Annotated in this window: 111 protein-coding genes (1 of these 111 running past the window's edge); 64 read left to right on the forward strand and 47 right to left on the reverse strand. The window is 35.7% G+C overall.

What is annotated here, in order from left to right; all coding sequences use genetic code 11:
• Positions 1–62: the 5' portion of a sigma 54-interacting transcriptional regulator gene (locus M947_RS16495; RefSeq protein ID WP_021287173.1), read on the reverse strand. Its footprint begins 706 nt before the window's first position; 62 of the gene's 768 nt are visible here — the first part of the coding sequence; the start codon lies at positions 60–62; its stop codon lies off the left edge, out of view.
• A 102-nt stretch (positions 63–164) separates the two neighbouring features.
• On the opposite strand from M947_RS16495, the gene M947_RS16500 reads away from it, so the two are divergent.
• From M947_RS16500 to M947_RS16515, 4 genes are read left to right on the forward strand one after another with little or no spacing between them, the layout of a single operon-like run.
• Positions 165–1376, forward strand: a complete 1212-nt coding sequence (locus tag M947_RS16500; RefSeq protein WP_021287174.1) for an ammonium transporter family protein — start codon at positions 165–167, stop codon at positions 1374–1376.
• A 33-nt stretch (positions 1377–1409) separates the two neighbouring features.
• Entirely contained in the window at positions 1410–1748 is a 339-nt protein-coding gene (locus M947_RS16505; protein WP_021287175.1) for a P-II family nitrogen regulator, read from the forward strand.
• Between the two features lie 33 nt (positions 1749–1781).
• Positions 1782–2444, forward strand: coding sequence for a TorF family putative porin (locus tag M947_RS16510; protein WP_021287176.1), 663 nt, complete (start codon positions 1782–1784; stop codon positions 2442–2444).
• 51 nt (positions 2445–2495) lie between these two features.
• Positions 2496–3455 (forward strand): ABC transporter permease, encoded by a 960-nt coding sequence (locus M947_RS16515; protein ID WP_031347901.1) that lies wholly within the window; start codon positions 2496–2498, stop codon positions 3453–3455.
• 337 nt (positions 3456–3792) lie between these two features.
• Here M947_RS16515 and nusA read toward each other — a convergent pair whose 3' ends face one another.
• On the reverse strand, positions 3793–4926 hold the full coding sequence (gene nusA, locus M947_RS16520; protein WP_021287178.1) for a transcription termination factor NusA: 1134 nt from the start codon (positions 4924–4926) through the stop codon (positions 3793–3795).
• Positions 4927–5546: 620 nt separating this feature from the next.
• Between nusA and M947_RS16530 the strand changes: the two genes are divergently transcribed.
• The 8 genes from M947_RS16530 to M947_RS16565 are packed head-to-tail and all read left to right on the forward strand — an operon-like array spanning position 5547 to position 11061.
• Positions 5547–5792 carry an HP0268 family nuclease gene (locus M947_RS16530; RefSeq protein ID WP_021287180.1) on the forward strand — a complete coding sequence of 82 codons (246 nt, stop codon included), beginning with the start codon at positions 5547–5549 and terminating at the stop codon, positions 5790–5792.
• Between the two features lie 5 nt (positions 5793–5797).
• On the forward strand, positions 5798–7099 hold the full coding sequence (miaB, locus tag M947_RS16535; protein WP_031347903.1) for a tRNA (N6-isopentenyl adenosine(37)-C2)-methylthiotransferase MiaB: 1302 nt from the start codon (positions 5798–5800) through the stop codon (positions 7097–7099).
• Positions 7092–7715 (forward strand): lysophospholipid acyltransferase family protein, encoded by a 624-nt coding sequence (locus tag M947_RS16540; RefSeq protein WP_021287182.1) that lies wholly within the window; start codon positions 7092–7094, stop codon positions 7713–7715. The genes miaB and M947_RS16540 overlap by 8 nt, the downstream gene beginning before the upstream one ends.
• Complete coding sequence (locus M947_RS16545) at positions 7705–8160, forward strand: hypothetical protein (RefSeq protein ID WP_021287183.1); 456 nt, start codon at positions 7705–7707, stop codon at positions 8158–8160. Before M947_RS16540 ends, M947_RS16545 begins: the two co-directional genes overlap by 11 nt.
• Positions 8141–8974 carry a tyrosine-type recombinase/integrase gene (locus M947_RS16550; protein WP_031347905.1) on the forward strand — a complete coding sequence of 278 codons (834 nt, stop codon included), beginning with the start codon at positions 8141–8143 and terminating at the stop codon, positions 8972–8974. Before M947_RS16545 ends, M947_RS16550 begins: the two co-directional genes overlap by 20 nt.
• A complete protein-coding gene (locus M947_RS16555) occupies positions 8974–9981 on the forward strand; it encodes a hypothetical protein (protein WP_021287185.1) in 1008 nt (335 codons plus the stop codon). Before M947_RS16550 ends, M947_RS16555 begins: the two co-directional genes overlap by 1 nt.
• The gene (locus M947_RS16560; protein ID WP_021287186.1) at positions 9978–10541 is read left to right on the forward strand and encodes a hypothetical protein; all 564 of its coding nucleotides are present in this window, start codon (positions 9978–9980) and stop codon (positions 10539–10541) included. The genes M947_RS16555 and M947_RS16560 overlap by 4 nt, the downstream gene beginning before the upstream one ends.
• The gene (locus tag M947_RS16565; protein ID WP_021287187.1) at positions 10531–11061 is read left to right on the forward strand and encodes a hypothetical protein; all 531 of its coding nucleotides are present in this window, start codon (positions 10531–10533) and stop codon (positions 11059–11061) included. Before M947_RS16560 ends, M947_RS16565 begins: the two co-directional genes overlap by 11 nt.
• On the opposite strand, the gene tilS is transcribed toward M947_RS16565, so the two are convergent.
• Together tilS and rimO are read right to left on the reverse strand one after the other, a co-directional pair.
• Positions 11053–12048, reverse strand: a complete 996-nt coding sequence (tilS, locus tag M947_RS16570; protein WP_021287188.1) for a tRNA lysidine(34) synthetase TilS — start codon at positions 12046–12048, stop codon at positions 11053–11055. The genes M947_RS16565 and tilS overlap by 9 nt on opposite strands.
• Positions 12049–12053: 5 nt before the next feature.
• Positions 12054–13430, reverse strand: coding sequence for a 30S ribosomal protein S12 methylthiotransferase RimO (gene rimO, locus M947_RS16575; RefSeq protein WP_021287189.1), 1377 nt, complete (start codon positions 13428–13430; stop codon positions 12054–12056).
• Positions 13431–13644: 214 nt separating this feature from the next.
• Here rimO and M947_RS16580 point away from each other — a divergent pair, with 214 nt between their 5' ends.
• The 9 genes from M947_RS16580 to M947_RS16615 all read left to right on the forward strand — a co-directional run bounded on the left by M947_RS16580 (position 13645) and on the right by M947_RS16615 (position 20749).
• On the forward strand, positions 13645–14796 hold the full coding sequence (locus tag M947_RS16580; RefSeq protein WP_031347907.1) for a BaiN/RdsA family NAD(P)/FAD-dependent oxidoreductase: 1152 nt from the start codon (positions 13645–13647) through the stop codon (positions 14794–14796).
• A 396-nt stretch (positions 14797–15192) separates the two neighbouring features.
• A complete protein-coding gene (locus M947_RS23755) occupies positions 15193–15318 on the forward strand; it encodes a hypothetical protein (protein ID WP_021287192.1) in 126 nt (41 codons plus the stop codon).
• A gap of 9 nt (positions 15319–15327) precedes the next feature.
• Positions 15328–15477 carry a type II toxin-antitoxin system PemK/MazF family toxin gene (locus M947_RS23840; RefSeq protein WP_425425636.1) on the forward strand — a complete coding sequence of 50 codons (150 nt, stop codon included), beginning with the start codon at positions 15328–15330 and terminating at the stop codon, positions 15475–15477.
• Positions 15478–15669: 192 nt separating this feature from the next.
• Positions 15670–16149 (forward strand): bifunctional hydroxymethylpyrimidine kinase/phosphomethylpyrimidine kinase, encoded by a 480-nt coding sequence (gene thiD / locus M947_RS16590; RefSeq protein ID WP_021287194.1) that lies wholly within the window; start codon positions 15670–15672, stop codon positions 16147–16149.
• A complete protein-coding gene (locus M947_RS16595; RefSeq protein WP_021287195.1) occupies positions 16146–17096 on the forward strand; it encodes a YbgA family protein in 951 nt (316 codons plus the stop codon). The genes thiD and M947_RS16595 overlap by 4 nt, the downstream gene beginning before the upstream one ends.
• Positions 17093–18451, forward strand: coding sequence for a cryptochrome/photolyase family protein (locus M947_RS16600; RefSeq protein WP_021287196.1), 1359 nt, complete (start codon positions 17093–17095; stop codon positions 18449–18451). Before M947_RS16595 ends, M947_RS16600 begins: the two co-directional genes overlap by 4 nt.
• A gap of 75 nt (positions 18452–18526) precedes the next feature.
• Positions 18527–18790: a hypothetical protein gene (locus M947_RS16605; protein WP_021287197.1), complete on the forward strand. Its 264-nt coding sequence runs from the start codon at positions 18527–18529 to the stop codon at positions 18788–18790.
• Positions 18787–20331 (forward strand): ABC1 kinase family protein, encoded by a 1545-nt coding sequence (locus M947_RS16610; protein ID WP_031347910.1) that lies wholly within the window; start codon positions 18787–18789, stop codon positions 20329–20331. The genes M947_RS16605 and M947_RS16610 overlap by 4 nt, the downstream gene beginning before the upstream one ends.
• A gap of 28 nt (positions 20332–20359) precedes the next feature.
• Positions 20360–20749: a sirohydrochlorin chelatase gene (locus M947_RS16615; protein WP_021287199.1), complete on the forward strand. Its 390-nt coding sequence runs from the start codon at positions 20360–20362 to the stop codon at positions 20747–20749.
• On the opposite strand, the gene M947_RS16620 is transcribed toward M947_RS16615, so the two are convergent.
• Positions 20735–21610, reverse strand: coding sequence for an AraC family transcriptional regulator (locus tag M947_RS16620; RefSeq protein WP_021287200.1), 876 nt, complete (start codon positions 21608–21610; stop codon positions 20735–20737). The genes M947_RS16615 and M947_RS16620 overlap by 15 nt on opposite strands.
• A 150-nt stretch (positions 21611–21760) precedes the next feature.
• Here M947_RS16620 and M947_RS16625 point away from each other — a divergent pair, with 150 nt between their 5' ends.
• The 14 genes from M947_RS16625 to M947_RS16685 all read left to right on the forward strand — a co-directional run bounded on the left by M947_RS16625 (position 21761) and on the right by M947_RS16685 (position 37985).
• Positions 21761–23230, forward strand: coding sequence for an acetyl-CoA carboxylase biotin carboxylase subunit (locus M947_RS16625; protein ID WP_021287201.1), 1470 nt, complete (start codon positions 21761–21763; stop codon positions 23228–23230).
• Between the two features lie 178 nt (positions 23231–23408).
• A complete protein-coding gene (gene yajC, locus M947_RS16630; RefSeq protein WP_021287202.1) occupies positions 23409–23675 on the forward strand; it encodes a preprotein translocase subunit YajC in 267 nt (88 codons plus the stop codon).
• Positions 23665–25236, forward strand: a complete 1572-nt coding sequence (gene secD, locus M947_RS16635; protein WP_021287203.1) for a protein translocase subunit SecD — start codon at positions 23665–23667, stop codon at positions 25234–25236. Before yajC ends, secD begins: the two co-directional genes overlap by 11 nt.
• Before the next feature lie 18 nt (positions 25237–25254).
• Positions 25255–26226: a protein translocase subunit SecF gene (gene secF, locus M947_RS16640; RefSeq protein ID WP_021287204.1), complete on the forward strand. Its 972-nt coding sequence runs from the start codon at positions 25255–25257 to the stop codon at positions 26224–26226.
• Positions 26227–26361: 135 nt separating this feature from the next.
• On the forward strand, positions 26362–26550 hold the full coding sequence (locus tag M947_RS16645) for a PLDc N-terminal domain-containing protein (RefSeq protein WP_021287205.1): 189 nt from the start codon (positions 26362–26364) through the stop codon (positions 26548–26550).
• A gap of 263 nt (positions 26551–26813) precedes the next feature.
• The gene (locus M947_RS16650) at positions 26814–27152 is read left to right on the forward strand and encodes a DUF6394 family protein (protein ID WP_021287206.1); all 339 of its coding nucleotides are present in this window, start codon (positions 26814–26816) and stop codon (positions 27150–27152) included.
• A 14-nt stretch (positions 27153–27166) separates the two neighbouring features.
• Positions 27167–29617, forward strand: coding sequence for a leucine--tRNA ligase (gene leuS / locus M947_RS16655; protein WP_021287207.1), 2451 nt, complete (start codon positions 27167–27169; stop codon positions 29615–29617).
• Positions 29618–29619: 2 nt separating this feature from the next.
• Complete coding sequence (lptE, locus tag M947_RS16660; protein WP_021287208.1) at positions 29620–30141, forward strand: LPS assembly lipoprotein LptE; 522 nt, start codon at positions 29620–29622, stop codon at positions 30139–30141.
• A 3-nt stretch (positions 30142–30144) separates the two neighbouring features.
• Complete coding sequence (locus M947_RS16665) at positions 30145–31695, forward strand: GGDEF domain-containing protein (protein WP_021287209.1); 1551 nt, start codon at positions 30145–30147, stop codon at positions 31693–31695.
• The gene (locus M947_RS16670) at positions 31695–32855 is read left to right on the forward strand and encodes a bifunctional folylpolyglutamate synthase/dihydrofolate synthase (protein WP_021287210.1); all 1161 of its coding nucleotides are present in this window, start codon (positions 31695–31697) and stop codon (positions 32853–32855) included. The genes M947_RS16665 and M947_RS16670 overlap by 1 nt, the downstream gene beginning before the upstream one ends.
• Positions 32852–33808, forward strand: a complete 957-nt coding sequence (locus tag M947_RS16675) for a M23 family metallopeptidase (RefSeq protein WP_021287211.1) — start codon at positions 32852–32854, stop codon at positions 33806–33808. The genes M947_RS16670 and M947_RS16675 overlap by 4 nt, the downstream gene beginning before the upstream one ends.
• On the forward strand, positions 33805–34128 hold the full coding sequence (locus M947_RS0111890; protein WP_021287212.1) for a bactofilin family protein: 324 nt from the start codon (positions 33805–33807) through the stop codon (positions 34126–34128). Before M947_RS16675 ends, M947_RS0111890 begins: the two co-directional genes overlap by 4 nt.
• Before the next feature lie 57 nt (positions 34129–34185).
• Entirely contained in the window at positions 34186–37179 is a 2994-nt protein-coding gene (gene mfd, locus M947_RS16680) for a transcription-repair coupling factor (RefSeq protein ID WP_021287213.1), read from the forward strand.
• On the forward strand, positions 37176–37985 hold the full coding sequence (locus M947_RS16685; RefSeq protein ID WP_021287214.1) for a TIGR00282 family metallophosphoesterase: 810 nt from the start codon (positions 37176–37178) through the stop codon (positions 37983–37985). The genes mfd and M947_RS16685 overlap by 4 nt, the downstream gene beginning before the upstream one ends.
• Here M947_RS16685 and M947_RS16690 read toward each other — a convergent pair.
• On the reverse strand, positions 37982–38440 hold the full coding sequence (locus M947_RS16690) for a hypothetical protein (RefSeq protein WP_021287215.1): 459 nt from the start codon (positions 38438–38440) through the stop codon (positions 37982–37984). The genes M947_RS16685 and M947_RS16690 overlap by 4 nt on opposite strands.
• 98 nt (positions 38441–38538) lie before the next feature.
• Positions 38539–38889 carry a hypothetical protein gene (locus tag M947_RS16695; protein WP_162139348.1) on the reverse strand — a complete coding sequence of 117 codons (351 nt, stop codon included), beginning with the start codon at positions 38887–38889 and terminating at the stop codon, positions 38539–38541.
• Between the two features lie 41 nt (positions 38890–38930).
• Here M947_RS16695 and M947_RS16700 point away from each other — a divergent pair, with 41 nt between their 5' ends.
• From M947_RS16700 to M947_RS16710, 3 genes are all read left to right on the forward strand, one after another.
• Positions 38931–39605: a response regulator transcription factor gene (locus M947_RS16700; RefSeq protein WP_021287217.1), complete on the forward strand. Its 675-nt coding sequence runs from the start codon at positions 38931–38933 to the stop codon at positions 39603–39605.
• Positions 39599–40993, forward strand: coding sequence for a sensor histidine kinase (locus M947_RS16705; protein WP_021287218.1), 1395 nt, complete (start codon positions 39599–39601; stop codon positions 40991–40993). Before M947_RS16700 ends, M947_RS16705 begins: the two co-directional genes overlap by 7 nt.
• Positions 40994–41065: 72 nt before the next feature.
• Positions 41066–41278: a hypothetical protein gene (locus M947_RS16710; RefSeq protein WP_021287219.1), complete on the forward strand. Its 213-nt coding sequence runs from the start codon at positions 41066–41068 to the stop codon at positions 41276–41278.
• Position 41279: 1 nt separating this feature from the next.
• Here M947_RS16710 and M947_RS16715 read toward each other — a convergent pair whose 3' ends face one another.
• On the reverse strand, positions 41280–42923 hold the full coding sequence (locus M947_RS16715) for a DNA polymerase III subunit gamma/tau (protein WP_021287220.1): 1644 nt from the start codon (positions 42921–42923) through the stop codon (positions 41280–41282).
• 130 nt (positions 42924–43053) lie between these two features.
• Here M947_RS16715 and M947_RS16720 point away from each other — a divergent pair, with 130 nt between their 5' ends.
• Positions 43054–44097, forward strand: coding sequence for a chemotaxis protein CheX (locus tag M947_RS16720; RefSeq protein WP_021287221.1), 1044 nt, complete (start codon positions 43054–43056; stop codon positions 44095–44097).
• Positions 44098–44310: 213 nt separating this feature from the next.
• On the opposite strand, the gene murI is transcribed toward M947_RS16720, so the two are convergent.
• From murI to M947_RS16770, 10 genes are all read right to left on the reverse strand, one after another.
• Entirely contained in the window at positions 44311–45054 is a 744-nt protein-coding gene (gene murI / locus M947_RS16725; RefSeq protein WP_021287222.1) for a glutamate racemase, read from the reverse strand.
• A 174-nt stretch (positions 45055–45228) separates the two neighbouring features.
• The gene (rho, locus tag M947_RS16730) at positions 45229–46569 is read right to left on the reverse strand and encodes a transcription termination factor Rho (protein ID WP_021287223.1); all 1341 of its coding nucleotides are present in this window, start codon (positions 46567–46569) and stop codon (positions 45229–45231) included.
• Positions 46570–46679: 110 nt separating this feature from the next.
• Positions 46680–47174 carry a MarR family winged helix-turn-helix transcriptional regulator gene (locus M947_RS16735; RefSeq protein ID WP_021287224.1) on the reverse strand — a complete coding sequence of 165 codons (495 nt, stop codon included), beginning with the start codon at positions 47172–47174 and terminating at the stop codon, positions 46680–46682.
• Positions 47175–47213: 39 nt separating this feature from the next.
• A complete protein-coding gene (locus M947_RS16740) occupies positions 47214–47651 on the reverse strand; it encodes a hydrogenase maturation protease (protein ID WP_021287225.1) in 438 nt (145 codons plus the stop codon).
• Positions 47651–49081: a Ni/Fe hydrogenase subunit alpha gene (locus M947_RS16745; protein ID WP_021287226.1), complete on the reverse strand. Its 1431-nt coding sequence runs from the start codon at positions 49079–49081 to the stop codon at positions 47651–47653. Before M947_RS16745 ends, M947_RS16740 begins: the two co-directional genes overlap by 1 nt.
• 2 nt (positions 49082–49083) lie before the next feature.
• Positions 49084–49617, reverse strand: coding sequence for an NADH-quinone oxidoreductase subunit B family protein (locus M947_RS16750; protein WP_021287227.1), 534 nt, complete (start codon positions 49615–49617; stop codon positions 49084–49086).
• Positions 49614–50333: a 2Fe-2S iron-sulfur cluster-binding protein gene (locus M947_RS16755; protein WP_021287228.1), complete on the reverse strand. Its 720-nt coding sequence runs from the start codon at positions 50331–50333 to the stop codon at positions 49614–49616. The genes M947_RS16750 and M947_RS16755 overlap by 4 nt, the downstream gene beginning before the upstream one ends.
• Positions 50326–51684, reverse strand: coding sequence for a complex I 51 kDa subunit family protein (locus M947_RS16760; RefSeq protein ID WP_021287229.1), 1359 nt, complete (start codon positions 51682–51684; stop codon positions 50326–50328). Before M947_RS16760 ends, M947_RS16755 begins: the two co-directional genes overlap by 8 nt.
• Positions 51681–52154 carry an NAD(P)H-dependent oxidoreductase subunit E gene (locus tag M947_RS16765; protein WP_021287230.1) on the reverse strand — a complete coding sequence of 158 codons (474 nt, stop codon included), beginning with the start codon at positions 52152–52154 and terminating at the stop codon, positions 51681–51683. The genes M947_RS16760 and M947_RS16765 overlap by 4 nt, the downstream gene beginning before the upstream one ends.
• A gap of 150 nt (positions 52155–52304) precedes the next feature.
• Positions 52305–53303: an HD-GYP domain-containing protein gene (locus tag M947_RS16770; protein WP_021287231.1), complete on the reverse strand. Its 999-nt coding sequence runs from the start codon at positions 53301–53303 to the stop codon at positions 52305–52307.
• Between the two features lie 263 nt (positions 53304–53566).
• Between M947_RS16770 and M947_RS16775 the strand changes: the two genes are divergently transcribed.
• The 15 genes from M947_RS16775 (at position 53567) to M947_RS16845 (ending at position 70214) form a co-directional block, all read left to right on the forward strand.
• Positions 53567–54604, forward strand: coding sequence for an efflux RND transporter periplasmic adaptor subunit (locus M947_RS16775; RefSeq protein WP_021287232.1), 1038 nt, complete (start codon positions 53567–53569; stop codon positions 54602–54604).
• Positions 54604–57756, forward strand: a complete 3153-nt coding sequence (locus M947_RS16780; RefSeq protein WP_021287233.1) for an efflux RND transporter permease subunit — start codon at positions 54604–54606, stop codon at positions 57754–57756. The genes M947_RS16775 and M947_RS16780 overlap by 1 nt, the downstream gene beginning before the upstream one ends.
• Positions 57753–58994 (forward strand): TolC family protein, encoded by a 1242-nt coding sequence (locus M947_RS16785; protein ID WP_021287234.1) that lies wholly within the window; start codon positions 57753–57755, stop codon positions 58992–58994. Before M947_RS16780 ends, M947_RS16785 begins: the two co-directional genes overlap by 4 nt.
• Positions 58995–58998: 4 nt before the next feature.
• Complete coding sequence (locus M947_RS16790; RefSeq protein WP_021287235.1) at positions 58999–59316, forward strand: DMT family transporter; 318 nt, start codon at positions 58999–59001, stop codon at positions 59314–59316.
• 93 nt (positions 59317–59409) lie between these two features.
• Entirely contained in the window at positions 59410–59907 is a 498-nt protein-coding gene (gene greA, locus M947_RS16795; protein ID WP_021287236.1) for a transcription elongation factor GreA, read from the forward strand.
• On the forward strand, positions 59894–60916 hold the full coding sequence (argC, locus tag M947_RS16800; RefSeq protein WP_021287237.1) for an N-acetyl-gamma-glutamyl-phosphate reductase: 1023 nt from the start codon (positions 59894–59896) through the stop codon (positions 60914–60916). The genes greA and argC overlap by 14 nt, the downstream gene beginning before the upstream one ends.
• Positions 60906–61655, forward strand: coding sequence for a UDP-2,3-diacylglucosamine diphosphatase (locus tag M947_RS16805; protein WP_021287238.1), 750 nt, complete (start codon positions 60906–60908; stop codon positions 61653–61655). The genes argC and M947_RS16805 overlap by 11 nt, the downstream gene beginning before the upstream one ends.
• Before the next feature lie 3 nt (positions 61656–61658).
• Positions 61659–62600 (forward strand): chemotaxis protein, encoded by a 942-nt coding sequence (locus M947_RS16810; RefSeq protein ID WP_021287239.1) that lies wholly within the window; start codon positions 61659–61661, stop codon positions 62598–62600.
• 10 nt (positions 62601–62610) lie between these two features.
• Positions 62611–65037 carry a hybrid sensor histidine kinase/response regulator gene (locus M947_RS16815; RefSeq protein WP_021287240.1) on the forward strand — a complete coding sequence of 809 codons (2427 nt, stop codon included), beginning with the start codon at positions 62611–62613 and terminating at the stop codon, positions 65035–65037.
• The gene (locus M947_RS16820) at positions 65034–65531 is read left to right on the forward strand and encodes a chemotaxis protein CheW (protein WP_021287241.1); all 498 of its coding nucleotides are present in this window, start codon (positions 65034–65036) and stop codon (positions 65529–65531) included. The genes M947_RS16815 and M947_RS16820 overlap by 4 nt, the downstream gene beginning before the upstream one ends.
• Positions 65532–65596: 65 nt before the next feature.
• Complete coding sequence (locus M947_RS16825; RefSeq protein ID WP_021287242.1) at positions 65597–66637, forward strand: MlaE family ABC transporter permease; 1041 nt, start codon at positions 65597–65599, stop codon at positions 66635–66637.
• Positions 66637–67380: an ABC transporter ATP-binding protein gene (locus M947_RS16830; RefSeq protein WP_021287243.1), complete on the forward strand. Its 744-nt coding sequence runs from the start codon at positions 66637–66639 to the stop codon at positions 67378–67380. Before M947_RS16825 ends, M947_RS16830 begins: the two co-directional genes overlap by 1 nt.
• The gene (locus M947_RS16835; RefSeq protein WP_021287244.1) at positions 67370–68332 is read left to right on the forward strand and encodes an MlaD family protein; all 963 of its coding nucleotides are present in this window, start codon (positions 67370–67372) and stop codon (positions 68330–68332) included. Before M947_RS16830 ends, M947_RS16835 begins: the two co-directional genes overlap by 11 nt.
• The gene (locus M947_RS16840; RefSeq protein WP_021287245.1) at positions 68332–68931 is read left to right on the forward strand and encodes an ABC-type transport auxiliary lipoprotein family protein; all 600 of its coding nucleotides are present in this window, start codon (positions 68332–68334) and stop codon (positions 68929–68931) included. The genes M947_RS16835 and M947_RS16840 overlap by 1 nt, the downstream gene beginning before the upstream one ends.
• The gene (locus M947_RS16845) at positions 68928–70214 is read left to right on the forward strand and encodes an aminopeptidase P family protein (RefSeq protein ID WP_021287246.1); all 1287 of its coding nucleotides are present in this window, start codon (positions 68928–68930) and stop codon (positions 70212–70214) included. The genes M947_RS16840 and M947_RS16845 overlap by 4 nt, the downstream gene beginning before the upstream one ends.
• A gap of 71 nt (positions 70215–70285) precedes the next feature.
• Here the strand turns inward: M947_RS16845 and M947_RS16850 are convergent, their stop codons facing one another.
• The 12 genes from M947_RS16850 to M947_RS16905 form a co-directional block, all read right to left on the reverse strand.
• Positions 70286–70717, reverse strand: a complete 432-nt coding sequence (locus M947_RS16850) for a hypothetical protein (RefSeq protein WP_021287247.1) — start codon at positions 70715–70717, stop codon at positions 70286–70288.
• Complete coding sequence (locus tag M947_RS16855; RefSeq protein WP_021287248.1) at positions 70714–70989, reverse strand: hypothetical protein; 276 nt, start codon at positions 70987–70989, stop codon at positions 70714–70716. Before M947_RS16855 ends, M947_RS16850 begins: the two co-directional genes overlap by 4 nt.
• Positions 70990–71385, reverse strand: a complete 396-nt coding sequence (locus M947_RS16860; RefSeq protein ID WP_021287249.1) for a chaperone NapD — start codon at positions 71383–71385, stop codon at positions 70990–70992.
• Between the two features lies 1 nt (position 71386).
• Positions 71387–71842 (reverse strand): PAS domain-containing protein, encoded by a 456-nt coding sequence (locus M947_RS16865; protein ID WP_021287250.1) that lies wholly within the window; start codon positions 71840–71842, stop codon positions 71387–71389.
• A 10-nt stretch (positions 71843–71852) separates the two neighbouring features.
• Positions 71853–72806: a WD40 repeat domain-containing protein gene (locus tag M947_RS16870; protein ID WP_021287251.1), complete on the reverse strand. Its 954-nt coding sequence runs from the start codon at positions 72804–72806 to the stop codon at positions 71853–71855.
• The gene (locus M947_RS16875) at positions 72796–73305 is read right to left on the reverse strand and encodes a ferredoxin-type protein NapF (protein WP_021287252.1); all 510 of its coding nucleotides are present in this window, start codon (positions 73303–73305) and stop codon (positions 72796–72798) included. Before M947_RS16875 ends, M947_RS16870 begins: the two co-directional genes overlap by 11 nt.
• A gap of 7 nt (positions 73306–73312) precedes the next feature.
• On the reverse strand, positions 73313–73978 hold the full coding sequence (locus M947_RS16880; RefSeq protein ID WP_021287253.1) for a nitrate reductase cytochrome c-type subunit: 666 nt from the start codon (positions 73976–73978) through the stop codon (positions 73313–73315).
• Between the two features lies 1 nt (position 73979).
• Entirely contained in the window at positions 73980–74810 is an 831-nt protein-coding gene (napH, locus tag M947_RS16885) for a quinol dehydrogenase ferredoxin subunit NapH (protein WP_021287254.1), read from the reverse strand.
• Entirely contained in the window at positions 74810–75625 is an 816-nt protein-coding gene (napG, locus tag M947_RS16890; RefSeq protein ID WP_021287255.1) for a ferredoxin-type protein NapG, read from the reverse strand. The genes napH and napG overlap by 1 nt, the downstream gene beginning before the upstream one ends.
• Before the next feature lie 27 nt (positions 75626–75652).
• Entirely contained in the window at positions 75653–78466 is a 2814-nt protein-coding gene (gene napA / locus M947_RS16895; RefSeq protein ID WP_021287256.1) for a nitrate reductase catalytic subunit NapA, read from the reverse strand.
• Between the two features lie 204 nt (positions 78467–78670).
• Complete coding sequence (locus M947_RS16900) at positions 78671–79681, reverse strand: type IV pili methyl-accepting chemotaxis transducer N-terminal domain-containing protein (protein ID WP_021287257.1); 1011 nt, start codon at positions 79679–79681, stop codon at positions 78671–78673.
• Complete coding sequence (locus M947_RS16905) at positions 79678–80352, reverse strand: Crp/Fnr family transcriptional regulator (protein WP_021287258.1); 675 nt, start codon at positions 80350–80352, stop codon at positions 79678–79680. Before M947_RS16905 ends, M947_RS16900 begins: the two co-directional genes overlap by 4 nt.
• A gap of 197 nt (positions 80353–80549) precedes the next feature.
• On the opposite strand from M947_RS16905, the gene M947_RS16910 reads away from it, so the two are divergent.
• From M947_RS16910 to M947_RS16925, 4 genes are all read left to right on the forward strand, one after another.
• Entirely contained in the window at positions 80550–81767 is a 1218-nt protein-coding gene (locus tag M947_RS16910; protein ID WP_021287260.1) for a diguanylate cyclase domain-containing protein, read from the forward strand.
• A 101-nt stretch (positions 81768–81868) separates the two neighbouring features.
• Positions 81869–83632, forward strand: a complete 1764-nt coding sequence (locus tag M947_RS16915) for a 2-oxoacid:acceptor oxidoreductase subunit alpha (RefSeq protein WP_021287261.1) — start codon at positions 81869–81871, stop codon at positions 83630–83632.
• A complete protein-coding gene (locus tag M947_RS16920) occupies positions 83629–84480 on the forward strand; it encodes a thiamine pyrophosphate-dependent enzyme (protein WP_021287262.1) in 852 nt (283 codons plus the stop codon). The genes M947_RS16915 and M947_RS16920 overlap by 4 nt, the downstream gene beginning before the upstream one ends.
• Before the next feature lie 305 nt (positions 84481–84785).
• A complete protein-coding gene (locus tag M947_RS16925) occupies positions 84786–85226 on the forward strand; it encodes a DsrE family protein (protein ID WP_021287263.1) in 441 nt (146 codons plus the stop codon).
• Here the strand turns inward: M947_RS16925 and M947_RS23760 are convergent.
• From M947_RS23760 to M947_RS17005, 17 genes are all read right to left on the reverse strand, one after another.
• The gene (locus tag M947_RS23760) at positions 85215–86330 is read right to left on the reverse strand and encodes a methyl-accepting chemotaxis protein (protein WP_021287264.1); all 1116 of its coding nucleotides are present in this window, start codon (positions 86328–86330) and stop codon (positions 85215–85217) included. The genes M947_RS16925 and M947_RS23760 overlap by 12 nt on opposite strands.
• A gap of 48 nt (positions 86331–86378) precedes the next feature.
• Complete coding sequence (locus M947_RS16935) at positions 86379–86939, reverse strand: hypothetical protein (protein ID WP_021287265.1); 561 nt, start codon at positions 86937–86939, stop codon at positions 86379–86381.
• Between the two features lie 87 nt (positions 86940–87026).
• On the reverse strand, positions 87027–87830 hold the full coding sequence (locus M947_RS16940) for a class I SAM-dependent methyltransferase (RefSeq protein WP_021287266.1): 804 nt from the start codon (positions 87828–87830) through the stop codon (positions 87027–87029).
• 8 nt (positions 87831–87838) lie between these two features.
• Entirely contained in the window at positions 87839–89818 is a 1980-nt protein-coding gene (locus M947_RS16945) for a TonB-dependent receptor plug domain-containing protein (protein WP_021287267.1), read from the reverse strand.
• Positions 89819–89866: 48 nt separating this feature from the next.
• Complete coding sequence (locus M947_RS16950; RefSeq protein ID WP_021287268.1) at positions 89867–91867, reverse strand: TonB-dependent receptor; 2001 nt, start codon at positions 91865–91867, stop codon at positions 89867–89869.
• 15 nt (positions 91868–91882) lie between these two features.
• On the reverse strand, positions 91883–92533 hold the full coding sequence (locus M947_RS16955) for a class I SAM-dependent methyltransferase (RefSeq protein ID WP_021287269.1): 651 nt from the start codon (positions 92531–92533) through the stop codon (positions 91883–91885).
• A gap of 59 nt (positions 92534–92592) precedes the next feature.
• Complete coding sequence (locus tag M947_RS16960; protein ID WP_021287270.1) at positions 92593–93774, reverse strand: DUF438 domain-containing protein; 1182 nt, start codon at positions 93772–93774, stop codon at positions 92593–92595.
• 11 nt (positions 93775–93785) lie between these two features.
• Entirely contained in the window at positions 93786–94547 is a 762-nt protein-coding gene (locus M947_RS23490; protein ID WP_021287271.1) for an energy transducer TonB, read from the reverse strand.
• Entirely contained in the window at positions 94544–94945 is a 402-nt protein-coding gene (locus tag M947_RS16965) for an ExbD/TolR family protein (protein WP_021287272.1), read from the reverse strand. Before M947_RS16965 ends, M947_RS23490 begins: the two co-directional genes overlap by 4 nt.
• Complete coding sequence (locus M947_RS16970; RefSeq protein ID WP_021287273.1) at positions 94942–95382, reverse strand: MotA/TolQ/ExbB proton channel family protein; 441 nt, start codon at positions 95380–95382, stop codon at positions 94942–94944. The genes M947_RS16965 and M947_RS16970 overlap by 4 nt, the downstream gene beginning before the upstream one ends.
• Positions 95372–96355 (reverse strand): ABC transporter substrate-binding protein, encoded by a 984-nt coding sequence (locus M947_RS16975; protein ID WP_021287274.1) that lies wholly within the window; start codon positions 96353–96355, stop codon positions 95372–95374. Before M947_RS16975 ends, M947_RS16970 begins: the two co-directional genes overlap by 11 nt.
• Positions 96352–97140 (reverse strand): sulfite exporter TauE/SafE family protein, encoded by a 789-nt coding sequence (locus M947_RS16980; protein WP_021287275.1) that lies wholly within the window; start codon positions 97138–97140, stop codon positions 96352–96354. Before M947_RS16980 ends, M947_RS16975 begins: the two co-directional genes overlap by 4 nt.
• Complete coding sequence (gene modD / locus M947_RS16985; RefSeq protein WP_021287276.1) at positions 97137–97955, reverse strand: ModD protein; 819 nt, start codon at positions 97953–97955, stop codon at positions 97137–97139. The genes M947_RS16980 and modD overlap by 4 nt, the downstream gene beginning before the upstream one ends.
• On the reverse strand, positions 97939–98751 hold the full coding sequence (locus M947_RS16990) for an ABC transporter ATP-binding protein (protein WP_021287277.1): 813 nt from the start codon (positions 98749–98751) through the stop codon (positions 97939–97941). The genes modD and M947_RS16990 overlap by 17 nt, the downstream gene beginning before the upstream one ends.
• Entirely contained in the window at positions 98742–99752 is a 1011-nt protein-coding gene (locus M947_RS16995; RefSeq protein ID WP_021287278.1) for a FecCD family ABC transporter permease, read from the reverse strand. The genes M947_RS16990 and M947_RS16995 overlap by 10 nt, the downstream gene beginning before the upstream one ends.
• A gap of 117 nt (positions 99753–99869) precedes the next feature.
• Positions 99870–100082: a hypothetical protein gene (locus M947_RS17000; RefSeq protein WP_021287279.1), complete on the reverse strand. Its 213-nt coding sequence runs from the start codon at positions 100080–100082 to the stop codon at positions 99870–99872.
• Between the two features lie 107 nt (positions 100083–100189).
• Positions 100190–100969, reverse strand: coding sequence for a TOBE domain-containing protein (locus M947_RS17005; protein WP_021287280.1), 780 nt, complete (start codon positions 100967–100969; stop codon positions 100190–100192).
• A 90-nt stretch (positions 100970–101059) separates the two neighbouring features.
• Here M947_RS17005 and surE point away from each other — a divergent pair, with 90 nt between their 5' ends.
• From surE to M947_RS17035, 6 genes are all read left to right on the forward strand, one after another.
• The gene (surE, locus tag M947_RS17010) at positions 101060–101845 is read left to right on the forward strand and encodes a 5'/3'-nucleotidase SurE (RefSeq protein ID WP_021287281.1); all 786 of its coding nucleotides are present in this window, start codon (positions 101060–101062) and stop codon (positions 101843–101845) included.
• 3 nt (positions 101846–101848) lie between these two features.
• On the forward strand, positions 101849–102487 hold the full coding sequence (locus tag M947_RS17015) for a ThiF family adenylyltransferase (RefSeq protein WP_021287282.1): 639 nt from the start codon (positions 101849–101851) through the stop codon (positions 102485–102487).
• Position 102488: 1 nt separating this feature from the next.
• Positions 102489–103388 carry a hypothetical protein gene (locus tag M947_RS17020; protein WP_021287283.1) on the forward strand — a complete coding sequence of 300 codons (900 nt, stop codon included), beginning with the start codon at positions 102489–102491 and terminating at the stop codon, positions 103386–103388.
• A gap of 9 nt (positions 103389–103397) precedes the next feature.
• Complete coding sequence (locus M947_RS17025) at positions 103398–103778, forward strand: hypothetical protein (protein ID WP_021287284.1); 381 nt, start codon at positions 103398–103400, stop codon at positions 103776–103778.
• Positions 103762–104013, forward strand: coding sequence for a hypothetical protein (locus M947_RS17030; protein WP_021287285.1), 252 nt, complete (start codon positions 103762–103764; stop codon positions 104011–104013). The genes M947_RS17025 and M947_RS17030 overlap by 17 nt, the downstream gene beginning before the upstream one ends.
• Positions 104014–104122: 109 nt before the next feature.
• Positions 104123–104782 (forward strand): pirin family protein, encoded by a 660-nt coding sequence (locus M947_RS17035; RefSeq protein WP_021287286.1) that lies wholly within the window; start codon positions 104123–104125, stop codon positions 104780–104782.
• The last annotated feature ends 134 nt before the right edge of the window (positions 104783–104916 follow it).

Here is a 104916-nt window from a genome sequence, read left to right on the forward strand (position 1 = left end):
TGTAGAGCTTTTTTTGAAGATTCTGATAATGCTATAAAATTTTTCATGTCTAATTTTATCATAAACTATTTAAGCTATAAGACTGTATATAAAATACTCATTTATATGTATAAATAATACTCAATTGATGATATAATTTTTAGATGTCAAGTAAGGGAGATGAAATGGAAAGTTTCACAGATATTAAGTATATTTTAGACAGTTTTTTAATGTTGTTTGGTGGCATATTAGTTATGTGGATGGCAGCAGGGTTTGCTATGCTTGAAGCTGGACTAACAAGAAGTAAAAATACAGCGACTATTTTGACAAAAAATGTAGCCTTATATGCTTTGAGCTGTATTATGTTTTATTTTATAGGTTATAACCTAATGTATGGCGAGGGAAGCTCATTCATGGGTGGAGGCTTTGCCCTTAGTGGTTTTACAAGTGAAGGTTTAGGTCATTCTGTAATGGCAGATTTTTTCTTTCAAGTTGTCTTTGTTGCAACTGCTTCATCTGTAATTTCAGGGACGTTAGCTGAGAGAATGAAACTATGGCCATTTTTGATATTTGTAGTTATATTATCATCTGTGATTTATCCTATTCAAGGTCACTGGAGTTGGGGTGGCACATCTTTGGGAGGTCTAATAGAAGGTTTTTCTGACTTCGCTGGTTCTACAATAGTTCACTCAGTAGGTGGATGGGCGGCACTAGCTGGTGTAATAATCCTTGGAGCAAGAAAAGGTAAGTATGACAAAGAGGGTCATGTTAGACCAATTCCTGGATCAAATATGCCACTTGCAACTATAGGTACACTAATACTTTGGATGGGATGGTTTGGTTTTAATGGGGCTTCTCAACTGACCATGGGTTCAAGCAATGATATAGATGTAATCGCTACGATAATGGCTTCTACAAATATGGCTGCAGCTGTAGGAGCTATAGCAGCAGTAGCACTTACTCAGCTTTTATACAAAAAAGTTGATTTGACAATGGTTTTAAATGGTGCATTGGCTGGTCTTGTTTCTGTCACAGCAGCTCCTAATACTGGTATGGGGTATGCAACAACAGTTGGAGCAGTTGGTGCAACTTTAGCAGTATTTGCAGTACCTTTTTTTGATAAGCTAAAACTTGATGACCCAGTTGGTGCGCTTTCAGTTCACTTAGTAGCAGGTATTTGGGGAACTTTGGCTGTAGGCATCTTTGGTAATGGTAAATTTATGCCACAACTTATAGGTGTCTTAGTTATAGGTGCATTTGTTTTTACAACTTCATTTTTTGTGTGGAAAGTCTTGGATATGCTTTTAGGATTAAGAGTAGGTGAACAAGAAGAGACAGAGGGTCTTGATATACATGAACTTGGACTTGAAGCGTATCCAGAGTTTAAAAGACATTAAGCAGATTAAACAAATTTATAGTAGGAGTAAAATATGAAAAAGATGGAAGTTATAATCAAACCTTTTAAGCTTGAGGATGTAAAGGTTGCTTTAGCTGAGATAGGTATTACAGGTATGACTGTGTTTGAAGTAAAAGGTTACGGAAGACAAAAAGGACATAGTGAACTTTATCGCGGTGCTGAGTATACAATTGATTTTATTCCAAAAATCAAACTTGATATAGTTGTAAATGATGAGGATGTTGATAAGGTTGTTGAAGTTGTTATAAACTCTGCAAAAACTGGAAAAATTGGAGATGGAAAAATCTTTATTTCTGATATTGAGAAGATTGTTAGAATCAGAACAGGTGAAACTGGTAGCCAAGCGGTTTAATAGCTTCTCCTAAATTTATAAAATAAGGAAAAAATGAAAAAGGTAGTAATTAGTTTATTAGCAGCAGTAGCAACTACAGGCGTATATGCTGATAGTATAGTGTCAGGAGTTAAAGTAAGTGCAAATATAGCATTAACTAGTAACTACATATGGAGAGGTATGACTCAAAGTGAAAATTTACCTGCAATTGGGGGTGGATTTGACTTGGATTATAAAGGTCTATATCTTGGAACATGGGGTTCTAGTGTTAGTTATGAAGGAAGCGATGCTTCTATGGAACTTGATGCTTATGCAGGATATAAAAACGAAGTTTATGGAGTTGGGTATGATATAGGATACATTTATTATGCTTATCCAAACGACTCACAAGCGCTAAACTTTAGTGAAGCGTATTTAGGACTTAGTTATGATTTTGAAGTAGTTGAAATCGGAGCAAAATATAACCTAGGTATAAAAACTGATGATGGAGATCTAGAAGATGTGTATGAAGCTTATGTTTCTCTTGCTTTACCTATGGATATCAGCCTAGATGCAAGTGTTGGTAAGTATGAACATATAGGAGTTTATTATCTTGTTGGTGTTACTAAAACTATCTCTAGTTATGACTTTAGTCTTGCATATACTGAAATGGATTTTGAAGCTTCTAAGACTAAGAAGCAAGATAGTGTTGTAGCTACAATCTCTGCTAGTTTCTAAGAAGTTTTTAACTCTTTTTTCTATTTTAAGAAGAGTTAAAATTTCGATATAATCTCTCTTATGATAAAAAAATTCTTTTATATAATCTTTATGTTACTACTTATATCAATCATCTCATTTTTAGCGATTCACGCTGCACCAAATAGTTTTTTTGCAGCTGGAGAGTTAAATCCTAACATGACAGAAGAAGCGATACAACAGTTAAAAGCGGTATATGGCTTAGACAAATCTCTCACAGCTCAATACTTAGACTGGATAAAAAATATACTCACACTAAACTTTGGCATCTCATTTGTAACTGGTCAGGATGTTAGTAGTGAGATATTAAAGAGACTCCCTATCACACTAATTATGAACTCAATAGCTCTTGTTGCAGTCTTTATTATCTCTCTATATCTTGGGATAAAAGCGGCACTAGAGTATGAGAAAAAAGCAGACTATATTATCCGTCAAATATCTTTAGTCTCTTTTTCTATGCCATCTTTTTATTTAGCACTTTTGTTTATTATATTTTTATCTCTAAATCTAAATCTTTTTCCTATCGCTGGACTTCACTCTATTGAACCTAAAGAGGGATTTGCTTATTATACTGATATGGCTTGGCATCTAGTGTTGCCAGTTGGTGTTATGATATTTGTAGGGCTTGGAAGTATGATAATCTATGTCCGCTCACTAACTCTTGAGATACTAAAGAGTGATTACTACTTTTTTGCACTCTCTCGTGGGCTCTCACAAAGGCAACTGCTTCGCTACTATATACTGCCAAATCTACTACCTCCAATCATCACGCTTCTTGGATTATCTCTTCCCGGGCTTATTGGTGGGAGTGTTATTTTAGAGTCTATCTTTGGTATAGATGGAATGGGACAACTCTTTTTTATGAGTGCGCTGAGCCGTGACTATCCCATAATAATGGGAACTTTGATAATAACAGCTTTTTTGACACTTTTGGGAAATATGATAGCGGATTTGATTTTACTAAAACTAAACCCATACATCAAACGCGGGTAAAAGCTTAATTTAGAACTTATACTAGAATGAGGATTATATAAGCATTTCTATGCAGAGAGTGTGAAGGAACCCACACTTTGAGAACGATAGCAGTTTGTCAGATCTTCTGGAAGTGAGGCTTTAGCCTCGCCTTTTTGCGGGACTCATCGTGGAGAACGCCATTGGTTAGCGTTCCTAGAAGTCCCACTTCCGGGATAAAACTATAGTTATTTCATAGTCTCAAAAGAGATGGAAGAAGAGAATTTTTTTAGGAATTTATCTCTGCCTCGAAAGAGGCAAATTTTAGTGCCTAAGCGGCTAGCTTAGCAAAAGGGACAAGTCCCTTTTGCATTTTAAATTATGAAAACAGTGCCTCTAGTGCACCAACACCATCTTTTGATTCTTGTGTTTCACCTTGTTCATCTGTTACTTCATCGTTTTCTACAAGTTCTATGTTTAAGCCAGTTAGCATAGATGCAAGACGGATATTTATACCACTCTTGCCTATGGCTTTTGATTTTTGATCAGCTGGTAGTGTTATGATGGCTTTTTGAGGCTCTTTATTTTCATCTTTAATTATCTCAACATGAGAGATAATAGCAGGAGACATAACTCTTGAGATAAAAAGCTCAGGTATAGTTGTGTACTCAACACAGTCAATGTTTTCGCCTATAAGCTCACGACTAACCGCATTGATTCTAACACCTTTTACACCAACAGTAGCACCGACTGCATCGACTTGAGGATGTGTACTTATGAGTGCTATTTTAGCTCTCTCTCCTGGGATTCTTGCACTTTTTTCAATGATGACTGCTCCATCAGCAATCTCAGGAACCTCAAGTGCTAAAAGCTCTTCTAAAAATTTAGGAGAAGTACGAGATAGTTCTATTTGGATACCATTTTCTTTATCCATTATAACACGGCGAACAACAGCTTTTAGATGATCCCCTTTTTTAAATACTTCACCCTTTATACGACTCTTCATTGGCAAAACTGCACGAACTTCATCTACCTCTATATATGTAGCATTGTTTGAGTCAACGCTAGTTACGCGACCATTTACAAGTGTACCTATTTTAGAGTTGTATTTGTTAAAAAGCTCATCTTCTACAAGCCTTTGAACATGATACTCTATCTCACGATGAAGATGCGATGCAGCAGTCCTTCCATACTCTTCTAGGTCATGTGGGATTTGAAGTTGGTCATCAAGTTCTACTTGATCATCATACTCTTTCGCATCAGTTAAAGATATGTACGCAGGAGCAATCTCTTCATCTTGAAGTCTCTCATCATCGTCAGCTACAACTGTGATAGTTTGAACAATATCCACACTTCTTTTTGCTTTATCTATATTAGCTTCAAAAGCAAATCTTTTATCAATAACTCTTTTTGCAGTTTGAATAAAAGCAGTCTTTAGAGCTTCTATAACCTTATCAGGTTGAAGACCTTTTTCATGTGCAATAGCATCAACAATATCTAAAATTTTTTCCATATCAACTTCCTTGATTTTTGCATAAGCAATGGTTTTTTTAAGTCTCATAAAAAACAGTTGCAATAATATTTGTTTGGGATTTCTTATGAAGTATGAGATTATATCTAAAATTATCTTTAATATGACTTTTAGTAGTTTTCATATATAATGCAAGACTTTTTAATAGTAGTAAAATAATCACTTTTAGTGATGTGGGTATTTGTAATCTCGAACTTGTTTTAGGCTTGTGCGACATTAAAGACTAATGGCCCCGAACAAGTTTGGGGTTCCAAAGTTTTGCAAAAAGCGTTAGATGAGATGCTTTGGAGTAATATAAGTTATCATCCAAGAGCAACAAGGTTGCGAGAGCCTTGCGCTGAAGCTTGTCGTAAGACTCTCTGTGAGAAAACCAAGCGTTAGCGTAGTCAAAGGAATTACTTCCTTTGGCGTGATAAATGAATAGGGAAAAGGTTCCCTTAAATTTATGAAATAAAATTAAGGAAGAGGCACTAGTGCCGAGGGCTTCCCGCCGAGGGAAACCAAGCGTTAGCGTAGTCAAAGGAATTACTTCCTTTGGCGTGATAAATGAATAGGGAAAAGGTTCCCTTAAATTTATGAAATAAATTAAAGGAAATAGAGAGATGGATTTAAAATTTGCAAGAACAGATATCGAGACAAAACCAAAAAAAGTTGATTTAGATAAATTAGAGGCTAGTGTTGAGAAAGAGGGGAGTATGATTTTTTATTTTGATAAAGAGAACTCTCACAAAGATTTGCTAGAGCTTCAAGATCATTTTGAGCAAAAAGGTAAGAGTTTTTATATGAGTGAAGTAAAATATGGTCTCTCAGACGGTGAGTATATGTATCAAGTACATATTATTAGCTAAAGACTATGAGTAAAAAGTTATTTATCGAGACTCTAGGTTGTGCCATGAACTCACGAGATAGTGAGCATATGATAGCTGAGCTTACAGAGAAAGAAGGTTACAAGAGTGTATCTGACTTTAGAGATGCTGATCTTATTTTGATAAATACTTGTTCAGTAAGAGAAAAGCCTGTCTCTAAACTTTTCTCAGAGTTAGGAGTCTTTAACAAGAAGAAAAAGCCAGATGCGAAGATTGGTGTTTGTGGTTGTACAGCATCGCATCTAGGCGAAGAGATTATAAAAAGAGCACCATATGTAAACTTTGTACTAGGTGCTAGAAATGTCTCTAAAATCAGTGAAGTTTTACACAAAGATAAAGCAGTTGAGATAGATATAAACTACGATGAGAGCGAATTTGCTTTTAACGACTTTAGAACATCCCCCTATAAAGCTTTTATCAATATATCCATCGGTTGTGATAAATCTTGTACATACTGCATAGTTCCAAAAACTCGTGGCGATGAGATCTCTATCCCTGATGAACTTATTTTAAATGAAGCTCAAAAAGCAGTTGATTCTGGAGCAAAAGAGATCTTTCTTTTAGGTCAAAATGTAAATAACTACGGACGTAGATTTTCAGGTGAACATGAAAAGGTAAACTTTACAGAGCTGCTTCGAAGACTTTCAAAGATAGAAGGGCTAGAGCGTATTAGATTTACATCTCCACACCCTTTTCACATGGACGATGAGTTTATAGAAGAATTCGCTACTAATCCTAAGATATGCAAATCCATGCATATGCCACTTCAAAGTGGATCTACTAAAGTACTCAAAGAGATGAAGCGAGGCTATACAAAAGAGTGGTTTTTAAATCGTGTAGAAAAACTTCGTAAAGAGTGCCCAGAGGTTAGCATATCTACTGATATTATTGTTGCTTTTCCAGGTGAGAGTGATGAAGATTTTGAAGATTCTTTAGATGTTATGCGTCAAGTTCGATTTAACCAGATTTTTTCTTTTAAATATTCGGCTCGACCGGAGACGGAAGCTGAGCACTTTACAAATACAGTTGATCAAAGCGTTGCATCACAAAGGCTAACAACCCTTCAGAATCTTCATACTGAGATTTTAGATGAGATAAATGCTACCTCTTTAGGAAAGACTTACAGAGTGTACTTTGAAGATCTTATCCAAGACTACTATGTGAGTGGTAGAAGTGATGATAATATTGTTATTAAAGTAAAAGGCTCTGATGAGCTTTTAGGACAGTTTAGAGATGTTTTGATAACATCAATCTCAAGGACAATCTTAGAGGGAGAAATAGTTGCTTAAAAAGCTGTTTCGTTATATCGCCTTGATAGCTGTACCTTTTATAGCGTCGCTATTTATACGCCTCTTATATCTAACAAACAAAAAAGAGTTTCATGCTCCTTCGACCATAGGAGATGAACCAACTATTTTTGCTTGTTGGCATGGAGAGCTTCTTATGCTTCCATATCTCTACTCTTACTACAGAAAAACTCCATATGCAAAAGTTTTAATATCGCCTCACTTTGATGGGCTGCTAATCTCAAAAACTATAAAATACTTTGGGCTAGGGACAATAACAGGATCTACACACAAAAATGCAGCAAGAGTTCTTTTGCAAGCTATGAAATCTTTAAAAGTTGGTTATGATATTGGAATAACACCTGATGGTCCAAAAGGTCCAAGACATGAAGTAGCAGATGGTATAATAGTAATGTCACAAAAAACAAAGGCTAAAGTTGTCTTAGTTCGCATACTTCCAACTAAATTCTGGAAGCTTAAGAGTTGGGACAAGTTTATAATCCCTAAACCCTTTGGGACCATACATTTTTGGGCATCAGAACCATTGGATATAAGTGGGACAGGGATGGAAGAGGCTAGAACTTTTTTAAAAAAGAGGTTAGATAATTATGAGAAGTAGAGTACTGATCCTAGCTGTAGCTTTCTTTCTACTTCTTTTTATGGCACTCTATTTTCTTATAAACCCATCCTATGAAAAATCATTAAAAGCAAAATATTACTACGAAATAGGCGAGTATAAAGAAGCTCTTGTCTTTGCAAAAGAAGCCTTTAGTATGGATATATATAATCGTATGGCTTCAACTGTGATGGCCCAGTCTATTACCTCACTTAAATATGTAACTTACATAGAAGAAGCAAGAGCATTTATGCAAGATATAAACAAAATTGCCACGCATGAAGTAATCTCTAACGCTGATAAAGCGAAGATAAGAACCATCTGTGAGATAATGATAAGTTCATATAAAAAATTAGCTCCAAGTGTTGTAACCGATAAGGAGTTAGTAAAACAAGCGGCAAAATATCATAAAGATTTTGAGAAGTTACTTGAAAAAGTCAGTAAGTAAAAAAAGAGTAGCGTTCTTAGAGCATTTAGAAGATTTTAGAGGCTACTCAGATTTGACCATAAAGAGCTATGATGAGGCTATAAAAGAGGCTTTAAGATACGTAGAAATATTTGAAGAAGATGATAAAATCATCATTAACCTTATGCCGTATCGTATAAAAATAGCAAAACTAAATCCTAAAAGTATAAGTAAAAAATTAAGTGCCATAAGAGGCTTTGTAGAGTTCTTAAATGATAATGAGATGAGTGTATTTTTAAAAGCAGATGAGAGCATTAAGGTGGCAAAAACTTTGCCAAAACCTATATCGCATAAACATATAAGTGAGGCACTACAACATGCGGATGAATACGAGACTCTAATCGTTGTGATGCTCTACTCCCTAGGGCTTAGAATATCTGAGCTTGCGGCTTTAAAATTAAGTGATATCTCAAGCGAATGGATAAGAGTCTTGGGTAAAGGAGATAAGCATAGGGATGTGCCACTTTTAAAATCAACTAAGAAACTTATAGATGATTATTTAACAAAAAACTCCCCAAAAATATTTCTTTTTGAGGCAAATGATGAAAGATTAAGCCAAAACACTCTAAGATATAGGGTTAATAAAGTCTTTAAAAGAGTGGGGTTAAAAGTGTCGCCGCATCAACTTCGTCACTCTTATGCGACAGAGTTACTAAATAGTAGTGCATCTATTGCTGATGTTAGTGAACTTCTAGGACACTCTAGTATGGCTACTACACAAATATATACAAAATTAGGCAGTGCATTGAAACAACAAAACTATAACAAAGCACATCCTCTATGTGGAGATGAATAGTGCTCGGCAAACTTTTTGAATCCATATACAGCAAGATATTTGTAGCTATTGTTATTGAACGCTCAAAGAGTGTTGTCTACATTCATATAAGCAGTAGAAAACACACACCTAAAAACTATCACAAAAGTTTTGACTCTACAGAGTTTGGAGAAAAAATCAAAGAGTATATAGACTCTTTTATAGGTGAGTCACCTTTTTCTTATATCTGTGTTTTAGACTACTCAGAGGAGCAAGGTGCTATTCCAACATGCTCAACTAAAGATATGTCTACCTTTGGTGACTTTAGTGCTTCAAAAATGATGTGTCATAAAAATGGTTGGGCTTACTACACATCCGCATCAGATATTGAGACAATCAAAAAAACTTATGCACAAGTTGGTGTTGATTTTATATTTTCTTCTTTTAGCGTTTTGTCTAGCTTTTTTAAAGACAAGATAGATTCTCACCTAGGACTCTTTGTTCTTGTAGAAAATAGCTATATAACACTAGGTGTTTTTGATAATTGTAAACTCTTGTTTGCAGAGCACCTAAATATTGAACATGACAACAATCAAGATGAGTTGATGATGGACTCATCAGATGAAGAAATTGACCTTGATTTGGGCTCTAGTATTGATTTAGATGATATTGATGCTATGAGTGACATCGATGGTTTGGATGATTTTGGAGATATTGAAGATCTTGATACTATAGATGAGATAGATGAGTTTGCACAGTCTCAAGATGATGAATTTTTAGATGAAGAGGAGGAGCTCTTAGTTCAGGATCCAAGTAGCTTCAATGAGGATTATCAAAGATTTTTAGCTATTCAAAGCTCTGTAAATAGATTTTATAAAGACTCCAAATATCAAAGCAAATTTATAGAGACTGTTTATATTGCCGATGCGGTAGGCGTAAGTAGTGACTTAAAAACTTATCTTGAAGAAGAGATGTTTTTTAGTGTTTTTGTTAGACATATAGACTTAGGCAGTGAGATTATTGACCTTGCAAAGGCAGAGCTAAAATGAAGTATAGCTACATAAAACCACGCAAAAAAAGTGTAATATCATCAGAGTTGCATCTTATTTTTAGCTTTTTTACCATCACACTTCTTATGCTTTTTTTAACCTACTCTTTTTTACTTTTTAAAGATTATAGATTTGCCCAAAATAAAAAAGATATAGACCAAAAGATGCTTGAACTAGAGTCAAGCGTACAAAAGATGAACGCACAAATAACTTTTATAGAAAAAGAGGTACTTCTAAGTGAGAGAATTTCAACCAAAAATACAGTGTTAAAAGACTCCATTGCAAACCTCTTTGACCTTGTGCCACAAAGGATAACCCTCTCACAAGCTACACTTTTAAAAAATGGGCTTATACTTCATGGTGTAACACCTAACAAAGATGTGTATAACTTTATGCTTCAAGCTCCTCTTCGTTCTATCTTTCATAGGACTTATAGTAGTTTTTATGAGAGTGATAACGGCTGGCTAAGGTTTGTCTCAACAAACTATATAGATGAAGAAGAGTTAGCATTAGAGTCTCCTAGCTATGAGGAAAAAAAGGAGGTAGGTGATGAAGATTAATATTACAAAACAGAGTTTATACCTTCTTTTTTTATCGATTATACTGCTTCTTTTTGTGCTAATATTTTCATTTTTAGTTCTTATACCTGAGGGAAAAAACTATAGAGAACAAAGAGGTATACTAAATAAAGAGGCAATGGAGCTTAGAAGATATGAAGAGTTTACAGAGAAGACTTTAGAGCGACTAAAAGAGTTACAGTCAGAAAATGCTCATATCATAACCTCTTTTGATAACTCTTTTAACTCTGCAAGGTTTCAAAAGCAATTTAGAAATTACTTTATATCTTTAGAACTATCAAAACAAAAACAGCTAAGCGATGAGGATGAATTTAGTGTTTATGAGGTAAATACAACTTCATCTATAAACTCTCCACAGAGTTTTTATAACTTTTTAGATGCTGTCAATAAAGCTGACTGGATTATAGGTGTTAACTTTCCCATAGAGTTTAAGCGAGATCATGAACTTATAAGTTCTTCTTTTACTATGAGAGTCTATAAGAACAAAAAAGTATCACAGTAGTAGCTCTTTTACTTTCGCAAAAGTGTCTCTGTTTTTGTAGAGATATGGACGCATCTTAGGTGCTATTTTTATAACTCTACACTCCTCTTTAAACTCTTTAGTCATAGGAGTTTTTGCATCTAAATATGGCGATACAAAGACAAACTCACCCATACGACAAACTAAAAACTCTCTACCTACGACTAAGCTACTTTGCTCACGAAGTAACTCTCTCTCAGCAAAGCTAAGCATATAAGACTTTGTCTTTAGTATTTTATCTATTATAAAGATATCTGAGCGGGTATTGTTTGTGGATTTAAAATAAGTGAGTTCTTTTATATGCTCTATTTTAATCTCAGGAACAAGTGCCTCTCTATCAGCATCAAGATACTCAAAACTCTTTTTGATGCCACTTAGATACTTATCTAAAAGAACATTTGTATGTCTATGCCTAAAATAGTTTCTTTTTATCTCTTTATCTCTGTTTGTTTCATCTTCAAAGTATTTTATATCACTTTTTTTGAGATAAGCATATAGTTCACTTTTGTCAAGATGCAGAAGTGGACGAACTAAAGTGTAGGTATCTCTTTTTTGCAACTTTTGCATTCCAGCCATCTCAGCACAACCTGCACCTCTGCAAAACTGCATCAGCATCCACTCAAATCTATCGCCTAAGTGATGGGCAGTTATTAGGTTGTCATAGGAGTGTTTTCTTATAAGAGACTCAAAAAAATCGTATCTTATCTCTCTAGCTTTTGCTTCAAAGTTAGACTCAATGCTAGGAGCCTCAAGGGTGTGGCAGAAGAGATTGTATCTTGATGCCAACCCTTTAGCGTAACTAACTTCTAGCTCGCTTTGTTCTCTTTGTTTGTAATCAACTATAGCGATATCAAACTCTATATTTTCATTCAATAGTAGAAAAAAAAGGGCTGAAGAATCAACTCCGCCTGAAAATGCCAAGAGGTTTTTTTTGCCCCTTAATTGGTACAGAGTAGAATTCTCAAGCATAAGATTTACTCTTTGTCCTCAACTGTTAGAGTGTTGCTTATAAGTTGCGAGACTGAAGCCCCACTTCCAAAAGAGTTGTCAACTGTTGCAGTTAAAGTGTCGCCTATAAGTTCAGTTATCTTTGCTTTATAGATTTTACCAAACTCTAGCTCTTTGTCCTGTGTTCTATCATTTACATAGATTTCACCATCAATCTCAGGTGCCCACATAAGCTCTTTTGCGCTTAGAAGATACTCATGTTCATCACTCTCTTTATCGATGACAATTTTTGTATCCTGTCCGACTCTTTTTTGTAAAGACTCTTTTGCTACTTTTGAAGCTATATCGCCTAGCATCTGAGCTCTTAGAGAGATAGTCTCTTCTGAGACTTTATCACTCATATCATAAGCTGGAGTTGTCTCTTCATCGGAGTATGAGAAGACATTTATCCTATCAAAACCAAACGAAGATGCAAACTCCGTCATCTCATCAAACATCTCCTGAGTCTCTTTTGGATGCCCAACTATAAAACTAGTTCTCAAATATGCACCTGGCAAGCTCTTCATAAAATCTAAAAGCTGTAGTGTTTTTTCTTTGCCAAAACCTCTTTTCATCAAACCTAACATCTCATCGTTTATGTGTTGGATAGGCATATCAAAGTAGTTGTGAAAAATCTCACTCTTTGCTATGTTTTTTAAAAGTGAAATAGTTGTCGTTGATGGATAGAGGTAGAGGATTCTAGCACTTTTTACGCCCTCTATAAGCTCTATACGCTGTATAAGCAGACTTAGACCATCTTTGATATTCTGGTCTCTTAGATATGAAGAGCTATCTTGTGAGACAAAACTAAAGTCATAATAACCTTTAGCTACTAAACCCTCTACCTCTTTTGCGATGGAGTCAAGGTTACGGGAGTTTAGTTTTCCTTTAAAAGAGGGAATTGCACAAAAACTACAAGTTTGGTTGCACCCTTCTGAGAGTTTTATGTAGGCGTGATAGCTAGACCCAGTAACCACTCTTTCGCTACCATCTATAAGAAAAACTTCATCTGAGAAACGACTCTTTTTCTCTTGTAGTAGTTCATCGATGCGGTCATAATCGCCAACACCAGTAAAGATATCAACCTCTGGCATTTGAGCGGCTAAGTCTTTTTTATATCTCTCGCTAAGGCATCCTGCCATAACCAAGACAGAGTCCTCTTTTCTTGCTTCATGAAGAGATAAAACAGTGTTTATGGACTCCTCTTTAGCCGCATCTATAAAACCACAAGTATTTACAATGATAACATCAGCTTCGCCCTGTTCATCAGTTAGTGTAAAGTTTTGAAGTTTGCCCATCATAACTTCAGTATCGACAAGGTTTTTAGTGCATCCAAGAGAGACTATATGGAGTTTGTTGCTCATTACTACTACTTTTGTAAAAATTTTCGTAATTATATCTAACTTCACAACTGATGTTACGAGCTTTTATAAAAACGGACTTGTTCGTTTTAGTGTTGTAATTCTCGAAAACTTGTTTTTCGTAGCTTTAGGGGGTTGTAGGGACGGCGAGTCCCTGCCACTAGAACGGACTTGTTCGTTTTAGTGTTACATATCAATTAGATGCTACAATACGCCCATGAAAATATATGATGTTTTAATCCTCGGCGGAGGAGCTAGTTCTTTGATGTGTGGGGCTCATTTGAGCAAAAAATTAAGTGTTGGCATCATCGATGTTAATGCTAAAGTTGCACAAAAACTTAAAATCTCTGGTGGTGGTAAGTGTAATATCACAAACACCATAATGAGCCAGAGAAACTTTGATGGAGATGAGAAGCTTATTTCAAGTGTTTTGAGTCGTTTTAGCAGAGATGATTTGTTGGAGTTTTTAAAGCAAAACTCACTTAGTCCAGTTGTGCGAAAAAACCGTTACTACTTTTGCAAAGACTCATCTGATGAGATTATAAATATCTTAAAAAAACTCACTTCAAAACTCACTTTTTTATTAAATACTGAAATCTTAGAAGTTAGTAAAGTAGAGGAAATCTTTTATGTTAAAACCAACAAAGGCGAGATAAAAGCTTCAAGAGTTGTAGTAGCAACTGGTGCAAAGAGTTACAAGACTTTGGGAGCAAGTGAGATTGGGCTTGAAATTGCTAAGAGTTTTGGTATCGAGACAAAAGAGTTTACCCCAGCACTAGTAGGGCTTACTCTTCAAAAAGAGCAGTTTTGGATGAAAGAGTTGAGCGGACTTAGCTGTTTTACTCGCATAAAAGTAGAAGATAGAGTCTTAGAAGAGGATTTGCTCTTTGCTCACAAAGGCATTAGTGGTCCTGTAGTCCTTAGTGCATCTCTGTACTGGAAAAAAGGCAATATCTCTATAGACTTTCTACCAGATACAGATATATTTGAGCTGATAAAGGGGAGTAAAAAACTTATAAGTTCAGTTATTCCTCTACCAAAAAGATTGAGCGTAGCTATACTTAAAGCCTTAGAGGTTTCAGATGTAGAGTGCAGAAAAATCATAAAAGAGCAAAGAGAGAAACTTAGCAACATTCACAACTATGAGTTTGCTCCAGCTGGTAACTTTGGTTTTACTAAGGCTGAGGTCTGTCGTGGCGGAGTTTTATCAGGCGAGCTAGACTTTAAAAACCTAGAATCAAAAAAAATAAAAAACTTACACTTTATAGGCGAGGTTGTTGATGTAACGGGAGAACTTGGAGGCTATAACTTTCAGTGGGCTTTTAGTAGTGGCGTAGTTTGTGCAAGAGAGATAAATAACTCTTTTTAATCTTCCTATAAGACAAAAAAATATAATAATATTATAATTGAGTGCTCTGAACAATTATTAAGGTAGATCCTGAATCAAGTTCAGGATGACGGTTTGTTTGTTCAGGATGACGGTTTGTTTGTTCAGGATGACGGTTTGTTTGTTCAGGATGACGGTTTGTTTGTTCAGGATGACAGTTTGTTTGTTCAGGATGACAGTTTGTTTGTTCAGGATGACGGTTTGTTTGTTCAGGATGACGCGTGTCCCGTCATTCCGTGCTTGACACGGAATCTAGTTTATAAATTAATCAGAGGGTTCAATTATATAACCATTTATAAAAAGGAGTTTTTATGCAAATCTCTCTTATTGATATAGGCACAAGTAAGGGGATAAGAATCCCTGCTAGTGTTTTAAAAAATGTTCAAATCTTTAAGTGCGTTTGAGTTGCATGTAAAAGGAAATCAGATTATCTTAGATACTATAGAGTCTCCTAGAGAAGGGTGGGATGAGAAGTTTAAAAGTGCTTCAAATGAGATGAACTAGGATAATCTAATAGTCGCACATATGACATCAACAAATAAAGACTATCCAACACAAGTAAAATTATCTAAAGACAGTTTTATAGTGCTAGATCAGATAAGAACTATATCAGTAAAAAGAGTTGTAAAAAACTCGAGATTAAATTATCACCTAAAAATATAAAAGAAGTCAAAAATGTAATAAAGCTGATGTTGGTTGATTAGTGAGAGTCTGTGCTAGTTAATTTAATAACGAACTTAAAAGTTAGAGTGCATGATCGATCTAAAAAAAATGTTTTAAAAATCATCTATAAAAAGCTATGCAACTCTTATAAAACAAGTTAAAATATCACAAAAAATAAAGCAAGGTTCTAGCATGAAATTAGTACTAACAATAGCGGGATCTGATAGTAGCGGTGGCGCTGGGATTCAAGCTGATCTTAAAACATTTGAAGCTTTTGGTGCTTTTGGAGCATCTGCTATAACTGTGCTTACTGCACAAAACACTATGGGCGTTAGTGACATCTATGAAGTAGAAGCTTTATTTGTAAAAGAGCAGATAGAGTCGGTTTTACAAGACTTTGATGTGAGTGCTATAAAGATAGGAATGCTCTACTCAAAAGAGATTATAAAACCTTTAAACATCCCAATAGTACTCGACCCAGTTTTTATCTCAAAAGCAAACTCTAAACTACTCAACCAAGATGCCATAGCTGCAAATTTGGCACTAGGCAAAACACTTGAAGAATCCATAGAAGTATCTAAAAAGTTTATCCACAATGCGATACTTAAGGCTCCTAAAATCGGACACTCAAGAGGACCGATAAACCATAAAACAGCAGGAGAGATGTTGTGATAAAAGTTGCAGTCTCAGCTTGTCTTTTAGGTGATAAAGTTCGTTTTGACAAAGGACACAAAAGAGACTCGTTTGTAGTAGAGGAACTTGGTAAATATGCAGAGTTTGTCTCTTTTTGTCCTGAAAATATCGCATTTTCTTCTCCACGACCCTCCATTAGAATGGTAAGAACTGAGGATAACTCACTTCGCATCATCTCAAACAAAACAGCAGAGGATTTAACGCAAGTCTTAGATGAGCACGCTAGAGCGGAGTTACAAAAGATAAAATCGCAAAATATTCGCGGACTTATACTAAAGTCAAAGTCTCCTACTTGTGGGCTTATGAGTTCTAAAGTTTACTTAGAAAATGGTTTTGCAGATGGCAAGGATGATGGAGTTTTTGCCTCAATGTGCAGGGCTGAGTTTGGTTACTTTCCTATGGAAGAAGAGGGCAGACTCTGTGATGCTTGGCTTAGAGAAAACTTTGTGATGCAACTCTTTGCTTATGATGATTTTGAAGAGTTTAAGGAAGATGCAAAGATGGGCAAGTTAGTAGAGTTTCACAAATCTTACAAGTTTTTGCTCCAATCAAAAGATGAGAAAACATATAGAGAGTTAGGTCAGATTGTAGGCAATCATGAGCAGAAGAGTTTTGATGAGATTTTACTTGAGTATGAGGCACTTTTTAAGATGGCAATCTCACAAAAGAGTAGCGTGAGTAAGACTAGAAATGTGCTTGAACACATGAGCGGATTTATAAAGAACTTTTTAGATAGCTCTGAGAAGCAGATGCTCCATGCTCAGATAGATGATTATGTGGCTAAAATCGTACCTCTTGTAGTTCCACTTAGCACACTTAGACTCTACGCTACAAAGTATAAAGTGAGCTATCTACTAGAGCAGAAATTTTTGGACCCATATCCAAAAGAGTTAGCACTTCGCTCAGAGATTAAAAGCACAAAATGAGAAGGATTCTCTGGTTTAGGCGAGATTTAAGAGTAGCTGATAATCCACTTCTGGCTTACGAGGGGGAAGTTCTACCCATCTTTATCTTTGATAGGGATATTTTAGATGCGCTAGATACGAAGGATAAAAGAGTTAGTTTTATCTATGAGAGTGTGGTTAAATTAAAGCATGAACTCCGTAAAATTGAGCTTGATTTGAGGGTTTTTTATGGGAGTGTTGATGATGTATTTGAGCATCTTGGCAGCTACGCTTTTGATGAGGTTGTTGCATCTGGAGATTATGATGAGTACGCAAAAGAGAGAGATTTAAGAGTCTCTCACAAACTTCACTTTAGATATATCCAAGACACTTACATCTTTAGACATAATGAAGTTTTAAAGGGTGATGGGACTATCTATTTTGTTTTTACTCCTTTTTATAAAAAAGCAAAGCTCGTCTTAGAGAGTAAAAACATAGATGTCATCCCAAGAGCAAAACAGACTCTTTTTAGTTTAGATTATGATGGTTTGCTAAAAGTAGATGCAGATAAAAATATCTCTAAAGTAGAGTTAAATATCCAAAATATTGGCTTTAAAAAAGTAGAACTTGAAATAATATCTCCCTATGAAAAGCTAGAAGATCTAGTAAAAAAATTCCCTAGATATAAAGAAGATAGAGATTTTTTAAGTCTTGACGCAAGCTCGCATCTTAGTGTTGATCTGAGATTTGGAACTATTGGCATCCGAGAGGTGTTAAGACGCATAATGCCATTAGAGAATTCTGAAGCATTTGTAAGGCAGCTTATCTTTAGAGATTTCTATGCTTACTTGCTTTTTCACCTGCCATATATTGAACATAAAAACTACAAATATAGTTTTAATGGCATAGAAGATGGGCAGAAGTTTAGAATATTTTGTGAGGCAAAAACTGGTGTACCAATCGTAGATGCTGGAGTGCGAGAGCTTCTAAAGAGTGGAGAGATGCATAACCGTGTCCGTATGGTTGTTGCATCTTTTTTTACAAAAGATTTGCTTCTTCCGTGGCAGTGGGGAGAGAGCTTTTTTGCAAAGCATCTCTTAGATTTTGACAAGGCTAGTAATGTTTTATCGTGGCAGTGGAGTGCAGGAACTGGGGTTGATTCACAACCTTATTTTAGAGTTTTTAACCCATATTTGCAAAGCAAAAAGTTTGATAAAGATGGCATCTATATAAAAAAACATATAAAAGAGTTAAAAGAGTTGGATTTAAAATATCTTCACAATGAAGAGTATCTTCTAAATAACTCTATAAAAAACTATCCAAAACCGATGCTAAGACACAAAGAGGCTGCTAAAAAAGCTATAGAGATATTTAGGAGGGCAAATAGGTCCATCTAAACTAAGATTTTAATATACTAAATGTATCAATGAGTATGCTAAGATATGAGAAGTAAAAAGTACAAAGGATAAAAAATGTTAAAAGAGTTATTACACACAGGTATTGGTGCGGCGGTTATTTTAAAGCAAAAAGTTGAAGATGAGTTAAAAAAGCTTGAAGATGAGGGTAAGATAAAAACTAAAGATGCAAAGAGTTTTTTAGAGTCTATCGAGACTAAAGGAAAAGAAGAAGAGCAAAGAGTAAAAGAGCAGTTAAAATCAACTCTAAAAGAGGTTATAGATGAGCTTGGACTTGCTACTAAAGAGGACTTGGCAAAACTAAAAGAGGATTTAAAATAGACTCACGTAAGTACTACTCGCCTAGAAGAGTTTACAAGGTTTTTAACTTTTTACTTACTATCTATCTGGTTATAAAAAAGAAAAAGAGTTTTTTAGGTTTTAAAGTATTGAAGCCAAAAGAGTTAAAAGAGACCATAATTTTTTTAGGTGCGAGTTTTATAAAATTAGCACAAGTTTTAGCTACTCGTTCAGACTTTTTTGATAAAGAGTACTTAGATGAGTTAAAAGAGCTCCACGACTCACTTCCTCCTATGATAAAGAGTGAGTTTGATGAGGTTTATACAAGAAGCTTTAGTGAGAACTCTTTTGCTAGGTTTGATGACAAGCCTATTGCATCTGCGTCTATTGGGCAGGTTCATGTAGCCTTTACTCATGAAGGACAAAAAGTAGCGGTAAAACTTCGCCGCTCTAGCATCTACTCCCAAGTGATGGCAGATATTAAGATCATCAAAAGCTTTAACACTCTTTTTAAACCTCTCTTTTCCCATCATACAAAAAACTCTATAGAAGCTGTAATAGTTGAGTTTTCAAAGATGATAAAAGAAGAAGTTAGCCTTACTAAAGAGTTGAGTAACTTAGTGAAGTTTTCATCCATCTATAAAGATGCAGGCATTAAGTTTCCTGTTCCGCTACCAGAATTTTGTAGTGATGATGCACTTGTTATGAGTTTTGAAGAGGGTTTTAGGTTTGATGATAAAGAGAGTATCTTTGAGCATGAGATAGACTTTAGGGCTATCATTGCAAAACTTGTTGATTTTTATACGACTCAGATGCTCATAAATGGTTACTTTCATGCTGACCCACACCCTGGAAATCTCTTAGTCTCTAAAGATGGTGAGCTTATACTTCTTGATTTTGGGATGGTAAAGAGTGTTCCAAACTACGCAAGAGTAGCCATCATCGAGCTTATAAAAGCTGCAAATGAGCAAGATTATGAACGCTATATTGCAGCAAACAAAAAACTTGGAACCATCGCTTATGAAGCTCCAACTGAGCTTTTAGCGGAGTTTAGTGCTAAGATGTTTGAGATATTTTCAAATGAAAATCTTAGCAGTGAGTCTATGCAAGAGTTAGCTTTTGAAGTCTTAGAGACTACAAGAGATTTGCCATTTAAACTTCCAAGTGATGCTATCTATATACTTAGAGTAAGTGCCATTATAGAGGGGCTTGGAACTACTTATATAGAGAATTTTAACGGTGTAAAAGATATCTTGCCGATTTTGCAAAAAAATATCCCAAGAGCTTTGGGTGCAAAAGATAGTATCTTAGAGACTTTGATAGACGAGATAAAAGACATCCCTTTTATAGTAAAAGATTTTAAATCTGCCATAAAAAAGATAAGTTCAAATGAACTTCAAGTAGAACTCATAGGGGACCAATTAGAGTGGATAAAAAGAGATGCTAAAAGTGAAGTAAAATCTTATGCTATCTCATTTGCTCTTATGATAGGAGCTATTTTTATGATGATTTATGATAAAAGTCTCAAAGAGATGGCAGTTGTTTTATTTTTAGCTGGTGTGTTTAAAGTCATATATAGATGAGTGTAGAAATTGTAAAAAGAGGCAAAAGATGAGTAAAAAAATAGCGGTGGTTTTAATAGCACATGGAAGCAAAAGAAGCGAATCAAATGAAGAGTTTATCAGACTTGTTAAAAAAGTAAAAGAAGAAGATACTCATTTTTGTGCGGTAGAGTTTGCTTTTTTAGAATTAGCCAAGCCAAGCATAGAAGATAGCATAGATAAGCTGCACCAAATGAAAATGGATGAAGTATATCTCTATCCATACTTTTTAAATAGTGGAAAACATGTGGCTGTAGATATTCCAAAAATTGCTCGAGAGATGCAACTAGGCATAGAAGATATGAAGATAGAGGTTTTAAAACATTTTGGAGAGTCCCAAAGTATCGCAAAAATAATCTCACACGATTTAAAATCTTTGAGCTTTTTAAAACTTAATTGATAGGTAATAACTTATGTCAAATAAATTTTCACTGTTTAGATAGTTGTTTTTATGATAAATAACAAATGAAGGTTTTGTTGTAGTCTCATACCCACTGTCAACTAGCCAATCATGATATACCCATTGCATAAATCTTAGTATATCTTCACCCTTGCCTTGCAAATCAAACCTTGCATATACACCATCAGAGATTTTAAATTTAGGCAATCTTTTTGTAAATATCTCCTCTTGCTCATTTGTGATTATACAAGCTATATATTGGCAACTATTGAGGTCTGTGATGGTTGGATTATCGTGTAAAAGTGCCATCATTTGATAGTTTTTTATTTTATTATCCAAAATCAAAGTATATAGTTTTTGCCAAGTCTCTTTGATATTGTTTATATATCCATTATTGCGAATGTAGTAACTCTCTATTGAGGGCATATTTACTATTGTTGCAGATAGTTTTGAGTAATCTACACTAGAGTTTGTAGGTATATTTGACGCTTGTAAAATGGAGTTTGAATAGTTTTTATATGCACCATTTCTCCAATCTTTTGGCGTGGCATCAAACTTCCCTCTAAAGGCTTTTATAAAAGAAGAGTGGGAACTATATCCACATAGATTAGCCACTTCTGATATTGTAGAGTATCTGTTAGTCAAAAGTAGGCTGGCTGCTTTTTGTAGTCTTATAGATTTAATACTCTCATATATATTTTTTCCAAAAGTATTTTTAAATACCTTATGCATATGAAACTTACTTATACCAAGATTGTGGCTTAGTTCGTTTAGGTCAATATTTACATCTATATGAGTATAGATATAATACATTATACTATTTGATATTTTAGTATTATTTTGTAGAGTAACTTTATTCATAAAATAATTATAGCACCAAAGGATAATAAAAATAGCAATTATAGACAATTTTAACTGTTTTAATAAACAAATAAATTGACAAAAAAAAAGAAGAATTTCCTCCTACTAATCTACTAAAATAACATCTAAATTTAATACTAGGATATGTTTATGCAAAAGATAACTAAGATTTTAGTAGCCAATAGAGGCGAGATTGCCCTAAGAATCATAAGAGCTTGCAGGGAGCTTGAAATAAAATCAGTAGTTGTTTTCTCAGAAGCCGATGTAAATGGGATTTGGGTTGCAAGAGCTGATGAGAGCTACCCAATAGTTGGAAATGCAATAGATGTATATCTCAAGTATGACAAAATAATTGATATAGCAAAAAGAACAAAGTGTGATGCCATACATCCTGGGTATGGTTTTTTATCAGAGAGTGCAGAGTTTGCACAAGCGTGCATGGATAAGGATTTGATCTTCATAGGGCCAAAGCCACACCATATAGAACTCTTTGGAGATAAAATGGCTTCAAAAGTTGCTATGAAAAAGATAGGAGTCCCTGTCTTAGAGGGAACAAGCTCTCCTATCATAGATGAAGAAGAAGGGAGAAAGATTGCCCTAGAGATAGGTTATCCCATCATAATAAAAGCAGCATTTGGTGGTGGTGGAAGGGGTATGAGAATTGTCCATTTTGCTGATGATTTTTCTAAAATGTTTGCCTCTGCTACAAATGAATCTATAAAATATTTTGGTAAAGGAGATGTTTTTATAGAAAAGTATGTTCAAAATCCTAGACATATTGAGATCCAAATTATTGCTGATAAATACGCAAATGTACTCCATTTAGGTGAGCGGGATTGCTCAATTCAAAGACGACATCAAAAAGTTATAGAGATAACTCCATCGCCACTTTTAAATGATGAAGTTAGACAAAAACTTTGCACTATCTCTGTAAATGCTATGAAAAAACTTGGATATGAGAGTGTAGGGACTGTTGAGTTTTTAGTTGATGAGAGGAATAATATATACTTTATAGAGATGAATACCAGAGTTCAAGTAGAACATCCTGTCACTGAGATAGTAACAGGAGTTGATATTATTCAAAGAATGATAGAGATAGCTGCTGGTGATAAGCTAAAATATTTGCAAAGCGAGATACAATTTAGAGGATATGCTATAGAGTTTAGAATCAACTCAGAAGATCCGCAAAATAACTTTATGCCCACAGCTGGAGTAGTAAAAAAATATTTAACACCAGGTGGACCTGGAGTAAGACTTGATACCAGCCTATATAGCGGATATGAGACACCAACTTGTTATGACTCTATGCTAGCGAAGTTGATTGTGTGGGCACTTGATTGGGATGGGGCAGTTGCTAAGGCTAGACGAGCATTGGATGAGTTTCATATAGAGGGCTTTAAAACAAATATACCACTTCATAGAGAGATAGTAAGAGATGAGGGTTTTAAAGAGGCAAAATTTGATACTGGATATTTAGATGCAAATATGAATATGTTTAATCTAGATGCACAAAGCTCAATCGCTAATGAAGAGCAAACAGTTTTAAAATTAGCAGAAGTTGTTAAGCAAATAAAAGGAAATAACTTAGTTAAACTTGAAAATGATTTTACTCTTTATTAAGAAGTGATTTTTTGCTAGATTTGCTAAAAATATCTTCTTTTAAAAGAACCTGAGTAAAGTTGGGGCAAAAGCTTTTAGAGATAGATAGTAACTAGCAATGTTTAAGAGCCGAGATTCAGTCGCTTATTAATCATTTTTTTGTATAATCGCCACAATTTAATAAAAGGACACCACACCCATGGAAATTATAGGTCAATTATTACCGTTTGTTTTTTTAATCGCAATCATGTATTTCGTAATCATCCGCCCACAACAAAAAGAGGCTAAAGCTAGAAAAGAGATGATAGAAGCCCTTCAAAAAGGCGATAAAGTCGTTACAAATGGCGGGTTTATTGTAGTTATTCATAAAGTTGAAGAGAAATTTTTAAGCATTAAGATGAATGATGATGTAATCGTTAAAATATCAAGAGACGCAATAGCAAGAAAGTATGAGGATGAAGCTTAATTACCGCACAGTAATCTTTGCTATTGCTATAGTTTTTGGAGTTTTTTTCTCAGCTCCATCACTCTTGCAACTCCAAGATGGAAAAAAAATAACATTAGGACTAGATTTACAAGGTGGTTTGCATCTTCTTTTGGGTGTTAAAACTGAGGAAGCTACAAAGTCTCGCATCAAGTCAATAACAGCTAGTATAAAGCACTTCACTGAGAGAGAAGATATCTTAGTAGATGCTCTAAGTTTTGATGAATCATCCATCACATTTACACTTCTTGATATTGACGATGTTAAGCGTGTAAAAAACTATCTAAAAGATACAACTGGTATTAGCGTAGATGTAAATGCAGAATCCTTTTTGCTTGAACTCACACCTGAGGAAGTTATAAGGACACAAAAGCAAGCAGTTGATCAAGCTATTGAGACTATAAGAAATAGACTAGACCAGTTTGGTTTGACAGAACCTGTAGTAGCTCGTCAAGGAGATGAGAAAATTCTTGTTCAACTAGCTGGTATCAAAACGCAAGAGGATGAGCAAAGAGCAAGAGAGCTTATATCTCGTGCTGCGAAACTTGAACTTATGGCGGTTGATGAAGATAGAGCTGCAAGAGTTCAAAATATGAGCCATGCTGATGCGGCTGCTTATGGTGATATTATCTTAGATGATGTTAAAAACCCTGCTATTAAGTACCTTGTTCGTGAGATTCCTATCCTTGATGGTGGAATGCTAACAGATGCTTCTATGGGCTTTGATCAAAATAACAGACCACTTATAAACTTTAAGCTAAATGCTGAGGGTGCTGAAATATTTGGAGATTTTACGGGTAAAAATGTCGGGAAAAGGCTAGCTGTAGTTCTTGATGGCAAGGTATATTCTGCTCCAAATATAAATGAGAGAATCGGTGGAGGCTCAGGGCAAATCTCTGGAAGCTACACTGTAGAAGAGGCAAAAGATTTAGCTATTGCACTTCGCTCAGGTGCACTTTTAGCTCCCATATATGTAATGGAAAAACGCTCAGTTGGTCCAAGTTTAGGGGCTGATAGTATAGAAGCTAGTATGGTTGCACTAATAGGCGGTTTTGTCTTAGTAATACTCTTTATGATGCTTTACTACAGAGCTGCTGGGGTTGTTGCAAATATTGCACTTATTGCTAACTTGTTTATCATTTTAGCTGTTATGAGCCTTTTTGGTGCAACTCTAACACTTCCCGGTATGGCTGGAATCGTTCTAACTGTTGGTATGGCAGTTGATGCCAATGTTATTATAACTGAGAGGATAAGAGAGCTTCTGCTTGAGGGCAAATCTATCCATAAAGCTATAGAAGAGGGTTATGCAAATGCTGTAAGAGCTATACTTGATGCCAATATTACTACGTTAATTGCCGCAATTGTTCTTTACGCTTATGGAACTGGTGCCATCAAGGGTTTTGCCATAACTATTAGTATTGGGATTTTAGCATCAATGCTAACAGCTATTTTAGGTACTCATGGTATTTATCAACTCCTAGAATCTAAAATACACAAGAGCAAAAACAATAATTTTTGGTTTGGAATAAGGGAGTCTAAATGACTCTAGTTAGGAAGATATATGGAATTTTTTAAATATACAAGAGCCTTTAACTTTATGGGTAAATCAAAGATAGCTTTGATATTATCTGTTTTTATGGTGTTAGCATCTTTTGTAATTCTTATGACAAAGGGGTTAAACTACGGTGTTGACTTTGCTGGTGGAACTATAGTTCAAGTTAAGTATGACAGAGCGGCTCCAATAGATGAGATGAGAGAAAGACTAAAGTCAAATGAGCTCTTTGATGGTGCATCTATTACAAAATTTGGTAGTGTTGATGAAGTAGTTATTCGTATGAAGAGTACTACGAGTAGTATCAGTGTAGATATTGGAGATGTTACCCGCGAGACATTAGAGGGAACTGGAAATTATGAGATTAGAAGAGTAGATATAGTAGGACCAAAGGTTGGTAATGAGCTAAAGGAAAAAGGGATGATGTCTCTTGTCTTAGCAGTTATTGGGATCCTTGTCTATGTAGCTTTTAGGTTTGAGTGGCGTTTTGCTGTTGCATCTATAATTGCACTTGTGCATGATGTCTCTATAGCCCTTGGAGCTATTGCACTTGTGGGACTAGATGTAAACCTTGATGTCTTAGCTGCGCTTTTAACCATACTGGGTTACTCACTAAATGATACTATTATCGTTTTTGACCGTATTCGTGAGAGTGTAACGGGCAGTAAAAACACAGAATTAAGCGAAGTTATAAATGAGTCAGTGACACGAACACTTGCTAGAACTACTCTAACTTCACTCACAACTTTCTTTGTGGTCTTTATGCTCTTTATGTTTGGTGGAGAGATAATTCACGCCTTTGCATTTACTCTTTTAGTTGGGGTGATAGTTGGTACTTACTCTTCTATTTTTGTGGCATCACCTATACTTTTATGGTTTGGCTTTGATATAAAAGCTTATCATGTAAAACTAGCTGAGAAGACAAAAAGAGAGGTTGAGAAGCAAAAAATGCGAGAGCAATTTGAATCTGGAGTGATGTAAAATTATTTTATAAACTCAGCTTGGCTCATATTTAACATGAGTCAAGCCTAGATCTTCATTAAAAGAGACTAATCTCTTTTCTTTTTCTTTTTTTAATCATATTGATACTATAATCGCTAGCATAAGGAGAATATCATGAGCAATTCTACAATCGTATTTATGCTTCTATTTATAGTAGTGTGGGTTTATTCTTTAATTTCTATAGTTACTGGTGAGTTTAGGGAGCAAAAGGCAAAAGTTTTCTGGATGATAGGCGTCTTTTTTGTTCCATTTCTAGCCTTTTTCTATCTATTTATGAAAAAAAACCTACTTGTAGAGAAGTGAAAGACTCTAAGTTCTGAGTCAAGAAGCAGAGCCTATTCAGTAGTCACTTAAGATTTTTTTTGTATAATCACCCAATTTTAGCCTTAAGTATTTTTGGGACCTCGAACTTGTTCGTTTTGCGTGAGAAAATATAAGAGGCACTAGTGCCGAGAGCTTCCTGCCGAAGGAAACTTAGCATAGCTAAACGGACTTGTTCGTTTTGCGTGATAAAATAGATGAAGGGTTTCTTTCATCTTATGAAATAAAATTAAGGACATTATGCAATGGATTGGGGTAAAGTAATATATGTGTTTTTCTCGCTAATGAGTTTGACATCAATAGCGGGATTTTTGTATGAACATAGTGCGGTTGCACTCTTTGTGGCTGCTAGTTTGAACCTTGTTTCTACAGTTCTTAAAATTGGTGTTAGAAACTTGCTCTCTGCTGAGCTTTTAGCATCATCACTTGTGGCTGATTTGCATCTTATTCCAGCTTTTATCTACTTAGAGGTTGTTGGAAACTTAGAGTGGGCTATAGCACTAACTATTGGTGCACTCATTGCAAATCTTTTTTCTGTTGGGCTTGTCTATATAGAGAGTTCCAAAACACACGAAGAATATTAATTTAGGAACTTTTTTTGGATTATAACTTTAAGACTATAGAGAAAAAATGGCAAGAGTTCTGGACTCAAAACGATAGTTTTGAGCCTAGCGAAGACTTTAGTAAAAAGAAAAAATACATACTTAGTATGTTTCCATTTCCAAGTGGAAGACTCCATATGGGGCATGTTAGAAACTACTCTATTAGTGATGCTTTTGCACGCTATTACCGTCAACAAAACTTCAATGTACTTCACCCCATAGGCTTTGATAGTTTTGGAATGCCAGCTGAGAACGCGGCTATTAAAAACAAGGCTAACCCAAAAGAGTGGACTTATAACAACATAGATTATATGAAGGATGAGTTTAAATCTTTGGGATTTTCTTTTTCAAAAAAAAGAGAGTTTGCGACAAGTGATGAGCTATATACTAAGTTTGAGCAAGGCTTCATTATAGATATGTATGAAAAAGGTTTGATGTATAGTCAAAAAGGACTACTCAACTGGTGCCCACATGATCAAACTGTTTTAGCAAATGAACAAGTTATCGATGGATGTTGTTGGAGATGTGATACTCCGATAGTTAAAAAAGATATGAGTCAGTACTACTTTAAGATAAGCCAATACACTGATGAACTTTTAGACTCGCTTAGTAAACTAGAAGGTGGTTGGCCAAAACAAGTTTTAACTATGCAAGAGAACTGGATAGGAAAGTCTAATGGCTTAGCATTTAATCTCTTTTTTGACTCTGCATCTAAAGAGAAGCTAAACAACGCATTTGAATCATTTAATGTATTTACAACTCGCCCTGATACCATCTATGGTGTAACTTACACAGCTCTTGCACCTGAGCATAAAATTGTAACCTATATGATAGAAAACAAGTTGCTAAGTGATGAAGTAATAGCTAAAATCCAAGTGATGAAAAACACATCTTCCATAGATAGACAAAAAGAAAAATTGGGTGTGCCTATAGGTATTAACGTAATACATCCTCTTACAAAAAAAGAGATTCCTGTTTGGGTGGCTAACTTTGTTTTAATGGACTATGGAAGTGGTGCTGTTATGGCAGTTCCTGCTCATGATGAGAGAGATTTTGAGTTTGCAAAAAAGTATGATTTGGATATAAAATCAGTTATCAAACCTTTTGATGGAGAAGTTAAAGGTGATGTTGCATTTACAGAAATTGGAGAGCTATTTAACTCTGAGAGTTTTGATGGACAAAACTCACAAGAGTCTCAAAAAGAGATCATAAAGTATTTTGAAGATGCAAAAATAGGCCAAAAAACAACTAACTACAAACTCAAAGACTGGGGAGTGAGTCGTCAGAGATATTGGGGTGCGCCTATTCCTTTTGTACATTGTGATAGTTGTGGCTTAGTTATGGAGAAAAAAGAGAATCTCCCCATTGCACTTCCTGCAGATGCAGAGATAACAGGAGAGGGCAATCCGCTTGAGAGGCATCCAACTTGGAAATATTGTAAGTGCCCAAAATGCGGTTGTGATGCTACAAGAGAGACTGATACAATGGATACTTTTGTTGAGTCCTCATGGTACTTTTTACGCTTTTGTGCTTCAGAAGCGAACTGGCAAGATGAGGCTTTTTCAAAAGAGCAATTAGCTTACTGGATGGGAGTTGATCAATATATTGGCGGGATTGAGCATGCAATACTGCACCTTTTATACGCAAGATTTTTTACAAAAGTATTTCGTGATTTGGGGTATCTTGATTTTGATGAACCTTTTGATAGGCTTTTAACTCAAGGTATGGTGCTAAAAGATGGTGCAAAGATGTCAAAATCTAAAGGCAACACTGTAGATCCTGATGCCATCATAAAAAAATATGGTGCAGATACAGCAAGACTATTTATACTCTTTGCAGCTCCTCCTACTCAAGAGTTAGAGTGGAATGACAATGCAGTTGAGGGTGCGTTTAGATTTATAAAAAGATTTTATGAGAGAAGTGCAAATGTTGTAAAAAGAGATGCTATCCCTAAGATAGAACACTCAAAACTTAGTAAAGAAGAGAAGTTTGCAAGACAAAAAGTCTACGAAGCGTTAGTCCGTGCCAATGATGTTTATAAAGAGAGATACACTTTTAACACTCTTATAGCTGGTGTTATGGAGGCTATAAATGCACTAAACTTGCAAAGCAACAGTGATGTTTGGAGTGAAGCTTACTGGATACTTAGCTCCATCATGGAACCTATTATTCCTCATGTTTGTTATGAGATAAGTAGTAAGTACTTTGAACTTGCTAACTTAACTCCTCAGATAGTACTAGATGAAGTATTTGTTCAAGACTCTCTTATGCTAGGAGTATCTATAAATGGGAAAAGAAGAACTGAGATAGAAGTTAGCATAGACGCAACAAATGAAGAGATAATTACTCTTGCCAAAGAGGCAGCAGTCAAATGGCTTGAAGATAAAACTATAATAAAAGAGATAGTAGTTCCTAAAAAACTTGTAAATATCGTAGTAAAGGGATAGATGTGAGAGTCATATTGTCGCTTATTTTAGTTTTAACTATTAGTGGGTGTGGATATACTCCAAGTTCAAAATTTGCCCGCACGGTGATGGGCGAAAAAATAAGTACAAGTATCCGCATATCTGCACAAGACCCTGAAAATACCGTTCTCATAAAAGATGCGGTAGATGAGGCAATTATAGAGGTTTTTCACGCCTCTTTAAGGAGTAGAGATGAGTCAGACACACACTTAGATATCTCTATCTCAAATCCAATATACGTGCCTATTGTTTATGATAAAGATGGTTTTGTTATAGGCTACAAAATGAGTCTAAATTTAAATATAATTAGGCATCATAGTGGTGTGAGTAAGAGCTACTCTCATAGTGGGACTTATGATTTTGCAGTCTCTCCTAATGCTGTTGTAACTGACCAAGAGAGGTTTGAGGCTATTAAGTTTAGTGCGGCTAAAGCTATAGAGTCTTTTGTTGCGAAGGTCTCTGCTGAGGGTGCTACTGCACAAAAAAAGAGTAAATCTAAGGGGTAGGCTATGACAGTTGGGACGATTATAAAAAAAGCTATTAAAAGGCTTGATTTAGAAGGCAAACTACTTACACCTGATTTTTATGCAGATGCTTTTTGCAAGGAAGCCCAAAAGGCTGGAGTACAGTATGAGGACTGTAACCATGTCACAAAATTTACTAAAACTCTAAATCCAGAATTTCAAAAAGAGCTGACACAGTATAGAATAACCACTATAGCAGAGCTAGCTAGGTTTTTAATCTCAAGATTAAATAGAACAAAACCTACTATTTGTACAGAGCTCTTAGATGCACAAAACACTCTTATAAGACGAATTCTTCAAGTTGTAGAGGTTTTACACAATGCCGAAGCATCTGCACTTGCAAAAGAGGGTATCAAGCTATTAAACTCAAACCCAAGTGCGATGGAGTATGAACTTTACAGACAACACTGGATAAACTTTATAACTACTTATGATGACTCTTTTTTGGAGAAACTAAAACTATTTGCAAGTGTAGATAGAACAAATCTTAAAAAAACCGTGCAAAGCATAGACTTATCAAAGTTACACTCACAGAAAGATTCACAAGAAAAAGAGCTTAAAAGAGTTGTTTCTCTTTTGGCCTCATCTTTTGTACCATCTATTGCATCTAGTGTAAATGAAAAGATTGCAGATCTAAGTAAAAGACTAAATGATAACCCGGCTCTAATAGAAAACTCAAGTATAGAAGATGAGATAAAATCGATCATTATGCTCAGAATTGCACTAGATAAAAACAGTGTAAAAGAGATGATAAAGTCTATAGATGGCGTCTTAGATAAGCTCTCGCTTAGACTCATAGAGATGATAGAGCGTTCAGATGATTCAACGCTTGAGATTCAAAAAATAAAAAAAGAGCTAGAGTCTTACAATGAAGATGCAGGGACAAGCTTTAGCTTAGCTCATAAAAAACTCTTTATAATTGCTACTGCATTAGAAGAAAATACTCAAATCTTAAGCAAGGACCTTAAAAATCAAAATGGCGAAATAAAAATACTCAGTGAGAAAATCAATAAACTTGAACTAGAACTCCAAGAGGCAAAAAATGCTTCAAAAGAGGACTTTTTAACAAAACTTTTTAACAAACGAGCCCTAGATGAGTTTTTAAAAATAAAAGAGGGGGAGTTTGAGAGATATGGGCATAACTTTAGCATAGTTATGTTTGATCTTGATCATTTTAAAGACGTAAATGACAACTTTGGACACGAAGCAGGAGATGCAATTCTTAGTGCTTTTGCAAAGATACTTAAAAAAGAGGCTAGAAGTGTTGATATAGTTGGAAGATTTGGAGGAGAAGAGTTTATAGCACTTCTTAGTGAAACAGATACAGCAGGCGGAGTTGTTTTTGCTCAGAAGATAAGAAAGCATGTTCAAGATGCTCGTTTTATGTACAGAGGTAAACGAATAGAAATAACAGTGAGTGCTGGAGTTAGCGAAAGGGTGAAGCACACATCTTTGCAAAACCTTATAAATTCAGCAGATGAGTATCTGTATCAAGCTAAAAAAGAAGGTCGCAATAGAGTTGCGTATAAAAAATAGTGCAACTTCAAACATTCTTAGGTAAAAAACCACTCTTCTACAGTGAGATAGACTACACTCGTATGCCTCGCATTTATGAGAGCATAAAATATAAATTAGCAAAGCCTAAAATCATACATCTCATTGGTACAAATGCAAAAGGAACAACGGGGCGGTTTCTTGCATCAGCACTTTATAAAGCCCGCTTTAGTGTAGGTCACTACACATCCCCACATATCTTAAAGTTTAATGAGAGGGTATGGATAGATGGAAGTGATGCAAGCGATAAGGTTTTAGAAGAAGCACATAAAAAACTACAAAGCATTTTAAAAAAAGAAGACTCTGATTCGCTTTCGTATTTTGAGTACACAACTCTACTTTCACTCGTAGTTTTTAGAAGATGCGAATTTGTGGTGATGGAAGCAGGGCTAGGTGGAGAGTATGATGCCACAGCTGTTTTTGATAAGACTTTAACTCTTGTTACTCCTATAGCATATGACCATCAGGCATTTTTGGGTGAGACTATAGAAGAGATTGCAGCTACGAAACTCCGTGCTATACAAAACCACGCTATATTGGCTACGCAGAGTGATGAAGTTTATGGTGTTGCCGAAGAGTTAGCACTTAAAAACTCTTTAGATATTAAAAAATATCAAGATTTCCTTAATTTTGAGGATGAGAAAAAGATACAAAAGATAGAACAAGAGTTAAAGCTAGCTTCCTATCTTGTCGATAATCTCTCACTTAGCATAGCAGCTTTGAAGTTTCTTGGCATAAATTATGCTGTAGAGGACTTTAGAGATGCTAAACTTTTTGGAAGACTAAGTAGCCTTAGTGAGAACATCATAGTTGATGTCGGTCACAATCCTTTAGCTGCACAGGCTATAAAAAAAGCACTAGAGCCTAAAAAGTATGTTTTGGTTTATAACTCTTACAAAGATAAAAACCATTTAGAGATACTAAAAATCTTAAAACCAATAGTTCATAGTGTAGAACTTATAGAGATAAATGATAACAGAGCACAGACATTTGAGGTACTTAAAAGAACTTTAAATGAATTAGAGATAGAATATACTAAGTTTAAAAGAGTAAACAAAGATACTCCCTATCTAGTTTTTGGCTCTTTTAGTGTTGTGGAAGCTTTTATGAAAAGTTACAAAAGAGTGGAAAGTAAAATATGAATAATCACTTTACAATTACCATCAATGATGACAATGGTGTTAAGCAGTTTAATTTGCATCAGATAGTTAAAAAGTTTTTATGGTATATAGCGATGTTTGTTGGCTTTGTAGCTCTTATAGCAGTGGGAACTATTCTTTATCTCAATCACTCTGTTGATCAAATAGAGTTAAAACGACAAAATACCCAATTAGCCTTCGAAGAGCTAAAAGATAAAAATATAGAGCTTGATCTAAGTATGAAAGATACTAAGATGAAGCTTTTAACTAAGAAAAAAGAGTTAACTGAAGTCTCAGATTATCTCTCCGAGATAGAGACGCTTATAGGCTTGGCACCAGTTGCAGAGATGTCTTTAAAAGAGAGAGTTAGTTTGACAAAGTTAAACTCTGAGCATATGGCTACACTTTTGCAATTTATCCCAAGTGGTTCTCCTATTGAGTATAATGGAATTACGAGTAAATACGGCTATAGAGTCCATCCTACATTAAAAAGAAAAGAATTTCATCGCGGTCTTGATATGAAAGCACCAATGAAAACGCCTGTTTATGCTACAGCAGATGGCATAGTAGAGTATGCTGGATACCATGAAAAAAGTGGTTTTGGGAATCTTGTAATCATTCAACATAATTATGGATTTAAGGCTTATTTTGCTCATTTAAATAGTGTTGTAACAAAAGCGGGTAAATTTGTAAAAAAAGGTGATCTTATCGCATATACTGGCAACTCAGGAATGAGTAGCGGACCGCATTTACACTATGAAATAAGATTTGTTCAAAGAACAGTAAATCCATTTTATTTTGTAAAATGGAATGTACAAAACTATAAAACTATATTTGAAAAGGAAAATACAGTACCATGGCAATCTTTAATAACAGCGACAGCACACATAAAAATACCAAACCCGACGCAAACACCACCATCATCACAGCTGGCTCTACGATTAAAGGAGAAATGAATCTCTCCTGCAATCTATATGTAGATGGCGAATTTGAGGGTATTATACACTCTAAAAAAGAGGTAAATATCGGTAAAAATGGTCATATAAAGGGTGATGTTCACACTCAAAGATTAGTAGTCCAAGGCTATATAGAAGGAAGTGTGAGTGCTCAAAGAGTGGAGATAAAGGCTGCTGGACGTGTCAATGGAACTATAGAATCAGCTGAACTTGTTATAGAAGCAAAAGGTATATTTGAGGGAAGTAGCATTGTAAAGGATGCAACTCCCGCTCCAACCCCACAAACACTAGAAATAAAAAAACAAGAGCTTAAAGCATAAGAGTTAGCTCTTTGCGTTAGCTCTAAACTCCACAAAACAAAATCCACTAGGAAACCGATGTCACAAAATAGACTCTTTGAGTACTTCAAAACACAAAAAAAACAAGATTTAGAACTTCTGATTTGTCAAGATGCTAAAGAAGCAGAAGCTCTTAGTAGTGTTGCAATATTTTTTAATCGCGAGGTTATAGTTTTCCCAGACTTTCGTGCTAGTTTTGGAGATGATTTAAGAGTATATACAGAAGAGCTTCATCAACTCTTTTTAGGGCTTAAAGAGTATTATGAAAAGAAGCAAAAGCCTCTTGTTATATCTCCACTAAAGACTCTTTTGTTTGAACTACCACACGCTTCACTCTTGCAAACAAAAACTATAGAATTTGGCTCAGATATTAATCTTAGTGGCTTTAAAGAGCAGATGCTGTTTTGGGGATATAGCTTTGTGGATATGGTTCAAGTCCAAGGAGAGATATCTTTTCGTGGTGATATTATAGATATCTATACGCCAGCCTCAAAACTCCCTGTTCGCATCTCTTTGTTTGATGAGACTATAGAGCAGATTAAGTACTTTGAGCTTGAATCTCAAAGAACACACAAAGAGGAGCTAGAGTGCATTGAGATAAGTCCAGCTTTTTACTCTTTAGATGAGAAAGGTTTTAATGCTCTTGATAAAAGAGTGAAGCTAAGTGAGTTTGACTCTTTGGTTAAAGATATCTCATCTCTAGGCTTTTGGTATCTCCAAGATAGGGCTTCAAACTTTCTAACAAACAAAGTAGCAAAATTCTCAAGAAATCTTGACTCACTCTTAGTAGATGCCTATGCACTAAACAGTCCAACTGTTCCAAGAGAAGATTTTAACCTTGAGATTTTAGCATCTAGTGATGAGTTTAGAGAGGTGGTTGTAACGGATATACGCGCGCTACTAAAGGTTCACAAAAACAAAAAAATAACCATCATCGCTGCAAATAAAGCCTTGATGAAGCAAGCAGGGCTTTTTAATTTTGATGGTATAAAAGAAGTTTATGCACCATATATACTAAATGTTGTCTCAAAAGATGAGCTAATTATCTCACTAAACAAGCCAGAGAAGATTAGGCGAAGAAGAAAAAGTTCAATACTCCTAGATGATTTAAAGACTGGAGATTATGTTGTTCATGAAGACTATGGTGTGGGAATTTTTGAGAAGATTGAGCAGACTGAAATTTTAGGTGGCATAAAAGATTTTATAGTTATTAAGTATGTAGGCGATGATAAAATACTTCTGCCAGTTGAGAACTTAGACTTTATAGATCGATATATCGCATCAGGAGGTTCTACTCCTGTTCTTGACAGGCTTGGAAAAGGAAGTTTTGGTAAGCTAAAAGACAAAGTTAAAAAGCGACTTATGGAGATAGCAGGCGTGATAGTAAATACTGCTGCTGCTCGCGAGCTTATAAAAGCACCTAAAATCTCTATAGATAAACAAGAACTAGAAGAGTTTCAAAAACTCTCAGGGTTTGATTATACTGATGACCAAACTAAGTCAATAGATGAGATACTCTCCCAAATGGCTTCTGGGCATATTATGGATAGGCTTCTTAGCGGAGATGTGGGTTTTGGTAAGACTGAAGTGGCACTAAACACCATCTATGCAGCCTACAAATCAGGATTTCAATCAGCTTTTATAGTCCCAACTACACTGCTCTCAGCCCAGCACTTTCGCTCACTGCATGAGAGGTTTAGCACCCTTGGCATCAAGTATGCAAAGCTAGATAGATTTGTAAGCACAAAAGATAAAAATGCCATCATTAAAGGACTAGCCTCTGGCGAGATAGATGCCGTTGTTGGAACTCACGCGCTCTTTGGTTTAGCTTTTAAAAACTTAGGTGTAGTCATCATAGATGAAGAGCATAAGTTTGGAGTAAAGCAAAAAGAGAAGATAAAAGAGATTTATCACAATGTACATCTTCTCTCAATGAGTGCAACTCCAATCCCTCGTTCACTAAATCAAGCACTAAGTTCCATCAAGACTATGAGTCAGCTACTAACTCCTCCGAGTGAGAGACAAGGAGTTAGAACCTTTGTAAAAGAGTATAATGACAAGCTTATAAAAGAGGTCATCATGCGTGAGCTTCGCCGTGGTGGACAGGTTTTTTATGTGCATAACAGCATTGACCATATGCCTATAAAACTAGGAGAGCTAAAAGCCCTTATGCCAGAACTTAGGATGCTAATGCTTCACTCTAAAATCTCAGCTATAGAGACTGAAAAAGAGCTTTTAAAGTTTGAAGCAAAAGAGTATGACCTAATGATAGCTACTTCTATAATAGAGTCAGGGATTCATATGCCAAATGTAAACACTATGATAGTTGATGGTGCAGATAGATTTGGAATAGCAGACTTGCACCAGCTTCGTGGCCGTGTTGGTCGTGGGCATAGCGAGGGTTTTGCTTACTTTATCATTGAAAATAAAGAAAATCTTACAGATGAAGCAAAAAAACGACTTTTAGCACTTGAATCTAACTCATTTTTAGGAAGTGGTTCAGTGCTAGCTTATCATGACTTAGAGATTAGAGGCGGAGGAAATTTAGTAGGAGATGCACAGAGTGGTCATATCAAAAATATAGGCTACTCTTTGTATATTAGAATGCTCGAAGATGCCATCAAAATCCTAAGTAACACAGTTGAGAGCCAAAGAGCAAAGGTAGATATTAAACTCACTATTTCAGCTTTTGTTTCAGATGAAGTTGTAAAAGAGGATAGACTTAGACTTGATCTATATAGGAGGCTTTCGCAATGTGAAGATTCTTTTGAGATTTACGAGATAGAAGAAGAGATGATGGATAGATTTGGAGAGTTAGACACTCCAACTAAGCAGTTTATAGAGTTAATGGTTATAAAGCTTCTTAGTTTGCAAATGAAGATAAAGAGTATTATGAATTATGGGCAAAACATAACTATAACTTATCAAAATGACATCAAAGAGAGCATCAAATCTGCCTCAAAAGATGATGATGATATTATCAAAGCGACTCTTACTTATCTAAGAGGGTTAAAAAAGGAAACAAATATATGAGAGTAGCTTTTATTGGCGATATAGTTGGACGTCCAGGGCGTGATATGATACAAAAATATCTAAAAAAGATAAGAGCTGAGTATGAGGTTGATTTTGTAATAGCAAACTATGAAAATGCATCTCATGGTTTTGGTTTAACTAAAAAAAATGCAGATGAATTAGTCTCTTTTGGTGTTGACTCTATGACTGGTGGGAACCATACTTGGGATAAAAAAGAGATAGTACCACTACTGAGTACTCATGAGCTACTACGCCCTGATAACTACCCAGATGAAGTGGGTGGAACTGGATGTAAGGTTTATGAAGTAGCAGGGGAGCGTTTAGCTATTATAAATCTTATGGGACATTTTTGTATGCCACAAGTAGATAATGCTTTTAGAAAGGCTAAAGAGAGAGTAGCAGAGTTAAGAGCAGATGGAGTTAAAAATATTTTTATAGATTTTCATGCAGAAGCAACAAGTGAAAAAAGAGCGATGCTTATGATGCTCAAAGGTGAAGTAAGCGCCATCATAGGAACGCATACTCATGTGGGTACAGATGACTTACAAATCGTAGAATCAACTGCATATTTAAGTGATATAGGGCTTAGCGGATGTAGAGATAATGTTATAGGGATGGATAAAGAAGCACCTATAAAGCAGTTTTTAACTGGATTGAAATCACACTTTGATATACCAAAAAATTGTAAAAAGATACTTCAAATTGCCATCATGGATATAAACGATGGGAAATGTTTGAATGCTTTTAAGCTAAAATATTTTTGTGATGGACGTATTTTAAAGACTGAGGCTTGGGTAGAGTCTTAAGCAGTTATTTTGTAATAACTATCATTTGCTAAATAAGTGTTTACCATAGTGTGGCGAAGTTGTCTCTCTTGTGCAACTTGTAGCTCTGATGGCAGAGTTTTATCTATCTGTGGAGTTTGACTTTGGGTGATTTTTGGCTCTAAAAACAGAGAAAATAGTTTTGAATTTTCATCATAAGCATCTTTTGCACTATTTAGGGTGTTTATTTTAGAAAACTTTTGAGTCTCTTTATCTTCAAAATCTTTTTGCATTTTTTGTTTGTTACTAAGCACTTTATAGTTTGAGATATAGTTTATAGGTAAACTCTGAGTGCTTTTTGACTCTAATGGAGTATGCTCTTTAGGTTTTGATTCAAAGGATTCACTAGAAGAAGATACTCTCTTCTCTAACTTCTCAGTAGAACTCTTCTCGGTGGGATTTGTAGTTATGTAAGTATTATATGATTTAACAAACATAGCACTCTCCCTCTAACAAAATATACCCATTATAAGTCATTTTAGCTTACTAAATTCTTTTGCTAAATAATTTTCAACATAAATAAGATTTAATATATTTAAGTTTTAAATTGCGATAGCTTCTCACTTAAAGCCAATGCATTGTTTTCTAGCCTTTTTATTTCTGTAGAAATAGTGTTACTACTGCTTATATTTTTTATAGTTTTCTCATTTATTTGACAAATTTTATTTATTATATGATTAGTGCTTTCTCCTGTCTTATGAAGTGTATTTAAAGATATATTCATAGCTACAGTAGTTTCACCCATTGTTTTAACGGTTAATTCTACTTGGTCTTTAGCGTTTGAAGATACTTGCATCAAATTTTTTATATTTTTAGCATTATACATAATGTGATTTGAAACAGATAGACAATCTACGGTAACCTTTTTGTAATCAAACCAAATCAACATTTTGCTACAATAATAAAATATTTTTTAAGGCAAGATAGATGAGTGCTAAAATAGTTATCGTTGAAGATGAAGAGGATTTACTAGAACTTCTTGAGTACACTCTAACAAAAGAGGGCTTTGAAGTTATAGGTTTTTTAAATACTAAAATAGTCACTCAAATACTGCTAGAAGAGGAGATAGACCTTCTTATTATGGATAGAAATCTACCCGGTATTGAGGGAAGTGAGTTTGTGTCACAGTTGCGAAGAGATGGCTTCTTAATACCTGTTATATATCTAAGTGCTAAAAATAGAGATGTAGATATAGAGGAGGGTTTTTTACGAGGTGCTGATGACTATATAACAAAACCTTTTAATATGAAAGAGCTTACTCTAAGAATCAAAGCGGTCCTAAAAAGAAGTAGTAGAAAATTTCAAGATTCAAAAATAACTCATAGAGACTTGAGCTTAGATAGTAGAACTAGAGAGGTATTTGTAGATAACAAAAAGGTAAGTGTAACTAAGTTAGAGTTTGATTTGCTCTATGAGTTTGTACTAAATAGTGGTAGTGTCTTAGAGCGTGATTATCTACTTGAGAATGTCTGGAGAGATTCAGACGAGTATCAGTATAAAACTGTAAATGTGGCTATAAATCGTCTAAAAGAGAAGATAGATCCACAAAAGAAAAAAGACTACATTCAAACAGTTCGTGGAGTTGGATACAGACTGTGTTAAAAATACATCAAATATTTATCATAAAATTTTTATTTCTTTTTGTAGGTACCCTTTTTGTAGCATCTTTGATCGGCTATATGACTCTAAAATCAACAATCATAAATCATAATGAAAAAAATCTTCAAAACTCGATATCTCTGATAGAACTAGAGTTGCAAAATATAGAAAACTTGCAAGAGTATGCCACAAAGGTGAGCCAAACAACAGAGTTAAGAGTAACAATGATAGATAAAGATGGCAAAATCATTGCAGAGTCTTTAGCAGATGAGTCGACCATGGACAACCATAGTTCAAGATATGAGATTTTACATGCAGATAGAGACTCTTTTGCACATGCAATAAGATACTCTAAGACATTAAAAGTTGACTTTTTATATGTAGCAAAAGCAGTAAAATATAGAGATAGTTCAATCTATATAAGACTCTCTATGCGTTTAGATACGATTATGAGTGAGTTCTACTCTTTGTACTCAAAGCTCTTTTTACTCTTTTTGGTTGTTGTTGTTTTGGCTTTTTATATCTCAAAGAGAATGAGTGAGAAAGTGCTTTTAGATATAGCACAAATCACAAACTATTTGGATGAAATATCTAGTAAAAACTATAAAGCTGTCATAAAAATAAAGTATTTTTATGAATTTTTACAGATATCTTTGATGCTAAAAAATCTTGTTAAAAAACTTCACTCAAGAGAGAGGCAAAAAAGAAAATATACTGCAAAACTTAGACTAATAAACAAGCAAAGAAACGATATGCTCTCTGCTATCTCTCATGAGTTTAAAAATCCTATAGCTGCTATAATTGGCTATGCACAAACACTACAAGAAGATGAAGATATAGACTCTAAAATAAGACAAAAATTTTTGGGCAAAATCAACTCAAATGCAGATAAAATAACACAGATGATAGATCGTCTAGCTCTGTCTATAAAGCTTGACAACGATGACTTGAAGATGCAAAGAAGCTCTTTTGATATCAAAGAGTTATGTCAAGAAGTTGTCTCTAATCTCTTGCTTAAATACAAAGACAGGAAGATATCTCTTGATGTAAAAAGCCTTATAGTAGATGCAGATAAAACTATGATAGAGTTAGTTCTTATAAACCTTATTGACAATGCTTTGAAGTACTCTAGTGATGAAGTAAAAGTCATCTTAGATGGAAATAATTTGCAAGTTATTGATAAAGGCATAGGGATACAAGAGAAGCATATAGATAAGATAACTTCAAAGTTTTATAGAGTGAACAAAAACTCTTGGGATAACTCTATGGGTATAGGTTTGGCGATGGTTAAATATATACTCAAGCTGCACAAATCTAAACTAGTTATAGAGTCTAGATTTGCTAAGGGCTCACTATTTAGTTTTTCTATAAAAGAGATGTTGAAAAAATAGCAAATTGCCATATATTTATAGGTTTGTTTTTTCTTTGGTTATATTTTTACTACTTATTTAGTAGGAGAAAATATGCGAGACTTTCATGGAGTTATAGAAGCCCTAAAGTTCTACTTAGCAAAAGATAAAAAAACAAAAATCTTAGATAAAGATGTGGCTACTGCACTAAAAATGACTCAAGCAAACTTTGCAACCACAAAACGAAGAAATTCAACCCCTTACAAAAATGTATTGGAATTTTGCAAGGATAAAGATCTTTGTTGTGGAGAGGTTTTTTTTGATTAAGCTATATTTTTGACTGTATGGTTATCTTTGTAGCTTCAAAAAGTTCTATGGCTTTTTGTACCATCGGCTCATCTTGTATAGATGAGCTATCTATCTCTTTTGTATCTTGTCCAGATGATGAGCAGGAAGTTACACAGCTAGCACTTCCTCCTATCTCAGCATCTTCTATCATAGAAGTGCTTTGCTCATACTCTTCTTTCTCTTCTAGGGTTTCATTTTTTTTTTGAGTTATCTCTTTAGTGCAAGGTTCGTGCTTTATCTTTGTCTCAAAACCAAAGGTCTCACGCACAAGTTGTTTTATGACTGAAAAACCATGAGTCAAGACTTTTTTGCACTCTGTATCTGCACAACTCTCCCATGTCAGAGTTTCATCAATATAAGAAACAAAGCTAATAGACTCTTCAAAGCAGGTTCCAAGATCTGCATTTCTATCTTTTATGCTCTGTTTTAATTCATCAAACATCTTAAGTGAAAGATTTGGGAGTTTTTCTTTAGTTTGAGTCTCTTGTTCTGGTTTGATGTCTTGTGATGGTGGCTCACTTATATCTTCTTTAACACTTGAGATTTGAGGTCTTTGTATCTCTTTTTGCAAAGACTCTATCATCTGGTCAACCTCTTTAATGCGGAGAGCTTCAACCATCTTAAAAAAGATTAAAGAGAGAACAAAAGAGCCATCAGCGTTGATGCTAAAGAGATATTTTGAGTCGCTTAAAATCCTAAAAAATCTCTCTATTACTAGAGTAGAGAACAAAGCATCTTGGTTGTACATTCTCTCTTTTAAATAGGCTATTAGCTCATCTACAACCATCTCAGCTTCATAATCTTCTAGTATCTTAGTAAATTCAACAAGCCTTGCATAGTCTTTTGCAAAAACTGCACTAAATAAATCCATGATAAACTTAGGATCCACTAGTCCCAACATATCTGTAACAGTATTTACATCAACATGGTTTTTAGAATAGATGATGGCTTGATCAAGCAGAGTTAAAGTGTCTCTTAGACTTCCATTTCCACTTCTTGCGAGTATTTCAAGAGCATCATTTTCATACTCTATCTCTTCAAGATTTAAGATGTGTGCTATGTGGTCTACTATTTTTTTAGTGGCAATGGACTTAAATCTAAAATGTTGAGTACGGCTAAGTATGGTAGCTGGAAGTTTTAGTGGGTCTGTTGTTGCTAGGATGAACTTCACATAACTAGGAGGTTCTTCAAGAGTCTTCAAAAGGGCGTTAAAAGCCTCTTTTGTGAGCATATGAACTTCATCTATAATAAATATTTTAAACCTTGCAGATGCCGGTTTATACTTAGTTTGCTCTATGAGATCTCTTATGTCATCAATCTTTCTAGAAGATGCAGCATCCATTTCAACTATATCCATATGGCGGTTTTCTAGAGCTAAAATGCAGTTTTGACAGACTCCACAAGGGTTGTGTGAGATGCCATTTTCACAAATGAGCGCTTTTGCAAAGATGCGAGCTGTTGAAGTCTTTCCGCTTCCCCTTAGTCCTGAGAAAAGGTAAGCATGAGAGAGTCTTTTTGAATCAAGTGCTAAAGAGAGAGTTTGAGAAATAGTCTCTTGGCCTATAAGCTCATCAAAGTTTGATGGTCGATACTTTCTTGCTAATACTTCCAAAGACTCTTTCACATACAACTCCAGATTTGATTTAGGAAGAGTTTAACATCTAAAGGGTTAAATTATGATTTAAAAAGAATCTTTATAGGAGATTTTAAAGCAAGCGATGATAGAATTTCATTATCACAATTGAGAGTATGAGATGAATGTAAAGAGTAGAAATATTGCAGTTGTAAACTTTATAGGTGTTATTGAAGAGCGTAATGCTAGGCTGATACAAAGTTTGATAGTCTCTAAGTTAGAGATGTATAAAGAGCAGAAGATAAAAGCCATTTTAGTCTCTTTTAAGAGTGCTGTATATAAGGAAAACTCTAAAGGTTTAGCCTCCTTAATAAAAATCTTAGATGCACTAGCTAGAAGTACTGGACTTAGTATTGCCATTATTGACTATGATATTGAACTTTTTAAAATACTAAAAAGAGTAGCAAAAGGTACAAAAGTAAAACTCTTTAAAAATGAAAATGTTGCGACTCTTTTTTTAGATCCAAAAGTATATAAAAAAACTATTTGTGTTTTAGTTTATGATGAAGATGAGCAAAACTCAAAAGACTTGGCATCTGAACTTTCAAAGTATGGTTACTCTGTTATTCGTGCAAAAGATTCAAAAGAGTTTCAAGAGAGGATGAATGAGAAAGCACACGATATTATTATCACTCAAAGTGCTTTAAATGAAAAAATCAACAAAGAGGTTGAGTCAAAAAACAAGCTACTTCTATCTAAGAAACTTATAGTTAATCTTCCTGTGTTTATGGACACTGCAGTTGAGACTCTTGTCTCTTTTACAGGACTTCAAGCACAAAAATCAGCTCACAGTATAAAAGGTTTTGATACAGGTATAGATGTAGATAATATCTGTGCAGTTATGCACTTTAAAGGTGATTTAGAGGGATTTTTCACACTTGTGTTTCCAAAAAGCTTAGCTATTATAGCATTAGAATCACTTTTAGGTGAGAAGATTAGCGATAATGATATGGATACGCTAAGAGATGGAGTAGGTGAGTTTTGTAACATCATAACAGGTTCTACAAAGACCGCTTTTGATAAAAAAGATATAAAAATCTTGTTTGATCTTCCAAAGACTTACAACTCTTTAAAAGCAACTCAAGGACATATTGGCGAAAATAATGGTGTTTGGATAGATATGCAACTAGCCGATAAGCCTTTTTATATGTTTATAACAAAATAATTGAATGTTCTGAAGAATTAGCGAACTAGATCCTGAATCAAGTTCAGGATGACGAGACAGGAATTCAGGATGACGAGACAGGAATTCAGGATGACGAGACAGGAGTTCAGGATGACGAGACAGGAGTTCAGGATGACACCTCTTCACCGTCATTCCGTGCTTGACACGGAATCTAGTTTGTATATTAATCAGAGGGTTCAATTTAACCTAAGACTAAAGAGATAACCACTTAGTTGCGATAGCCCTTAGTGCATCTGGGTTTTCTGATGCAAAGAACTTTAAAGTAGGTTTTTTATACTTATAAGTAAACTCAAACTCCTCTTGTAAATACTCCACAATAGCATCCCCAGAGTGAATAATCGTACAATCATTTGAGAAGTAATTTTTTATAGACTCTGAGACAAGTGGAAAGTGAGTGCATCCAAGAATGATGGCATGAGGTTCTTGCACATCTTTGAAGTAGTGTTTTAGCGTTGCATCTAGGATCTCACCGCTATATATCTCTTCTTCGACTATTGGCACAAAAAGGCCTGTAGCTTTTGCTTGAAGATTTTTATAACCTCTCTCATTTAATCCTAGTTCATAGGCTTTTGAGTTGATGGTAGCTTTTGTGGCGATGATTAGGATGTTAGAGTCTTTTTCACTAAGTGAGTTTATAGTAGCTAAGATGCCAGCTTCAACAACGCCTATAACTGGGCAAGATGCACTCTCTCTCATCTCATCAAGTGCGTAAGCACTCACAGTATTACAAGCTACGATAATGAGGTCAAGTTCAAAGTTTTTAAAAAACTCAACTGCTTCTATAGCGTAGCGAATGATGGTGTTTTTGTCCTTGATACCATAAGGCACGCGAGCGGTATCTCCAAAGTATATAATCTCTTCAAAAAGATTATGTTCTAGAAGTGATTTTACAACTGTTAAACCACCAATACCGCTATCAAATACACCTATTTTCATTATTGTCTGTCTCCTTAAAGAGGAACAAGTCCCTCTTCAATTCCTCTCACTAAAGCTACGCCTATCGGCGAGAGAGTATGTTGTCTGTCTCCTTAAAGAGGAACAAGTCCCTCTTTAATTCCTCTCACTAAAGGCTTGCCTTTCTTTAAAAAAGCTACGCCTATCGGCTAGAGTCTATTTATCAGTATTCATGCTCTCTAAGAACTCGGCGTTAGTCTCTTTTTTGCCCATCGTTGTGTAGATAAACTTTAGAGCTTCAACCTCATTGTCCTGTTTGTGTAGCATTTGACGTAGGATAAATACTTTTTGAAGAGTATCAGGGCCGATAAGAAGTTCATCTTTTCTAGTCCCAGATTTTAGTATATCAATAGCTGGGAAGATTCTTCTCTCAGCTATCTTTCTATCTAGGACTACCTCAGAGTTTCCAGTACCTTTGAACTCCTCAAAGATAACTTCATCCATTCTACTTCCAGTATCTACAAGTGCAGTAGCGATGATAGTTAAGCTTCCACCATTTTCAATGTTTCTAGCAGCTCCAAAAAATCTCTTTGGTTTATGTAGAGCATTTGCATCAACACCACCAGAGAGAACTTTACCGCTTGAAGGTGTTACAGTGTTATAAGCACGAGCAAGACGGGTGATGGAGTCGAGTAAGATGACAACATCTTTACCTAATTCAACTCTTCTTTTTGCTTTTTCTATAACCATCTCAGCAACTTTAACATGGTTTTTTGCCGGCATATCAAAAGTAGAGCTATAAACATCTCCCTTTACACTTCTCTCCATATCTGTAACCTCTTCAGGTCTCTCATCAACGAGTAAAACCATCAAGTCAATGTCTGGATGGTTTGCAGCTATACCGTGAGCTATCTCTTTTAAAAGCTCAGTTTTACCACTTCTTGGGGGTGCAACAATCAAGCCCCTTTGACCCTTGCCAATAGGAGCAAAAAGATCCATCATACGACCTGTTAAGCCTTTTTCTCTGTATTCTAATTTGATTTGGTCTAGTGCATAAAGAGGAGTAAGGTTTTCAAAAAGAGGTCTTTTTTTGCTCTCTTCTGGAGGCAAGCCATTTACTGCTTCTATCTTTATAAGTGCATAGTAGCGTTCTTGGTCTTTTGGAGGTCTTACTTGACCAGTTACCACATCCCCATTTCTTAAGGCGAAACGGCGGATTTGAGTATTTGATACATAAGCATCATTTATACTCTCATTAAAACTTTTATCTATAGAGCGGATAAATCCGTATCCATCTTGCATAATCTCTAAAATCCCACTAAATAGGATAAAACCACCCTGTGCAGTCTGAGCCTTTAAGATTTCAAATATAACATCTTGTCTTTTTAACTCATTTGGATGTTCTACGTTTAGTTCAGTGGCTATTGATACAAGCTCTTCTATGCTTTTTGTGCGTAACTCTTCTACGCTTGTACCTTTGACTGGTTTGTGAGTTCTTGATTTTGGGCTAGTTCTTGTGTTGTTCTTGCGGGGTGTTTGTGAATTGTTTTCACTCATAAAGTATTTACCTTAGTTTAGTTTTGGATATGTTTTGCAGGGGATTATTTTAAGTTTAATGGCGAGATTTTACAATAATAAACCCTCTAAAGTCAAGTAAGCAGGCTATTTTACTCTTTAATACCATCAAAAGTTTTAAATAAAAGCCTAGAGAGCGACTCTCTATCTTTGGCATCTACATGCCCAAACATCTCTTCTTCAAGCTCTATAACATCGCTAAGAGACTTCTCAACTATCTCTTTTCCACTCTTTGTTAGACGAACAAGTTTACTTCTCTTGTCTTCTTTGTTATCTAGTCTTTTTATAAAGCCTTTTGCCTCTAATTTTTTTAAAACTTTTGTCATCCCACCAGAGGAGAAAAAAAGTCTCTCATAGAGCTTTGTAGGGCTTAGTGTGTGCTTCTCATCTACACATGAGTGAAGCGAGGAGAGGACATCAAGTTCACTAGTTGAGATGGAGTATTTTTTTTCTAAAAGGATAGTGATGCGAGCTAAAATCTTCTCCGATATAAGGATGAGAGGTAGTGTTACATAGCCTATGTCGCTACCTTTAGAGATTTTTTTGTCTTTACTGCTTAAGTGTAAGATTAACTCATTTGAATTCATAAGACGAATTATACTCTTATAATGCTTTTAAGTAAATGTCTATCCAAATATTGCTTTATCTACTTTTGGGGCTAGTTTCTCTGCAACCGAATCTACACACTCATTATATCTTTTTATATCTTCAATTTCATCAAAATTTTTACTCATCATTGAGTATATAAAAAACTTTGGTTCATTTGCATATAAACTCTTTAACATGTGGATTATAGTTTTTGGCGAGATATGGTGGCTAAGATTGGAAGTGTTTTGCTCAGTCAAAGAGCAGGCTAGGGCGTAATGATTTTTTTCATTATAACAAGCATCTATAAAGATTATCTCATCAGCTTCTAAAAGCTCTAAAACAATCTCTGGGGTGAGTTGATGCATGGAGATCAACTTTGTGTTTTTTAAACATAACTTTTGGAGTTTTTTTATAGTATCGACTCCAAAAGCATCTTCGCCTCTTAACTCATTTCCATAACCGATGATTACTCTCATCAGCTTCTCTCAATCACCCTGATTATTTTTTTGTTATGATCTCTTATTTCTATTTTTGAAGAGACAATTCCTAAAGCATGAGTGGAGCAACTAAGACAAGGGTCAAAACATCTAATCACCGCCTCAACTCTGTTTAGTGCGCCATCAGTTATATTTTTTGTATCTACAAATTTTTGAGCTACTTGTTTTACTCCTGCATTCATAGCTAAGTTGTTGTTCCCAGTGGCAATAATAAGATTTACTGCCGTGATAATGCCATCTTTTGTTACATGATACTCATGAAAAAGAGTTCCTCTTGGAGCTTCTGAGCACCCTACACCTTTGTCATAACTGACCGTTGAAGTTGATCTTACATTAGCACTCATCGTCTCATCACTCTTTAAAAGCTCTTCTATCTTCTCAAGAGCATAAACCATCTCTATAAGTCTTGCATAGTGGTAGTAAAATGTGTTTAGTACAGGTTTACCAGCACCTAGAGCTTTAAACTTTTTAAGCTCCTTATCAGCCAAAGGAGTTCCACATGTTTTTGCGATGTTTAGCCTTGCTAATGCTCCTACTCTATACATTCCTTGCGGATATCCTAAAGGTTTGTAGTAGGGTGATTTTAGGTAGCTATCTTCTTCAACTGTTTCACCTATAAACTCTTTATAATCCCTTGGTTCAATCCTATCTTTTAAGATATTTCCTTCGCTATCCATAAAGCATAGCTTTCCATCATAGTGTTCAAGTGTGCCCTCTTTGTTTGTTAGCGCCATAAAAAGTGATGGAAATGCACCTAAGTAGTCTATCTCTTCTTGAAATTTATGCAGATTATCTCTAAAAAATTCTAAAGCACTCTGTGCTATTTTTAGCATTGCGGGAATCTGCTCTAAAATTGCCTCTTTTGTGGACTCATCTATCTTGTGTGCTGCGCCACCGGGGATTATTCCTGTAGGATGAATCCTTTTGCCTGCTAAATCTTCTATGATTTTTTGTCCAAATGCTCTTAGGTTTATACCATCTCTTGCCATCTCGGGATGTGTCTGCATCATCTTAAAGATATTTCTATCCTCTTTTGGAGCATCAAAGCCGTAGATAAAATCAGGACTTGAGAGATGGTAAAAGTTTAGCGTGTGAGATTGAAGCAACTGTGCAAGGTTTACAATTTTTCTTATATTTGTGCCTGCTTTTGGAGGAGTGACACCTAGTATTTCATCTATGGCTTTTGTAGCTGAGATTACATGGCTTACTGGACAGATTCCGCATGTTCTTGCTGTTAGAGCTGGCATCTCTGTGTACATTCTGCCCTCGCAAAATTTCTCAAAACCACGATACTGCGTTACATGTATCTTTGCATCTTTAACTTTATCGCTCTTATCTATATCTATAGTTATCTTTGCATGTCCCTCAATTCGTGTTACTGGGTCTATGACTATTGTTCTGTTTTGCATAATTATTTTCCAAATCTTGTTAGTTCATGTATTTTTATCTCTGTGCCCTCAATGAGTGATTTTAGCATCTCATAAATTGCATCTGCTGGAGTAGGGCAACCCGGCAAAAAGTAGTCCACTTTTACAGCCTCATGTAGAGGTATAACACTCTCAAGCAGTGTTGGCACTACTTTAGATGGATACTTTTGGTTCAAATCAGCAAGCTCAAAATAGCCTCTTTGCAAAACTGCCTCACTACCGTAGAGATTTTTCATAGCAGATACATTTCCCGTAATCGCACAATCCCCCAGGGCTAATATCAGCTTAGAGTTTTCTCTTATTTTTTTTATAATCCTTAGGTCATGGTCGGTACTTAATGCTCCTTCGACTATAGTTAAGTCAACACTCTCTGGAAACTCTTTCATATCAACATAGGGGCTATAGACAACATCTACATACTCGGCTATCTCAATGAGTCTCTCATCCATATCTAAAAATGACATATGACAGCCAGAACAGCCATCAAGCCAGATAGTTCCTAGGCGTATTTTTTTCATCTTTGACCCCTGTTTTTAACAAGTTCTGTAATAATCTCTCGTTTTTTTACAACCTCTTCTTCGCTTATATCTTTTTCATAAAGTGCTCCCGTTGGGCAGACATAGACACATTTTCCACAGCTTGTACAGCTTGTTGAATCTGCCCAAGGCTCATCCATATCGTGGATTATTCTTGTGTTTAGTCCTCTGCCAAAGAGATCAAGTGCATGAGCTCCCTCTATCTCATCACAAACTCTTATACATCTCGTACATAAGATACATCTGTTTGGGTCATTTACAAAGTTTTTATGTGAAGCATCTACCTCAAATCTCTGATTTAGATAAGGGGTGAAACTGTGTCCAAGTTCAAGTTCTACGGATTTGCTTTGAAGCTGGCAATCTCCATTAACCACGCAAGTGCTGCATGTATGAGAACGCTCTGAGAACATCATAGAGAGTATCATCTCTCTTGCGGCTTTTATCCTAGGTGAAGAGGTAGTTACTTCCATCCCCTCTTTTATCTTTGCAGTACATGAGGGTATGGGTTCATGTCTTCCTTCTATCTCAACTATGCACATTCTGCATGAGCCAACATTGCTAAGACCCCGTAGATGACACATAGTTGGAATCTCAATATCGTTGTCATGAGCAACTTCAAGTATAGTTTGGTTTGATTGCCCCGTGACGCAGACACCATCTATCTTGAAATTTTTGACTCTTACTTTTTCTTTAATCATCTTTTATTCCTGCTAGATATTCATCTTCAAAGTATCTTATGGTACTTAAAACTGGATTTGGAGCAGTTTGTCCAAGTCCGCAAAGACTTGTACTCTTTACTACCAAACACATCTCTTTTAAAAGGACAAAATCATGCATTGTCGCCTCTTTTGCTATAAACTTGTCAAGTAGTTGTGTAAGCTGTGTTGTCCCTACACGACAAGGTGTGCACTTACCACATGATTCGCTTGCACAAAAGTCCATAAAAAATCGTGCAATTTCTACCATATTAGAGCTATCATCCATCACTATAAGTCCACCGCTTCCCATCATAGAGTCCACTTCTTTAAGTGACTCATAATCAACTCTTAAATCTAAGAGTTCTTCGGGGATACATCCTCCACTAGGACCGCCTGATTGGATAGCTTTAAATTTTCTACCATTTTCAACTCCGCCACCAATATCATAAACAAGTTCTCTTAATGTCGTCCCCATAGGAACTTCAACAAGTCCAGTATTTTTTATAAGCCCAGAGAGTGCAAAGACCTTTGTTCCGCTTGAGTTTTTTGTGCCTATGGTCTTAAACCACGCGCCACCATTTTTAATGATAGGAGCTATATTTGCAAAGGTTTCAACATTGTTTAAAAGAGTAGGACTTCCCCACAAACCGTGATCACTTAGATGTGGTGGTTTTTGTCTAGGATGTCCACGCCCACCCTCTATGGAGGCTATAAGAGCAGTTCCTTCTCCGCATACATAGGCACCTGCACCAAGTCTTATCTCTATGTTAAAACCAAATCCGCTTTGAGCGATATTTGCCCCTAAAATACCAAGTCTAGTAGCCTGTTTTATAGCCCTAGTTAATCTTTTTACAGCTATGGGATATTCTGCTCTAATATATATATAACCTTTGTTTGCACCACACGCAAAGCCAGCTATTGCCATTCCCTCTAAGACTTTGTGAGGGTCACTCTCCATAACAGCTCTATCCATAAAAGCACCCGGGTCTCCCTCATCGCCGTTGCAGATGATGTACTTTTGCTCGCTTTGAACTTTTGAGACGCTCTCCCATTTTAAACCAGTTGGATAACCTCCACCACCACGACCGCGAAGTCCGCTTATCTTTATCTCCTCTATAACATCTTTTGGGCTCATCTCATCTAAGACTTTAAAGAGCGACATATAGCCACCATGTGTTATATAATCTTCTATATCTTCAGGGTCTATTATCCCCTCGTTCTCAAGAACGATTCTTGTTTGTTTTGTGTAAAAATCACAACTCATATCGATAGTTGGCTCTTTTGGGTTGTTTTCATTATGACTCTTTTTCATTTGGGCTAATTCTTGAAGCTCTTCTATAGAGGTAATCATTTTATACTCTCCTCAATATCGCAAAGAGGATTTTCAAGCGAAACATTTGCTTTTATCTGCTCATCAAAAACTATGACAGGGGCAACCGAACATGTGCCAACACATCTAGCTGTTAAAAGGGATAAAGCCTCATCTGAAGTTGTACCTCCTGCCTTTATGCCGTATCTCTGCTCGATTTTTTGAAGGATTTTCTCAGAGCCTTTTATATGACATGCAGTTCCTGTGCAGACAACAATGTTGTGTCTGCCTTTTGGTTTTAGCTTAAAGTTATTGTAAAATGTGGCGACTCCGTAAACTTTGGAGTAGGGCAGTTGTAGTCGTTTTGCAATGAATTTAAGGGTATCAATTCCCAAGTAGCCAAAAATTCCCTGAGCACTATTGAGAACTTCTAAAAGAGAACTCTTCTCATATCCGAGTTTTTTTATAGCTTTTTCAAGCGCTTTGTATCTATCGTCAGTAGCTGTTGACATTCTAGACTCCGATTTAAAAGAGATTTTCTATATTGTAAGTCATAATTGATTAAAATAGTATAATCTTTTAAATAAAAGCAGAGATAATTTACCTTCTATCTCTAATAGGCAGATAATTAGTATAGTACTGAAAATGGTATAATTGTTGGATTAGTTATGAAGCATCTTGATAAAAGTATTGACAATTTCCATATCTAAATGTTTATACATATGCGTCTTCATCAAGTAGATGGCATCATAAGAGTTTAGGGCACTCTTATAGGAACGTCGCGTTGTTAGTGCGTCAAATATATCGCATATTCCTATAATACGTGCAAAAAGTGTTATCTCTTTACCTTTGAGTCCATCAGGATAACCCATACCGTTAAGTTTTTCATGATGGTGACGTATACCATCTAATATATTTTTATCTGTGATGCCTATCTTGAGTGCGGTTTCATAACCAAGAGTGGGATGCCTTTTCATTTTGTCAAACTCAAAATGACTAAGTAGACCTGTTTTGTTTACTATTTTGCGGTCTATACTACTTTTGCCAAGGTCATGAAGCAGTGCAGAGCATCCTAGTGCGTTAAGTGTTGTTTGGCTAAGTCCAAGTTCTGAACCAAGACACAGAGAATATATACTGACATTAAGTGAGTGTGTGTGAGTGTAGTAATCATACTCGATTATTTTCATAAATGATTTTATGGCCTTATCATCATAGATAATACTTTGTAAAATCGGCTTAACTATATTCTTTGAACGCTGTACATTCTCTAGGGCGTTTGGGTCTTCATAGAGTGAGTTTGTAAGTTCTGAGGTGGAGGTGTAGATTATATCTCTTTTGTCTTCTATGGAGAGCAGTTCACTCTCAATCGTATCTTGGAGCTTTTTTTCTATAAAATGTTCATACTCACCCTTTTGTTCTTTGTTAACATAGAGTCTCTCAACTTCCATCAGACTATTTTTATGTTTTTTATCAATTACGGTATTGCTTTGCAAATATAGCGACATATGTGTTACATAGTCATTAATGTAGAGATGGAATTTTAGGCTGTCTCCGACATTAATAAGGCGTTTATCAAACATCATATAAGAGGAGAGTGTGTTGCTCTTAGCATTAGTATAGTTTGATTTTATATCAGTCTGGAGTATTTTTTTATATTTCATATATTTTGCCAATTTATATTAATTGAACTATCTGATTAATTTATAAACTAGATTCCGTATCAAGCATAAAATGACGGAACACGCGTTACAACTACCTTTAAGTAAATTTCTCAAATAATGGTGTTTTTATGTAGCTTTTAAATTATATCGATTATGTTATGAAGATTATATTAAAAGCTATAATGGTGAAACTATAAAACAAAGATAATTTAAGAGAGTATGTGATATCTTTCGAGCAAGATAAATATAAGGAAAAGTAACATATGAAATACTTACTATTATGCGTAGTTTTGTTTTTAAATATACAAGCAGCAGATGAGAAACCTCAAGCCTCTTTAGTTGTGACAAAGAGTGTAAAAGAGGGCTATGCATCAGCACTACAAAGCTATGTAGGCTCTCTATATTATGACATTAACTCAAACTTAGCATCACAAAGTGCAGGGGCTGTAAGTAGAGTTTTTGTAAAAGAGTCTCAAAAAGTAAGAAAGGGCGAAGTTTTAGTAAAACTTGATAGCTCAATCCTTGAAGCAAATATAAAAGCAAAAAGAGCGATGTTAGACTCTTTTTTGGCTGAATTTAAAAAACAGCAAAAAGATCTACAAAGAGCAGATGCACTACTAGAGAAAAACTCTATAGCTCAAAGCTCACATGACAATACCTTTTATAAACTAGAATCTTTAAAAGCTGAGATAGAGGCGCAAAAAGCCGAGCTTTTGTCTATGAATATACAACTTGATAAGATGAGCATAAAAGCACCATTTGATGGTGTGGTTGTAAAGAGAAACGTAGATGTTGGCGAGTGGGTGACTGAGGGAAGTAGTGTTTTAAATATAGTAGATCCAAAGAGTATAGAGGCTGTGGTAAATGTCCCAAGCCAGTTTTTAAGTATCTTAAAAGAGGGGCAAAAGCTTCAAGCAAAGATAGATGCAAGAGATATAGAAGTTAGCATAAAAAGCATAGTCCCACTAGCAGATAAAGCGAGTCGAACCCTTCCACTAAAACTCTCTTTTGCATCCCAAAATAGCCTAATAGAAGGTATGCGAATAGATGTAGAAGTTCCAACTCTAAAAAAACAAAAAGTCCTGTTAGTTCCTCGTGATGCAGTTATTAAAAGGTTTGGTAGTTATGTAGTCTTTAGTGTAGTAGATGCAAAAGCAATTATGATAAATGTAAAAGTAGTAAACTATAATGAAAATGAAGCTGCAATTCTTAGTGATAAACTCAGCGTCGGTCAGAGAGTTGTTACAAAAGGAAATGAGAGAATCTTCCCAAATATGAGCGTAGTTGAGAAAGGCAATTAATGAACTTTATTGATATATCTATCAAAAAACCTGTAACCATTTTTGTTGGTGTTGTCTTAATCATCATGTTTGGTTTAGTAGCCCTCTCACAGCTTCCGTATAAACTTACGCCAAATGTTGTAGAGCCAGAAATTGGCGTTATTACAGTGTGGACAGGCGCTACTCCTAGTGAGATTGAACGAGATATTGTTCAAAAGCAAGAAGAGCAACTAAAATCAACTCCCGGTTTAGTTCACTATGAGGCTATGGCATCAGATAATATGTCTGAGATCACTCTAACTTTTGATGTTTCAACCGACATGAATAAGGCCCTGCTAGAAGTCTCAAACAAGTTAAATCAAGTTGAAAACTATCCTGAGAATGTAGAAAAACCAATCATTCAATCAGCAGGTTCAACTGCTTCTCCTACTATCTGGATGGGATTTATCGCAGATGAAGATAATGATAGAGATATTGACACATACTTAACTTATTTAGATAACGAGATAAAAGAGCAATTTGAGCGTATAAAAGGAGTCGCTGGTATTTTTGTTCCTGGTGGAACACTAGATGAGCTTCACATAAGACTCTCGCCTGCAAAACTAGCAGCTCACGCTTTAACTATAGATGAAGTTGCAGATAGGATTGTAGATGAAAATATCGATACAGCAGCTGGAACGGTAGATATTGATAGACGAACTTATCGTGTTAGAACCTCTGCTAGATTTAAGAATTTAGAAGAGTTAGAGCAGATGGTACTCTTTAATGATGGAGTAAAAAGTATTCGCTTAGGTGAGGTGGCTACAATCAAAAAAGGTTATGCAAAAGTAGTTGCAAATATCCTACAAGCAAGGGGAGATAAACTAAACAAAGCACTTATCTATGGTGTTAGAATGGAACCATCAGCTAATGTTGTAGAGACTACAAATAAAGTTGAAGAGGTCTTTAACCATCTAAACGCAAATGTCTTGCCAGAGCATAAGATTCATCTTGATTGGTTTTTTGACCAAAGAGGCTATATACAAGGGGCAATTGAATTAGTTCAGCAAAATATTGCAGTTGGTGGAGTCTTAGCTATCATTATCTTGCTACTTTTCTTGCGTTCATTTTTGCCTACTGCGGTGGTCTCAGCCGCCATCCCTATCAGCGTAATTGCAACTTTTATAGTCCTAAATGCAATGGATAGAAGCTTAAACACAATCTCACTAGCAGGAATCTCGTTTGCTGTTGGGATGCTCCTTGATAGTGCCATTGTAGTTTTAGAAAACATAGACAGACATTTAAAGATGGGTAAAAAACCTTTTGATGCTGCTCATGATGGGACTATAGAAGTATGGGGAGCTTTAGTTGCATCTGCGCTTACTACTATTGCTGTTTTTCTGCCTGTTATATTTTTACAATCAGAAGCAGGGCAACTCTTCAAAGATATAGCCATTGCGGTAACTGCTGCTATTTCATTTTCTCTTTTTGTTTCTATCTCTGTTATACCGATGTTATGGACACAGTTTTTAAAAATAAGTAAGATAGATCATGAAAAAGAGCATGAGCTAAGAACTAAACCAAGAGACTCTTTTTTAGTAGCTATGGCTAAAAAAATTGGTGCTTTTTTTATGCATGGAGTAAATTGGAGTTTAAAAAAAAGAGCAAATCAGTTTATAATTATCACAGCTTTGGCAGCTCTTTCAGGCTTTATGATTTATATTTTTTTTCCAAAGATGGAGTACTTGCCACAAGGTAACCAAAATCTGGTGATGAACATACTTATACCACCTCCAGGACTCTCAGAAGATGAGAAAAAAGATATAGGAAAAAAACTCCACGAACATATGAAACCTCACTATCAAAAGGAAGTAGGAGGTATTCCGCCTATTAAGCATACGTTTTATGTCTCATATCAAGACCTCATTATCCAAGGAATGATATCCACCAAGGAGAGCAGAGCGGCAGAGTATGTTCCTTTTATGATGCCAGCGGTAAACAGCTTTCCCGGGATATTTGGTATCTCACTTCAAAGAGGTGTTTTTGAGCAAGGAATAGGTGAGGGTAGAAATATCGACATCGATATAAGCGGTCAAGATATGCAAAAGTTAACTCAAATAGGAGGAATGCTCTTTGGTGCAATTACTAAAGAGATGAAGGGTGCTCAAACTCGTCCAGTTCCCTCCATAGAGGTTCTTTTTCCAGAAGCACTTCTTATCCCAGATAGAAATGCACTAGCAAGTGTTGGGATGAGTAGTAGAAGTTTTGGTTTTGCAGCAGATGTCTTGCTTGATGGTAGAAAGATTAGTGAATATACAGCAGATGGAGAAAAATCAATAGATTTGATACTAAAGTCAGATGATACACTTATAAACTCTCCAGAAGCACTATACTTAACTCAAATAGCAACGCCAAATGCAGGACTAGTTCCTATCTCTGAACTCTCTCGTTTAAAACATACTACAAGTATCACTAAGATTCGGCATGTTGAGGGGAAAAGAACCATCACACTTCAAGTGACACCGCCAACGACCATGACACTAGAAGAGAGTATAGAAATATTGGGTGCTATTATCGAAAAAACAGTACCAGTAACTATGTTAGAGGACTCAACTAAAGTAAGATTAGCAGGAAAAGCGGATAAACTAGCCCAGACTATAGAGTCTATGAAGTACAATTTGCTTTTTGCTTTAGTTATTATATATCTTTTAATGAGTGCACTCTTTGCCAACTTCTTATACCCCTTGGTTATCATGTTTACAGTTCCGATGGCTACAGCTGGAGGATTTATTGGACTCAAACTTACAAATATGTTTGTAGCCCCACAACCACTTGATGTTCTTACAATGCTTGGGTTTATTATCCTCATCGGCATCGTTGTAAACAACGCTATTTTGATAGTCCATCAGTCACTAAACAACATTCGAAATAGTGCTATGCCTTACAAAGAAGCTATAGTAGAAGCGACTAACTCCAGACTTAGACCGATATTTATGAGTTCACTAACCTCTGTTTTTGGAATGCTGCCACTTGTGTTAGTTCCAGGACCTGGAAGTGAATTTTATAGAGGTTTAGGTTCAGTCATCACTGGTGGTTTGGCCTTTTCTATGGTTTTTACCATCTTTGTAACACCAGCACTTCTATATATGTTCTTAAGTTTTAAAAAAGATGATAACACAAAGGAGATTTCATGAGATTAGCACTACTATTTGCACTTTTTTATAGTACGCTATCTGCCTTAACACTAGAGAGATCTTTGGAATTAGCCCTACAAAACTCCCCAAAAGCTATGATATCTAAGAGCAATGTAAGATATAGTGAGCTCAAAAAAGACGAAGCAAGTTCAGCTTATCACCCAACTCTAGATGCTGGTTTTGAGTACAAAGAACTAAAAAATACAACAGCCTTCTCTTTTAGCCCAACTCATAACTATAACCTAAGCTTAAAGTACAATCTCTTTAGAGGTTTTAGTGACTATTCAACTATAGACTCAAAAGATGCAGAAATCATGTCCGCTAGACTTGAAAGAAAGGCAATAATCGCAGACTTGAAGCTAGATGTTATAGTAGCCTATACAAACTACTTAAAAGCACAAAAACTTATAGTTTCGCAAGAAGCAGAGTTTGCATCACTTACAAAGCAGTATGAAGATACAAAAAACAGATATGAGCAGGGCATCATCGCAAAAAACGACTTGCTTATGATAGATGTTGAGAGGCTAAAGTCCAAACAAGCTCTTATAAAAGCAAAGAGTGACTTTGTAGTGGCTAAAAGTGCTTTAGAGAACATCATCGCTACAAAAATTCCAAAAGATGAGACTATTTCTGATTTTGATGCAAGTGTTGATGAGGTTGCTAGTTTACAAGAGCTAGAAGTTGAGATGATGAAGAGTCGTAGTGAATTAAAAGCTATGGTATTTAAAAGTAAATCTCTTGTTGCTCAAAGAGATGCTGTAGAGGGCAGATACTTACCAACTGTAGATCTGTTAGCGAGATATGACCTTAATGATAAAGAGAGAAAATCGGGAACTAATATTGTCCAATCAAAAGACCAAACAACTTATATGGTAAATGTCTCATGGAATCTCTACTCTGGTGGAAAAGATTTTGCAGCACAAAAAGCTCTTTTAGAAAAGGACAATGAGCAAAATTATGAGTTAAATCAACTAAAGTTGGATTTATCAAGCCAGTTAACGAAGGCCTATCAAGATCTCATTGTAGCAAAGAGTGCAAAAGTTGTGGCAAAAAAAGCAAAAGAGAGTGCAGAAGAAAACTATCGTATCACCTCAGATAGATATAGTTATGGAGATGTAGACACACTTACACTTTTAGTCTCACAAACTAGTCTAACTCAAGCTACAAATGGACATAATAATGCCTACTATAATCTATATGTAGCTTATAAAACTCTTCTTAGAGTAGTAGGAGAGTAAGTTTATGGCATGGTTTTGGTTAGTCTTAGCGGGGCTCTTTGAGATACTTTTTGCAACATTTTTAAAGCTCTCTGATGGCTTTACAAAGTTTGGTTTTACACTAGCATTTATAGTTGCAGCTGCTTTTTCTTTTTACTTTTTGACAAAAGCTATGCAAGTTATTCCAGTTGGCACTGCTTATGCAGTTTGGACTGGCATCGGGGCTGCTGGAGTAGCAATCTTTGGCATTATATTTTTTGCAGAAACACTAAGTTTTGCAAGAGTCTTTTTTATCTCAACTCTCATACTCTCCATCATCGGACTAAAAGCAGTCTCAAGCTAAGTCTTGTAAGCAAAAACCAAACGATTCGTATTAACGAACATTCTACTAAATCTTTGCTATAATCATCAAAATAATAATGAAAAAAGAGAAGTAATGCAAAAAATTGAACCTATGACACTATTTGGATATGAAAAACTTCAAGCAGAGGTTAGAGACTTAAAAGAAGTAAAGCGTCCTGCTATTGTAAAGGCCATCGAAGAGGCATTAGAACATGGAGATCTAAGTGAAAATGCTGAATATCACGCTGCAAAAGAGGCTCAAAAAAATATAGATAACCGACTAGGGGAGCTCTCAAGTCTGCTAACAAACTCTCGCATTGTAGATCCTACCGAGCTTGATCATTCAAGAGTTAGTTTTGGCTCAACTGTGGTTATGACGGATATGGATAGCGATGAAGAGGTAACTTATACTATAGTTGGAGGTTGTGAGAGTAACCCTGACATGGGACTTATCTCTTTTGGCTCACCTCTTGCTAAACAACTCTTAGGAAAAAAAGAGGGCGATGAGGTAAAAGTAAGATTACCAAATGGTACAAAAGAGTATGAGCTTGAAGAGGTTAGATATCAGGAGATAGTCTTTGAATGTAACTAGAGTTGGAGTTATCGGTGCTAGTGGGTATACAGGGCTAGAGCTTATAAAAATTTTACTAAATCATCCATATTTTAAACTCTCATATCTTGCAAACTCTGAGGGAAATATCTCCCTTGATGAGTTGCATCCATCTCTTAAAAATGTTTGTGATATGCAAGTTCAAAAAGTTGATGTTGATGATGTTGCATCTTCGTGTGAACTTGTCTTTTTAGCACTTCCACACAAGACTGCTATGGAGTTTGTTAAGCCTCTTATAGCAAAAGGTTTAAAGGTAGTTGACCTCTCAGCTGACTATAGACTCTCTTTAGAAGCTTATGAGGAATTTTATACGACTCATACAGATAAAAAAAACCTAGAACATGTGGTTTATGGACTTCCTGAGATGTTTAGAGACAAAATTAAGAGTGCATCATTAGTTGCAAATCCTGGATGTTTCCCTACTTGTGCACTTCTTGGACTTCTGCCTTTTATGTCAAAAAGAGTGCCAAATACGCCTATAATTATAGATGCAAAGACAGGAGTTAGTGGAGCTGGAAAAAAACTAAGTGATGTTACTCACTTTGTAAATGTAAATGATAACTTGTTTGCTTACAACCCTCTTACGCACAGACACGCTCCAGAGATAGCTCAAAAACTAGGAGTTAGTTTTGATGAAGTGAACTTTGTTCCGCATCTCATTCCCTTAACTCGCGGTATGATATCTTCTATCTATATTCAGGTGCAAAAAGATATTGATGCCTTTAGTATCTTAAAAGAGTTTTACAAAGATGAGCCTTTTGTTCGTATTAGCAAAAATCCTGTTGATATGAAAAATGTTGCAGGAACTAACTTCTGTGATATTTATGTAAAACAAAATAGAACTTCTTTAGAAAAAGGCAACATTGTTTTTATATCTAGTGCGATTGATAACCTCCTAAGAGGTGCTTCATCTCAAGCTGTTGTAAATGCAAACCTTATGATGGGACTTGATGAATCTTGTGGAATCCCAAATATTGCTTATGTGCCATAACTTAAAAGAGGGTGCTTTTGTTGTCTCAGATGCACACTATTCACATATACGAAAGGATTTTTTAGACTTTTTAAAAGCTATAAAAGAAAAGCAATTGCTTCCCACTCAGCTTATACTTTTAGGCGACATATTTGACACTCTTTTTGGACAAGTCTCTTTCACTTTAGAGATAAATAGAGAAGCTATAGATATCTTAAATGAGATCTCAAAAGAGATAGAAGTTATCTATCTTGAGGGAAATCATGACTTCAATCTTAAAAAAATATTTCCTTACATTAAAGTTTTTAACATCAAAAGCCAACCTGTTGAGATGAGTTTTAATAAGCAAAAAATTCTACTTAGTCATGGAGATATAGAGAGCCCTCTTGGCTATAACATATATACAGCTATTATCAGAAATCGTTTTGTTCTTAGCATTTTAAATCTGTTTAATAATCTATTTAATCACATCATAGTCAAAAAACTAGATGAGTATTTGAGTAAAAAAGATGACTGTATAGAGTTAGTAGGCTTTGAAGAATATATAAAGAGGAGACTTTTGGATAAGTATAGTTGCGATTTCTTTATTGAGGGACATTTTCATCAAAATAAAAGTTTTAAATTAAAAGATTTTAGATATATAAACCTAGCAGCTTTTGCTTGCAATCAAAGATACTTTATAGTAAAATCTTCCAAAGATGTTGGACTTTTACTGCAAGAGGATACTTTTACAAAAGCCCAACAATATCAGGAGACATAAAATATGCATATGGATAATTCGCTAAAAGTCGGTTCCAATGAGATGGAACTTGTTGACTTTCGTATTCTAAAAGAAGAAGATGGCGAAGTATATGAGGGGATTTATGGCATCAATGTTTCAAAAGTTCGTGAAATAATTAAGATGCCAACATTAACAGAACTTCCAGGAACACCTAATTATATAGAGGGTATTTTTGATCTAAGAAGTATAGTTATTCCTGTTGTAAACTTGGCTAAATGGATGGGGATAACTGAGCCCGAAAGTGCTCATAAAAATTTAAGAGTCATTATAACAGAGTTTAACAATGTTCTCATTGGTTTTGTAGTTCATGAAGCAAAAAGAATCAGAAGAATAAACTGGGCAGACATAGAGCCAGCTTCATTTGCAAGTGGTGGAGGCTCACTAGATGGTAGTAAAATCACTGGTGTGACTAAGATAGAGGATGATAATGTGCTTCTTATCTTGGACCTAGAGAGCGTAGTTCAAGACTTAGGACTCTATCAGCCAAATATCGAACATGTATCAGAAGAGATGGAAAACTTTAGTGGTTTAGCTCTTATACTAGATGATAGTGCAACGGCTAGAAAAATAGTAAAAGAGGCACTTGTGAAAATGGGCTTTAGTGTTGTAGAAGCTGGCGATGGAGAAGAAGGGCTAGAGAAGTTAGATGATCTTTACAATATGTATGAAGAAGAGCTCTCAAAGAAACTAAAGATAATTATATCAGATGTTGAGATGCCAAAGATGGATGGATTTCACTTTGCAGCAAATGTTAAAGAAGATGGTAGGTTTGACAAAATTCCTATAGTTTTTAACTCTTCTATTAGTGATCACTTTAGTGAAGATAGAGGAAAAGAAGCTGGAGCTGAGGCTTATCTTGTTAAGTTTGAAGCGACAGCATTTTATGATGAAATAGCACGAATAGTTCGTGCTCATATGAAATAGGAGTGTAAATATGGATGAATTTCAAGAAATATTGCAAGATTTTTTAGTTGAAGCTTTTGAGCTTGTTGAAAAGCTAGATGAGGATTTAGTTGAATTAGAATCGACACCAGAGGACTTAGAACTTCTAAATGGAATTTTTCGCGTAGCACATACTATTAAAGGTGCTTCATCATTTTTAAACTTTGATATTTTGACACATTTGACCCATCACATGGAAGATGTTTTAAACAAGGCTAGACATGGCGAGTTAACCATCACTCCGGAGGTAATGGATGTTGTTTTGGAGTCTATTGACCTTATGAAATCGCTCTTAAATACTATCCGCGATACAAGTTCTGATGGAGGCATCGATGTATCTGAGTGTGTCGCTAGGCTAGATAAGATCAGTGGTGGAGATGGAGATGTTCCTATGCCAGAAGTGTCAGAGCCAATTGAGGAAGTTGCGGTGGAAGAGCCACAAGAGAGTGAAGATGAGCTAGACTATGAAAATATGTCTGATGAAGATGTAGAAGCTGAGATACAAAGACTACTAGAACAAAGACAAGCAGAAGATAAGGCTAAAAGAGAAGCTAAAGTCGCAGCAGGTGAGGATGTCTTAGCACCTCCTCCAGATCCAGAAGATGAAGCCCCATCAGAGCCTGCAAAAGCATCAAAACCAGAGAAAAAATCTGAGCCAAAAGAAGAGCCTGCTAAAGCTCCCGTTCCAAGAGCTAAAACAAATGCTAAATCGGTGAATGATAATGAAGACTTAGGTGCAAAAGCAGCAGCTCCAGCTAAAAGATCTAACACTACAGTAGATCAGACTATCCGTGTTGATGTTAAGAGACTTGATCATCTTATGAACCTTATTGGAGAGTTAGTTCTTGCTAAAAACAGACTTATAAAGATAAATGATGATGTTGAAGAGAGATATGAGGGCGAAGAGTTCTTAGAAGAGCTAAATCAGGTTGTCTCAATAGTTTCACTTGTTACAACAGACTTACAAATCGCAGTCATGAAGACAAGAATGCTCCCAATAGGAAAAGTTTTTAATAAGTTCCCTAGAATGATTCGAGATTTAAGTAGAGAGTTAAACAAAAAGATAGAACTAACAATAAAAGGTGAAGATACAGAACTTGACAAGTCTATAGTCGAAGAGATAGGTGATCCATTAGTTCATATCATTAGAAACTCTTGTGACCATGGTATAGAGACTCCAGAGGTAAGACTTGCAAATGGTAAGAGTGAAACAGGTACTATATCTTTAAAAGCTTACAATGAAGGTAACCAAATCGTTATCCAAATAGATGATGATGGAAAAGGTCTTGATGCAGACTCACTAAAAAACAAAGCACTTGAAAAAGGACTTATCAGCGAAAAAGAGGCTGATAATATGGGCGAAAAAGAAGCTTTTATGCTCATCATGAAACCAGGTTTTTCTACTGCTGCTGCTGTAACAAATGTCTCTGGTCGTGGTGTTGGTATGGATGTTGTAAAAACAAACATAGAAAAAGTAAATGGTATCATTGATGTAGATAGTGAAACTGGAGTTGGAAGTAGCGTTAAGCTAAAGATTCCTCTAACTCTAGCTATCATTCAAGCTCTTTTAGTCGGTGTTCAAGAAGAGGCTTATGCTATTCCGCTCTCATCAGTTTTAGAGACAGTTAGAATCTCAAAAGATGAGATATATACAGTTGAGAGTCGCTCAGTTATGAGACTGCGTGATGATGTTTTATCTCTAGTTCATATTGGAGATATCTTTGAAGTTGAGAGAATTTTAGACTCAAGTGAACACGCTTATGTTGTTGTACTTGGTTTAGGCGCTCAAAAGCTTGGTCTCATAGTTGACTCACTAGTTGGTCAAGAAGAGATAGTTATCAAGTCTCTTGGTGAGTACCTAAAAGGAATAGAGGGAATTGCCGGTGCCACAATTAGAGGAGATGGGGGTGTGACACTTATTGTTGATGTTGTTGCACTCATGGATATAGCGAAAAATGTAAAAGCTACTTCTATGATATCTGATCAAAAGTCAGGAGCGGAACAGTCTCTTGAGAAAACTAAAGCAAGCGACTATACTATCATGATAGTAGATGATTCTAAAACCGATAGAATGATTATGAGAAAGTCACTTGAAGCAACAGGAATGACTCTTGTTGAAGCGTCAGATGGACAAGAAGCGCTAAATATCTTAAAACAAGGTGATCATCACTTTGATGCAATGCTTATAGATATTGAGATGCCAAGAATGGATGGTTATACACTAGCTACAGAGATTAAAAAATACAATAGATATAAGCAGATGCCTCTAATAGCAGTTACTTCAAGAACTGGTAAATCTGATAGGATGAGAGGTGTTGAGTCTGGAATGGTTGAGTATATCACTAAACCATACTCATCAGACTACCTATCTAGTGTAGTTCAAAGAAATGTTAACTTTAAATCGGAGTTCTTATCATGAGTGACAAACTAAAACAAGTACTAAGCAAACAAAGTAGACAACAAGAAAACGAATCTATTGACCAGTCAGATGATATAGTTCAACTAGTTGGCTTCATTATAGGTGAGGAAGAGTATGCCGTGCCTATTCTTTCTATTCAGGAGATTATAAAACCTTTTACTTGGACTAGAGTTCCTCAAGTACCTAAGTATGTTATGGGAGTGTTTAACTTGCGTGGCGCGGTCATTCCTCTTATAGATCTTCGTTTGAAATTTGGCTTAAGTGAAAAAAAACATAGTGATGAGACTCGTTTTATTGTTATGAAAGATAGAGATGATGTAGCTGGGTTTGTAATAGACAGACTAACGATGGCTATTAGAATCAAAAAAGAAAATATTGGACCTGCACCTGATACAATAAATGGAGATAACACTATGATAGATGGCGTTGGCAAGCAAGAAGACAGAATCATAACCATACTAAAAGTAAACAAACTACTAGAGAGAGATTTTTAATCAATTATGAACTCTTAGATGGTAAACTCTCTTTAATTTTTTTTGGAGAGTTTACGCATTACACTGTGACTACTTATCAAAAACAGATAGACAAAATTAGCCTCTTTGGAGTCAAAGAAGTTGATTTTAACTTTGAAGACGTCATCTACTTTGACACTGCAGCGTCTATCTTCATAAACTCCCTTAGGGAGGACTTTTTTCAAAAAAATATCAAAACCAATATCCTGACAAATAACAAAGATATCTTAGATACTTTAGAGTTAGTGAAACGTACAAAGCAAAAATCTGAGCCCTTTGTTAAAGAGATAAACAAAACATATCTAGAGTATTTTGGCAAAGTTTTTTGTAGCTATTACAAGGGGTTTTTAGCTTTTATACTCTTTTTGGGTAAAGTTTTTGTATCAATCCTAAGTTACCTTAGATCCATAAAAAACATAAGATATAAAGAGATAATCTTTGAGATAAATGAAAATGCAATAAAGGCTCTTGGAATTATTGCTTTAACAAGTTTTCTTATAGGTCTAGTAACAGCCTATCAATCAGCCTATCAACTAAAGCTATATGGAGCAAATATATTTATAGTTGATATACTTGGGATCTCTATATTTAGAGAGCTAGCACCTTTGATAACAGCCATCGTTATAGCTGGTAGAAGCGGCTCAGCATTTACCGCTCAAATAGGTGCTATGAAGATAACTGAGGAGCTAGATGCAATGAAGACTATGGGCTTTGACCCCTATCTCTTTTTAGTTTTACCACGAATCATAGCACTAATGATTACAATGCCCCTACTTATCTTTGCAGCCGATATTATGGGACTTCTTGGTGGAATGATTGTCTCATACATTGATCTTGGTATCTCTGTTTCATTTTTTATAGAGAGACTAAATGAAGTAGTAGCTCCAAAGCACTTTTTTGTAGGCTTGATTAAGGGTCCTTTTTTTGCATTTTTGATTGCATCTATCGGAGTCTATAGAGGGCTGATGGTTAAAAATGATACACAAAGTATAGGTTTTAACACAACAAAGAGCGTAGTTGAGTCCATCTTTGCAGTCATTATTTGTGATGCAGTTTTTTCTATCATATTTACAAATCTGGGGATATGATGCAAAGCCTTATAAAATTAAGAGATGTCAGAACTGTATTTGGTACAAAAGTAGTTCATGATGGCTTAAATATTACAGTAAATGAAGGCGAAATATATGGGCTTGTTGGACCATCTGGATGTGGAAAGACTACCGTTTTGCGAGAGATGGTGATGCTCCAAGAGATTAGTGGTGGCAAGATAGAAGTTTTAGGCCATGATCTTAGCACAATTTCAAGCACAGATGCACAAAAACTAAGAAGTGAGTGGGGCGTTTTATTTCAAGCAGGGGCCCTATTTTCATCTCTAAATATCAAAGAAAATATCTCACTACCATTAAGAGAGTATACAGATCTTTCGCAAAAAATGATAGATGAAGTGGTTAAATTTAAGATAAATCTTGTTGGATTAAAATCAAGCGATGCACACCTGTATCCATCACAGATAAGTGGTGGTATGAAGAAAAAGTCAGCTCTTGCCCGTGCGCTGGCAATGGATCCAAAACTACTTTTTTTAGATGAGCCAACAAGTGGACTTGACCCAATCTCAGCTAGAGAATTTGACGCTTTGATACTTAAACTTAGAGACTTGCTTGACCTTAGTATCGTGATGGTTTCACACGATTTACAATCCGTTTATGCTACACTTGACAGAGTTGCTGTGATAGATGAAAAAAAAATAATCTATGAGGGTGATCTCAAAAATATTAAAAACTCTACAAATAAGTTTATGAAAACATTTTTTAGGAGCGATTTTGAACAATAAAGTAAATTATACACTAGTTGGTTTTTTAGTCCTTTTTGGTGTTACTTTGATGAGTGCCTTTACTTACTGGTTGCTAAAGCCAACAATGGATGAAGATACACAAAAGTACAATATACTCTTTAATGAGTCTGTTTTGGGTCTAAATATAGATTCGGCTGTAAAATTTAGAGGCATAGATGTAGGTAAAGTTACAGGACTTAGGATAAATCCAAAAGATTCCGAGCAAGTTGAAGTGCAGGTAACCATCTTAAAGACTACTCCTATAAAAGAGACCACAGTGGCAAAACTTACATCTCAAGGAATTACAGGACTTAGCTATATAAATCTTAGTTTAGGCGATAAGGACTCTCCAAGGCTTGTTGCAAAAGAGGGTGAAGAGTATCCAGTTATAAAGGCTGAGTCATCATTCTTAGAGAAGCTTGAAGAGTCATTTGGAAGTGTCTCAACAAAACTATCTATAATTCTAAGCAGGGCAGAAAGATTGCTAGATGAGAAAAACCAAAAAGAGATAACATCTATACTAGAGTCAAGTGCATCTTTTATGAAAAAGATGGACAGACTTATGAGTGAGGAGGCAATAGTCAACCTTCACTCATCACTTAAAAACCTAAATAGTGCATCTGAAAAACTAGACTTGATGATGCCAAAAGTTGATAAACTTATAGATAATAGCATAGAGTGGGAAGATAAAATCTCTAGCTCTTTAGAGTCTATTATGAACAGTTATCTTGGTATTGAAGAGGCTATGTATAAGTTTAAAAAAGCAATCGAAAATGGCGAGTTTAATCTAAAAGATATAACTAGTGATGTAGTTCCAACTGTAAACAACGCATTCCTTGAATTTGAGTATCTTATTATTAGGCTAAAAGAGACACTAAATCAATATGAGAGAAGTCCAAGCGATATACTCTTTATGAAAGAAGAGATTAAAAAAGGTCCAGGAGAAAAATGATGAAAAAAATCTATCTTATAGCTATACTGATGTTTTTACTCTCAGGTTGTTCCATCACAAGGCCAGCTATTACTGAGTATAGACTATCTTTAAAAGATTTCAGTTCAAAAAACTATCCCAACTCTTGCAAAGACAAGTCTTTAAAGGTATCCTCAGCTTTTAGCTCAAACTCGCTTATGACGTTAGAGATGAACTATATGCAAGACAGACATAAAATCTACTCATACTCTCAGTCACGATGGAACAACTCACCAAACCAAGAGATATCATCACAAATATTTTCAGCTCTAAGAGATGCAAAGATATTTGATAGTGTACATAATGCAAAATCAAGGAACAAGAGTGATTTGATATTAGAGATAAATATACAAGACTTTATGCAGTATTACAGTGATGATTTGAGTGCATCTTATGTTAATATAGCTATTTGTTTTACCCTTATAGATGCAAAAACAAACAAAACCATGGCTACCAAAAGTTTTAGTGCAAAAAAAGATGTTAAAAGCCTAGATGCAGCTGGTGGAGTTGAAGCTCTAGATACTGCACTTGGAGAGATTATAGATGAAAGTTTAGATTTTCTTAGTGGAGTTTGTTTATGATAAAAGAGAGTGAGTATAAAAAAAGAAGAGAAAAATTAGCAAAAAAACTTTTAAATAATTCGGTTACACTTCTTGCAAGTTCAAAGCCAAAAGTTCGCTCAAACGATACTAACTATCCATATAGACAAGATAGTAACTTCTACTATCTTACAGGATTCAAAGAAGACAATGCTTGTTTGGTTTTTTTAAAGTCAAGCAAAAAAATAAAAACAATACTCTTTGTACAAAAAAAAGATACACAAGAAGAGCTTTGGAATGGCAAAAGACTCGGAGTTGTTGAAGCAAAAAAGAGATTTTTAGTTGATGAAGTAAGGGTTAGTTCTAACTTTAAAGAGAGCATCGAAGAGTTTTGTAAAGATAAGAAAAATCTCTATTATGATTTTTCTAAAAAAATTCCAAAGATAAAAAAGAGCCTTAAGAGCTCTTTTGATGCACACTATGATATCTCGCCTTTTATAAAAGAGATGAGACTTATAAAATCAAAAGCAGAGATAAAACTTATAAAAAAAGCTATTAAAATCACAAAAAAAGCTCATCATAATGCGATGAAATTTAACAAAGATAACAGAGGAGAAAGCGATCTTCTTGCAAAAATAGAGTACACATTTAAAAAAAATGGAGCCTATAGCGATGCTTACACTTCCGTAGTCGCCTGCGCAGATAATGCAAACACCCTTCATTACATTTCAAATAATAAAGAGTTAAAAAATAGAGAGCTTATACTTATAGATGCTGGGTGTGAGTATGAGTACTATGCGAGTGATATCACAAGAACAATTCCCGTAGATGGTAAGTATACAAAGGCTCAAAAAGAGCTTTATGAGTTAGTTTTAGATACTCAAAAACAAGTTATAAAGATGATAAAACCTAAAGTTTTAAGAAGTGAATTGCAGAAAAAAGCAGAAATTTTACTTGTAGATGGAATGATAAAACTTGGCATCATTAGTGGTAAGAGAGACAAACTTATAAAAAGATTAAAACATAAAAAATACTATCCACATGGAATAGGTCACTGGATGGGACTAGATGTTCATGACGCGGCACCCTATTTTGATGAAAATAAAAAAGAGATACCTTTGAGAAAAAATATGGTTTTAACGATAGAGCCGGGAATCTATATAAGCAAGGATGATAAGAGTGTGCCAAAGAGGTTTCGTGGGATTGGAATCCGCATAGAAGATGATATACAAGTCACTAAAAACTCTCATAAAAATCTATCAAAAAAAATAGTAAAGAGTGTAGAGGAGATAGAGACAATGAGTCGCAGAACTTGTAAGCTTTAAAGCCCCACAGTGGAAAATGTGCCATTGATTAGCTCCTAAAAGCCTTTATCCCTGGTTTTAAGACTCTCTGGCTAAGAGTTATACTTGTAACTCCAACCTGTAAGTTTATGCTCTTTTGTCTCTATAAACCCATCACTATCAGCTAAAAAGTCCATTACATGCATAAGAGCATAAGGGATACTTCGCTGGTCTTCTGGTTTGACTAAAAGTAGTGGCATGGCCGTATCTTGTTGACTCATAGAAAAACCTACTGACATAAGCTGACTCATAATCTCTTTAGGGTTTTTGATACTGTTTTCCTTTAAAAACTTCTCAAAAACTGCATCTTTTATATCTTTTGGTAACTCATCACTAGTGTTTAAAAAGATAGTAAAGTGAATGGGAGTATCAATAAAATGGCTAGGTGCAGGCGTTGCCATAATTATATACTCTACATTTTTAAGATGTGCTTCTATCTCTTGGTGTTCATAATATTTATCTGTGTTTATAGCCTTTGCAATCAACTTTTTTGTTCCTTTGCATCTTCTATCTCTTGTTGGTGCTTAGCCATAAGAAGTCTTATTTCATCCATAGCTTGTGGAGAGACGTTGTCATCTTTGCTCCATTTAACTTCATCAATATGACCACCATAATCAGCACCAAAATCTTCTATTTTTTGTAAAAACTCATCCATATCTAAGCAGTTGTGACTCCTCCCAACTACAGTGTCTTTTAGCACAATATACCAGTCTAGCTTTTCATCAACTTTTATAACCGCCTCGAAGATTACGCTCATTTACTTTACTCCTCTTGAAGTATCAGTAAAACTCTTTGCAAAACTCTCCAAATCTTTTTTCTTTAAGTCGCCATTATAAACTATATTTCTTGGATCTATATTGTCATCATTTAGCATTTTTGGAACCACGTCTGCATTGTTTATAACTTCCATATGAGCATCTAGTTCATCTTCACTATAAGCCATCTGCATATCAGCAGATATTACATGAGGAATAGCCTCTATGACTGAGAGTTTTTTCAACTCCTCTTCAACGCCCGTGCCTTCTATAGTAATAATTATTCTTCCTATTTCATCATGCAGGTGATAATCACAAACCTCACAACTCTTTAGACTCTCTACAACTTCTTCTAGATATTTTGGTAGACACTTAACTACTATACTTGATATATTCATACTATTTTCCTTTTTTTTCATAAATGATTTTTCTTATGTTTTCGCCGTTTTCTTCGCGCATTTTATCATACAATCTTTGATATTTGAACTTTTCGTCTCGACTAATCGGGCTTCTAATAGATTTGTATTCAACTAATTTACCATCTTTAAAAACTCCAGAGACAATAGCCTCAACCCAGTAGTAGCCTTTGTCCTTTCGCAAATTTTTGATAACACCTCTCCACTGCTCACCGTTATGAAGAGCCTCCCACAACTCACTAAAAACAATGCTTGGCATATCTGGATGCCTTACAATACTGTGAGGTTTTCCTAGAAGCTCATCTTCTTCATATCCACTTATCTCGCAAAATGTCTCATTTGCATATGTGATATTTCCATCTAAGTCAGTTCTTGAGATGATTATCTCTTCTAAGGGAACCTCAGTCTCAAACAAAAACTCACTTTCGTTGTATTGCATGCTCATCCTTTTAATTGATTTTATAGTAGTTTAGAGTTGTTGAATCACTACCTATAAAAAATTCTTTTTCATTTAAAAAAAGAATTTTTGAAATAGTTCCTTTGTTCCCTCCAAAATGACCAATACTACTATGTGTAGAGATTTTAAAGACTTCTACATTGTTTTGCTCATCATTGGAATACGCAACTAATTGAGCATTAGGCGAGATAGCTACACTATAGATAAGAAATTCAGCCATTTTATAGAAATTTGAGCCATTGTTTAGGTTGTAAACTACTGTTTTTCTATCTTGTCCAGCAGTAACTACGATACCCTTTTGGCTATCTACTTGAAAAACATTATCTAAGTTTTGACCACTTAGCATTTTGACAAATGATCCATCTTTTGTCTTGTGTATTTTTAAGTTACCACTCTCATCTGCTATAACCACTCTAGTTTTATCATCTATAAGAACAAAATCAGAAAACTTTGATTGTGATATTTGGGTCTTATAATTTTGCTTTTTATTTTTTATATCATATGAGATGATTTCATTACTTAAGAGACCTAGTAGCAGAGTGTCTTTATCTAAAAATTTTGCTTTTGCAATAAAAAGCCCATCAGTATAAGGAATGATAAGTTCGAGTTTTTTATCTCTGTATATATGAACTCTTCTAGCACCTTTTTTAGCTTGTGATAAAATCATAACCATGTCACCAATCACATCTACAGAGTAGATTTTAGAGTCTATGATATCTCCCATAAAGTCTGTTATTTGTGATACTTTTATCTTTTTGAGTAGCTCTTTAGTCTCAAGATCAAAAATATCAACACTGCTCGCATCAGTTGCACAATAGAGCTTGCCATCATGCTCTACTAAATCTACTACAAAACCACTTGTTTGCATGCTCTGCGTCGGCTCATTTATCTTTACAGCATGGAGATTACCAATTAGTAACATAACTATTAGAAGTTTATAAAACATCTTTTTCCTTTTTTGACTCTATCTCTATGGCGTAAGTTGGGCATCTGCCTATACAAAATCCACAAGCTGTGCATTTGCTCATATCAATGCTTGGCATAAACATGGCTTTAAACTCTATAGCATCTTCTAAACAAGGGTCTTTACATGAAAAACACATGACCCCCTCCCAGCTAATACATTTAGTTTTGTTTATTATAACATCTGCATCTATTATTTTTTTGAACTCTAGTTTTAAGACTTCATGCGGACAAGCTGTTGCACACTCATCGCAGTAAGTACAACCACTTTCTAAAAAGTCTAAATATGGAGTTTTATCACTTGCTATTTTTATAATGTCTTCTTCACAAACAGCCATGCAGGGCGCCTCGCACTCTATGCACTCTTTATGAAAAAGAGATAAATCCTCGTAGTATGGAGGTCTGAGTATGATTTCTTTTGTTTTTCTCTCTTGTCCTTTTATGGATGAAGAGAGAAAGCTAAAAAGCTCTCTCCTTTGCATTTAAGAATTAGATACCATTAACAGTATCTAAGCCCTCCATTAATTTTGTTCCACTCCAACTAGATGCACTTGCACCATCTTGCTTTGTGTACTCAGGCTCAAAAGTATTTTTAACTGCTAAATCATCTCCTGATTGTGGAGCGTGACACTGTGAACAGTTAAATCTAGCACCTGCTAGGTGACCTCCAGTTGATTTTATAGAGATATCTTCTCTAGTCTCACTAGTAGTGTTTTTAAGAATTTTACCGTTTTTAGTCATAACGCCATCAGCAGTCATACCCGTATCTGGTCTAAAGTTCATAAAGTGTGAACTCGGAAGTGGTGTAGCTCCCATAGATTCAGCAACTTCTGGCATATGACACCCTGTACATTGGTTATCATTTATAGTTATTGGTAACATTCCCTCAGTATCATGTGGAATCATTGGTGGAGCATCTTGAAATGCTCTTTTGATTTTAGTACTAGTACTTGCTGGGGCTGTTGAGTAGTTAGCCTTATGGCCTTTCGTCTCAGCTCCCTCCGCATATAGATTGGTCTTTCTAAGACCTAAGGACTCCTCTGAAATAGTAGGTTTAACTGTTTCTTGAGCTGTCGGCTTAACATCATTGCCACAGCCAACAAATAGAAGCGTTGCTGTAAATAAACCAACTGTTACTTTGCTTAATAATTTCATTTTACTCTCCCGTTTTTTTATTTTTTAATGTATTTCTTATCGAAAATCCAAGAGCATCATCATCACACACTTCTATGCATCTAGCACAATTTGTGCATTCTCCCATAAGTACTGGCAAACTCTCTTTGCCTATCATATGTAGTACTTGACGCTCAGGACAAACAACTTTACACTTCATACATAGAGTACAGTTTTCTTGTGTATGATGTACTCTAATAAGACTAAACTTTCCTAAGATGGAGTAAAATCCACCTAGTGGGCAGATATGTCCGCACCAACCATTTTTTAGGACAAATAGATCAAAAAGAAAGATGATAAGCATTGCTGCCCAACCAAAACCTAAACCAAAAACAATACCTCTATGAACCATAGATATGGGCGATAAAAACTCAAAGGCTGTTACACCCATAACCACTGAAATGATAAGGCTAAGAGCCAATACCCAATATCGTATATTTCTAGAAGCTGGTTGTTTAATACCCTGAACACGATCAAAATCTAGTCTTCTTCTTAGAAAATTAGCACTATCAGTTATTATATTTACGGGGCAAACCCAGCTACAAAAAGCTCGACCGCCTATAAGAAAATAAAATAGTGTTAAAATTGCTACCCCTATAAGCAAATCCGCTGCTAGTACTGCTCCAGCTGCTAACATCTGAAGAGCCGCATATGGATCACTCAAAGGAATGACTCCTAAAACTTTAGATGAACTAAGGTTCCCCATAAGGATAGTCCACCCCCAAGCATTTGCACCAAAGTACAAAACTAATAAACCAACTTGCGTGGCTCTTCTTAAGATGAGGTATCTATAATTATTCCATAGCGTAGCCATTAGTATAAATCCCCCGCATCATTTAGAGAGTCCATTGCACTCTGATTACTAATCTCAGTTGTAGTTTTGATCTCTGAAGCATCTTCGAGCCGCTTCTCATCATCTTTATCCCAACCTTTGATATAGTAGTCTCCAGCTCTACCCATTGCGGTTTCGCGAGGCAACACAAAAATAGCTGGTTTTTCAGTTACACAAGCTCTCTCACAAAGACCACATCCAGTACAAGCCTCACTATGTACTACAGGTTTCATAAAAGCGTGTTTACCTGTTCTCTCATTTTTTTCATATTCAATAGTTATAGCTTCGCCTAAAATAGGGCAAGCTCTATAACAAGCATCACATTGTATTCCCCAAAAAGCTATACAACTATCGGCATCAACCACAGCTAATCCCATCTCTGCGATGTTTATATCTAGTACGCCATCAGTTGTAACACTAGCTTCATCCAATGCACCAGTAGGACATACTGGTACACAAGGAATATCTGGACACATATAACAGGGTATATCTCTAGGTATAAAATAAGGTGTTCCTAAAGGTTTGTTATCTCCTGGCTTAGCAAGCATTAGAGTATCATATGGACATGCAATAACGCAGAGCCCACACTTGATACAAGTCTTCAAAAAGTCCTCTTCTTTTATGGCTCCAGGTGGACGAAGTAGTAGAGTTGAAGCCGTAACTTCATCAATATATGCACTCCATATAAATCCACCCATGGCAGCAAGTCCTGCGCCACGAGCCATATTTAAGATAAATTTTCGTCTATCACTTACTGGTTGTCTCTTCTTCTTAATGTTAGGTCTGTTTTCGCTCAAAACGATACTTCCCTCTCTCTATTTTTGTTATGCTTGGTAAATCTTTACCGCACATTTTTTAAAGTCTGTCTGTTTAGATTGTGGACAAGTAGCATCAAGACAAACTTTATTGATAAATACTTTTTCGTCAAACCATGGAACAAACACAAGTCCGCGAGATGGTCTATTTCTACCACGAGTCTCAACTCTAGCTTTTACTCTACCACGACGAGATTCAACCCATGCAAGAGAACCTTGTTTTAAGCCTTTGTCTTTCGCATCTTGTGGGTGCATATAACATAGTGCTTCTGGAACAGCACGGAAAAGCTCAGGTACACGCATAGTCATAGTTCCTGAATGCCAGTGCTCTAAAACGCGACCCGTACATAACCAAGTGTCGTAGTTTGCATCTGGAACTTCTGGAGGATCCATATATGGGCGAGCAAAAATCTTAGCTTTGTTTTTAAGACCTTGTTTTGTCTTATCTTTAATACCTAGTAGATCACCTTGTGCAAGACTCTTAGCTAGTGGGCCATAGAATGCATGAGAGTTATTAGTTCCCGCTTCTTTATTGGCTTTTGCTGCATATGGATCGTACTGAGTGTTAAATCTCCACTGAGTCTCTTTACCATCAACCACAGGCCACTTAAGTCCACGAACTTTATGGTAAGTTGTAAAGTCTGCAAGGTCATGTGCGTGTCCGCGACCAAATGAAGCATACTCTTCAAAAAGATACTCATGAATCATAAAGCCGTAACCTTTAAAGACTTTACCATCAGAGCCAACAACGTTTCTATGATCGCCATTACACTCAGAGTTATCATATCCAGCTTGTGGGAATGAGTTTAGGTCGATTTTATAAGACTTAGCCTCTTTGTTTGCAAAAAGAATCTCATACATAGTTGTGTTATCTGTATAACCCATAGCATAAGCTGCTTGTCTTACATCTGGAAGTGATTTGCCACCACGAAGTGGTTGCGCACCCCAAACATCACCAACTGTAAATCTTTTTGATAACTCAACCCATTGCCAAGTATCACTCATAGCATCTCCAACTGGGATAACTTGTTGTCTCCAGTGTTGAGTACGACGCTCTGCATTACCATAAGCTCCCCATTTCTCATAAATCATAGCAGAAGGCAGGATAAGGTCTGAAACTTTTGCACTAATACCAGGGTATCCATCAGAAGTAACTATAAAGTTATCCATTTCACGAGCCGCTTTAATCCAGTGAGATGCTGATGCAGAATCTTGGTAAGGGTTACAAACATTTACCCATGCAAATTTAATAACACCATCTTCTATATCACGATGGATTTTCATGATGTGTTGGTTACCTACAGGGTTTAATGTTCCATTTGGAATTTTCCATCTGTTTTCAGTGATTTCTCTATGTTTTGGATTTGCTACCATCATATCTGCTGGTAGTCTGTGACAGAAAGTTCCAACCTCACGAGCAGTACCACAAGCTGATGGTTGTCCAGTTAAACTAAATGCACCAGAACCTGGCTTAGCCTGCTTGTTTAACAAAAAGTGAACATTGTAAGAAAGTGTATTTACCCATGTTCCACGAGTATGTTGGTTCATTCCCATTGTCCAAAAAGATACAACTTTTCTATCTTTTTCAATATATAGGTCAGCTAATAATTGTAATTTTCTTTTAAACTCATTTATATCTTCATCAGGGTTACCTTTTGAGATTTTTGCTACATAATCAAGTGTATATGGTTCTAAGAATTTTTTATACTCTTCAAAACTGATGTGCCAGTGTTTTAGCCCAGCAGGCTCATTTTTCATAACATCACCCTCTTTATAACCGTATGGTTTAAGTGCAGGTGCTTCAGCTGCAGAGACAGTCTTTTTCATCTCTTTATCAATAGTCTCCATCTCAAGAGCTGTATATTTACCCTCTTTAAGTGCTTTTTCACCCTCTCTTCTCATACCATAACCCATATTTACAGGCGATGCACAAAAGACTATATGTTTTTTAACAAAATCCCAATCAATAGCTTCAGGATTGTTATATACAATCTCTCTAGCTATGTAGTTCCAAAGAGCGAGATCTGTATTTGGAGTAAAGATTATCTCTTCATCTGCTAGATCCGAAGTTCTGTGTCTATAAGTAGAGATATTTATAACTTTTACTCTCTCAGGGTCTGATAGTTTTCTATCAGTTACACGAGACCATAGGATCGGATGCATCTCTGCCATATTTGAACCCCAAGATACAACTGTATCTGTTAGCTCAATATCATCATAACAACCAGATGGTTCATCAATACCAAAAGTTTGGTAAAAACCAACAACTGCTGATGCCATACAGTGACGAGCATTAGGGTCAATTGCATTTGAGCGGAATCCACCCTTCATCATCTTTTGAGCAGCATAACCTTCCATAACAGTGTATTGTCCAGATGCAAATACACCAACACCCTCAGGACCACTTGCTTTTAGTGCTTTTTTGATGTGAACTTCCATCTCATCAAATGCTCTCTTCCAACTAACAGGGGCAAATTTACCTTGTTTATCAAACTTACCATTTGCATCTACACGAAGTAGAGGCTGAGTAAGTCTATCTGCACCATACATAATCTTAGCATTAAAGTAACCTTTAATACAGTTAAGACCACGGTTAACCGGCGCTGCTGGGTCCCCTTTGACCGCAACGACTTTACCGCCTTTTGTAGCCATCATAATACCACAGCCGGTACCACAAAAACGACAAGCTGCCTTATCCCATCTCCAGTCGTCCTCAGCTTTAGTAGCTGCTGCTTGTAGTTCTGCTGGTATACTCATACCAATAGCTGCTGCTGCAGATGCGGCCGCTGAACTTTTAAGAAATTTTCTTCTAGAAAGTGACATATTTTCTCCTATTTTATAATCTTCAAGACTAAGCATTTAAAAATTGCTGTATCTCAACTTTTTTTGTTAAGGTGTCCATTAACGATTTAATACTAGCAGTTTGGAGACTAAAAAATCTTTGACTTATGTCAAATGGTTAGAAAAAAGTCTTAAGTTTGGTTTTATATAAGAAAATGTGAATATAAGTAGCACTTAAAATAAACATTATGTTTGAGTATCTTGACAACTCTTTGTAAGTTTTTCAAGTTCTAATTTTAAGTTAGATAGTTTTCTAGTAGAGTTTATAAGCTCCTCTGTTGACTCTATAACTATATCTTCACTATTGTTAAGATGTTTATTTGTCAAAGATTTATCTTTTAGTTCATCTATGATGGAGTCAAACTCATCAGTTAGTTCTTCAAGTTTCGAAGATGCTCTCTCAGATTGTAAAAGGGCTTCATTTGAGTAGTCCATGGCGGAGTTTATCTTTTGAATAAAACAGTTTATAGTATCACTGGCTTCTAGTATTTCAGTTTCACTTTCAGCCGTTATCTCTATGGGTTCGAGCTTTGTTATATCTTTGCTGCTTATAAGTTTTTTGGAGTACTGCATAATGGCTTCCACATGAGATTCGATGGAGCGAAGTTGCAACAAAGAGTATATAAAAAGTAAGAGAAGTGTAGCCCCTGCCGCATATTGAAATGTTTTTATAAAGTTTGTTTTATTTTCACTATAGTCTGTGTACATTGTGACTAGTTTGTCAACATTATCAAGTAGTTTTGTGTTGTCTCTATATATTGTAGTGACAATCTCTTCGAGTTCTGCACTTCTATCTACATTTGAGTTTGTAAAAAGCTTAAAGTTTTGTATATTTTTGTAAAAGTCATCCCAGAGCGCATTTACCTCTGTATGTTGTAGTGAGATTTGATATGTTGGAACTGGATAGATTTTCTTAACTGAATCTCCATTTCTTAAAATATTTAAACCCTCGATAAATTCATCAATTGCGGAGTTTAACTCATAAAAGTCTTTGTTAGAACTGTAATGAATGTAAAAAACATTTTTTGCCATTTTTTGTGTAAGCATTCTTTGTTTACCAGCAATATTTATAATGAGTGCATCTTTTTGATTTTGTTGATTTAAATATATAGTGATAGCGATAACACTAAGCATTAAAGCAATAAGCAGCGCCCCTAGTACTTTTATCTTTGTGCTTATACTTGTAACTTTTTTCATAACATATCTCCCCTATAGATATTATTTAATTTTTCTTGATTTATAATAGATACCACCGCATTTTCTACTTCTATGATGTGGCTTCTTTTTAGTTTATTTAATACTCTTGAGAGAGTTTCAGGCTGAATATGCAACATAAAAGAGACATCTTGGCGCTTTAGAGAGTTAAACATCTCTAAATCATCACTAAGCATATAAGCAACTTTAGCAGTTGCATCAAAGACAAGCTCTCTATTTACGACGCAGTGAAGCTGATGAGTCTTAAGCAGGATCTCATTTATAAACTCATCATTAAGAATGTTTTTAGATAAAAATCTCTTTTTAAACTCCGCAAAATCAACTTCTAAAACAACACTATCTTCCATAAATTCAGAGTTAGAGTAGCAATAGATGGAGTTGTCCTCTAGACTAGTAAGTTCAGAGATTAAAGAGCTTTTATGTATATGATATAAAAATATCTCATTTTCAAATTTATCTATTTTGTAGACTTTTAAAACACCTGAGATTAAGAAGAAAATCTTGTTATACGAATCGTTTTCATAGTAAAGAATTGAGCCCTTTGGATACTCTATGATAGATGAAATCTCTCTTATATCTTCAACCTGCTCAATGCTTAAAGATTTAAAGAGACTTAGCTTTTTGATAAGTTCGAGTTTTTCTTGTGCAATCATTTCTTCAAAAGCTCTTTAGATATAAAATTCTCTTCTTCTATGCTTGTTACTATCTCTTTGATTCGTCTGTTTTTAAATTTTCTTTTTGTCACGGAATCTACCTCGCATGATATATTGCAGGTATTTTAGCATAAAATTAATGGTATAAAAATTGCTATACCATCTATAAACAATAAATAATATAGTATGGGATTTTAATGGAGTTTATTGAGGCACTAAAGTTAAGAAGTAAGCTTTTGTTTCTTTTTATATTTATCACATTGGGGTTAATTATAATCGGTATTATGGGGTATTTTAACACTGCTTCAGTGAAAAAAAATCTTGATACTATATACTTCGGCTCTTTCGTCCCAGTCATTGAGCTAAACAACATACTTCAAGTCTATCATGGAAAAGTCTCAAATACCATCTATAAAGTAAAAAACTCTCAAATGAGTCAAGAACTAGCAGGCATACAGATAAAAGAAGCCATCTCAAATATAGAGTCAGAGTGGAAGCGATACGAGTCTCATTTTAAGAGAGATTATGAGTTGCAATATGTAGAGTATGCAGCTATTGAGATAGCAGCTACAAATGATTTTTTTAAGAAAATGACTTTTAATATATCGCTAGATAGCCTTGTGATGGAGAACTTTGAAGCTAGAGTAGAACATATTCACAACATTATAAAAAAACTTATAAACTATGAGATTGAGCTTGCAAAGTATGAAAGAAAAAGATTTTTATCAGTATATGATAAGCTAATTTTAAATGTAGGAATCATTTTAAGTCTTACAATTGTTGGAGTTCTAATCATCTCTTATTATGTTTTTAAAAGTATCCAAAAAGACCATACGAGGCTAGAGATTGCTACTAAAAATCTACAAAAGGCAAACAAAAAACTTGAAAATGTCTCCTATACAGATGTACTAACAACTCTTCACAACCGAAGGTATTTCAACTTTGTTTATGATAGAGAGTTAAAAAGAGCAAAAAGGACAAAATCCTACATAACTTTTATGATGATGGACATAGACTACTTTAAGCAGTATAATGATACTTATGGACATGTAAAAGGCGATTTTGCACTAAAGAGTGTGGCTAAAGTTTTAAAAGATACCTTGAAACGGCCAAGTGATTTTGTCTTTAGGCTAGGAGGAGAAGAGTTCGGTGCCATACTTACAGACATAGATGAGTCAAACAGTGCTTCTCTTGCAAAAGAGATTTGTCAAAGCGTAAAGAAAAGAGGAATAAAACATGAAACCAGTAAAGCAGGTGAGTTTCTGACCATCTCCATAGGCGTAGTGTGCTCTCAAGCTGATGAAAACCTAGATGTTGATATCCTCATGATGAGAGCCGATGAAATGCTATATAAAGCAAAAGAAAATGGAAGAGACAGTTATGTTATTACTACAAATGTGGCTAAGATTGAATAGGTTATAAGTTAAAGTTATTTGTTAATATGGCATTATTATCAATAAATTATATTTTTTAAGATATGGTCATATAAGAATTTACTGAGTTAAAGGATATTGAGATGACAATAGACGAACTTAAGAAGTACAATGGTCAAAATGGTGCAAAGGACTCTGTGCCTAAACATGCAAAATCAGGATTTGATAACAAAGATGCTTCTAAAAGCATCTCTATCTTAATAGGTGGTGCGGCAGGAATGGGTATTGCCACGCTTGAGAGTATCCTCAATAGTGCATTTAAAAAGAGCGGCTTTTATGTCTACTCAACAAAGGAGTTTATGTCTAGGGTGCGAGGTGGGAGTAATACTACACTAATTAGAATCTCAGATGCTCTAGTTGAAGCGCCATGTTGGGAAGTTGATATATCCATAGCTTTAGATGCACTCGCTTTAGAGCATATGCAGGGTAGATGCCATAAAGATACTATGATTTTTGCAGATGAGGCATTTGGTACAGATGACACTATCTTAGTTGCCATGAAAGAGAGTGCAAAAAAGTTTGGTAGTGCAAAGTATGCAAATACCTATATAGCAGGTATGCTCTTTGGAGCACTTAGTATTGATAGAGACTTTTTGTTAGAGAGTATTGCAGAACATTTTAAAGATGATGAAGTAAACAAAGAGGTTGCACAGCTTGGTTATAAAGAGGGCGCTAAACTAGAAGATAAAGTCAATTTTGAGTTGCCAGAAGTTGATACAGAGAGTGTGAAAAAAATCCACCAGATGGATGGAACTACGGCATGTGGATTTGGCTTTTTAGCAGGCGGATGCAATATGCTAACTGCCTATCCGATGTCTCCATCAACTGGAGTGCTAAACTTTATGGCTTCTATGACAAAGCATCTTGATATAGCTGTGGAGCAGACTGAAGATGAGATAGCATCTCTGCATATGGTGCTTGGCGGTTGGTACGCAGGTGCTAGAGCAATGACCACAACATCTGGTGGTGGTTTTGCTCTGATGGGCGAGGCCTTGAGTCTATCTGGCATGACAGAGACTCCTGCTGTGATATATCTAGCTCAAAGACCAGGGCCTGCAACGGGACTTCCTACAAGGAGTGAGCAGGGCGATTTAAATATGGCTATTTATTCGGGGCATGGACCATTTCCTCGCGTGGTTTTAGCACCAGGATGTTTAAGAGAGTGTATAGACTATGGTTATCTTGCATTTGAGTTAGCAGATCGCTATCAGACTCCTGTTATTTTTCTAAGTGACCAATACTTAGCAGATACTATCTCCATGATAGAAGATGTAGATTTTGCATCTTACGAAGAGCGCAGATATATCGTAAAGACAGATGAAAATTATGAACGATATAGAGATACAGATGATGGCATAAGCCCAAGAGGAATCCCAGGGTTTGGAGATGGACTGATATGCTCTGTAGGTGATGAGCATGATGAGAGAGGCCAGATTACAGAAGACTACAAGATGCGAGAGCAGATGGTTGCAAAAAGAGCTAGAAAAAATGAAGAGCTACTAAAAGAGATAGTTGCACCTGAGGTTCTAGGAGATGGAGATATCGCAATTCTTGGTTGGGGTTCAACCAAAGGTGCTATCTTTGAAGTCTTACAAAACCTAGGCAATCCTCATCTAGCACAAGTGCATTTTGCGTGGGTTTATCCGCTCTCAAAGGAGCAGTTGAGCGTTCTTGAAAAATTCTCTCACATCATTGTAGTAGAGAACAATGCTGATGGTGCCTTTGCAAATCAGTTAAAGCTTCATGATGTGAAAATTTACAAGCAAATCTTACAATCTAACGGTTTTAATTTCTTTACAGATCAACTAAGCGTAATGATTGAAGAGTCAATTAAGGAGATATTATGAGCCATCTATTTGATAGAAAAGATGTGGATGTTGCGTGGTGTCCGGGTTGTGGTAACTTTGGTATTTTAAAGCTTGTAAAAGAGGTTTTAGAAGAATTAAAAGTGCAGAAGAAGGACTGTGTAATAGTATCTGGAATAGGGCAGGCGGCAAAGACTCCTTACTATGTCGATACAAATATGTTTGGGGTTCTCCACGGTAGAGCACTCCCTGTTGCAACTGGCATAAAACTAAGTAATGAAAACCTCCATGTAATCGCCCAGGGCGGAGATGGCGACATGTACGGAGAGGGTGGCAATCACTTTATCCATACCATAAGAAGAGATGTAAATATAGTAAATATCGTTCACAATAACATGGTCTATGGCCTAACAAAAGGCCAAGCTTCACCTACGAGCCAAAAGGGCTTTGTAACTGGCGTGCAAGTTGGGGGAGTTATAAATGAGCCATTTAATCCTTTAGCAGTCGCCTTGTCTTTAAAAGCAGGATTTGTAGCACGCGTAAATATTGGCAATATAAAACATGCAAAAGAGGTTTTAAAAGAGGCATTTTTACATAGGGGTTACGCACTTGTTGATATTTTGCAGCCTTGTGTCACATTTAATAAGATAAACACCTATGATTGGTTTAGCGAAAATAGTTATATCTTAGATGACTCTTATGATGCGAGTGATTTTGAGCAAGCTGTAAAAAAGTCTTATGAGACTATTCCTATGCCCATAGGTATACTTTACAAAAATAAAAATAGCAGAATTCCATTTGAAGATGCTATAAGAGGCAAAGATGCTAAGCCGCTTCACACTTTAACTCACGATGTTAGTAAGATTCAAAGCTTGTTTGAGAGTTACTAGAAAACAAAGTCTTAGAGGCATCATTTACAAAGAAATTAAGCCCTTTATTAAACTAGGTTTTGAATTAAATGCTCTGAACAATTATTAAGTTGGATCCTGAATCAAGTTCAGGATGACAGACACGCCGTCATTCCGTGCTTGACACGGAATCTAGTTTATAGATTAATCAGAACACTTAATTCAATTTTAACTCTTTAAAAGATTCAATTAGAGTTAGTATTATAATATGAAGTGATTTATTTATTAAGTAAATACAATGTTATTCTTCTGTATAATCTCTGTAAATTTAAACTTTAAGGAAAAAAATGAAAAAATTAATTACAAAAGTAGCTTTGAGTGCTATCTTAGTTTTACCAAGTGTGTTGAGCGCAGAGCAAGCAAAAGGTCTAAATGTTTTGATAAACTCAGCAGATACACAAACTCAAGCTATGGCTATGGTTTTATCTATGATGAGCATCAAACAGCATAACAAAGAAGTTAGCATAGTTTTATGTGGAGCAGCTGGAGACTTAGCAGATAAAAATGTAAAAAGCACGCCTGTAAAGAGACCAGATGGCACAGAATCTTCTCCACAACAAAACCTACAGATGCTAATAAAGCTTGGTGCTAAAGTTGAAGTATGTCCACTATATCTGCCAAATGCTTCAAAAGATGCTTCGGTTTTACTAGAAGGTGTAACAGTAGCTAAGCCTCCGAAGGTAGCAGGAAGACTGCTTGACAAAGATTATCAAAATCTAAGTTTTTAAACTAGAGAGAGCATCAACAACACTGGAGATATTTACTCTTGCTTCTTGGAGTGTTTTTTGAGTTCTCTCAGAGAGTTTTCTAACTTCATCGGCAACTACTGCAAAACCTCGCCCGTGTTCTCCTGCTCTTGCTGCTTCGATGGCAGCGTTTAGAGCTAAAAGATTTGTTTGCTCAGCAATATCTGAGATAGTGTTTAAGATGCTAAAGATATCTTTTGACTGCTCTTGAAGAGCTTCTACTTTGTTGTCAAATTCTGCTGAGACGATCTCTTTTTCATCTTGAGATTTTTGTAGTTCAAGTGACTCTTTTATGAGACTCTCTTTTTGCTCATTAAGCTTTTGTATCTTTTTGTTTAACTCACTCTCTAAAAGCTTTTGAGACTCTTGCATCTGCTCTTGCTCTTTTTGGAGGGTAGAGTTTTTATTCTCAAGCTCTGAAATTTTTGGTGCGGTTGCACTCAAAGAATTTACTTCTTTGTTTAGCATCTCATTTAACTCTTTTAACTTTTGTATCTCAGCATGACTCTCACTTAGTTTTTCATCAGATATATCATCTCGCTCTTTAGCCAGAAGAGTCTCTTTTTTTCTTTCTGCTTTAAAGATAAGAAAGCCTATAGCTAGACCTAAAAGCAGCCCAAGAAGTCCAAAGATGCCACTAAAAAGCATAGAAGTTTTTTCTATAACTTTGTCTTTATAGATAATTTTATCTTCATAAACAACTCTATCTTTATAAACAATGTTTTCTTTTGTTTCTCTGTTTTTTATAAGCTCTTTAGCATCTCGCACCATCTCAACATAGAGTTCTCTCATCTCTCTTATCTGAGATGCATCTATGTTTTGGTTCTCTTCGTGGAGCTCTGAGAGTGTTTTTAGTGTGCGACTCTCAAGACCATCAAGCAGAGAACTTCTTGTCTCATCTAGTGATAGTGAGGTTGTTATATTTTCATGGGTTGAGAGTAAAAGAAAGTATAAGGAGACCTTTTGCTCAGCTGAGAGATTTGGCGAAATCCTATCTACATGTCTGTTTAACTCTTGATAGTTTAACTCTATAGCAGACGCAAATATATTTAAAGATAAAAAAAAGATTAGAAGTAGTGTTTTCATATAAAAAGATAAGCAATTTTTATACCAAAAATCACCTATCCTTAAAGTTTATGCGTATATGTTTTTGTTAAACTGATCAAACTCTTGAAGTGTTTTTTCTAGTAGTTTTTGAGTCTGCTCAAAAATATTTTCCATAAATTCAGTCGCATCTGATTGCTTTGACTTTTCTGGAATTTTTAACTCTCTCATAGATTTGTCAAACATCTCTACAATATTTGTCTTAATATGATTTTTACTATTTTCATCTCTCTCAAGACTAGGTTCAAATATACTAGCTATCTTGTTAGCTAATTGAGAGACAGGAGACTTAGGAGCCGCATCTTCAAGCTCTTTTAAAAATGAGTCAATATAAGGTTGTGCTACTTTCATAAAAGCGTCTATCTCTTTTTGATCTTGTGCATCTATGCCATTGCTCTCTACTGAAAACTTAAATGACTGCATCGATGAAAAACTCATAGATGTTTGTGAGCCGTTTTGATTTTGCTTATGACTCATAGATGCTGACTGATGGTTTGCAAAGTCCATCTTTATGACGTCTCCACTAGAAGTTCTCATTGCGATATTGAGGTCATGTGCTCTATAAGCATCCATCCCATAAGAAGTGTTCATAATATCCTCCATGATTTTATAGACTATAAATCGACCAAAGGGAGCAAAGTTTTAGGTCTATTTGCAGGGCTTTTTGGAAGTGAGGCTTTAGCCTCGCTTAATGTCACAGTTCCATGACACAAACGCCCAAACGCTATCCTTTGGTGCCCCAGGGGCATCTTTTATGTATAGCTCATAATACTCTCTTGCTTTTTGTTGTTGTACTTCATTTAAAGAGCCTAAGCTCCAAATGAGAGACTTTACAAACTCATCCTCGTCTGTATATCTAACACTTCCACTGCTTGTTGGGATATAGTCCACTTTTGGCAGATATCCCTCTTTGTAGAGTATGATGGGCAAGTACCAAAAGTCAGGCTTTGTAACTATTGTTTTGTCAATGTAGTCTAAGATTTTCATATCTACAAAGCTCCCACCTGCCATATAGCTGACATAACAAGCCTTTCTAGCAAGATTAGAGATTTTTAAAAGTGCCGCCTCTATATCTAAGACTTCAATGCTTCTAGATGCTACGACAATATCTACGGCTTCTATCTCACTCCAGTCATCATCCCAACCCATATGATAAGTTGTGATGTTTGTAATACCTTCAGCCTCTGCAAATGATTCTAACTCATCAAGCATCTTGCGAGAAAAATCTATAGCTATAACTCGTTTTACTTTTTTAGCAAGCGGAATAGCAAGTGTTCCTGGTCCACAGCCCACATCAAGCACCACATCATCTTTGTCAATCTCCATCTTAGAGATAAAATCCTCAACATAGTGAGATTTTTGCATCCGTGGAGCCATCTCTTTTGACTTTTTGTCCCACTCATCACTACTTTTACGCTTAAAAACACTCTTTTGTTTATGCTCTTTGTACATCTTTGCAAAGTCAATTGGTTCTAAAAACATCTTATTCCTTAAAATTTATAATTTAGTGCTGCAAAATATTCACGACCAGCTTCTACAAAACCAGGATCGTACTCTATAAGTTCATCTGTAAGGTTTTTTATACCTATCTCAGCTTGAATAGTTTTAGCGTAGTTGTATATTACTTTGGCGTCAAAAGTTGTTATGCTAGACATTTTTACATAGTCTCTATTTGCGATTTGTTGATACTCGTCATCTCTAAATTTCATATTTGCATATATAGAGAATCCTGCTCCTATTTTTTGCTCTACATAAGCAAAAAATTGATTTTCAGGGACACCTGTTCTTTTTACATCGCTATCGTTTTTGTTCTTAACATCTACAAAAGCATAATTTGCACCAACTTTTGTAGAGTCGTTCATGTAAGTTGCTTCTAGCTCAAGCCCTTTATGCTCAAAATCTCCAACATTTTGATTTTGCTCTTTTGTTGGGTCTGGAGCATATATTACACTCTGCACCGCGTCATTAATTTTAGAGTAGTAAAGATTTGCTCCAGCAGTGATATTTTTAGTAGTGTAATTATAACTAAGCTCAAAGTGATTTGCTATCTCTTTGTCTAAGTCAACATTTGGAACCGAGGTTCCCATGCGTCTTGAATATCTATCTTTCATACTCGGCAAATATGTTTTTTGTGCAGCACTAGCTCTTAGTTTTGAGCTCACATCTAGCGCGTAAACTAAAGCCACTTGAGGAGTAAAAGCATCTTGAGTTGTTAGTTTCATCATGTTTGTATAGGCACTGTTTGTATCATAAAGTTTGTCGCTCTCTCGCCTATCATAACTTAGTCCTGCTAATATTTTAAAAGACTCTGTGATGCTATACTCATCTTCTACACCAAGTGAGATGGTGTTGTCTTCATAGTCTTCATCTAGTGTTTCACTTCCTGTAACCTTGTCTATATCATAAGCACGATGCACATCTTTTTTGTAGTTTAGAGCTAGTTTTAAGAAGTTGCTATCGGTTTGCAGCCCATACTCAAGCCTTTCTCCATAACTATAATCATCATAACGACTCTTCCATGACTTACCAAAGTTCATAGATGAGTGCTCTATATTGTCATAAGAGTGGATTGAGTTTTTTATAGTGTCATAGTAAGCTAGGGCTTTTATATAACTGTTGCCAAAGTTTTTTTGTCCTGAAATAGAGAAAGTCTCTTTATCCCAATATGGCCAATCCCAATAACGAACACTCGACCGTGTGCTATCTACACTAGTTGGTTGCTCTTTTACGCCCTGCTGATTTGCGTAAGTGATGGCTATCTCACTCGCATCATCTGCGATGAAACCCGCTTTTAGGCTTATCTTTTTATCGGTTGACTCAGATCTAAGTCTATCGCCTTTTGGTTGGACTGAGCCTAAGGTTGGTCTGTAATCATCACTCATTCTAAAGTGGTCTCTCTTGTTGTAAGAACCACTAAGTTGAGCGTAAAAACTACCCACTCTTGAACCTACATTTATACTCTCAACATGCCTTGACATCTGCGCATCGCTATCTAAGATAATCTCGCCCTTTATGTTTCCCTCTAGTTCTTTTGTAGGTTTTTTAGAGATGATATTTATCACACCACCCATAGTATTTGCACCATAAGCTACAGATGAGTAACCTTTAGAGATATCTATCTGTGCAATGTCATTTGTGAGAAATCTATCATAATCAAAGTTTCCATCATAAGGCACATAGACAGGGATACCATCTATAAAAACACCGATTCTCTTCGCATCAAAACCACGGATGCTTAGTGTCGTCTCTCCTCTTGCACCCATCTTACTCATGCTAATCCCACTCACATTATCAAGTGACTCGGACACAGTTTGCTCATTGTTTTGCTCTATAGTTTGTGAAGTTATAGTTTGCTCTATAACATTTACATCCTCTATAGAGCTTGCAACACTTACTTTACCCAAAGTGTAACTACCATCAGCAAGTGCTAAAGATGCAACCACTGAGAGGGCTATAAAACTTTTTTTCATCTTTTTTTTTTCCTTATATTTTTAGTTTTATATCTTTACTAAAAATCTTTAAAACTTAAACTCATAAGATGTGCCTATTACTCTTCCTTGATCTTCAAATCCGAAGATGGTCATGTAGTTTTCATCAAGAAGGTTTCTGCTGTAGAGTGATAATTTGGCATCGTTTTGAAATAGTTTGTGGTTGTAGTCCAAAGAGATATTTATAGAGATAAAATCCCCTACATCATGATACTTTTTGTCAATCGTAAAAAAGTTAGACTCATAAGTGCTTAGATATTTACCAGAAAAATTTAGAGCATAGTTCCCGATTTTTTTCTGCATAAGCGCAGAGATATTGTGTTTTGGTATCTCGTTTTTCTTTGCATCAGCCGTTGCATGAGCGTAGCTAAATGAGTAGTAAAAGGAGTCTACTTTACCATCAAAACCAAATTCCCCACCATATCTTTTTTGATCTATCTGATTAAATACTATATATGGATCATTGTTTGTTCCAAAATAAAGAGGCGATTTTATGTTTTTATTGTCATATAAGAAGAGATTTAGCGTAGGATTAAAGTATTGATTTACTACTTTTTTTACTCCTAGCTCATATCTATAATTTTTTTCATCTTTCATAGCAGACCCATCTGCGCTCATGGCATCATCAGTAGTTCCTGATGTTAGATATGCAAATCTTGCACTAGCTTCTAAAGAGTTGCTAAATTTATAAAGAGCTCCAAATGAAAAAGCTATAGAAGCTTTCGCCCACTTATCTTCTATAATAGAGAGTTTTTGATTGTTGAGTTTTGTAACATTATCTGCCAAGACAGAGTTTGGATCATATCTCTCAACAGATGAATCAGTGTGTTTTTTATCAACTCTTAGTGACTCATCAACTATTAGTTTATTATCCATAAAGGCGTGAGAAGCATGTAAAAAAGCACCGTAAATCTGCTCTTTTCTTTGATATCCTTCATAAAACAGTTCTCCGTTTGGCGCATCATAATACATCGCTTGAGTACCAACTTTTACTATTGTATTGTCTAGTTTTATTGCATGTCTTAAGTCGATTGAGTCTGTGCTTTGTGTTCCTTTGAAATATAAACCTGGCGCTTGGGATGGATTTGTTCTATCATAATCTTGGCTCCAAAGAGTTTTGGAGTGAGAGAGTTGCAGGGTTGTTCTGTTGTTGGCACCGAAATCTTTTTCAAAGATAGCTGAGACAAATTCATTCTCTATAGGTTCATATCTCCAACGAGAAGCACCAACCATGCTCATATCATTTGTTGCTCTTTGTGTCTCTTTTTCTGAATTAGAATAGTATGTACTGATAGTAGCCGTAAACTCATCACCGACATAACCACTTTTTAAAAATATAGAGCCTCTATCTTCAGCGGTGTTGTAGTCTTTTTTCCCATTGGTAGATAATCCGTTGACACTTGCTAAATAAAAGATCTTATCATGAATGCCCCCATAGCTTAAATCTACTTTCTTTGTATCAAAACTCTCGTATGAAAATTTTGCAACTCCACCGTTGTCTTGTGGGAGTTTTGTTTTTATCACGATAAAACCTAAAGTAGGAGCACCGTTTGGAGTTCCAAAACCGGCAATAGGTCCGAGTGTTAATGCACTAGCATCTCTTATAACCTCGATAGACTCTACAACATCAACGCTTAGAGATTCAAGGATTCTCAAAGAGGACATCGGCGAGAGTAGGGCACCATCTAAAATCACTCCAAATGCCGCTGCGCTATAGATATTTGAGCTTCCACGAAATGTTATGATTGCAGAGTTTTTTCGCCCTTGGAATTGAACATTTGCCCCTGCTGTTTGGTTGATAGCTTCAAATATATTTTTAGGATTGGCTATCTTTATCTCCTCTTCACTTAGCTTGTCAATGGCAAGTTTTGAAGTCTCAGGTGCACTAAAAGCCTCATTTTGGGAGAGTGTTCTAGGGTTTTCATTTTCGCTTACACTAACTTTTTCTAGCTTATAATTGCTTTGTGCAAAGGAACTGCTTGCAGCTAAAATTGCAACAAGGCAAAGACTTAGTTTTATTTTAAATTTCATTTTTCATCTTCTTATTTACTTCGTTATAAAAACCCACCAACCACTCTCATCATCTATGATGGTGTGTTGTGATGGGTTTAGTGAGTTTAGTATTTGTGGCAAAGCTTCTCGCTCTGTCTTTACTCGCTCTTTAAAGGAGTCTCTCCAGTCTGGTTTCTCTTTGCTCATGTGAGCGGTTATTTGATCTCTTAGCTCTTTTGTGCCAAATCCTCCGCCTATGTAAGCGTGTCCGCCGACTTTTAAGATTCTTAGTATTTCACTATAAGCCTTCTTCCAATCATCCCAGAACGGCGAAGAGCCGCGGCTTATGACTATGTCCATGCTCTCATTTTTTATATCTATGTTATGGATATCGCCGTTTAAAAAATCACTTTTATCTAAAATATTTTCACCCTTTGCATAGTCTCTAGCGAGCAAGAGCATCTCAGGCGATTGGTCGAAAAAAGTGATATGTAAGTCGGTAATACTAGCCATTGCTCGTCCAAGAGCTCCAGTACCGCATCCAGCATCAAAGCATCTACCAGATGTAACTCCAGTTTTTTCTTTTATCTGCTGTGCAATTACAGGATAGATGGGTGCAAACACTTCACGCACGATGCGGTCAAAACTTTGAGGGTTTGATCCGCCTTTGTGCTCTTTATTTTCCATACTTTTAACTTTAACCATTCTTTTACCCCCTTTTAGTGTTATGTCTTCTTATACATAACGATATATAAATAAATATATTATGCCCAATCTAAAAGGCGTCTCTCGCCCTCTATCTTTTGTATATCTGTAATATCTTGCGTAAGTTCGATTACACCTTTGTAGTTTTTATCTTCATCTCTAAGAGCAAAGTATCTGATATGAATCAATTTACCGCCAAAATTTATCCAAAACTCAGCACTATCTTTACTTCCATTTTTAAAAGCTTCTAAGATAACTAAAACTGTATCAACGCTCTTTGGAGGGTGACAAAACTTTACTTCTCTTCCAATTATCCCTGGACTTCTTAAAAAAGTCCTCTCGCTGCCTTGGTTGAAAAATGCCACTCTATCATTCTCATCTACAAAAGTTACATCAAAAGGCAGGTGGCTAAAAAAGAGGTTTAGTTGCTCTTGTGAGAGATAACCTTCTTTGAGAAATATTGAACTAAGTGATGATGCCATATCTGGTTTTTTACTCTCATTTGTTGGCCATAGTGGAGGGTTTTGTATGAAGACATAACCTATCTCTTTCTCTTCAAGGCTCATTTTTTTCCACTCATCATGAGAGAGCAGTTTTACAGATGTAGGAAGTAGCATCTTCTCTTCTCTAGTTGTCATATCATAGATATCTTTTACAACATCGCCTAGAAGTGCTGATATCTCTTCGTTTACTCTTTTCTCTTCAACAGCTTTTATAACTATTTTTAGGTTATCTCTTATCTCATCATGAAACTTCCACATGCCAGTACTCGGGTAAGTAAAGTCATGTTTTTCTAAGTATGGAAAGAGTTGATCCTCTTTTCTTAGATAGTGTGTGTGAATCTTAGAAAGTTCATGCAAAAGTCTTAAACTCTCATCGTAGCTTTTAAGATTTTGCGCATCAAACGCAGCTTTTACTTTGTCGCACAACTCTCTAATGACTACATTTTCTTTTAAGTAGTTTGTGACTGGATGGCCTTCTGGCTGGCTAAGTGGATCTGACTTTACTCTGTTTTTTATAACATCCAAAAAGAAATCTCTTCTAGGGATGCTTCTCTCTCTTGGACCATCTTCATCAAAAACTCTCTGATTTGCTTTGAAGAAATGCTCTATCTTTATCTCTTTCATCTCGACTAGCCACTCATCTTTTTGAGTATCATTCATCTCATCAAATGACCTATGAAAGTTCACTATCTTTTCTATAATTTGGCTCTCATCTTGCTTGTTTAAAAACTCACTCATCTTTTTTTCCTTTATTTTAGATTAAATGCCACTGGCACTATTATTGATATCTTCCCTTTTGGCGGAGCAAGAAAGGGAGATACTTGGACTATGGTGTTTATCGCCTGTCTGTCAAGTGAGCTGTTGCCACTCGATGTGTGTGTGGATATAGTTGAGCCCTCAACACTTCCATCTTCTAAAATATTAAATTTTACTACGCTCTCTCCTTGTATTTTTAATCTTCTTGCTAGTGGTGGATATCTTAGGTTTTGCTCTATTTTGACTCTTACTTTATAGAGATATATCTCTAGCTCATCAGCACTCATAGTTGAGTCCTCGGCATCCTCACTTAGTGTAGCCTCTTGCGAGGGTTTAGTGGGCTCTGTTATCTCTTTTGGTTCTTCTTTTTGTGTTACTTCTTCTACTATCTCTTCTTTTTTTTCTATAGGTTTTGGTTGGGTTTTAGCAATTGGTTTGGGTTTTGGTTCTGATTTGATGATTGGCTTAGGCTTCACAGTTGGTTTAGGCTTTGGTTTAATGACTGGTTTTGGCTTTATAACTGGTTTTGGCTTTATAACTGGTTTAGGTTTTACAATAGGTTTAGGCTTTTCTACCTTTTTCTCTTTTACAATCTCTTTTTTTTCTTCTTTTACTTCTTGCATAAGTTCAATCTCTATAGTTTTGTTTTTTATAACTTTAGGTTGCTTTACTTCATTTAGAGTGTAAAAGATAGATGCGTGCAGAAGTGTTGTAGAGAGCACAGCTGCGATAACTCTTTTATATGGCGCTATCATCTGCTCTTTACCTCTGTTTGAATTGAAAACTTGTTAATATCATTTGCTTTACAGATATCTATAATATCGACAACATGCTCAAATGAGACCTTTGCATCACTTCTTAAAATCACTCCATTTTTTGAAGCCTCTTTGACATCTTTTAAAAGAGTTTTGCCTAAATCTTCTTTTGTTGTGAGTATGTCATTTAGGTAAATGTTAGCATCTTTATCTATAGTGATTGTGATTGGTTTTTGCTTATCTTTTTGGGTCTCTGTGCTAGAAGTTGGAAGTGTGATATTTATCTTTCCTTGTGCCACAAAAGTAGCAGTAGCCATAAAAATAACGAGTATAACAAGAACAATGTCCACAAATGGAGTCATATTTATCTCTGATATTTCGTTATGCTCACAACTCATGACGCTTCAGCCTCTCTCTTTAGTAGTGTCATTCTTATCTTTCTTACAAAGTAGTTATAAGCGATAACACTAGGAATCGCCACAAAAAGTCCAGCAGCAGTTGCAACGAGGGCTTCAGAGATGCCTCCCATTACTGCATTTACTCCAAATTCGCTCCCCTTTGAGAGCGTTGCAAAAGCGTTTATAACACCTAAAACTGTTCCAAATAGCCCTATAAAAGGAGCATTGTTTCCGAAAGTTGCTAAGATGCCAAGTCGTTTTTCTAGGATAAGTTTTATATCTGGCACACTTAGCTCATTTAGGCTTTTTTTGATGGAACCAAAGACTAAGAGTCTCTCAACTATCACTCCAAAAGAGACAAGGCTCATAGCTATTAGTATCCATAAAACGGGATCAACTCCTATAAAAACAATGGAGAGCAGTTTTTCAGTTAGCATCTCTTTTCCTTTGTACAAAAAATAGTTTAAAAAACTCCTCTTTTTCATCAAGAAATGAGCTAGCTCTTAGAGTTGGATAGAAAGAGTCGATGAGCCATCTAATGCCAAGGAGCCTCATAAACGATGGAGGTCTTGAGATGTAGTTAAAAGGAGATGATGGAACTAAAAAGACTTTTTTCTCTTTTACTGCCCTTAGTGTTGAGAATTGGGGATTGTCATATATAGACTCTACAAAACTCTTCTCCATCGCCACAATGACATCAGGATCGCTAAGGAGTATAGTCTCTAAGCTAATTTTCTCCATCCCATAGTTAGAGCTCATTTTACAATCAAGCGCATTTTTTGCCCCTGCGTACTTAAATGGCTCTAAGTGAAAAGAGCCTTCGCATTCGCTATATTGCCCATCAATACCTTGTGCAAAGTAGTAGCTAATAGGTTTTTGTTTTGCCAATGTACCTTGCATATGCTCGACCAAGTTTAGGCTCTCTTTTGTGTAGGCTATAAGTTCATTTGCTCTTGCCTCATCGCCCGTTAGTTTTGCATAGAGTTCAAACTGTGTTATTAGGTCATAGATGGATTCGTTGTTTACAAGCAAAACAGGGATACTTAGTTTTTCAAGTTTTGCCAATATCTTCTCGTGCCCACTCATCCTAGACCACATGATTACAACATCGGGTTTCACGCTAGCTAAAATCTCAAAATTTGGAATATTCCCTTGTCCCATAAAACCGCCTACAACAGGTTTGTCATAAGCACTTCCCACGAACTTTTTTTGAATCTCGTTAAATGGAGAGTTAAGCCCTGCAACTAAATCAGGGTTAAATGCTAAAAGAGACATACTAAGAGGTGGTGATGCTGCATAGATTTTAGTGATGTGTTCTGGCACTTTTACAACCCTGCCGTGGTCATCTATGATAGTTCTAGCATAAGCGGTTGTAAAAATAAGCACAAAAATCGATAGAATTATTTTCATTTTTTCTCCTTTTTAAACAGTTTATATGCAGAGAGTAAAAGTATAATTGCTAAGAAAAACTCTATGAACTTGGCATCCATTATTCCAAAAAGTATTGCACCAATAAAAGCACCAATAATCGAACCAATGGACATCCATATTAAAATATCTCTAAAGCTTAAAACTTCTAAAAGCCTGCCGTTTTTGTGGTACCTATAAAGACCCACTAATAGTGTAGGAAGTGAGATGGCTAGACTTAGTGTTCCTGCTGTTTTAATGTCTGTAGCATACAAAAGTACGATAGTAGGGATAAGTAATTCTCCTCCTGCGACGCCTAAGAGTGAACTAACCATACCGATGCCAATACCGAGAATAAAACCTAATACAATTTGAAATATTAACGGGAGTATGAGGGCACTCTTTACCTCTATAAAAATATGGCTAAAAAGAACTAAACTTAAAAAAATTAAAAGATAAAAAATAAGTGTGTGAAGTGTTCTTTTATCTATTTTTGTTGCATAGGAAACCCCAATATAAGCACCGATAAGTGTTCCAGAGAGAAGATTAAGTACTATGTAGCCGTGTGATAAGATATTTGCATCAACTCCTCTAAAAACAAGTGCAAAGAAAACTGTTACAAGAGAGATAGAGAGATTTAGGATAATGGCATGGAGCGTATCAATTTTGAGAATACCTACTAAAAAAGGTAATCTAAATTCTGCTCCACCAAGTCCTATAAGTCCGCCAAGTGTTCCAATAATGCTAGAGCCAAAAAAACTTTTGAGTTTTATAAATCTTGTGCTCATAACGACTCTTTGATGGTAACTTTTATATCAAGTGGTTTTGCGTGATAGGGCGATGAAGTAACTATAAAATCAACTCCACACTTTGCAAATTCTTCTATGTTTGACTCATGTATTCCGCCAGTAGCAGAGAGTAGTAGATGCGGATAGTGCTCTTTTAGAGTTACGCACTTTTTAAGAGTCGCATACTCCATCTTTTCGCATTGAAGTATGTCAGCACCAAGAGATGCGAAGTAACACGCGTCTTTATAGTCTTCAACTTCTACAGCTATTTTTTTCTCTAAAAACTCATACTTTAGTTTAGTAAAAGCACTCTCAAGCTCCTCTTTTGTATTAAAAAAGTTAAGATGTTGCTCAAAGACTAAGATGCTGTCATAAAGTCCCATGCGATGAATAACTCCACCGCCCGCCATCACAGACTTTAGCATGAGCTCTTTAGATCCTGGGAAGTTTTTTCTAGTAGTTGCTACGCTTATTTTAGGGTTTATCTCTCTTGCTTTTACTACAAGTGAGTTGGTATATGTGGCAATCCCGCTCATATATTCAAAAATATTTTGAGAGATTTTCCACGCTTTATGCAGACTCGCGGCATCGCCCTTACACTCAAGTATAATCTCTTTACCCTCGACACAATCGCCATCTCTTTTATGAAATTTATGCTCTATATTTAACTCCCTCATAACTTTTAAAACTTCATCAACCCCGCAAAGGATAACTTCGCCCTTTGGAGCAAAACTCATAGTAGCCTGTTTTTCGCCAATGCCAAGTCCGTGAGTTGTTAAATCAAAATAACCCAAATCTTCATATAGTAAGTTCATGTAAATCCTTTTGTCTGCTTTTTTCAAAAATCGGTAAACATCTTTTATGCTCGCCGTGAGTTACGATATCCGCTTTTATGTCGTAAATCTTCTCTATCATTTCTTTAGTTATCACCGCTTCTGGTGCATCATCTGCCACAATAACGCCCTCATGCATAACTACAACACGACTAGACATAAGAAGTGCGTGGTCTGGATAGTGAGTGGTTTTTAAGAAAGTATAACCCTCAGATGCAAGTGAATCTATAAGCTCTAAAAGTCTTATCTGATTACCATAGTCAAGCCCAGCAACTGGTTCATCCATGATGAAAGTATTTACCTCTTGAGCGATAGAGCGAGCTAAAAGTACCATCTGTTTTTGTCCGCCACTAAGTTGCCCAAATGCTCTGTTTTTTAGATGCTCCATACCGATTTTCTCTAATGCTGCCATAGCCACTTCATAATCTTTTTTTGAAGGTTGTGCAAAAAAACCGAGCTTTGTGACCCTAGCCATGAGCACCATATCAAGAACCTGATAATTAAATGGTGTGTTGTTATATTGCGGAATGTAAGCTATTTTATGAGCTAAATCTTTGTGTGAGTAGCTTTTCAAATCCTCTGCATCTATCTTGATATCTGCATCTGTATGGATGAGTTTTAGGATGAGTTTTATAAGTGTGCTTTTGCCACAGCCGTTAATGCCAAGGAGTGAGACAACTTCACCTCTGTTTAACTCAAAATTTATGCCAGAGAGGACCTTGTGATTTTTATATGAGAAGTGCAGGTCATTTACCTCTATGATAGGTTTTAGTTCCATGCTGCCCTCGCATTTTTTAAAACGATAATAAAGATAGGAATCCCTATGAGTGAAGTAAGGATCCCAATAGGAATCTCAACACTTAAGGCTAGTCTTGAGATAGCATCTGCACTTAGCAAAAATATAGCACCAATAACTGCACTAAGAGGAATAAGCAAACGATGTGATGGACCAACAGCCATACGGATGATATGGGGAATGATAAGTCCAACCCAGCCAATAATCCCAGCCATCACAACGCTCAGTGAACTTGCAAGTGTAGCAAGGATGATAGCTACGATGCGGATGAGTTTTACATTTACACCAAGAGCCTTTGCTTCTTCATCTCCTAAGCTCATAAGATCAAAATATTTACTCATAAAAACCATCCCTAAGATGCTAAGCGTGATGGGGATTGCGACAAGCAGAGTCTCATTTAGCTCTGCCATGGAGAGTGAACCCATTAGCCAGTAAACGATGGCTGGAAGTGTAGAGTATGGATCTGCAACATACTTTATGATGGAGAGAAGTGAAGTAAATAGTGAGGCGCTGATAACTCCGCCAAGAACTAGCATCACAGTTGAACGAGAGTTTGTAACCATAGAACCAATAAAAACAGCAAAACCAACTGCTACAAAACCAAAAACAAAAGCTAAAATCTGTACGATAAACCAATGTTCAGAGATTAACATTCCACATGCCGCACCAAAAGATGCACCTGCTAAAACGCCCAAAATCCCAGGAGAAACAAGAGGATTTACAAACATCGCTTGAAACACCGCTCCACTCGTTGCAAGTGCCGCACCGATGAGAATAGCTAGCAACACACGAGGAAGGCGAATATCTAAGATGATGCTCTCTATAAGAGTGAAATCTTGCGTAGCAGGACTTGAGAATAGCTTGTGATTTAGGTAGTCAAAAAAAGTAGAGATGCTTATATCAAACTGCCCCCACAAGAGTGAGAGAGTTGAGAAGAGTACTAAGATGATTGTTACGATGATTAGATATTTAGCATCATTCATAAGAGTTTAAGTGTTAAAGAAGATTTTAATGTAGCTGGCATATTTGTTTTGTCCTTATTTATTATGGTTTGTTTAGTCTATATATAAAATCTAGTGAGACGCTTTTTTGTGTAAGAATCATCTTGCGTGGGGGGGGACACCTAACAAGAAAATCAAATGAGAAAAATGTATTTTTAACCAATAAGTAAAGAATAAAAAAGGCTCACTAGACATATGAAGCGCTAACGCCTCAAGCGAAGATACCAGTGTATGTAGTATCTTCTGTTGAAGTGTAGTTATAGTGTTACAAATGCCTTGCATCTTTTTTGACATAACGATAAATAAATTCAAAATATTCTCCTTAGAAAATAAAAATAGTAAGTCTCTAATTAAACGTTATATCTAAACAGATATAACGAAGTTTAAACTAAAATGTCTTAAATTAAACTTTAAAGTCCTTATAAACCTATAATTATGTTTTTTGTGTTTATAATTGCGTAGGCACTCTCGCCAATTTCTAAGCTTAACTCTGAAGCATCTCTGCTTATGGCTGCGACTAAAGAGAGAGAGTCATTTACCTTGAATATAATCTCTTGTGAGTGTTCTGAAGTCTCCATAGAGTCTATAGTTCCTTCTATAATATTTAAGCTCTTGTGAGCTTTTGGCGCTATTTTTACTATCTCTATATCGCTTGATTTTATGATGGCGTAAGTGTCGCTGCCAATGTGAAGTGCCATATCTTTAGCTGATTTTGCTGTGATGCTTGAGATTAAAGAGACACCACCTAAGAGTGCAAGTTCAAGATTTGTGCTTAGTTCATCTTGTGTAATGCTTTTTACTTTTGAGGGTAGCTGATTTCTAGCACTTGTGGTTAAAAAAGTTCTGTTTAAGATGCTCTCTAGTCTATCTGCATCGTCTCCAGCTTCTGCAAAACGGTCTATAAACTTAGCATGAACATCTTTAAGTCTCTCGAAAGTTTGGATGAGTTGATGGGCGTAAGGTGTAAGTGTGGTTCCACCTCCACCACGCCCCCCTGTAGTTCTTGTGATGAGTGGCTCATCGGCAAGAGCATTCATGCTATTTACTCTCTCCCACGCTGCTTTATAGCTCATCTTCATCTCTTTTGCAGCTGCATTCATCGAGCCAGTTTTTTCTATGATTTTTAGGAGTTCTATCCTACCTGAGCCTAAAAAACTCTCTCCATCTTTACTAAGCCAAAAACGACCATCTATCTTCATCTACATCTCCTAAAAAGTAAAAGTCTATTTAAAATCATATCCAAATCTATGTTTTGTAAAGATTTTGCTTTTAGATGATAAAATACGCTTATGAAAAATAAATACAGAATTTTGGTAACAAATGATGATGGTTATGAGGCAAAGGGTTTGCTCTGTTTGATTAGAGCATTAAAAGAGATAGATGATGTAAGAGTAACAGTAGTAGCACCTGCAAATGAAAAATCAGCTTGTGGGCACTCACTAACACTTGTGCGTCCTCTAAAATTTGTGAGCGTGGATGATGATTTTTACAAACTCGATGATGGAACTCCTAGTGACTGTGTCTATCTATCTTTGAGTACGATTTTTGTCGATAGAAAACCAGACTTACTCATAAGTGGGATAAATCGCGGCTCAAATATGGGTGAAGACATAACTTATAGTGGAACAGCAGCTGGGGCCATGGAGGGAGTTTTGCACGATATTCCTTCAATCGCCATCAGTCAAGTGATGGACTTTACAAACCCTGAGGGAGATTTTTCTTTGGCAAAAAAAACCATAAAAGAGCTAGTTTTAAAGATAAAGGATGGCTCCTTTCCACTTCCTCATAGAGAGTTTTTAAATGTAAATATACCACCAGATACAAGTGAAGCTAAGATGCAAGTAACCTATGCTGGATACAGGTTTTACGCAAACGATTCACATGTTCATAGAAATCCTCGTGGAGAAGAGCACTATTGGCTGGGCTTGCATCCTCTTAGTTTTTCACCAAGAGAGGGCTCAGATGGAGTGAGTGACCATGAGGCAATAAAAGCAGGAAACATATCTATAACTCCCATACATCTAGATTTGAGTGCATATAAAAGTATGCAAAAACTCAAAGAGTGGATAGAGTAGAGTTTGAAATTTTCTCGTGTAAAGACCCTACTTGGGGATGATTTTTTTAAGCTTCAAGATGCAAAGATTATACTCTTAGGAGTTGGTGGGGTTGGTGGCTTTTGTCTTGATTGTCTCATAAGAAGTGGTGTAAGCGATATCACGATAGTTGACTTTGACACCTTTGATGAATCCAATCAAAACAGACAACTACTCTCAGAACTACACTTAGGAGAGTCAAAAGTAGAGTCATTTAAAAAGCACTATCCAAGCATTAAAATCATAGATGCTAAGATAGATGAGAATTGGGTTAGTGAGTTTGATTTTGATGAATTTGATTTGGTTTTAGATGCTATCGATGATGTCAGAGCAAAACTAGCCCTTGCACAAAAGTGCTATAAAAAGCTTATCTCATCTTTCGGGGGAGCAAAAAGGCTCGATCCCACAAAGATAGAAGTGAGTGATATCTGGAAGACTTATGGAGATAAGTTTGGTTCTAAAATCCGTCATGAGTTAAGAAAAAGAGGCTTTAATAAAAAATATAGAGTTGTTTTTTCACCTGAGGAAGCAAAAGTAAAAGAAAAAGGTAGTTTTATGGGCGTTACTGCATCTTTTGGTTTAGCTATGTGTTTTGAAGCTGTTAAAATTCTCACAAAGAAGTAGGGTGAAAGGTTTTTTAACTCTACTTTTTGTTGTTAATATCTGGAATAATCTTTTTGCCGAAGATTTAATAAGTTATGATTATGAAGTAGATGCTTACTACTCAAAAGCTTTAATGTTTATAAACTTAGATGAAGATAATAACATCACAGATGCACTGAATTATGCTGAAGAAGATATATACAAAGATATGTTTTTAAACACTTTTAATCCAAATGTCCTCGTACTTGAAGTCTCACTTCACCCTATGAGTCTGTTTGGATTATATTTTAGGCAAAATCATGAAAGTACTTATGAAAGGTCAAAAACGAATAGTTTTAATCCTGTAAAAGTTATAACAGCGGGTTTTGAGGAACCGTACTCTTTCTCGTTTTTTGTGGGTAGGATGATGGTTTTTAAAAATAAAAAAGATAGTCATATAGGAAACAACAGAGCCTATATGGGATTTCTTTTACGCGTTGGAGATTATTCTATCAAAGATAATTTAGCTCATTATGATAAATGGTACAACATAGAGTATAAATTACAAGGAACAAGAAAGACGGATGAGAGAGACTTAGACTGGAGTTTTCGAGTAGGTACGAAAATACATCAAAACTCAGATTTTGCAAATAGTATATTTATAGAAGCAAGAAGAAGTAGTATTGACTATAAAAAAAGCGAGTGGTCATTTATCTATAACAGTGCATTTTCATCTATGTTTGCAATAAGTTCAGACACCCTTAAACTCACAGAAGCAGAACTTATGCTAGAGAAAAAATGGCCTCTTAGTTTGAGTCAAAAAATAAGTTTTGGCTTAAGCATAGGTTATCTCTACAATACTGGAGAGAAGTATAAAGGAGCGTTAAAAGAAGAGGGGATAGATAGACATCAACTCATCTTGCGTCCAAATTTTAAGTGGTAAAGGTTTTAATTGTTTGATTTTTTAGATAGTGACTGGTTTAATATAGGTCTTGAAATACTCTTTTTGATACTTATATCTTATGATATAAAAAGATATGCTCAGACTAAAAAAAAAGAGTATATAGTGAATATTGTACTAACTATTGGTTTTGCCATATGGGTTTTATATCCTTACTATAAGAGCTATTTTGGCTGGGATGAGGGACAAAAACAAGAGTTGATTTCAACCTGTGCAGATGAAAATGATACTAAACTTTGTAAATGCGTGGATGAAGCACTTTTTAAAGGCTTCACTTATGAAGAGTACAAAGCACAAGATAGAAACTCAAGCGAGTTCAAAGAGTTTATAGAAGATGCTAAAGAGGAGTGCTTAGATGAGTCATGGTTTTGATCTAAACTCACCCTTGATTTGCGAAGGTATCATCGGTGATGGCTGCGGTGGAGGGCGACTTTTTATGGTACAAGATGAAGTTTTAAAAGCTTACGACCCGCTCACAAAAGAGTATTTTGAACTTTTAAAGGGGATAAATAATGCTCTTAGCATCTATAAGAGTGCCTGCATAGTAAGTGTGGTTTGTGAAAGTGAGACTATTGAGTTTGACCTATCTAAGATGAAAAGGGTTTAATAAACTCAAGATTTATTTGAGTTAGCAGTTCATATAAAGCGGAGATACAATTATATAGAGCAAAGTTTGATATAGTTATAGAAGTAAAAGATAAAGGATATAAGAGAAAATGCTAAGAAAATTACCAAAAGAAAATATGGGTAGCTCAAACTTAGGTTGGCTTGAGAGTCGTTTTCACTTCTCTTTTGCTGAGTATAGAAATCATGATAATGTCAACTTTGGAGTTTTAAGGGTTTTAAATGATGATATTATCCACCCAGAGAGTGGCTTTGAGATGCATCCACATCACGATATGGAGATCGTATCTTATATCGTAGATGGAGAACTAACACACAAAGACTCTATGGGGAACTCTGAGATGCTAAAACGCGGTGAAGTTCAGTATATGAGTGCTGGAAGTGGAGTTATGCACTCAGAACACAACAGACATACAAGTGATGATCTGCGACTACTTCAAATCTGGATAGTACCACCAGAGAAAAATCTTCAAATACTCTATGGCTCTCACGCTTATAAAAAAAAACAAAGAGAGAACAAACTCTTAAACATTGTCTCTTCGCAAAATGGAGATGCAAAGATAAAGCTCTATCAAGATGTAGATATTTTTGTAAGTGAGCTTGATGATGGTAAGGTTTTGGAATTTTCTATAAAAGAGAAGAGACAAATATATTTTGTTCAGATAGAGGGAAGCTCAGACATAAATGGAGTTGTCCTAAATGATGGCGATGCGATGGAAGTAACAAAAGAGACAAACTTAAGGGAGTGTTAGAAATTTCGTGTCAGTTTGATAAAATACTATCAAGGACTGACAATGAATGAAGAAGTAGATTTTGATTTTGATGAAATCTTAGAAGAATTTAGAAGTGGAAAGAAACTTACAGGTAAAGGTGGACTTTTAGCTCC

The organism is Sulfurimonas hongkongensis, from assembly GCF_000445475.1.
GTDB classification, from domain to species: domain Bacteria; phylum Campylobacterota; class Campylobacteria; order Campylobacterales; family Sulfurimonadaceae; genus Sulfurimonas; species Sulfurimonas hongkongensis.

What these genes read in the sequence shown, in the direction of transcription:
- M947_RS16500 (WP_021287174.1), top strand. Translation starts at nt 165, where the DNA reads ATGGAAAGTTTCACAGATATTAAGTATATTTTAGACAGTTTTTTAATG.
- M947_RS16505 (WP_021287175.1), top strand. Translation starts at nt 1,410, where the DNA reads ATGAAAAAGATGGAAGTTATAATCAAACCTTTTAAGCTTGAGGATGTA.
- M947_RS16510 (WP_021287176.1), top strand. Translation starts at nt 1,782, where the DNA reads ATGAAAAAGGTAGTAATTAGTTTATTAGCAGCAGTAGCAACTACAGGC.
- nusA (WP_021287178.1), bottom strand. Translation starts at nt 4,926, where the DNA reads ATGGAAAAAATTTTAGATATTGTTGATGCTATTGCACATGAAAAAGGT.
- M947_RS16530 (WP_021287180.1), top strand. Translation starts at nt 5,547, where the DNA reads ATGGATTTAAAATTTGCAAGAACAGATATCGAGACAAAACCAAAAAAA.
- miaB (WP_031347903.1), top strand. Translation starts at nt 5,798, where the DNA reads ATGAGTAAAAAGTTATTTATCGAGACTCTAGGTTGTGCCATGAACTCA.
- M947_RS16545 (WP_021287183.1), top strand. Translation starts at nt 7,705, where the DNA reads ATGAGAAGTAGAGTACTGATCCTAGCTGTAGCTTTCTTTCTACTTCTT.
- M947_RS16560 (WP_021287186.1), top strand. Translation starts at nt 9,978, where the DNA reads ATGAAGTATAGCTACATAAAACCACGCAAAAAAAGTGTAATATCATCA.
- M947_RS16565 (WP_021287187.1), top strand. Translation starts at nt 10,531, where the DNA reads ATGAAGATTAATATTACAAAACAGAGTTTATACCTTCTTTTTTTATCG.
- tilS (WP_021287188.1), bottom strand. Translation starts at nt 12,048, where the DNA reads ATGCTTGAGAATTCTACTCTGTACCAATTAAGGGGCAAAAAAAACCTC.
- rimO (WP_021287189.1), bottom strand. Translation starts at nt 13,430, where the DNA reads ATGAGCAACAAACTCCATATAGTCTCTCTTGGATGCACTAAAAACCTT.
- M947_RS16580 (WP_031347907.1), top strand. Translation starts at nt 13,645, where the DNA reads ATGAAAATATATGATGTTTTAATCCTCGGCGGAGGAGCTAGTTCTTTG.
- M947_RS23755 (WP_021287192.1), top strand. Translation starts at nt 15,193, where the DNA reads ATGTTCAAATCTTTAAGTGCGTTTGAGTTGCATGTAAAAGGAAATCAG.
- thiD (WP_021287194.1), top strand. Translation starts at nt 15,670, where the DNA reads ATGAAATTAGTACTAACAATAGCGGGATCTGATAGTAGCGGTGGCGCT.
- M947_RS16600 (WP_021287196.1), top strand. Translation starts at nt 17,093, where the DNA reads ATGAGAAGGATTCTCTGGTTTAGGCGAGATTTAAGAGTAGCTGATAAT.
- M947_RS16605 (WP_021287197.1), top strand. Translation starts at nt 18,527, where the DNA reads ATGTTAAAAGAGTTATTACACACAGGTATTGGTGCGGCGGTTATTTTA.
- M947_RS16615 (WP_021287199.1), top strand. Translation starts at nt 20,360, where the DNA reads ATGAGTAAAAAAATAGCGGTGGTTTTAATAGCACATGGAAGCAAAAGA.
- M947_RS16620 (WP_021287200.1), bottom strand. Translation starts at nt 21,610, where the DNA reads ATGAATAAAGTTACTCTACAAAATAATACTAAAATATCAAATAGTATA.
- M947_RS16625 (WP_021287201.1), top strand. Translation starts at nt 21,761, where the DNA reads ATGCAAAAGATAACTAAGATTTTAGTAGCCAATAGAGGCGAGATTGCC.
- yajC (WP_021287202.1), top strand. Translation starts at nt 23,409, where the DNA reads ATGGAAATTATAGGTCAATTATTACCGTTTGTTTTTTTAATCGCAATC.
- secD (WP_021287203.1), top strand. Translation starts at nt 23,665, where the DNA reads ATGAAGCTTAATTACCGCACAGTAATCTTTGCTATTGCTATAGTTTTT.
- secF (WP_021287204.1), top strand. Translation starts at nt 25,255, where the DNA reads ATGGAATTTTTTAAATATACAAGAGCCTTTAACTTTATGGGTAAATCA.
- M947_RS16645 (WP_021287205.1), top strand. Translation starts at nt 26,362, where the DNA reads ATGAGCAATTCTACAATCGTATTTATGCTTCTATTTATAGTAGTGTGG.
- M947_RS16650 (WP_021287206.1), top strand. Translation starts at nt 26,814, where the DNA reads ATGGATTGGGGTAAAGTAATATATGTGTTTTTCTCGCTAATGAGTTTG.
- M947_RS16665 (WP_021287209.1), top strand. Translation starts at nt 30,145, where the DNA reads ATGACAGTTGGGACGATTATAAAAAAAGCTATTAAAAGGCTTGATTTA.
- M947_RS16675 (WP_021287211.1), top strand. Translation starts at nt 32,852, where the DNA reads ATGAATAATCACTTTACAATTACCATCAATGATGACAATGGTGTTAAG.
- M947_RS0111890 (WP_021287212.1), top strand. Translation starts at nt 33,805, where the DNA reads ATGAATCTCTCCTGCAATCTATATGTAGATGGCGAATTTGAGGGTATT.
- mfd (WP_021287213.1), top strand. Translation starts at nt 34,186, where the DNA reads ATGTCACAAAATAGACTCTTTGAGTACTTCAAAACACAAAAAAAACAA.
- M947_RS16685 (WP_021287214.1), top strand. Translation starts at nt 37,176, where the DNA reads ATGAGAGTAGCTTTTATTGGCGATATAGTTGGACGTCCAGGGCGTGAT.
- M947_RS16690 (WP_021287215.1), bottom strand. Translation starts at nt 38,440, where the DNA reads ATGTTTGTTAAATCATATAATACTTACATAACTACAAATCCCACCGAG.
- M947_RS16700 (WP_021287217.1), top strand. Translation starts at nt 38,931, where the DNA reads ATGAGTGCTAAAATAGTTATCGTTGAAGATGAAGAGGATTTACTAGAA.
- M947_RS16710 (WP_021287219.1), top strand. Translation starts at nt 41,066, where the DNA reads ATGCGAGACTTTCATGGAGTTATAGAAGCCCTAAAGTTCTACTTAGCA.
- M947_RS16720 (WP_021287221.1), top strand. Translation starts at nt 43,054, where the DNA reads ATGAATGTAAAGAGTAGAAATATTGCAGTTGTAAACTTTATAGGTGTT.
- murI (WP_021287222.1), bottom strand. Translation starts at nt 45,054, where the DNA reads ATGAAAATAGGTGTATTTGATAGCGGTATTGGTGGTTTAACAGTTGTA.
- rho (WP_021287223.1), bottom strand. Translation starts at nt 46,569, where the DNA reads ATGAGTGAAAACAATTCACAAACACCCCGCAAGAACAACACAAGAACT.
- M947_RS16735 (WP_021287224.1), bottom strand. Translation starts at nt 47,174, where the DNA reads ATGAATTCAAATGAGTTAATCTTACACTTAAGCAGTAAAGACAAAAAA.
- M947_RS16740 (WP_021287225.1), bottom strand. Translation starts at nt 47,651, where the DNA reads ATGAGAGTAATCATCGGTTATGGAAATGAGTTAAGAGGCGAAGATGCT.
- M947_RS16745 (WP_021287226.1), bottom strand. Translation starts at nt 49,081, where the DNA reads ATGCAAAACAGAACAATAGTCATAGACCCAGTAACACGAATTGAGGGA.
- M947_RS16750 (WP_021287227.1), bottom strand. Translation starts at nt 49,617, where the DNA reads ATGAAAAAAATACGCCTAGGAACTATCTGGCTTGATGGCTGTTCTGGC.
- M947_RS16755 (WP_021287228.1), bottom strand. Translation starts at nt 50,333, where the DNA reads ATGATTAAAGAAAAAGTAAGAGTCAAAAATTTCAAGATAGATGGTGTC.
- M947_RS16760 (WP_021287229.1), bottom strand. Translation starts at nt 51,684, where the DNA reads ATGATTACCTCTATAGAAGAGCTTCAAGAATTAGCCCAAATGAAAAAG.
- M947_RS16765 (WP_021287230.1), bottom strand. Translation starts at nt 52,154, where the DNA reads ATGTCAACAGCTACTGACGATAGATACAAAGCGCTTGAAAAAGCTATA.
- M947_RS16770 (WP_021287231.1), bottom strand. Translation starts at nt 53,303, where the DNA reads ATGAAATATAAAAAAATACTCCAGACTGATATAAAATCAAACTATACT.
- M947_RS16775 (WP_021287232.1), top strand. Translation starts at nt 53,567, where the DNA reads ATGAAATACTTACTATTATGCGTAGTTTTGTTTTTAAATATACAAGCA.
- M947_RS16780 (WP_021287233.1), top strand. Translation starts at nt 54,604, where the DNA reads ATGAACTTTATTGATATATCTATCAAAAAACCTGTAACCATTTTTGTT.
- M947_RS16785 (WP_021287234.1), top strand. Translation starts at nt 57,753, where the DNA reads ATGAGATTAGCACTACTATTTGCACTTTTTTATAGTACGCTATCTGCC.
- M947_RS16790 (WP_021287235.1), top strand. Translation starts at nt 58,999, where the DNA reads ATGGCATGGTTTTGGTTAGTCTTAGCGGGGCTCTTTGAGATACTTTTT.
- greA (WP_021287236.1), top strand. Translation starts at nt 59,410, where the DNA reads ATGCAAAAAATTGAACCTATGACACTATTTGGATATGAAAAACTTCAA.
- M947_RS16805 (WP_021287238.1), top strand. Translation starts at nt 60,906, where the DNA reads ATGTGCCATAACTTAAAAGAGGGTGCTTTTGTTGTCTCAGATGCACAC.
- M947_RS16810 (WP_021287239.1), top strand. Translation starts at nt 61,659, where the DNA reads ATGCATATGGATAATTCGCTAAAAGTCGGTTCCAATGAGATGGAACTT.
- M947_RS16815 (WP_021287240.1), top strand. Translation starts at nt 62,611, where the DNA reads ATGGATGAATTTCAAGAAATATTGCAAGATTTTTTAGTTGAAGCTTTT.
- M947_RS16820 (WP_021287241.1), top strand. Translation starts at nt 65,034, where the DNA reads ATGAGTGACAAACTAAAACAAGTACTAAGCAAACAAAGTAGACAACAA.
- M947_RS16830 (WP_021287243.1), top strand. Translation starts at nt 66,637, where the DNA reads ATGCAAAGCCTTATAAAATTAAGAGATGTCAGAACTGTATTTGGTACA.
- M947_RS16840 (WP_021287245.1), top strand. Translation starts at nt 68,332, where the DNA reads ATGAAAAAAATCTATCTTATAGCTATACTGATGTTTTTACTCTCAGGT.
- M947_RS16845 (WP_021287246.1), top strand. Translation starts at nt 68,928, where the DNA reads ATGATAAAAGAGAGTGAGTATAAAAAAAGAAGAGAAAAATTAGCAAAA.
- M947_RS16855 (WP_021287248.1), bottom strand. Translation starts at nt 70,989, where the DNA reads ATGAGCGTAATCTTCGAGGCGGTTATAAAAGTTGATGAAAAGCTAGAC.
- M947_RS16860 (WP_021287249.1), bottom strand. Translation starts at nt 71,385, where the DNA reads ATGAATATATCAAGTATAGTAGTTAAGTGTCTACCAAAATATCTAGAA.
- M947_RS16865 (WP_021287250.1), bottom strand. Translation starts at nt 71,842, where the DNA reads ATGCAATACAACGAAAGTGAGTTTTTGTTTGAGACTGAGGTTCCCTTA.
- M947_RS16870 (WP_021287251.1), bottom strand. Translation starts at nt 72,806, where the DNA reads ATGTTTTATAAACTTCTAATAGTTATGTTACTAATTGGTAATCTCCAT.
- M947_RS16875 (WP_021287252.1), bottom strand. Translation starts at nt 73,305, where the DNA reads ATGCAAAGGAGAGAGCTTTTTAGCTTTCTCTCTTCATCCATAAAAGGA.
- M947_RS16880 (WP_021287253.1), bottom strand. Translation starts at nt 73,978, where the DNA reads ATGAAATTATTAAGCAAAGTAACAGTTGGTTTATTTACAGCAACGCTT.
- napH (WP_021287254.1), bottom strand. Translation starts at nt 74,810, where the DNA reads ATGGCTACGCTATGGAATAATTATAGATACCTCATCTTAAGAAGAGCC.
- napA (WP_021287256.1), bottom strand. Translation starts at nt 78,466, where the DNA reads ATGTCACTTTCTAGAAGAAAATTTCTTAAAAGTTCAGCGGCCGCATCT.
- M947_RS16900 (WP_021287257.1), bottom strand. Translation starts at nt 79,681, where the DNA reads ATGAAAAAAGTTACAAGTATAAGCACAAAGATAAAAGTACTAGGGGCG.
- M947_RS16905 (WP_021287258.1), bottom strand. Translation starts at nt 80,352, where the DNA reads ATGATTGCACAAGAAAAACTCGAACTTATCAAAAAGCTAAGTCTCTTT.
- M947_RS16910 (WP_021287260.1), top strand. Translation starts at nt 80,550, where the DNA reads ATGGAGTTTATTGAGGCACTAAAGTTAAGAAGTAAGCTTTTGTTTCTT.
- M947_RS16915 (WP_021287261.1), top strand. Translation starts at nt 81,869, where the DNA reads ATGACAATAGACGAACTTAAGAAGTACAATGGTCAAAATGGTGCAAAG.
- M947_RS16920 (WP_021287262.1), top strand. Translation starts at nt 83,629, where the DNA reads ATGAGCCATCTATTTGATAGAAAAGATGTGGATGTTGCGTGGTGTCCG.
- M947_RS16925 (WP_021287263.1), top strand. Translation starts at nt 84,786, where the DNA reads ATGAAAAAATTAATTACAAAAGTAGCTTTGAGTGCTATCTTAGTTTTA.
- M947_RS23760 (WP_021287264.1), bottom strand. Translation starts at nt 86,330, where the DNA reads ATGAAAACACTACTTCTAATCTTTTTTTTATCTTTAAATATATTTGCG.
- M947_RS16935 (WP_021287265.1), bottom strand. Translation starts at nt 86,939, where the DNA reads ATGAACACTTCTTATGGGATGGATGCTTATAGAGCACATGACCTCAAT.
- M947_RS16940 (WP_021287266.1), bottom strand. Translation starts at nt 87,830, where the DNA reads ATGTTTTTAGAACCAATTGACTTTGCAAAGATGTACAAAGAGCATAAA.
- M947_RS16945 (WP_021287267.1), bottom strand. Translation starts at nt 89,818, where the DNA reads ATGAAAAAAAGTTTTATAGCCCTCTCAGTGGTTGCATCTTTAGCACTT.
- M947_RS16950 (WP_021287268.1), bottom strand. Translation starts at nt 91,867, where the DNA reads ATGAAATTTAAAATAAAACTAAGTCTTTGCCTTGTTGCAATTTTAGCT.
- M947_RS16955 (WP_021287269.1), bottom strand. Translation starts at nt 92,533, where the DNA reads ATGGTTAAAGTTAAAAGTATGGAAAATAAAGAGCACAAAGGCGGATCA.
- M947_RS16960 (WP_021287270.1), bottom strand. Translation starts at nt 93,774, where the DNA reads ATGAGTGAGTTTTTAAACAAGCAAGATGAGAGCCAAATTATAGAAAAG.
- M947_RS23490 (WP_021287271.1), bottom strand. Translation starts at nt 94,547, where the DNA reads ATGATAGCGCCATATAAAAGAGTTATCGCAGCTGTGCTCTCTACAACA.
- M947_RS16965 (WP_021287272.1), bottom strand. Translation starts at nt 94,945, where the DNA reads ATGAGTTGTGAGCATAACGAAATATCAGAGATAAATATGACTCCATTT.
- M947_RS16970 (WP_021287273.1), bottom strand. Translation starts at nt 95,382, where the DNA reads ATGCTAACTGAAAAACTGCTCTCCATTGTTTTTATAGGAGTTGATCCC.
- M947_RS16975 (WP_021287274.1), bottom strand. Translation starts at nt 96,355, where the DNA reads ATGAAAATAATTCTATCGATTTTTGTGCTTATTTTTACAACCGCTTAT.
- M947_RS16980 (WP_021287275.1), bottom strand. Translation starts at nt 97,140, where the DNA reads ATGAGCACAAGATTTATAAAACTCAAAAGTTTTTTTGGCTCTAGCATT.
- modD (WP_021287276.1), bottom strand. Translation starts at nt 97,955, where the DNA reads ATGAACTTACTATATGAAGATTTGGGTTATTTTGATTTAACAACTCAC.
- M947_RS16990 (WP_021287277.1), bottom strand. Translation starts at nt 98,751, where the DNA reads ATGGAACTAAAACCTATCATAGAGGTAAATGACCTGCACTTCTCATAT.
- M947_RS16995 (WP_021287278.1), bottom strand. Translation starts at nt 99,752, where the DNA reads ATGAATGATGCTAAATATCTAATCATCGTAACAATCATCTTAGTACTC.
- M947_RS17005 (WP_021287280.1), bottom strand. Translation starts at nt 100,969, where the DNA reads ATGAAGATAGATGGTCGTTTTTGGCTTAGTAAAGATGGAGAGAGTTTT.
- surE (WP_021287281.1), top strand. Translation starts at nt 101,060, where the DNA reads ATGAAAAATAAATACAGAATTTTGGTAACAAATGATGATGGTTATGAG.
- M947_RS17030 (WP_021287285.1), top strand. Translation starts at nt 103,762, where the DNA reads ATGAGTCATGGTTTTGATCTAAACTCACCCTTGATTTGCGAAGGTATC.
- M947_RS17035 (WP_021287286.1), top strand. Translation starts at nt 104,123, where the DNA reads ATGCTAAGAAAATTACCAAAAGAAAATATGGGTAGCTCAAACTTAGGT.